Genomic DNA, 112,439 nt, shown 5'->3' with positions numbered 1-112,439 from the left:
GGGGAACGGGTTTCTGTCTCATCTTTGCGTCCTTTGATAAAGCTATGATGAGCCGAAAATCCTCTCTTCTTAATTAAACCAGTTTTGTCTCAAAGGCGCTGAGGTCGGACAATCCAACAAAGACCGTGCCAACAAGGTGCAAATCCTCACCCCGTTCAAAGGGATTGGACTACACACGGCGTGCTTTTTGCTGGCAGGGCTACCAGAACTGGATTTGCTCGGCAAAGGACGGATTGCCAAGCTGTTGATGTGACTGCGTTCAATCGTGATCGCGTTCTGATACGCGGCAAGCACATAATTGCGGATGTCAGAAAACCTGCATGTGATGTACTGTATTTCACAGGTTTGTCCGAGATGCGCAAAAAGATCATTATTTGAACGCAAAATGCGTGATGCTAGCGCAATGGCGCTTGACGTGTAACACGGTGGGCTCTTATTTCATGGAAGATGCGTAATGAGGGTCTGGAACAGAGTTTCAAGATTGGCCTGATCGCAATCTTCTGCCGCCTTAATGAGACGCTCCCCGCGCACATCCAATGCCAGAATAGCGCTTTCCAAAGGATCAATGCCAGCAAGATCCGCCGCCTTAACGGTGATCAAGCCACAAGCAACACTGACTGCGGCAAAACACGCGGCTTCAAACCGGCGCAAAGCCTTTGGGTCACAATGGCTATTGAGCGAAATGAACCGCACAGGTCTTTCGGCAAGCAATTGCAGAAAAATAGCTGCAACAACTTTGGCTGTTGCCGCGATTTTCTTCTCACCTGCTTCAGCTGAAAATACATTTTTCAATAAAGCAGCATGGTTCTGCATTACCTTTTCATGAACGGTTAAAAAGACAGCCTCCTGGATCAGCATATTTTGCAACTTATGACGGCGGAGCACTTCTTTCGTGAGGTAATACATATCTTTGCGGAAAGCCCGCACGCCCTCAGCCGAGCCACCAAAATAAATTGCTAGGCTCTTCACATGCGGGGCGCCGCTATGTGCTTTCGGATCAGAGGAAATCAACGAAATCGAAATTGTTTCAGCCGTTGTCAGCGCCTTGTCCATCATGCTCGCGGCATGTCCCAGCAGCAATTCTGGAGATACAATTTCACCGGGTCGCGGAGACGGCCGTTCTGTTTGCAAACTTTCATGACGATTGCGCCGGATCATATATCGAGCCTCGCGCAGACGGTCCTTTAGGTTGACTGCAATTTCTTCGGAAAGAATGCGTAACATGTTTGTTTTCCTCACCTGCAGCACCATGATAACAGAATGGACAATGCATAGGAATTATTGTTTGCCTCTGCGTGGAAAAGCAATAGTTTAGGTATAACAACACCAGTTCGATAACGCTGTATTGCACCATTAATTTGAGGGATAGTTTTGAAAAAGGCCGCCAGGAAGACCAAAGAAAAACCGGAAGCGGCAGACCTTATCGTTGGGTCTGAAGGGGTTGCGGCCGAAAACCGTACAAGCCGATTGAGAACACGCGCTGCGTGGATGTATTACGTTGAACAAATGACGCAGAATGACATTGCGGAAGCGCTCGGTGTCGGTCGTGTGACAATCGTCCGCCTTCTTGCTGATGCCCGTGCGCGCAATGAAGTAAAAATTACCATTGAGGGCAAGCTGGCAAGTCTGACATCTCTGGAAGTTGAGCTTGAAAAGACCTTTGGTCTTGAGCGCGCCATTGTTGCGCCGCTTTCTTCGTCGGACATTGACCCGATTCCACCAATCAGCGCGGCAACCGGTGCCTATCTTTCGGAAAAAGTGCAGCACGGCATGACGATTGGCGTGGGCTGGGGGCGTACCCTTTCCAGCACCCTGCAGCATATCGGTGCACGCCCGCTCAATGACTTGAAGGTCATTTCTCTGCTGGGTGGCATCGTACAGCCACGACGGTCAAACCCACCGGAATTTGCGTGGCAGTTTGCACAGATTTTTCAGGGCGAGGGTTATCTCATTCCTGCCCCGGCGCTTGTTGATAGCAGGGAAACCCGAACTGCACTTATTGAGCGCTGCGGGTTGAATACTGTGCTGGATATGGCCGAGGACCTCGACATGGTCCTGCTCAGTGTCGGTGACATTCAGACAGCCAGCAGCACATCATATCGTGTGGGCCTGATTGATGAGCAGCAGAAACTATCGCTCATTGAAAATGGTGCCGTCGGTGACGTGCTGTTCCACTTCTACGACAGAAACGGCAAGATCGTTGATGATCCGGTGCATGACCGTGTCATGTCGGCGAAAATCGAGAGCCTTCAGAAGACGCCGCAACGGATTCTGACATCGGGCGGCAAGGAGAAAATCGCAGCGCTGCTTGGCGCAGTCAAGCTTCTCAAACCGACAGTCCTCATCACGGATGAGGAAAGCGCTGCGCAGATGCTCAAAGACAAAGCGCAGTCTGATTAAAAACAAAAAAGCACATCGTCGCCAAACGATGTGCTTTTGTACGATTAGAGTGCCGATCTGATCCAATCAGCTTGAAACACGCTCTAATTGGCAGCGGCTGCGCATTCTTTGAAAATTTGCAGCACCGCAGCCCGCTCTTCGATTTGTGGCATATGCCCACAGCCTGCGAAAATGTGGACGCCCACTTTTCCCGGCAGACCATGCGCATGGGCGACGGGTATCACCCGGTCTTGCGCACCAAAGATAAGCCGCACCGGCATTGCAAGCGTAGCAATGCTTGAGCGAACGTCAAAGGTCTGTGTGCCATCTGCGAAGAACCGCGCACCAATGGCGCCCTGCGTTTCGCGCAGTTCTGCGTCCGCCGCCTGAGCGATGGTCGCATTGATGAACGGCTTCGTCAGATGGCTCTCATCGGCAACGAGAAGCTTCAGCCAGGGAACGATGCTGGCTTCGCTTTTCGCGCCGATAAGACCGTTGATAAACGCAGCATTGACTTGCGGCCCCAAACCACCTGACGAGATGAGCAGCAAAGAACGCACATCGATAACACCGCGTGAAGCGGTGACAGTCGCGACCGCACCACCCAGCGAATGCCCAACCAGCAAGCAGGATGTTACGCCCAATGCTGCGAGCGTTGCCTCCACGCTTGCGGCAATGTCGTCAATGCTTTCAGGAACGACCCGTGGTGAATTGCCATGTCCCGGAAGATCGAGAGCGAGGATCGGATGGCCAAGCGATACGCCAGCAAACAATCCACGCCATGAATTAAGATCAGCGGCAAAGCCGTGGATCAGAACAACTGGCAAACGGCCAGCTTCTCCCTCGCGCAACCAGACGGCATTGAGCTGTCCCGCAGTGGCAGGCTCTGCATTGTTTCTTGAAGCAGGTTTCGCAGCGACAGCAGCACTTGGCATCTTTGCGACGCTGAGATTGCCTTCAACATCCTTCTTCTGCACGCGGCCCTTCGGTCCTGAACCCTGAACAGACGAGAGATCAATGCCTGCCTCCCGCGCCAGCCGACGGGCAAGCGGCGTTGCCCGCACATCATTGGCTGCCGCCGTTTGATCATCGTGCGAAGATGCAGGTTCAACCTTTTCCAGAGCGGCTGGCGCAATGGCTGTTTCTATGGGTGCCGCAACAATCGTTTCTTGAGCGACGGGCGCTGATTTGGCATGACGCTCTTCGCCTTCGGCATAAATCCATGCAACTGCCTGCCCGACAGGAACAACCGTTCCTTCCGCAGCGCTGATATCTGCAAGGATGCCCGATGCTGGTGCATCGACTTCCATTGCGGCCTTGTCGGTCTCGATTTCAAAGAGAAGCTGACCTTTCGCGACCGTATCGCCATCTTTGGCATACCACCGCGAAATCTGCCCCGTCTCCATATCCATATCGACCTTGGGGAGAATGACTTCCACAGCCATGGTCAGCGCACTCCTTTAGCCAGATCACGAGCGCTTTTCAGGATATCAGGCACCTGTGGAACGGTCGCGCGTTCAAGGTCGGGATTATAAGGAATTGGCGTTTCGGCCCCGCCAAGACGCACGATTGGTGCATCGAGATAGTCGAAGGCATCGCTTTCCGCCACAATTGCAGATATTTCTGCGCCAATACCAAGCGTCTTGACCGCTTCATAAACGCAGAGAAGTTTTGACGTTTTTTTGACGCTTTTAATAATGGTTTCGCGATCAATCGGACGCACTGTGCGCAGATCGATCACTTCAACATCAATGCCTTCCTTGGCAAGCTCAGCAGCGGCATCAAGGGCTTTGTGTACCATGATTGCCGTTGCGACAATGGTAAGATCACGGCCTTCACGGACCACCTCTGCCTTGCCAATTGGCACGGTGTAAAAACCTTCTGGAACCGGACCTTTGGTCTTGTAGAGCAGCTTGTGCTCAAAAATCATGACTGGATCGGGGTCTTCGACGGCCGCAAGCAACATGCCCTTGGCATCATAAGGCGTTGAAGGCTGTAAGACTTTGAGCCCCGGCACATGGCCAAGCCATGCTTCAAGGCTCTGGCTGTGCTGTGCCGCAGCACCCGTTCCCGACCCTGCCGGAAACCGCATAACCAGCGGCACCGAAACTGCACCACCAAGCATATAGCGGATTTTTGCAGCCTGATTGACGATCTGTTCCATCGCCAGTGCTGCAAAGTCAGAAAACTGGAACTCAAAAATCGGACGCATACCGGTCAATGCTGCACCGACCGCGACACCTGCACCGCCCAGTTCGGAAATAGGCGTATCCATAACACGGTCTTCGCCAAAGCGATGCACCAGATCACCAGTCACCTGAAATGCGCCGCCATAGACGCCAATATCTTCACCCATCAGGAAGACGCGCTCGTCGCGTTCCATGGCAATTGCCATTGCTTCCTGGATGGCTTGCGAATAGCTCAACTCACGGATTGTTGTGTCCATGTTTAAATATCATCCGTATAAACGTCGCGGGTCAGGTTGGTCAGATCAGGTGCCGGACTGTTCTTGGCGAACTCAATCGCCTCAGCGATTTCCTTCTCCACCTGAGCGCGGATGTCCTCGATCTCGGCATCATTGATGAAGCCATAGGCTTTCAAATCAGCCTCAAAATGCGCGATTGGATCGCGATCATTCTGCCAATGCTCGATTTCTTCCTTGGTGCGATAGCGGTTGCGATCGCTCTTGGAATGCCCACGAATACGGTATGTTTTGTTTTCAATGAGCGTCGGCCCTTCGCCGCGCCGTGCGCGTTCGCTCGCTTCATTGACTGCCTCTGCCACTTCCGACAGATTATTGCCATCCACGATCACGCCGGGCATGTTATAGGCCGAGGCGCGGTCCGCTACATTGGCAACAGCGGTCGAACGCTTTGTCGAGGTGGACATGCCGTAGCCGTTGTTTTCACAAATGAAAATAACGGGCAGCTTCCAGACAGCAGCCATATTGAGCGCTTCGTGAAAAGCGCCTTCATTGTTAGCACCGTCACCGAAGAACGACACGACAACCTTGCCATTTTTCTGCTTCTTGGCAGAAAGCGCAGCACCCACCGCAATTGGAATGCCACCACCGACAATACCGTTTGCGCCGAGATTTCCCTTGGAAACGTCGGCAATATGCATTGAGCCGCCACGGCCTTTGCAATAGCCTGTTTCCTTGCCGAAAAATTCGGCAAACATACGCTTCACGTCAGCACCCTTGGCGATGCAATGGCCGTGGCCGCGATGGGTCGATGTGATCATGTCATCATCATTGAGCGGCAGACAAGACGCAACCGCACTCGCTTCCTGACCAATGGAAAGGTGCATCGTTCCGTGAATGAGACCGCGCGTATAGCTTTCTTCCGCCCCTTCTTCAAAACGGCGGATCAGATACATTTTATGCAGTGCTTCTTTGAGCTGTTCCGGCGAATAGGTGCGAAATGCATAAGGCAAGTTATGACGGTCGCCCGTATCCTGCGGTTCGACTTTTTTGGCTTGAACCATAATGTTTTGTCCTCACGCTCCGTAAACGAGCTTGTCTTGACGCGCGCGCAGTTCGGCAATCTTGGAACCCGGAGCCACGGCCGCATTGTCGTAAGTGATAAGCTCGCCCTTCTTGATCGGCTTGGTCACGCTGCCACCTTGTAGAAGTCCGCATGGGATCGCATGTGCACTGCGTGCTTCGCTCGAAGTCATGATCCATGCGCGATAGCAATATTCGCCAATGGCATCGAGTTTTTCGCCTGGCTGCATGTCTTTCTTTGCGACCGCCGCCACTTCTGCGACCGGCTTTGACAGCGGAACCATGTCCGGCTTGCCGTAAAGAACAACGCGCGCGCAAGTCAGCGGCACTTCGAGAGACGTCAAATGATAGGGGCGGTGAAAGGTGAAATATGGACCCTTGCCCATCTTCAGATCTTCCATACGCTCGGAAATACGCGGATGCGACATGTCAGCGACAACAAACACGCCGGGTGCCACACCCTTCCCGATCGAATAATCAACAACGCCGACTTTGGACAGCACCCCGCCATCCTTTTCGGGGATCAGCGTTTTGTTGAGCTGGTCGAGCGTTGCGGCAGGCCCATGCATACCGGCTTTATCCGGGACAAGTCCCGTGGCGTTAGCAATGGCAGCCATTTCGACCATGGTTTTTGAACCATCGACGAATTCCACCAGCATACGCACATTCATATTACGGCGCGTGGCTTCTTCCATATATTGGTCGGGCACGGCATCGATGTTGAGCGGATTGTTTTTGCCCTTGCCCGCAGCCACAATCGGATGGCCCATCGCGGACACGAACTCAATCAGCTCCATGCAAGATGACGGCTCGTCGCCAGCGCCAAGCGAATAGGTGACGCCAAGGCGCTCGGCTTCTGCTTTCAAATAAGCACCGATGGTCACATCTGCTTCAACATTCATCATAACCAGATGCTTGCCATGCTCCATGGCACGCAGGCCGATCTCGGCACCGACGGCCGGAACGCCGGTTGCATCGATCACAACATCGATAAGATCGTTTTCGAGGATCAGATTGGCATTGTCGGTTACAGCAACTTTATGCGCTTCCATCGCAGCAGTCAGATCGGAAGCGGTCGAAACTTCGCGACCGTGGCCTTCTTCCTGAAAGGCAATATCGACGGCTTTCAGCGCATTGGGAATACGCAGTTCGGAGATAGCACCCACTTCAATGCCAGGCATATGTGCGACGCGTGTGACAATATCCGTCCCCATTTCACCGGAGCCAATCAGTCCGATGCGGATTGGTCGCCCACTATCCGCCCGCGCCTGCATATCACGCGCCAAACCTGTCAACGCCACATTGGTTGCCATCGTTTCCTCCTGAACGTCTCTGCAAAATTCTCGCAGTCTCCTCTGATGCACAATCAATTAATGAACATTTGTTTTTAAGTCAATACCAGTGTTCACAATGATACGTCGGCACGCGAACGTTAATGGCGGCTTGTTATTAGACTTTAGTTTGTTATAGAATACAAAAGTTCTGCTGTTTCGCGCAATTCAGATTTTGAAACGCCGATACGTGCAAGCTAATAATGGCGTTCTGGTAGCTCGGCGCACTTTGGGAGTGTTCCGGCGGGAGGAGAATTAAATGGACGCATTTCTGAGCGGACTAAAAACGGCGGTCGATACGCTTGGGGCAACGGTTCTATTGCCTATCGTCATCTTCATTATTGCGGTGGTACTGGGCGCGAAAGTCGGTAAAGCCTTCCGCGCTGCCATAACCATCGGTGTCGCTTTCATCGGTATTAATCTGGTTCTGGGCCTGATGTTCACCTCTATCGGTGAAGTGGCTCAGGCAATTGTCACCAACACTGGCATCAAGCGTGATATCGTCGATGTGGGCTGGCCGTCCGCTGCGGCCATTGCCTTTGGTTCATCGGTGGGCTTGTGGGTTATTCCAGTTGGAATTCTGGTCAACATCGCCCTGTTGCTGATGCGTTGGACGCGCACGCTCAATGTCGATGTCTGGAATTTCTGGCACTTTGCTTTCGTAGGCTCATTGGTTGTCGCTGCAACGGATAACATCGCTTATGGCATTATTGTTGCAGCACTTGTTGCAGCCTTGTCCTTGTTGTTTGCCGATTGGTCGGCACGCGCGGTGCAACAGTTCTACGGCATTCCGGGTGTGTCTGTGCCGCATTTGGCTTCTGCGCAGATCTTGCCGATTGCTATTGTGCTCAACTGGATCATGGACCGCATTCCCGGCATTAATAAAATCAACATCAACACCGAAACCATTGAACGCCGCTTTGGTGTGTTTGGTGAGCCCGTTGTTATGGGGCTGGTCATCGGTCTCGTGCTTGGAACAATAGCGTTTTATAATGCGGGTGATTTTGGCACGGTGCTTGCCAAGGTTCTGGGCACGGGTATGACGCTGGCAGCGGTGATGTTGCTTTTGCCTCGCATGGTCAAAATCCTGATGGAAGGCTTGTTGCCGGTTTCCGATGCTGCACAGGAATTTGTGCGTAAGCGGACAGGCGACCGCGAACTTCTCGTCGGCCTCGATTCGGCCATCCTGATCGGGCATCCCGCAGCAATTTCGTCTGCGCTCATTCTGGTGCCGATTGCGATCATCCTTTCGGTCATTCTGCCGGGCAATCGCGTGATCCTGTTCGCCGATCTTGCGGTTATTCCGTTTATCGTTGCAATGACGGCTCCGCTTCTGAAAGGCAATGTGTTCCGCATGGTTGTGGTGGGGACCGTGACTTTGACCATCGGCTTCTATGTTGCCAATGCGCTCGCGCCACTCTTTACCAGTGCGGCAGTCTCGTCAGGCTTCAAGTTGCCAGAAAATGCCTTGCAGATTACGTCCGTGGTCGATGGGTTCCTGTGGGTTCCAGACATTATCATCAAAACAATCAGCTGGCTTGGCGGTACGCTTGGCGTCGCAGTGATTGCGGTTGTGATTGCAGTGCTGTTCATGCTCTATCGTCGCAACACACTCGCATGGGAACGTGCGGCGGGTGCCGAAGACGAACCCGCAGAAGAAAAGGCCGCCTGACCTCGGCTGCCAATTTTGCAATATAATCAAAGCCGCACGTCGAAGCAGGCGTGCGGTCGTTTCCAAATGGAGAATGGAATGGCTGCTGGTCTGATTGATTATCTCAATCCACACGCAATCGAGCTTCAGAGTGACGCAAAAACCAATGAAGAGATCATCCGCATTCTGGCAGGCAAGCTGGAAAAATTGGGCTATGTAAAGCCCAGCTACGCAGATGCAGTTGTAAGCCGTGAATTATCGATGCCAACCGGATTGCCGCTTGAGCGTGATGACAATGTTGCGGTGCCGCATACTGACCCGGAACACGTGATCAAGGCCGGTGTTGCATTTGCAACGCTCAAAATGCCGATTGCATTTGCCAATATGGAAGATCCGGAAGAGACAGTTCCGGTCGGATATGTCTTTCTGCTCGCGATCAATGACAAGGACCAACAGATTGAGACCTTGCAGCAGATCATGGCAACCATTCAGGATGCTGATGCCCTCGACAGGCTCAAAGCAGCATGCAGCTTTGAAGACATTACAACCGCATTACAATAAAGACTGCACATTTTGTTGGCTGCAAAAGTCATATGGAGGAAAACATGGCTAAAATGAAAACAATTCTCTTCGCGTGCGGAACCGGTGTTGCGACATCAACTGCAGTCAATGCTGCTGTCACTGAAGAGATGAAAAAACGCGGTTTGACCTTCAATGCTCAACAGGCAAAAGCCACGGAAGTGCCGTCCCTTGCTGATAATGTGGACTTTATCGTTTCCACAACCCCCATTTCTGCGTCTGTTACCAAACCTGTCATAAAGGGGCTTCCTTTTTTAACCGGTATTGGCAAAGATAAAACGCTCGATGAGATTGAAGCTGAACTGCGCAAGTGACAGTTAAGATTATGCTACCCAACGGTGCTAGACGGATAGCACCGTTGTTTTTAACATGTCCCTTATAGACGAGGTTTAGCTTCCAAACATATCTGCAATCAGCTTTTTCGCGCGGGGAATGGAAGCAGGGCTCATGCTGAGTTCGGTCAGTCCCATGCGAATAAACTCGCCTATAAGCTCCGGCTTTCCAGCTGCTTCACCGCACATGCCCACCATGATGCCGGCCTCTGTTGCCGCTTTTGCGGTCATCTCAATTGCAGCCATGACAGCCGGATGGCTAACATCGTTAAGCTTTGCAACGGTTGGATTGAGGCGATCCGCAGCCATCACATACTGTGTCAGATCATTGGTGCCGATGGAGAAGAAAGCCGCTTCTTTTGCAAGCTCTCGGGCAGCGAAAACCGCCGCAGGCGTCTCGATCATTACGCCAAGGACAAACGCGGCAAAAGCTTTGCCTTCGCTGTTCAGCTCAGTGATGCATTCCGCAATAAGGCGCTTGGTTGCACGGATTTCTTCAACATCCGATACCATAGGCAGCATGACTTTGAGATTGCCATTCACAGCTGCACGCAACAGTGCGCGCAGTTGTGGTTTGAACACATCCGGGCGGTCGAGACACATGCGAATGCCCCGCCAGCCAAGAAAAGGGTTTTCCTCATCTGGAAATTCGATTCCGGCAACAGGCTTGTCACCGCCAATGTCCAGCGTGCGGACAATAACAGGGTTTGGGGTGAAAGCTCTTAGAAGCGTCGCATAGGTTTCCGTCTGCATATCTTCAGAAGGCAGGTGAATGTGCTTCATAAACAGAAGCTCGGTGCGGAACAATCCAACCCCCATCGCACCCGCTTCGAGTGCCACATCAATCTCTTCCAGCGCGCCCATATTCGCTGCGACTTCAATGATTGTACCGTCGGCACGACGCGGCGTGATGGAGCGGTAAGCATCCAGTGCCTGCTTTTCCTGGAGTGCTTTGGAAATGCGCGCCTCAATTTCGTTGCGGGTGGCTATATCCGGGTCGGCATGAACGATGCCGTGGCTTCCATCCACTGCAACGGTTTTCGCATTCTTAAGATGTTGAACTGCACTGCCAAGGCCAAGAACCGCCGGAATGCCGTGCGTGCGTGCAATGATGGCCACGTGCGATGTTGCCCCGCCATGGCCGCAGACAACGCCTTTGATCTTCTTAAGCGGTGCGCGCGCCAGATCCCACGCACCGATGTCCTCAGCGATCAGCACCGAGCCTTCCGGCAAACCTTCCAAATTGATGTCTTCCTTGCCAAGCAGAGCCAGACAAATCTGGCGGCTGACGGCATGAACATCATCTGCGCGCGCGTTAAGATACGGATCATCCAGTGCCGCAAATTGCCCAGCAACCGTTGACGCTGCCGCAAGCATGGCCGAAATAGCGTCAAGGCCACCTCGAATAAGCGCAAGCGCTTCATCGGACAGGCTATCATCCGCGGCAATATCTTTTAATGCAGCAATGATGCCCCTGTCGGCATCGGCCAGATTTCCACCCGACAACGACGCATCCATGCGCTGTTGAACAGTTGCGATTGCAGATTTGAAATGGTCGATTTCTGCATCAATTTCGGATGCTGAAAGTTTTCGACCCGAAGGCTTGATCTCTTCAGGAAAAAACGCAAACGCAGCCCCCAAGGAAACGCCTTCACTCGCCCCAACGCCCTTTATCTGACCTGCAGGAAGCTCGCTCTTGATCTCAGGTTGAGGAGTGCTTGTGACTTGAGGGGAAGTGGAGGCAATCGGGCTGGCTGCCTCTTCAAGGCCCGCCTGTGGGTTTTCAAGATACCCGATCAAAGCCTCAATGGCTTCAATCGCATCGGCTCCATCGGCACGAACGGTCACTTCATCAAGCTCTTTCACGCCAAGCAGCATCAGCTTGACGGAGCTTTTGGCACTGACGCTTTTCCCGGCCTTGGCAATTTCGATGTCACTCTCAAAGCCCTTGGCCAGTTTAACAAAGCGCGTTGCTGGGCGCGCATGCAGCCCTTCATGCACCCGGACGATAGTCGAGCGTTCCATTTATGTAAGCCTCAAATCGACATCTAAAACGATTTCACGTCTATCGCGCCAAAGTCGTTTCAACTGTCTGTTTTAACACGCAATTCTTATCCGAAAAACGGCCAGTTCTAGCCGCCGATGGTGATAATCTGCCCTTCTTTGAGAGCAGCGACAAGGTCTTCGCCTGCTATTTCGCTGGCACAGATTTCACCCGGGCGATCCGTTGAATTCGCACCCGTGAAAGAAATCACAACGTGCCCGATTTCACGCACCTTCTGCCAAGCACTTTCGCCAACGGCAGTAATCTCGGCTTTAAGAGAGCCAATGGTGATCTTTGCTCCAATTGCAGGAGCCCCTGCTTCAGGGCCTTCTTCGACCACGTGAAGAACAGATACCTCTGCCAGTTCAGGTGGTGAGCCGTCTGCAAACAGGATCAGAACACCGCCTTCGGCGAGATCTGCAACCTCCGGGCCGATCGCGGTAATCCGCGTTTTCAGATGTATCGACATAGATGGTCCTTTCTCGGTATTCTCATTCTGGTCTTTTGATTTTTCATAAGCTTGGATTGGACCTGCTCTCTTTTAAGAGCAGGCCCACCGTTTTTAAAGCACTGCAAGGCTGACAATCCAGGCAATCAGAACGGAAAGCGGGCCCATAAACTGACGGCTGATCAAAACGGCCGGAACACCAATTTCAATGGTTTTCGGCTTTGCTTCTCCAAGCGCCAGACCAACAGGAACAAAGTCACACCCAACCTGAGCGTTGTAAGCAAACAGAGCAGGCAAAGCCATTGCCGGTGCAATGGTGCCATTGGCAATTTGTGGCCCGATAATCGCCACACCAACGACCTGTGCAATAACAGCGCCTGGCCCCAGAATGGGTGAAAGAAACGGCAGGCTGCAAATCGCAGACAGGACCAAAAGGCCCGCAATGTTATTGGCAAGAGGGCCAAGCGGCTGGGCGAGAATATCGCCAATACCTGTATAAAGGATCAGACCGATCAGCATCGTGACAAACGCCATGAACGGCAGCACGTTTCTGACCACCTGATCGATTGTGCGGCGGCCCGCCTGGAAGAAGATACCGACCACCCGACCCATCACGCGGCCGATGCTGCTGATCATACCGACAATGCCGCCATCATTTGGCAGATCGACAGGCTGCGGTTTTTCCTCTTCTTCAACAGGGGCTGATGTTGCAGATGCGCTTGCTTCTGACCCATCCGCGAGCACAATGTCTTCGGGCTTCACACCGGAAACATAAATGTCTTCGGTTATGAACTGAGCCAGTGGTCCTGACTGGCCGACCGGTGTGATATTAACGGTTGGAATGCGCTTGCGCGGATAAACGCCGCAACGCGCCGTGCCGCCGCAATCAACAACGACAACCGCCATTTCGCTTTCAATGGGTGGCGTGCGAAATCCATCAACGGCTTCAGCGCCGGTGAGATCGGCAATGCGTCGGGCGAGCGGATGAATGCCGCCGCCTGTGACCGAAACAACTTTATTGCGCTGCTCGGTTGGCTGAATAACCAGTGGCCCACCCCAGCCATTGGAACCGCGGGAAATCTTAACTGCCTTATAGGTCTTTACCATGATATCCTCCCCGGATTCCGTTTAAAGTTCGATGCCCTGACGCCGCGCCATAATCATGGTGATGCGTTCTGTGAGCATGCCTTTAAGAAGGATGACGAGAAGACCGACAATCGCGTACCAGATGGCCACGCTGATATGATAACCGACCGGAACCGCGCCTTTTTTCTCAAGTTCGAGCAGCGCGACCAGAATGCCGCCCCAGACGAAATATTCACCGGGATTAATGTGCGGGAATAGACCCAGCGGTGGATGAACATAAGAAACAGCAGCATCATAAAAAGCTGGCTTATATTTCTCATCCAGAAACGAGCCAAAGGTATAGGCCATCGGATTGGTCAGGAAGAAAACCGCAAGAACAGGCAGAACAGTGTAGCGGGTAAGCGCGATACGACCCGCACTGCGTGCAAGGCCATGAACGCGCTTTTCACCGACCAGCTCCGTGATCGCGTAAAATGCGGTCATCAGCACGACCAGCGTCGGGATGATACCCGTCACAAAGCCCGAAAAAACCTCGCCACCTTTCTGGAACACACCAATGAAGTGCTTCCCGATTGAAGCCAGCCAGCCAAGCTGTTCTTCCTGTGCAACATTCTGCAAACGCTCTTTGAACTGATCGACTGAAATGCCGCCCGTGCCTGTGGCAGCCCCGGCATCAGCGGGGGCGGTCGTTGTCGCCTGAGCCAGTTGAAGCAGATCATTTCCTGCGTGTTCCGCTGCATGTTTTCCATGCAGGGCGGCATCCGAAATCATGCTTCCGGCCAAATGTATAGATTGCATTGTTGTGTCGGCATGTTGCGCCAACATTGTCACTATCGACATTGTTCCTCCTCGATTGCTTGTTTCAGGCAAGCAACTCCTATGCTCCCACTGCTTTGAGACCCGCGAGTTCGATCCCATCGGACTGATCGCTGATGCGACCGATCTGCTCCATCGCCTGTTTGGTAGCAGCCACCACTTCAGGCTTTCCTTCTCCAATTTCAGGGTTGTCCTGCAACTCGCTCAGGCGCATTCCCTCAAAACCTTCGCGTCGGATAAATTTGGCAAAAACTGTTCGTCCGCTCATTTGCAGAAAGCGCCGGACAATCTGATTACGATCAACAACAATCAATACGATAACGCCTTTGCCGAAACGCGCGCGTACATGCCCCGCCCCCACAAAGCCGTCCGAATACTTTGAAGTGATCCCTTTCATGACATCGGAATAGTGGCGCATCTGAAACCAGACGCCCAAAGACTGAAAGCCCCAAAGCATAGCCAGACCCAATAAGGCCCACTGCCAGATTGCCATTTTCTCCTCCTCCCACGAAGAGCGAGCGGGATATTTTCCCGCTTCTTCATCCTGCAAATAGAGAACATTTGTTTTCTTGTATGTCAATATGTATAATTATTAGAGGTGGCTGAAAGCGAATAGGACCTGACTTTTCAATTGGTTTCGCATAGTATCATTTGCAAACGGGAGGTCGTTCGCGACATGGATTTGCTACTCAGAGAACAAATGGCTTCAATGCCTGATCTTCGGCATCGATTGCGCCAGTTGCGCTGGTTTCGCGCGACATTCCGCAAGCATGCGAGCTTGTTGCATACGCTCTATGACGTTGAATATGAGATTGATGAAAAGAAGCTGACAGAGGCTTTTCTCAACTGGGTTGAGATTGTCGATCAAAACAAGCGTTTTGCCAAAATAGATCGCAATGATTTCATCACTTTTGCGGCGGGGCTGGTGTTACGGGAGCTTATTCGTCTTTCACCGGCCAAAGTCATTTCACCACCACGCCATGCAACCGGCGATTCTGCCAAGATGTACGAAATTATCAGCTTCTGGCCGGAAGGGTTTCTCTATACAAATTATTGCATCTGCGCGATTGCGGCTGTTCATGAACAGGAATTCGCAACTTTGCCTGATATTGATCAATGTGCAGATGATCTTCGAACATGGTGGTCTTACAAAGAAAACGTGTCGGAAGTCCCCGCTTACGCAATTGCATTTCTGGATAAGTTTCTGGGCAGTGAACCAAATTGGAGCATGCCTGACATGGCTTCGGCACGCGCTGCTGTAAAGCGCGCTCTTGGAACGAACGGCACTTTATTTGAAAAGCCTTGAAGCTTATCGTGCTTTGACGTGTTTGTAAGACACTCTCAAGCTTAGCACACAAGGCCGTAATGCACGCTCATTTACTCTTGGTTATAAGGGCTAAATGCCATGAATTTATCTTCCTACAAATACAACTTGTGACGCTGACAATCTTTATCTGAAGGCTAAGCGGGAGGCATTCGAAGATGCAACCCGCCTCTGATTGAGGTTTCACAGGCAGCGTTAGACAGAGTTTTTTTGATAAATAATCACGTCTCCGTCCTCTTTGGTGAAAGACGAAACCGGATGCTCCAATATGTCAAGAACACGCTCTGATGGACGGCAAAGTTTGGTGCCCAATGGCGTTTCCACGATTGGTCGATTGATAAGGATGGGATGCTCCATCATGAAATCGATCAGCGCATCATCCGTCCACTTCAGATCGGACAAACCCATCTCCGCATAAGGCGTGCCTTTTTCTCGAAGCAGTTGTCGTGGCGTCATCTGCATCGACCTTAACAGCTCGATCAGTCGTTCACGCGATGGCGGATTTAACAGATAGTCAATCACGACAGGCTCTTCACCACTGGCACGGATCATTGCCAGAGTATTGCGCGATGTACCACACTTCGGATTGTGATAGATTAATACGGTCATTCGAATTTTCCTGTTTCGTTGGCGGGCTTTTGATTGGTGCCACGCTCGTACCAGCCTTTGGAACGATTAACGATCCAGACGACGGACAGCATGACGGGCACCTCAACGAGAACGCCCACAACCGTTGCAAGTGCTGCACCAGACGAGAAGCCAAACAGACTGATTGCCGCTGCTACAGCGAGTTCAAAGAAGTTAGAAGCGCCGATCAATGCGGATGGTCCGGCAACGCAGTGCTGCTCTCCCGAAAGCCGGTTCAGAACGTAAGCAAGGCCCGAATTAAAGTAGACCTGAATAAGGATCGGGACGGCCAGCATCGCGATGATCATGGGCTGCGCGATGATCTGCTCTCCCTGAAAACCAAACAGCAGAATGAGTGTGGCGAGAAGTGCAACCAGCGACAAAGGCTGTAATACTTTCAGCATTACATCGAAGGATTGCTGCCCACGCGCAAGAATAGTCCGTCGCAGGATTTGCGCAATAATCACCGGAATAACGATATAGAGAAACACCGATAAAATGAGTGTGTCCCAAGGGACGGTAATTGCCGAGAGTCCAAGCAGAAGCCCAACGATGGGAGCGAAGGCCACCACCATAATCGCATCATTCAGAGCAACTTGCGAAAGCGTGAAATGCGGCTCGCCCTTTGTCAGATTGGACCAGACGAACACCATCGCAGTGCAAGGGGCGGCTGCAAGAATAATCAGGCCCGCAATATAAGAATCGATCTGACCCGCAGGCAAGTAAGGGCGAAACAGCCAGCCAATGAATAGCCAGGCGAGAAGCGCCATTGAAAAAGGTTTGACAGCCCAGTTAATGAACAGCGTGACGCCGATTCCTCGCCAATGCTTGGTAACTTGTCTCAAGGCGCTGAAATCAATCTTCAGCAACATTGGGATAATCATGAGCCAGATGAGAACGGCAACCGGAATATTCACGTTTGCGACTTCAGCAGAGCCAAGGAGGCGGAAAAATTCAGGGAATATATGCCCCAGCGCAACACCAGCGACAATACAAAGCGCTACCCAGACGGTCAGATACCGTTCGAATGTAGACATTATTTCTCCCCTGCGTTCCAGATTGTCGCACCGAAAATTGAACATGCGAAGTTGTCCGTGCGCAAAAAGTGCACGCTATTAACCCTATCTGTCATTTCATCAGTCCATTTGTTCGAAGACCAGATTTGTAGGCTTCGTGTTACTGTTTAACCACCGTCGGTTCGCAACAATGCGTCAGGCTTTTTATGAGAGGTGCGCAGAGTTCGGCACTCCCGCCACAGCAATCCTTGATCATAAACAGCGTCAACTCCCGAAAACGCGCAAGATCAGCGCGATAGATAATTGAACGGCTCTGGCGCTCGCTGCTCACCAAACCAGCACGAGACAAGGTCGCTAAATGCGCAGACATCGTGTTCTGGGGAACTTCCAGCATGCGCGCAAGCTCTCCTGCAGGAATACCGTCAGGTTCATGCTTCACCAATAAACGGAATGTATCTAAGCGCGTTGACTGAGCCAGAGCGGCGAGAGCCGTTATTGCATCATTATTTTCCATATATCAATATTACTGGATATATGGAATCTGTCAACAGAGGCACTTTCGTTTTCTTTGACAGATATACCGCCTGATATCGCCATTGATATCTATTATAAATGAGGGCTGCAGGAGGCATCTCTATTCACCTTACACCGAGGTAGATTCCAGCAATTTTGAAGCTTCGAGCGGCTCCAACTTTTCCCCACTTTCCAGCATTTTTAGAAGTGCTGCATTCCTCATCTTATTTTTTGGCCTGCCTCTATATTTTTCGACGACTTAGCTTTGTTTATCCCTTGCTTCTGCCTTCGCCTGCGGTCTTCATAATTTGTCCGCGTAATAGCCGCGATTATATCCAGCAACTTGCTATTTATAGTGACGAATGCAGATGCTGCACCCGGATCAACATGACCGACAGAATGCGCCAGAAGTATCGCAAGAAAGGCATGGATAGGATTACCCCGCCCTTAGCTCGAACCATGCAGAACGGCTCCTCGCGATTAACCGCGCATCAGATCAACACTTCCCTTCAGGCCGAGCCGCTCAATCCGGACATAAAGCGTGCTCTTGGCGATGCCGAGGTCACGCGCGGCGGAGGTCAAGTTGCCTTGGTGGCGACGGATGGCGGCAAGGATGGCCTCGCTTTCGGCACGCACCAGCGTTCCTATGGCCGCAGTTGGTGAGCCAATGGCAATGTCCTGCCGGTTCGCGCCAGCAAGCTCCGGTGGCAGGTGATCGGCTGCAAGGCTCGCGCCACCGCTTTCGAGCAGCATGCCTTCGAGCACGTTGCGCAACTCGCGGATATTGCCCGGCCAATCATGACGATGGAAGGCTTCCAGAACCTTCGGCTGCATGCCCGGCACCGGGATCTCGTATCGGCGTGCGATTTCGGCAAGGAGATACTCCGCCAGCGCAGAAAGGTCACCCACCCGATCGCGCAGGGAAGGCAGCCGCAACGTCGTTACGGCAATCCGGTAGAAAAGGTCGGCGCGAAAACGGCCTGCCTCGACCTCCGCCCTCAAATCGCGATTGGTGGCCGCAATCAGCCGCAGCTTGACCTTGCGCGGATGGTTTTCGCCGATGCGGTAAACCTCTCCGGCTTCGAGCACGCGCAAAAGATGCGGCTGGAGATCAAGTGGCATCTCGCCGATCTCGTCGAGGAATAACGTACCGCCGTCAGCGGCTTCGATCTTACCCGTCATGCCGCCGCGCCGTGCGCCGGTGAAGGCACCCTCGGCATAGCCGAACAGCTCACTGGTCAGAAGTTCACGGGAGAAGCCACCACAATTGATGGCGACAAAGGGGCCAGATCCTTGTGCGCCATCGGCATGCAGAGCCTGCGCGAAGGCATCCTTGCCGACACCGGTTTCACCAAGCAGGAGAACCGGCACTGAACTCTTGGCCAACAGGCGGGCCCGCCGCACCGCCTGCAGATGGGACGTCGAATGGCCGATCAGACGGTCGAAGGGTCGGCACAAGCCGGAGCGCCACGTGGCAAGGCCCGCAGGCCCGCGCGGCGCACAACGGCGCTGCGACCCGGCAGAACCAGCACCGCCCCCAACCGCTCTCCTTCCAGCAGCACCGGTTCGATCCAGTCGTGATCGATCCAGTCTGGCATATTTTCGGGTGCCACGCGCCCCTCGCGCCAGGGCAGCGTCAGATCGCGGATCGCGCTCGTGGGACTGCCCCGCCCCTTGGCCAGTTCTGCCATCAGCGAGGCGGCCCGATCATTGGTTTTAATCGCCCGACCAGAGCGGTCGAAGACAATCAGACCATCGCCACTTGGCGCGCGCAGCCGCTCAAGACAATGATCGAGAAGCCGATAGCGCAGCTTCATCTCCCGCTGCCCCAAGCGGTTCTCAATCCGCCCGGAAGCGGCCACAGCCAGCGCAAGAGTGTGGCGGCTGTAGCTCTCGCTCAGGCCAGAAATATCGATCGCCCCAAGTATCGCACCGCTCACCGGATCGCGGATAACGCTCGCCGAGCAGGACCAACGCTTGATTCCGGAACAATAATGCTCCGCCGAATGAATCTGGATCGGCTGGCCGATCTGCAACGCTGTGCCAATGGCGTTGGTGCCACAGACAGCCTCGCTCCAGTTCGCGCCCGGCATAAGACGAATGCGCTCCGCCGGATCGCGCAAGATGGGATCGCCCTCCACACTCAGAACCACCCCTTCCGCATCAGTCAGCACCATGACCGTGCCGGTTTCAAACAGAAAGTCGCGTGCGGACGCCATGACCGGGGTGCTGGCTTTGACAAGGTCGCGGTTATCGCCGAGTATACCGTGCAGCGTCTCTTCGACCACTGGATCAGGCGCATGCGAACGCCCAGGATCGACAATGCCATGGCAGCGCCGCCAGGAGTCGTCGATCAGCCTTCTAAGCGCATCCGAGGCTGGGTCCTGCCCGCCCATGAAACGCTCCCAGGAAGACATGATCTTGCCGTCATTTTCCGGACGTGAAAATGTCCGATGCGAACCTTGGCCGGTCATCGTCGTTATTCCTCCCATTTACAGCGGCCCCAGAGCACTCAAAAACCACCGTTCCTTCCCTGAAACAGTGGTCCCCAGCCGCCTGCTCTCCCAAGCCATGACGCCGCCGATGTGAGAGGTTAACATCAAAAAAGCGCTTATTGCATTCATTTTTTGCGGCCTTTGCCCCCCACCCGGCGCCATCACACCGGCCACTGGCCGCACACCGAACGCCAACCGTCCGATTTCCGGACGGTTCTGAAATGCGGCCTGTCAGCGATGTTCTCGCTAAGCCCTTGTTCCTGCCTCAACCTTTCCGCTGCGCGCAACGTGGCAAGAATCCTGCTTCTCTCTCATTCGGGAGGACTGACAATAATGGACAAAAAAAGCGATTTCTCCGGTGAGAATGCCTGTGGCCGGGTGCCGGTGACGATTCTTACGGGCTTTCTCGGTTCCGGCAAGACGACCCTGCTCAATGCGCTCACGGCGCGCCCGGATATGGCGGGCGTCGCCATATTCATCAATGAGTTCGGGGATGTCGGCATCGATCACCATCTCGTCGAGCGCGTGGACGACACATTGGTCATTCTCGAATCCGGCTGCCTCTGCTGCACCGTTCAGGGCGATTTGATGGGAGCCCTAATGCGGCTGCATGAGCGCATGTCACGACGCGAGATCGCGCCGGTGAGCCGGGTGCTGATTGAAACCACCGGCCTTGCCGATCCAGCCCCTGTAGTGCGCGCACTGATGGAGGACCGGCTGGTCTCCGCCCGCTTTCGTTGTGATGGCGTGCTGACCGTCGTTGATGCGGAGCGCGCCCGCGCGCAAATTGCCCGCCACCGGGAGGCACGGGTGCAGGTCAGTCTTGCCGACCGGCTGTTGCTGTCGAAATGCGATCTCGCCAGCCGCGCCGAGCGAACCGCGCTGGAGCGGGAACTTGAAGCGCTGAACCCAACGGCACAACGCTTTGCGCTCCATCATGGCGAGGCCAGTCCAGAGGTTCTTTTTGGAGGCGGACTTTATGTTTCCGGCCAGACACCCACCGCCGTAACCGGTTGGCTTTCCGGCCAGCGCAATGCGGTCAAGAGCGTCTTCCACTGCGAGCCGCACTCCGGCAAGGTCTCGAGCTTTGTCGTTACACTGGACGAAGCGGTCGGGTGGCGTGGCTTTGCGGTGACAATGGGTGAAATCCTCTCGCGCTGGGCTGGACGGCTGCTCAGGGTGAAGGGCCTCGTCTGCGTCGCCGGTCTCGATCAACCCGTTGCGGTACAATGTGTCGACGAGGCCGCCTATGCGCCAGTGCGGCTCAGCGCCTGGCCCCAATCCGGTGCTTTGGCAGATCAACGAGGCAGGCTGGTTTTCATCGGTGAGGACCTTGACGCTCACGTCGAGGCGGACATCCGCGCGCGGCTGGCAGCCCTGCCCGGCGACCGCGAGGCGCTTCGCCGAGCCACCGTCGTGGGATTACCGACGCGCATCTGGCTTGGCGAACGCATGCCGCTCACACCCCGACCCGGCCTTGTCTCGGACGCCTTCATAATCCAGCCGCGCATGCTCGGCGAAATGCCGGCGCGGATCTGAGGGATGCGCGGCATAAACGCAATAGCCTTGAGGCAAACCGCTTCGTTGCGCATGACGCAGGTCATGCAGCGCGCCATGATTATGCTCCAGATGGACAATGCGGAACTTGCTGGCGCCTTGGCCCAGGAGGCGGCGACCAATCCCTGCCTGCGGATAGAACTCCCCTTTCCCGCGCCGAAGACCGGCAGCGGTCCGCCGCGCTGGCGTCCCTCCCCGTTCAGCGCGGCGGAAGGGGAAAGCGAACGGGTGGCTACGCCAGCCGCCAGCCTCTATGGCCACGTCACCACCCAGATCGGGCTTCTGTTCCGTACCCCGCGGGAACGCACCATCGCCCTCGCCTTCGCCGAGGCACTGGAGCCAAGCGGCTGGCTTGGCATGGAGGTAGAGGGCATAGCAGCACGTGCCATCTGCTCCCCTGCCGAGGCAGCGCAAGTGCTGGCGCGTCTTCAGGAGATGGAGCCGGCCGGGCTCTTCGCCCGCTCTCTCAGCGAATGCCTCGGCCTGCAAATCGCCGATCAGGGTGCATTGACCGAACCGATGCGAAGACTTCTCGCCCATCTTCCGCTGCTGGCGCGCGGCGACATGGCAGCGCTTGCCGATCAGTGCGGCGTGAATGCCGAGCAGCTCGGCGCGATGGTTACCAAGCTGCGCCGCCTCGACCCCAAGCCGGGCGCACGCTTCGAAACGCCATCGGATTTTCGCCGCCCGCCGGACCTCTTGATAAAACGCGACAAGAGCGGTGGGTGGCAGGTCACGCTCAACCGCGAGAGCCTGCCGAAAATCACGGTCGACCCTGAGGCCGGGCAGCGTGGATCACACGCACTTGCACAGGCGCGCTGGCTGGAACGCACCGTGGAACGCCGCAACCACATGATCCTGGAGGTCGCAGCCTTTGTCATCGACGTCCAGCAAGACTTCCTCGAACACGGCCCAGCGAGGCTTCAGCCACTGACCAATGGTGAGGTGGCCGCAGCCATCGGCTGTCACGAAACAACCGTCAGCCGGATCCGAACCGGCCTGACGGTCGAGACACCCGTGCGGGTTTTGCCGCTCTCGGCCCTCTTCGCGCGCGGCGGCACGGCGCGCCCCGATGGTGGAGGTGTGCCCGGCCGGGCGATCGCGACATTGATCGCACAGCTCATTGCGACGGAACCAAAGGACAGGCCGCTGACAGACACCGACATAACCGAGGCTCTCGATGCCAGGGGCATTCGCATTTCACGCCGGACCGTTGCCAATCGTCGCCGCGAGGCGGGGTTTCCGGGTGCGGCGGATCGTATGAAAGAGAGGAGAAAGACATGACACAACCCGCAAGCGGGAGAAAAATCTATGGCTCGGCAAAGCAGGCGCTTGATGGGCTCCTGTTCGACGGCATGACCATTGCGGCAGGCGGCTTCGGCCTGTGCGGCATTCCGGAAAATCTCATTGATGCGCTGGTCGAAAGCGGTGTGAAGGACATCATTGTTGCCTCCAATAATTGTGGGGTTGATCATTTCGGTCTTGGCAAGCTGCTCGACACCCGGCAGATCCGCCGGATGATTGCCTCCTACGTGGGCGAGAACGCCGAATTCATGCGGCAATATCTCGCTGGCGAACTGGAAATTGAGTTCAACCCACAGGGAACGCTGGCCGAGCGCATGCGCGCTGGCGGTGCCGGTATTCCCGGCTTCTACACGAAAACCGGCGTCGGCACAGTGATCGCCGAAGGCAAGGCGCACAAGCAATTCGACGGTGAGACCTATATTCTGGAACGGGGTTTGGTCGCCGATCTCGCCATCGTCAAAGCCTGGAAAGCGGATGAAGCCGGAAACGCCATATTCCGCAAGACAGCGCGCAATTTCAACGCACCAGCGGCGATGTGCGGCAAGGTATGCGTGATGGAGGTCGAGGAAATCGTGCCGACCGGCAGCCTTAATCCCGATTACATCCATTTGCCCGGCGTTTATGTGCACCGCCTCATTCAGGGGGGACACGAAAAGCGCATTGAAAAACGCACGGTTCGTCAGAGGGAGGATGCTTGATGGCCTGGGACCGCAATCAGATGGCGGCACGCGCCGCGCTCGAACTTGTCGATGGGACCTATGTCAATCTCGGCATCGGCATTCCGACCTTGGTGCCGAACTTCATTCCCGAAGGCGTCTCGGTGACGCTGCAATCGGAAAATGGAATGCTTGGCATCGGACCTTTCCCCTATGCGGGCGAGGAGGATGCCGATCTCATCAATGCAGGCAAGCAGACGGTTTCGGAAATGCCGAACACGGCCTATTTCGATTCAGCCACATCTTTTGCCATGATCCGCGGCGGCAAGATCGCCATGGCGATCCTCGGGGCAATGGAGGTCAGCGAAACCGGCGACCTCGCCAACTGGATGATCCCCGGCAAGCTTGCCAAAGGCATGGGCGGGGCGATGGATCTCGTCGCCGGTGTCGGTCGCGTGGTCGTGCTGATGGATCACGCCAACAAGGAAGGCGAACCCAAGGTCCTGAAGGCGTGCACTCTGCCGCTTACAGGCACACAGGTCGTGGACCGGATCATCACCAATCTCGGCGTGCTCGACGTGGTCGAAGGCGGCTTGAAGATCGTCGAGCTTGCAGATGGCATCAGCGAGGCTGAGCTTCGCGCCGCCACTCAAGCAACCATCGTCGACTGATAAGCCGGTGCAAACACAGGAAAGCCGGGACCTTGCGGCCCCGGCTTTCCTATGCGCGTGACGCTTGAGGAAACGTCAGGCGCGCATCCGCACCAGCGCGTCGAGCACGGCTTCTGGCGGATGGCAGGGCGGAATACGGGCATAGCGGAATTGCGTAGCGCCACCTTCCGGCAGATCACCACCGGCAAAGAGCGGATCACTGACGTCCTGACCTTGCACTCCATCGCCGCCGCCGATCACCGCATCGAACAGGGTTTCCTGACCCGGACGAACGCCGCGCCCAACCACAGCCCAACGATAGTGGCGGGCGGCATTGAACACCGGCGCATAGCGATCCGCCGGACCGGGCTCTGTTTCGGCCTCCTCAATCAGCAGGCCACCAACCGGCCGCGCGGCAACGCAGCGGACGAAATCGGCGATATACATCGCAGCATCCTCTACTGCGTCATCGTCGCGCTCTTCGGGTTCACGCCCGACCATGCGCTGCGCCTCGTCGAGCCAGACAGCAGGCGACGGCATGGCGAGAACCATGGGAACCTGTCCCTGAAGATTGGCGGCCACCGCCTCCGCCACCTCATCCAGAAGCTTGCGCGGCCCCTCCTCCTCCAACATGCGGCGGAGCGGAAAGGTTGCGCGCTTCTTGGCGGCCATCTCCATGGCCAGCCCCGGATGACGCGCAATCCATGACCGGTAAAGATCGCCGACGGGAACAACGGCGACATCATCACGCAAAAGGCCGCGCGCCTGTGAAAAAAAGGAGAGATATTTCGCCGCCCCTTCCGCCCAAGGGTCTCCCTCAGGACCCAGAAGGAGCCGCCGGGCATAGCCCGACGACTCCAGCCAGACCCGCAGACGGTTTGCGCCCGGTCCTCCGGGCAGCATATCCGCAAGGCTTGTGCTCATTGCTTTTCGCCCCCCATCGCGCCAAGGGCGGCCAAACGCGACTCCAGCTCGGCAATGCGCACATCCTTAGGATGTGTCATATAGTTCGGCCTCGGCTCATCACCGCGCCGGGTCTTTTCCGGAGAGCCCATATAGAGCGTGCCAACGTCATCGCCCCAGCAACCGAAATACTGGAGATGGGCTGGCGGCTTCGGCTTGTTCCACCCCTTGACGAACTCCGAATACGGTACAGAGCGGGCGATGCGCGCCTTACGCTCGTCGGCTCGCGCTTTCTCCGTTGCATCAAAATCAATAGCCAGCGTCACCGGATCAAAGACTACCTTGTAGATCCGGGCCGCCACCTCCGGCGACATGAGACCTTCCTCGATATCGCGGATGACGCCGACCGGATCGCGTTCAAGCAAGTCGCCATAGCCTGCACCCGCGCCCTGACTGATCATGTAAAGCTCGCCCCGCTTCGAGATGTCGAAACCCATACCCATATGATGAGTGGTATATTTCGCCCCGTCGAAGGGCCGCTCGTTCATGATCTCCTCAATCGAATGACGGAACTTCTCCGGCTCGTTCAGCAGCACGTCGTAAACGTCAACATCCTGCACTTTGCACAGCGGATAGGTGCCGCAGGCATAACCACCGAACAGACCCTGAAGCGGCGGGATCTTGGCGCCCTCAGCGGTAGTCATGAAGCCCCACTGCTCGCTGTCTTTGGTGGCAACCATCATCGTGTAGCCCTGGCCGCCGCGATATTTGCCGGGCGCGATGGCGTCACGCGTCATCTTCTTGGAAACCAGCTGGAGGAAGGGCACTTCCTCCTCGTTCAGCTCCTGTTCGCCGATATCGGCCATAGTGGCAAAGATCGGCGCCAACGCGTGCTCGCCGTCACGGTCCACCCGCGCGCCGCCGCCCATGCCGTTCAGATCAGCGCAGAGATTGCCGAGCGTTTCGCCGTGCTGGCTAACCCCGCCCCAGATGAAGGTGTTGATCATGTTGAAGGTCGGGGCGTGAACCTTAGTGTACTTCGCCGGGCAGGAATACAGAAACTTCGCCACCGCATGCTGGCCTGCGGTGAAGCCGGTGAAGATCGACATCAGCGACTGTGAATTTGGCGCGTCATAGGAGCAATTGACGATCGAATGCGGGTCGGTGATGACCTCAATTGGCGCGAAAGCCGCCTGCCCGCGCGGCAAGTCAGGCCAGACGTAGCACAGGAAGACCTGCGCCAGCATGCCCTTCAGCCCGGCGACGATGGTGTTCGTCGCGCGGTTGGTGAATTCCGGCGACGATCCCCGGAAGTCGAAGATCAGCCGGTCGCCGGTCTTGGTCAGCTTGCAATTGATCTTGACCACGCAGTTTTCACGCAGTGTCGAATCCTGGATGATATAGGTTCTCACCGTCATGTCCGGCCATTCGGAAATGCGGCGTTTTACTTCGGCGCGAACATTTTCCATCGTCAGACGCAGGGTCGAGACCAGCGCTTCCGGCCCGTCGGAGTTGAGCGTCTCTTCAAGGCGCTGCTTGATGCGCAGACAGGCGAAGAGCTTCACCTTCATGTCCTCATATTGCAGCTTTGGTTCACGTACCGAATTTTGTAAGAAGGTGAGAATGTCACGCTTGATCTGATAGTTTTCGACCACCTTGAAAGGTGACATCTTCAGCCCCTCGTCGGACGGGCTTTCAGCCATAGAAGGCATGCCCCCCGGTTCGATGGCGCCGTTTTCGCCTTCGTGCACAGTCGACGCGACCCAGCAGACCAGCTTGCCCTTATGGAAGATCGGCAGGATCATCGACTGGTCGGTGTTGTGGACATTGCCATAACGGCTGTCGTTGTGGATGAAGCCGTCGCCCTCTTTCACTCCCACCGTTGGATCGTTCATCCAGTTCTTGATAATGAACTTGATCGGGTGGTGAACGAGCGCCGAGAAGATCAGCACGCCGCCCGCCGAGGCGATGGCAAGGTCCCCGGACGCAGAATAGACACCCGTGATGACGTCACCCCACTTGGCGCCGGGGGCCGCCCCCATCTGCTCAACCATCTCATAGCCTTCATCGCAGCCAGACTGGATGCGGTCGCGGATCTTGGCGACGATGTGGCTGTCGGAGACCTTTGCGATGGCCTCATTTTCCTGCGCGGTGCGCGGCATCAGGTCGTGGTTCTGCATGATCTCCGGATCGGGTCCGAGGAACAGCGTGGTGTCGTCGAGAAACTTCTTGATGAGGTTCATCTCTTCGAGTGAGGGCGTCTTGGCCCGTATGTCGATCTTGTTCATGGAATTCTCCTCCAGTCGGGTTGGGCGTTAGGCCCGGCGCTCCTCCTGCGCCGGGCTGGCCTTTCAGTGGCGGGTGACGGCGCTTTCGTTGCGCAGAAACCAAGAAGCCCCTTGCTTCGCCGTCACATAGGTCCATCCGGGATTGACGAGGAAAGTCGTGACCTCCGAGGCGACAATCGCCGGACCAGCGATTTCGATGCCGGGTTCCAGATCCTTGCGCGCCCAGACCGGTGTTTCGAATGGCCCGTCATGACCGACAAAATGACAAGTGCGATGACTTGAGGGCGCAGGTGGCGCTTTGCGCTCGGGCTTCGGAACGGGCTTGATGTCCTCGAACTGGACCGTCTCATGGCGGGCATAGGTAGCGACGCGGATCGTATTGATGCGGATGCCCGCTTCCGGTGCCTGCGAGCCTTCGCCGAAACGCTTGCCGTAGTCGGCCGAGAACTGCGAGATGATCGACAGGACATCCCCCGGCCCGAACACCTCATGTTTGGGAATAACCGCCGTGGTCTGCACGAGCTGGTTGCCGTAGCGCATGTCCAGTTCCAAATCATGACGGATGTCTTCCAGCGGCACCCCCTGACGCAGCAGGTCCTGACGGCCCTTTTCCTTCAACTCAGCGACTATGGCGTTGAAACGAGCATAATCGTCGAAGATGTGGCGCGTGTTGCTGTCGTAGAGCACCATGTAGAGCGACTGTTCATGGATATGGAGCTGGTGCATATTGCCAGCGCCAACCGCTGAGAACACCGACGAGAGCGGCGGCGCCAGAATATTGTCAATATTGAGATTCTGTGCGATACCGCAGCAATGCAGCGGCCCGTTGCCACCATAGGCCAGCATGGTGAAGTCCTTAGGGTCGTACCCCCTGGCTCGCAGCTCAGTGAAGAGGCCGTTTGCCATGTTGTCGTCCACCTTCTCGCGGATCAGCTTCGCTGCCTCAATGACCGAACAATCAAGTTCATCGCACAGCGTATCCTCGATGGCCGCCTTGGCGCGGCGCGGATTGAGCGGGATCGAGCCACCGGCATAATTGGCTGCATCAAGATAGCCGAGCAGAAGGTCGGCATCGGTCACGGTCGGACGCAGACCGCCACGGTCATAGCAGGCGGGGCCTGGATCAGAGCCGGCGCTTTCCGGGCCGCATTTTACCGTCTTGTACATGCGATCGTAAGAAGCGATGGAACCACCGCCAGCACCGAGCGTGACGAGATGGACCATCGGCACCGACACCAGCCACCGGTCGATGACCGGATTGAAGTCGTAGTGTTTCACCCCGCCTTCGACGACAATGCCGATGTCGTAGGACGTACCGCCCATATCGGTGGCAATGACATTGCCAAGGCTTGCCTGCAGGGCAAGATGCTCGGACGCACCGATGCCCGAGACTGGACCGGAGTGGATGGTCTGGAGCGCATCGGTGGAGTTGAGCTGGGCCATGCCGCCGGAATTGTGGATGACCAGCATCGGCCTTTCGTATTTGTGTGTGCGCAGGTTCTGCTCCAGCGCCGAAAGCGCGTGGTACATGGTCGAATGCAGATAGCCGTCGACGATGGCAGAGGTGGCGCGCACATATTCGCCCTTTCGCCCAGCCACCTGATGCGACAGGATCACCGGAATGGCGCCAAGCAGATGTGAGGGATATTCCTCAAGCACAATCTCCTCGATGCGCTGCTCGTGCTCCGGGTTCACCACGGCATTGACCAGCGCGACGACGATGATCTGCGCGCCACGATCCACCAGCTCACGGAGCTGGCGGCGCACGTCTTCCTCATCCAGCGGCATGACAAGCTCGCCCTGGAAATCAAGCCGCTCACGGATACCTCGGATCATATGCGGCTCGACCAGCGGATCGGGACGCTGGGCGTTTGGCATGTCCTGCTGGCCGAGATTGTCGAGACCTTCACCATAGCCACGGGCGCGGCTGAGCGGCACAGTTGCCTCGTAACCCGCTGTCACCAGCATGCCGATCTTCGGCCCTTTGTGCTCGATCAGCGCGTTGGTGCCGAGCGTGGTGGCATAGCGCACGCTATCCACTGATTGCAGGATCTGCTCCAGTTCCAGCCCCAGCACCGAGCAGGCCTTGCCGAGGGCCTCGTTGAAACCCATGGCCAGATTGTGATGCGTGGTCAGCGCCTTGGTCTCGATATATTGCTGGCCCCAGACGACAAAGCAGTCGGTGAAGGTGCCGCCGATATCAACGGATACGCGTTTCATTCTCGCTCCCTATCTTTCTCAAGGGGACCGCGCCGCCCTCCCCGGCAAGCGCGCCCTTTAAAATATTCTGCCCCCCGCACCCCATTGTGCGGGGCGCTCACATCAGTGGCCGTGGCCGCGTCCGGGAACAACGGCGGGGCCGGCATCCGGCAGCATGTCCGGGCCGCGCTTCGCCCATTGGGCCTTCAGCGCAGGCACATCGACCTGCATGTCGTGCAACGGCGGATGGCCAGGAATAGCGTATTCCGTTTCCACCTGTGTGCCGCAGTTCGGGCAGCAGAATTCAAGGATGCGTACCCATTCCGGGTCCGGGCTGAAGGTGAAACGGTAGCGATCCGGGTCGATGATTGGCGGATGGATCTCGCGCGGATCGCGGTTATGAACCAACAGCCCTTCCTTGTAGTTGCCCTCAGCGGGGGCGATCTCGTGATCGCAGACCCGGCATTCCCATTTCTCCGTCTCAAGGTCGATGCGAAGATATTCGGTCATCGGAATTTTCATATGCTCAGTCCTCCCGTTCCAAAATGATGTCTCCCGCCTCCGAGACGACGAGGCCCCAACCCGCTGGCACGCGGGCGGTAAAATAATCCTCCTCAAGAATGGCGGGACCGGCGGCATAATCGCCCGGCGCCATCGAAGCGAGGCGATAGACCGGCAACTCAATGCGGCCCTTGCCAGCCACCAGAACCTTGCGCTGGCCATCGGCTTTCGCCTCGGCCTTACGCGGGAAGCCGACGTGGCGCGTCTCGTCCTGACGCAGGCTTTTCACCGCAGTCAGTTCCAGTTCGACCGTTGAAGCGCTTGCCAGCGCGGCTGGGAACTCGGGCTTGTCGCCCAGCGGGAAGACCTTCTCGCCCTCCGGAATCTCGGTGACGAGACGGGCCGAGACCACATAGCTGCCCTCCTCGAAGCCTTCGGCGAACATGTCGCGGGCGGCCTTGCGCTTCAGCGCGTCGAGGGCTGTGGCGAGCCCTGCCGTCGAGCGATCCTCAAGCATTGCCGCATAGCCCTGCGAAACATCGCAGGAGCCTATACCATAGGCGGAAAACACCGCCGCCATAGCTGGCACGGCAACCCGTCGGATGCCTGCCTTCTCGGCCACACCGCAGGCATTGAGCGGTCCAGCACCTCCGAAGGCGAGCATCACCGTGTCCGGTCCGATCCGCGTGAAGCGGTGCAGTTCCTCGGCAATCTTCGCTTCAAAGGCATCCGACATGGCAAGGATCGCCGTATCAAGATCGACACCCAGCGGCTCGGCGATATTGCTGAGAACGGCCGCTTCGGCGCGGGCGAGATCCAGCCCCATGCCGCCGCCGAAATAGGAAGTCGGATCGAACAGGCCAGCGAGCAGGCTCGCATCGGTGATCGTCGCCTCTTTGCCGCCGCGTCCAAAACAGGCTGGCCCCGGCAGGGCGCCAACGCTTTCAGGACCGATGGCGATCTTGCCGTCCTTGACCTTGAAGATAGAACTGCCGCCCGCGCCCGCGCTCATAATCTCGCAAAGCGGGAAGGAAACACTGATACCCTCGACGTGACCACGCCGGATTTCGGCAACCTTGCCGTCCGTGCACTGGCCAATGTCGGTTGTGGTCCCGCCAACATCAATAGACACAGCATCACGGAAACCGTAGAGCGCGGAAAAAGCCTTAACGCCCTCCATGCCGCCACGTGGACCCGACGAATAGGTCTTGATCGCCACCGTCTTCGCCACGCGCGAGGCATCGCCGTCATTACGGAAGATCAGCAGCGGATTCTTGGTGCGAAACTCCCTCAACCGATTTTCGGCGTTGTAGAGGAAGGCTTCCATCGAAGGATGCAGAAAGGAATTGATAAGCGCCGACCAGGCGCGGCGACCCGGATTGCGGTCGGAGGTAAGATCCGACGTATAGAGAACCGGAACGGCCCCCAGAAGATGGCGCGGATATTTACGCAGCACGATCTTCTTCACCCGCTCTTCAGCCTCGAGGAATCCCGCACCACCAAGTGCGATAACCAGGCGGTTCGCGCCCCTCGCCGCGAGCTGGTTGATGACCTTGACGACCTCCACCTCCGCTTCTGGCGCATCAAGCTTGGCAAGATCGATGAAGCTGACACGGTCGCCCACCAACGCCTCGAACACCTCGGGATCGTGCGCCTTCAACGCCGCAGGAAGCATCGTCGAACCGCTGTCGAGAATAAGACCCAGCTTCGGCCCCTTGCGCTCGCAAATGGCGTTGGTGCCTTGCGTTGTGGAATAGCGGATGAGATCGACCTCTTCGAGAAGCCTCTTTACATCCGCCGCGCCATAAACCACTTCGGATGCCTTTTGCAGCCCTTCGAAGAAGCACTTTGAAAGATCGTAAGGGGTGGTCAGAACCTTGGTTTTCTTTACACCGCCATCCGACATGATGCACACGTCGGTCAGTGTGCCGCCATTATCGATGTTGATTTGCAACGCCATCGCGCATTTCTCCTCCCGTTCCTGTCAGGCCGACCTTGCGGCCCGTTCGGCGCGTTCTTCGCGCCGGGCTTTGCGGTCGCGGCACGCGGCGGGCTCCTCCCCGCGATACCGGACCATCTGTCCCATGTGGCAAGAGAAGCAAGTTCCCTTCCACGCAGCGGCGCAGCCAGAGAAATTCTGTCAACTGATTGAAAGAGTTTGATTAATTTTCAGGTTCGTCTGACAAGACACGGCGCGCTCGACGTTGGCGCGTCCGGTTTTCGAACACTCGCACGGCGGCGGCGTCCTGAAGATGGAAGGTTAATGTTCGGCGACCATCTGCGCGACCAACCGCGTTGCATGGATCCAACTAGGGCGATATGATTCTATTTACGACCTGTTTCATGCAGTGCGCTGGGATTTTGCCGACCAAGTTCAGTCATCCGGTTATAAACACAGACGCCGATCCTTGCTTGTGTTCTCTGGCTATCAAAGATTCTCGTCTAGAATATTTCCAGTTTTGATTAAATCATTGGTAATGTTCTATTTGTTTGCTTTCACGCACTATCCCACGCAACACCGCTTCGCACTTTTGCTAGAAATACTCTAGCGCAGAAGCTTCAGACTGCCGGTAAGTGAGCGCACCCACTTTGCCGGACCTGCAAGCCCCAGGCCGTCAATGATTTCTGTCGCAAGCTCCTTTTGCGGCAAAGCCGCTTCATATTCAGCATAGATATGCAGCGGACGGGCAAAGGCTGGAAAAGCAACCACAGCCTGCCGTTGTTCATTAGTTGCCGCCTTCAACAAAATGGCTCGAATTGTGTCTGTATCAGCCTGAAGAATCGGAACAGGCCGATCTGAACTGATATCAATAACGATGCCTGTCTTATCAATCAGTTGCCGGGCTGCGATAAACGGTAACCTGGCACCAAGACCAATAGAGACAGCGCCAACCGTATTGGCCAGCAGGCCCAATGGCAGTTCCGGGTTGATAATGATTGCGATGCGTAAATCTTCTTGCATGAGAACCCCCTGTGGCAGATATTTCTCAACGAGAAATACACCGCATCCACAGGGCAATCCTGTCTATCTATGCTCATGAATTAAAGAATATGGTAGATGCTGTCAGAAAAACGTAAAATTTAGGTAGATTATTATGACCGTGCTCGACCCTTCCGATGTCAGGATTCTGGATGCATTGCAGGAGGATGGACGCCTGACCAATCAGGCTCTGGCCGATAAGATTGGCATGTCCACCTCTCCGAGCTGGCGAAAAGTGCGCAAGCTGGAAGAGGATGGCGTGATTGCTGGTTATCGTGCAACGCTTGACCGCAAGTCCATCGGCCTTGGCGTGATGGCTTTTGTACGCATCAAGATAGACAGCCACAGCGAAGCGGAAGCCGAACAGTTTGCTGCCGAGCTGATGGGGATTAATGAAGTCATCGCCTGTTACAGTATCGCCGGCGACGCCGATTTTCTGCTACAGGTTGTGTCACATGATCTCGACACCTATGCCGATTTTGCCATGTCAACGCTACGCCGCCTGCCCCGCATCAAGGAAATGCAGACGACCTTCGTTCTGAAAGAAACCAAGGGGTTTAAAGGCTTCCCGCTGCATTATATCAGCTCAGTGAAATCCGGCAGCTGAAAGTGCGGCGGGCTTTGGTCCACCATAGGCCCAATCAAGCAACTCTATTGTATGCACAATCGGCAACTGGCTGCCGGTGGCGATCTGCGTCATGCAGCCAATATTTCCTGTGGCAATCAAATCGGCACCAGTGGCCTCGATATTTTTGACCTTGCGGTCGCGAAGCTTTGTCGCAATTTCCGGCTGCATGATATTGTAAGTGCCTGCCGAACCACAGCAAAGATGCCCCTCCAAAGGCTCGCGCACCGTGAACCCTGCCTTTAACAGCAGATCTTTTGGCTGACGCACCACCTTTTGACCGTGCTGCATTGAGCAGGCCGAATGATAGGCAACGTTCAAATTCGCAAGTTTTGACGGTATTGGCATTTCGATTGAAGCCAGATATTCGGTTACGTCTTTTGCCAGTGCAGAAACCTTTGCCGCCCTGTCCTTGTAGGCAGGATCAAGCCGCAGCATATAGCCATAATCCTTGATGGTTGTGCCGCAACCTGATGTGGTGACAATGATGGCATCAAGGCCACCGGCATCAATTTCACGCGTCCAGACATCGACATTGTGCCGTGCCTGATTAAGGGCCTGTTCCTCACGTCCCATATGATGCACAAGCGAACCACAGCATCCTTCACCTTTTGGTGTGATGACTTCAATACCAAGCCGGTTAAGCAAACGCAGGGTCGCCGCATGAATGCCGGGGTTGAGGACTGGCTGCGCGCAGCCATTGAGGATTGCAACCCGGCCCCGCTTTTCCCCCTTTGCAGCACTCATAGTTTCAATTTTGCGCTTTGCAGGCAAACTTCTGGGGGCGAGTTCCAGCATGGCAGCGATGGGCTTTAACGTATCGCTTTTGCCAAACAGCGAGGCAAAGGGACGCCCCAGCCTTGCAAGCAGCAAAGCCGCACGAAAACGCGCCGGATAAGGCAAAATCTGCGCAAGAATGCCACGCAGAAAGCGATTCATAAATGGCCGCTGATAGGTCTTTTCGATATGCGCACGCGCGTGATCAATCAGATGCATATAATTGACGCCTGAGGGACAGGTTGTCATGCAGGACAAGCAGGAAAGGCAGCGGTCAACATGGCGCACGACTTCTTCGTCAGCCGGACGATTATTCTCCAGCATATCCTTGATCAGATAGATGCGTCCGCGCGGACTATCGAGTTCATTGCCTAACGTCACATAAGTCGGACACGTCGCTGTACAGAACCCGCAATGGACGCATTTACGCAGGATTTTTTCTGCCTCATTGACACCGGGATCGAGCAATTGCTCTGGCGTGAATTGGGTCTGCATGGTTCACACTCCCGCCTGCTCTGGGTAAATACGTCCCGGATTAAGAATATTCTCCGGGTCAAACTGATGTTTCAGCCGCTGTGAAAGTGCTGCAAGTGCAGCAGGTTGCGGCTCGAATACATCGATATTGGTTCGCAGACGTTCCGGTGCACGTACCAGCGTTGCATGCCCTCCGCCATGTCTGGCAATCAGCGCCCGCAAAATCTGAGCCTCCGCTTCCGCTTCCATCCGCAACCAGATCAGCCCGCCCTGCCAGTCATAATAAGCATCCGCACCCGCATAACGGCGGAACGCATCCACCATTTTCCAGCCTTGCATCGGTGCCATCGACACACGCCAGACTGCGCGTTGATCGCCATCCTTCACAAAAGGCAACACATCGCGTACCTCGCGCCAAAGCTGACGCGACGGACTATCATCCAGCAAATCGATGGTAATGCCACGCCCCAGCAATGCCTGCAATTGGCTGCAACGGTGTTTTACCGATGGTGCAAAGCCTTCAAGGCGCAAGATTGTTGCAGCTTCCCAGCCGAGCTTGCCATCAAGAAACCGATTGGCGACAGTGGGCGGCAAATGGGCCGCAGATGCCACCTCCTCGCGTGATCCCATTGCCAGAGCCATCACACGGGTTGCAGTTTCATCATCCAGCCCGCGCACGGCAAGCGTTGCCACAGTTTCAGGCGCTGGCAGCACTTTGAAGGTGACTTCGGTCGCAACGCCGAGCGTTCCCCACGAATTGGCCATGCCCTTTGACAAATCATAACCGGTGACATTCTTGACCACGCGTCCGCCGGATTTAAACAACTCTCCGTGCCCTGAAACAACCCGCACGCCCAAGATATGATCGCGTGCGGCTCCCGCCTTCAACCGACGTGGCCCCGACAGATTTGCGGCCAACACACCGCCAATGGTGCCCTGCCCCGCTTGGCCACCAAGCAGGGGGCCATAATCCATCGGCTCAAAGTGAAAGCACTGCTTGTTATCGGCCAAAAGCGTCTCAATCTGGGCTATGGACGTTCCGGCCTTGGCGCTAAGCACCAGTTCGTTGGGTTCATAAAGCGTGACACCGGTTAACCCGGAAACATCCAGCACCGCAGCTGTTGCCATTGGTCGACCGATAGCGCGCTTGCTGCCACGACCAATAATTTCAAGCGAACTGGCCCCTGTCAAAGCCCATTGCACGGCTTCAACGACACCTTTTTCATCCTGTGGTTTGAGTATATTCATGTCATTCATCATCAAAACCACAGCTCAGAAACGGGGAACATCAGGGAAGGCCAGCTCGCCGCGATGCACATGCATACGGCCAAGTTCAGCGCAACGGCGCAATTGCGGGAAGACCTTGCCCGGATTGAGCAAGTGCTTGGCATCAAACGCACATTTGACCCGCATCTGCTGATCAAGATCAATCTCATTGAACATAACCGGCATCAGGTCTCGCTTTTCGATGCCCACGCCATGCTCGCCGGTCAGCACTCCACCAACCTTCACGCAAAGCCGCAAAATATCCGCACCAAAATCTTCCGCAGCCTGCAATTCACCGGGAACATTGGCATCATAAAGGATCAGCGGATGCAGATTACCGTCCCCCGCATGAAAAACATTGGCGACCCGAAGCCCATATTTTTCCGACAGATCGCGCATACCGGACAGCACACGCGGCAATTCCTTGCGCGGGATCGTTCCATCCATGCAAAGATAATCCGGCGAGATGCGCCCGACCGCCGGGAACGCTGCCTTGCGCCCGGCCCAGAAAGCCAGCCGTTGCTCTTCTGATTGCGAAAGCGTGCACGTGGTCGAACCATTTTTAAGTGCAATGCTTTCGACTGCGCCAATCAGATGATTAACCTCGACTGGTGGACCATCCAGTTCGACAATCAGCAACGCCTCAACATCCAGCGGATAGCCAACACGGACAAAATCTTCCGCAGCCTGAATGGCAGGACGATCCATCATTTCCATGCCGCCGGGGATGATGCCAGCGCCAATAATATCGGCCACACATTGACCCGCCTGCTCGCTTGAGGGAAAGCCAATCATCACGGCCCGTGCCGTTTCGGGCTTTTGCAGAATGCGAACGCTGATTTCCGTTACAACACCCAGCAGGCCTTCCGACCCAGTCATAAGGCCCAGTAGATCATAGCCCTCACTATCGAGGTGCTTGCCGCCAAGTCGCAAAACTTCGCCTGTGATCAGCACCATTTCAATGCCGAGCAGATTATTGGCCGTAAGCCCATATTTCAGGCAATGCACACCACCCGCATTTTCCGCGACATTGCCGCCGATGGAACAGGCAATCTGCGACGACGGATCAGGCGCATAATAATACCCCTCATGTTCGACGGCCTTTGTAATACCAAGATTGGTCACGCCCGGCTGCACCACGGCCACACGATTGGGATAATCGATTTCCAGAATACGGTTAAAACGCGACATGACCAGAAGAACCGCATCGGCCAGCGGCATCGAACCACCCGACAGCGATGTGCCAGCACCGCGCGGCACAACGCGAATTTCATTCTCATAGCAATAGCGCAGAATCTGCGACACCTGTTCGACCGTCTCAGGCAGAACCACCACAAGCGGCAAGGTACGATGCGCGGTCAGACCATCGGTCTCAAACACCCGCATAGCATTCGTTGCATCGACAACCCCCTCGCCCGGCACGATTCTCCGGAGATCGGCAACAATCTGCTCCCGCCGGCCAAGAACTGCAGCGCTCGGCTTTGGCATAATCAATCCGCTCATGTGATACTCCGCCTCCCCAGTCTTTTTATACTATGCCTTGATGAAGTGGTAATAATATTTTACCAATCAGAAAATAGCGAAACAGTTTTTACGCTGCGGCATAATCGCCTTGCGATCTCTCACGCGCCTCGGCTAGATGAGTCACAAGAATATCTGCCGGGAAGAATTGGAAACTATCATGATGAGCAGTCTGGCCGATATGGAGATTTTCGCACGCGTTGTCGCAACCGGAAGCATGTCGGCAGCCGCACGCGATCTCGGGCTGTCACCAGCGGTTGTTTCCAAACGGCTGGGCCGTCTTGAAGAGCGCCTTGGCACGCGCCTTTTACAAAGAACGACCCGCCAGATTGCATTGACTGAAGCAGGGCACGGTTATCATGAGCGTGTGCTGGCCATTCTGTCCAACATCGAAGAAGCGGAAGCTTTTGTGGCGCGGCGCTCGGCCAATGCGCGCGGCACCTTGAAAATCTCGGCCCCCACCACATTCGGACGCATGCATATTGCCCCCTATCTGGTGCCGTTCATGCGTGCCAATGCAGACCTCACCGTCAATATGCAGCTCTCTGATGAAATGGCGGATATTGTCGGCGATGGCTATGATCTTGCGATTCGTATTGGCGAATTGTCAGATTCGACCCTCGTTGCGCGTCGTCTGGCACCCGTGCGGCGTATATTGGTGGCTTCGCCGCACTATATTGCCGAACGTGGCATGCCCGAAAAAATTGAGGATCTACACGCGCATATCTGCCTCGCTCCGCATAATAATGATCCGTGGCGGCTGGAAGGACCAAAAGGACCGATCACCATTCGCCCGCAAGGCCCGTTACAAACCAATTCGAGCGAATTGGTGCGCGAGGCCGTGCTTGCTGGCCTTGGCATCGCACAGCGTTCAACATGGGACATCGGTCCCGACCTTGCCACGGGTAAGCTGGTGCAAGTGCTGCCAGAATATGCCGCATCGCGCAATGTCGCTGTTCATGCTGTGTACCCCTCCAAGCAATTCCTGCCGGCAAAAGTGAGACTTTTCATCGATTATCTGGCTGACCTTTATGGACCCGTTCCCTATTGGGAAAGCGGCAGTTCTCCACAAGGCCTCTCTAAATAATAGACGGGACAGGCGTGATTGCTTATGAACCCCGTCGGCTTATAGCCGCATCGGCCAAAAAGTTGATGCCATTCGCCTGACAATATTAAGGAATGAAAATGAAGACAGCTCCCCGCCTTATTCTTGCACTCGTCGTGGCCGTTATCGTCGGTTGTGGCTTCATGTTTTACGACAAGTCCCGCGGCGCAGAATGGGTCGTCTCCCCCCAGCAGATCGAACAGGCGAAGGCCGAAGGTAAAGCCGGTTTCGAAAGCCGTCCGGGCACCGTAACCGTTCTTCCAATCCGCAGCGAAACGGCCGACGTGCTGCCATTCAAATGGGCAATGTATGGCCTCGTTGCCGGTCTTGTTGTTTTTGTCTCTGGCCGTAAGCGCAAGAAGGCCTAATAACAATCCAACCGTTTAAGATGCTCGGATATATAGTTTCTGGCCTGTTGGAAAAATTTCAACAAGTTCAATAAAACGTTGTATTCGGACGCAATTGTGCAGCGAGTTCAGATCTGATTGAATCAGATATGAACTCGCTCTGAATCCTTTTACTGGAAGCATAATCTTATCAATACTCGTTTCACTGCGGCAGGACTTATGCTCTGCGGAAACGGCATGCAGTGCCAAAATTTTGCTCTGCCCTCTTAAAACTGCACCGTTTATGATTAGAGTTTTCCGCGCAATTTTTACTGGCTGGAGCAGGCAGAAGATAGAACATGACGTTCAACCGTGATTTTCTGAGTGTCACAATTTGCGCAAAGCAATAGCACTGCTGAAGACCTGTTTTACACCGTCTGACTTCAGCCTGTGGCTAACAGCTCAACCCACCACGAAACCCAATAGCTTACAGGAAGCAAAACATCTTTAGCTCACAGATGTTTACCAAATTAACAAATAGCTGAGGCATTTTAAGGTTTCCAATCAATTTGGCTGAAGCCTGTCTAAATCGTCAAACCCTATTTTGAACAAGGTTTGATTACCGTAGAAATTTACTGCTCCGCATCAATTAAAAAGACAAATTTCGACTGTCATCAATACCAAGTTGATTTATAAAATAACTATATATAATAAATATTTTCAATATTAAATAAAATTTCAATTTTTAACGGAAGTAAATTTTTTATCACAATATCATATTAATATATACAACAGAATATCCGAATGATATTACAAAAAACAACTAAATAATATATTTTGCATCCAAAACAACACTTCGTAAATATACAAAGTAATCAGAAATACAATGGCATTTTAAGAACGCAATACATCTATAATATTAAATAAAAAAATATCACTATTATATATATATTAAAAAAATAAGGCAACCATTACGATGTCATACAGTTTTATAGAAAAAAATAATACAAATAGTTATTTATCTATATCATCCACACAAGGAGCCGCCTGCGTGGATGGGATACATAATATAACACTTGCCAACGATCTTGTTACCGTACGGGGTATTCCGGCGCACTCAATCACAATATATACGGACGGTGATGGCTATATATTAAGCGACCCTCTTAGAAGAAAAATTACCACACTCTCACTTAATGAGCGTGGCTATGGTTTCGCGCAACTCTGTCGAAACAGTGATTCAAGCTATGCACCGCTAAAAGTTACAGCCTATGACACGGTATGGGATAAAGAGCCTGTGTCCGCTTTGGCATCTTATGACACCTACCGACGGGGACCCGGGCGATTCCATGCTATAAACTATACAAGCGGCGCTTTGACCGTCGACGGTTCATACTGTTCTATATTTCTGTATATCAACAATATAATACCTGGAAAAAAGACAATAATTACCCAAGTTAATGTAAATCCTATGTCTATGGATTTGGAGATATTAAATCCAAACTATAATGGTGCCATTAACCTGGAAAGTGACTCTTCAGTATCTATTGATATATTTAGTCGATCTTCAGGAAAAAAGCGCGTTTATATTTCCTTGGATGAATCCCCTGATGGCGAATTTCTCGTCATTGATCTAATTTTTAATGTAACAATATAATTTGTTTATGGAAAACCCAATGGAAAAAATAATATCACTGGACACGAGACTCTTCCCTCCCGAATTACCGCAAAGTGTAAACGGCACAATTGATATAAAAAATTTACCGCAAGACAATATAGTGGTTATAGTGAAGCCTTATTATAATATAAGCACTGGCGACAATGTAAGAGTGCTATTTGGAGAAATAGCATCCCCACCATACATAGTGCTAGATGGACCAACACAGGGTCCAATGTATTTTAACTTCAGTATAGACAATATACCAAACGGTAATTACAATGTATACTATACAGCGATAGATTATTCAACGAATGCGTCGTACTCTCCATACGTGCCAATTCTGGTTAAGAACTCTAGCTGCAATTATTATCCAGCCCCAGTGTTCCCGGATTATCCATATAATATAATTGGAATTCAATCAGCTATAAAATCCAATGGTGTCACAATGCGCGCATTTTATAGCGAAATGGCAACGGGTGATATAGTTACCTTCTCCTGGAGAGGGACAGATATGTATGGAAACGACGTACCCGCCTCATACTTCACAAAACCGGTAACTGTTGATTCACAAAATGTGGCTGACAAATATGTGGACGTGCAAATACCTTTGAATAATATTATTATTTTAGAGAATTTTGGTACTGGTTATGCGAGCTATAAGGTCAGCTTATGGTCCGGAGGCGGTGAATATGCGTCCAGCATGACCAACGCACAGATCGTCTGGGGCGACATTGATCAATTGCAGATTTCTGTGACTAACGGCGCCCCTCCTAGATCAAGTCAATCATGTCCCTACCTACTTACCATGAACACGGGCACTGTTTTTGGTCCACCCGGCGCTTCATTGAGCATAACAGCTACAAATGGGGCTGTTGTGGCTGACCCTAACGGAACCGATAAGCAGGATTACATACGCCTCGATGAATTCGGTTTAGGCAGGTTTTCTATCTATACAACGTCAGTCAATCCAGAGGACTGGCAGCCTTTTGTAATTGCAGAGTCGACAACAGGTAACTTACCTAAATCTGCGAACACCAAGACAAACTTTTACCCTTATCGGGTAGGGACAGCAGGAATTAAAGCTTACGGCTTTACGACAATGGCCGCCGCTGACGGTATATCGCCATGCTCTATCTACATATTGGGAGATGGTAGCGTGCAATCTATCGATGCTTTTGGCGAAGGTGATTTTATCATCAATGGGCGCTCTAATAATATTAAAACATCATTAAATGCAGATTATAGCTGTACCATTAACATCGTCTCCGACATTGCACAGAAAATAACGATCACGTTGAGAGGTTCTGATAATTTAAAAGATTTACTAAATATCAATATAGAGTTTATCGAACCGTTATCTTTACTTGGATCAACTCTGCTTACAACCGCAGGATCAGATTTATCCCCAAGTTGATTTCCCCGTTTAGATTTTTAACCCCAGACGTTGATGTTGCCATATTTTCCCAAATATGGAGGGATGGCTATGGAATAGAGTTCTACACAGGAGGCAGCAGAAATCATCTCAATGATGAGTCCGAAGCGGGATCTTTACCGTTTCTGGAATGGTGCTTCATTCGTTCGGGGGAGATGGCGGCCGAGCATAGCGTCGTACGCTTGGTCCTTTCGGCGGCAAATTGATTAGCGATGCGACGGGGCATCTTGAAGCCTTCGGCTTCATCCCAGCTGACGTTCAAGAATGCTTCGAAGCCGCTCCGGCTTAATGGGTATTCAAGCGGCCTTTTAGGTCCTTTAAAGGCCACTTAACAAAAATGAGTTTGTCTAATAACCAGCGTCAAAATATCAGAAACGAGCGACACGCTACAATGACAAATGATAAAAAAGCTGAAAAAAGTCAATGAAATCAATGCTAATGGCGGAGGGGGTGGGATTCGAACCCACGGTACAGTCTCCTGCACGCCGGTTTTCAAGACCGGTGCCTTAAACCGCTCGGCCACCCCTCCAAGTATTTGCAATGGTTGTACTTTTCTCGGTTTCAGAAAAGCCTCAAATCAGTGATTGCTACCGATTTGCTACCCATTCACTCAGCGAGTGACTTCTTAGCAGCTTTTATAGCGGCGTCAACTTGTTCTACAGCATTTGCCTGCATTCCCAGCATGACATGTGAATAAAGGTCAAGCGTGATGCCGATTGTGGAATATCCGAGCCCTTCACTGGCAATCTTTGGATGAACGCCAGCGGCCAAAAGCTGGGTTGCATGAGAGTATCGCAGATCGTGAAACCGGATGCGCAGAAGCCAAGCCTTTGCGACAAGCCTAACCCAAGGGGCAAAACCGGCTCCGCTTAAGCTGGGCTGCAAGTTCAATTGCTTCTGTCACCGATCCGAAGACCCAGCAGGACCGCGAAATAACCGATGACAATACTGAGAACCAAATAAGCGAGTGCGGATACCAGTCCCGCCGTTGATCCAGACATAAGAACGTAAGCGCCGTAGACAAAGCTGGAAAACGTGGAAAGCCCACCCATCATGCCCGTAGCGACCAGTGTATTGACCTCTGAGCTGAGAGTGCCTTTTTTATAAAGCCCAGTGGCCAGGCCAAGCAAAAATGATGCGACAATATTCGCGACTAAAATTGACACCGGAATACCATCGGATAGAGCCGGTACGCCTAGCATCAGAAACTCACGAAGCATGGCACCTATCGCGCCACCGACAAAGACGAGTATGATTGTATTAATCATTGTTCTTCCCTCATCCTATCCAGCTTGCTAACAACGCGCCAAATGCGGCTGCCGATAATCCGACGAGAACCGATCCCACCAAATAAGCGATTGCCAAGCCACGATTATGATCGCGAGCCAGCTTGACCGCATCAAGCTGCATTGAGCTGAATGTGGTGTAACCGCCGAGGATACCGGTCAAGATGCCAGATTTTAATACATCTCCAAAGCGATCGTACCATTCCACTGAGAACAGCACCGATAAAAAGCCAATAACGAAAGCACCGCTCACATTGATTAGAAATGTTCCGAGGGGAAATTTGCCATTGTAGCTTTCGCCAACCAATTTGCCGACCCACCAGCGAAACAGCGAGCCTAGTCCACCGCCCAAACCGACCCATAGAATGTCTAATGGCTGCATTCACTTCCCCGGAAAAGCATCAACTTTCATACCCACCATCTGTAGATTGAAAAAAGACGGTCGCACAAGCAGAATAGTAAGTGAAGAGGCTGCAACCCGGTTGCTACCATTTTGCTACCCAACTCGGTAGCAAGATCGAAGACAGGGCAGGACAAAAGCGGATAATGACCGCGACAAGGCTATATGTTCTGGGAGTTTGAATATGGAGGAATAAAAGGGCGTACGGCTATAACCGAATTTCAAGACCCGCGCCTTAAACCGCTCGGCCCTCTTCCGCGTCTGCATGAAACAGATTTGAGTGCCTCGTTATCGTTATCAAACAGCAGCGTCAATCTGCCACTTGCAGTCATTCGCCAGAAAATGACTCAATACCTTGCTCTTCGAATGAATGAAGCTTAAATTTGAGTAAATAAATCATAAAGAAAAGGGAACCAATGAGCTTGGAATCAGTAAAAGCTTTTTTTGCGAATAAGGCGCCAGAAATCCAAGTGATTGAACTGCCAACCAGCACCGCGACTGTCGCACTTGCTGCGGAAGCACATGGTGTGGAGCCGGGCCAGATCGCAAAAACGCTCTCGTTTTCGACAAAAGACAAAACTATCCTTATCGTTACCCGCGGAGATGCGCGTATCGATAATCGCAAATTCAAGGACCAGTTCGGAACCAAGCCACGCATGTTGGACGCTGAAACTGTGCTGATAGAAACCAGCCATCCGGTTGGAGGTGTCTGCCCTTTCGGATTGCCACGGGAAATGCCGGTTTATTGCGATTTATCGCTCAAAAATTTTGATGAAGTTGTTCCCGCTGCCGGGGCGACCAACAGTGCCGTCAGGATATCCCCTCTCAAAATAGCCGAGCTTGTTTCAGCCGAATGGGTCGATGTCTGCCAATGATGAAACGCCGACATCGAAAATGTCGGCATCAAAATGGCGTAATGAAATGTTTTTTGCCCTTTAAAGGTGATAAAGCACTTCATATATTTTAAGAATAGTTCTAAAGTGGATTCGAGGCAAATGCATTCGCTTGGCGCATATCCCAGAAATTCCGGGCATCCGGGCGGGATTGTGGCTTAACCAAAAGCAGAGTTTTCCGATTGAGACATCAATATGGAACACTTGAGGATGCGTTGAAAGGAATAGTTGATGCGTCTTACTCGTCAGACAAATTATGCCATTCGCATGCTTATGTATTGCGCTGCCAACGAAGGCAAACTGAGCCGCGTTCCAGAAATCGCCCGTGCTTACGGCGTTTCGGAATTGTTTCTCTTCAAGATTTTGCAACCGCTTGTCGAGAACAAGCTGGTGGAAACAGTGCGCGGCCGCAATGGCGGTGTACGTCTGGGGCGTGAGGCGAAGGATATTTCTCTGTTCGATGTCGTGCGCGTCACAGAAGAAAATTTTGCGATGGCAGAATGCTTTGAAAACGATGCCGCGGAGTGCCCACTCGTGGATAGCTGTGGTCTTAATTCTGCATTGCGTGAAGCGTTGAATGCTTTCTTTGGCGTGCTGATGAAGTACAGCATAGACGATCTGGTCAAAGCGCGCCCGAATGTCCGCGCTCTGCTCGGTCTTGATGAAGACCTTGAGACTGCCGAGCGGATTGCGAGCTAAACGCTCAAAATGACGACATAAAAAGCTGAAAATCATCATGGTTTTCAGCTTTTTTGTTGGAAAACGTTTTATATGGTCGCCGAATAGGCCGATTGCGGCAGCACGAACGGAACACCCTTCACAGGCGGAACGCCAACGCGCAGCGAACATTCATAAACGCGCTCCAATCGATCATCGGTCAAAGCCTGCTGCGGTGTATCAATCGTATCGAGCATGCCCTTATGCATGACTGCAATACTGTCTGCAAACATGGCAGTCAGATTGAGATCGTGGAGAATGGCGATAACGCCGCCGCCAGACGCTGCAAATTCACGAGCGATCTCCATGACTGTGATCTGATGCTTTATATCAAGACTCGAAATCGGCTCGTCCAGAAACAGATAGCGTGGTTTTCCGTCCACAACCGGTTTCCAGACCTGACACAATACGCGTGCAAGCTGTACGCGCTGTTGTTCTCCCCCCGAAAGCTCCTGATAAAGCCTGCCGCTAAAGCCTGAAAGATCAACCTTTTGCAAGGCAAGATCAGGCAACCTCTCCTGTTCGGCGCCGCTCACGCCACTGAAACCACCCGTCAATCCGATATGCACAATCTCACGCACAGTAAAAGGAAATGATAATGCACTGGCCTGCGGGAGCACGGCGCGGCGTGCTGCCATGCGCCATGGCTTGATTTTGGAAAAATCCTCGCCGTCAAGAAAGGCTGAGCCTGTATAGGGCAGATCACCTGAGAGCGCACGCAACAGCGTAGTTTTACCGGAGCCATTGGGGCCGACAATAGCTGTCACCGCCCCCGGATGAGCAACAAAATTGATATTTTCGATAATTTTCTTGCTGCCGATGGAAACGCTTAAATTTTTAGTCTCTATCATATCAGGGCCTCACAGATCCAGAACGCCGCGCTGACGCAGCAATATCCAGAGGAAAAATGGTGCGCCACAAACGGCTGTAATGATACCAATCGGCAATTCGGCAGGCGCAACAATCGTACGGCTCACAGCATCTGCCAGCAGCAGCAGGATCGCGCCTAAAAGTGCCGATGCGGGCAATAGATAACGGTGATCCGGCCCGATGCTCAGACGCAGCATATGGGGAACAACAATGCCGACAAAACCAATACCACCCGATATGGCGACTGTTGCACCCGTTGCAGCGGCCACCGTCACAATCGCGACATTCTTGATGCGCTGAACCGGAATTCCAAGGTGACCGGCAGTCGCCTCCCCCAGTGCCAGCGCGTTAAGTCCGCGCGCAAGAAACGGCGTTGCAACAAGCACAACCGCAATAATAGGGCCGGCAGTGCCAATTTTACCCCATGTCGCACCAGCCAGTGAACCAAGCCCCCAGAACGTTAGATCGCGTAACTGGCGATCATCGGAAATGTAGATAAGCGCGCCTGTGGCAGCACCGGCCAGCGCGCCGAGCGCGATGCCAGCAAGCAACATGGTCGCGACGGATGTGCGCCCGCGCCGGGTCGCGACACGATATAAAAGTAGCGTACTGGCAAGCCCTCCAACAAATGCCGCCATGGGGAGCGCATAAAGACCAAGAAGAAGGTAAAGCGGCGCAAGCATTGTTCCGCCAAGCACGATCATCGATACAGCGCCAAGACTGGCACCGGCAGAAACACCGACGAGACCGGGATCCGCAAGGGGATTGCGGAATAAACCCTGCATAACGGCACCAGAAACAGCAAGTCCCGCCCCGACCAGCATTCCCATGAGGATACGTGGCAGACGTATTTCCATGATGATCATATGATCGCGCCGGAATGCTTCAATGCTTTCGGGCGCACCATAAACAAGAGCATGAAGAACAGTCATAACGGAGGCATCAGAAGCCCCGGCTGTCAGGCTGAAAAGTGCTGTCAGACAAAGCACGATCGCCAGACCAATAATTGCCAGACGCGCGCGCGTGGAGCGATCCCCAGCAGAGCTGTTTCTGGTTTGATCACGCATAGCAAAGCCTCCGGCCTGTGCGGTGCGGTCTTGACTGGTCATTTCAATGTGTCCTTGTTGCGCGGTTCTGCGACATGCCTGCAAATGCTTGCGCAAAGCAGGCATAGTTCTCATTGGGCTGCGTGATTGCCATAAAGCTTTTCGGATAATTCACGGCTGGCAGCACCGGTGCGCGGACCAAAGCCAAGCAGATAGAGCGAATCCATCTGGACAATATTACCGCTGCGCCCCGCTGGAGAATTGGCCAGAGCCGGATTCTTCAGAAGGTCATCCTTCTGAACGCTATCCTTGCCAATACCCATCGTCAGAATCATATCCGGCGCGGCCTTCTCGATGGCTTCATCCGTCAGTTGCTTATAACCCGGATAGGCATCGATAGCATTCACCCCTCCTGCAAGCGTGATAATGCCATTGGCACCTGTGCCGGTGCCGGAGGCTGTAATGCGTCCATCCTGAACGGACATGATGAAAAGCACACGCTTGCGCGGACTCTGACTGGCAGAGATTTTTTCTGCAACTCTGAGATCACGCGCCACATCGTCCGCAAGCGCCTTGGCCTTATCTTCAAGACCCAGAGCCTTGCCGACAATTTCAATCTTGGTGAGCACGCCTTCGCCCGTATGATCATCTGGAATGATGACAATAGGAACGGACGCTTTCTTAAGCACTTCAAGCGTTTCCGGCGGGCCGCTGCCTTCCGAGAGCAGGATACCGGTCGGATTAACCGAAAGAACGCCTTCTGGTGACAAACGGCGCATATAGCCGACATCGACCAACGCGCTTGCCTGTTCAGGATAAGTGCTGGTCTGGTCGCGTGCAACGAGCCTATCGCCTGCGCCAAGCGCATAAACGATTTCCGTTACAGCACCACCGACAGAAACAAGCCGTGACGTATCGGGGATTTTCTCAACTGTATCAGCCTTCGCAATGCCGCCAAATGCAACCGAAGCGGCCATGAAGACCAAGGCCGCGCAGCGCCTGATATTTGATGAAACAATTGCCATGTTTTTATCCTTCGAGTGCATTCCGAAAATGGCAGCCACTTTCGGAATGCACATCAAAACAAAGATCTGGATCACGCTTGATTTATGCAGCGCTTGACTGCTGCAGACGCGGCAGATTTTCAGCAATCATGCGCCAGTCGGCAAGCTCGGCTTCGCCTTCATGACGTTCACCGAAGAACTGAATAATCATTTCACCATTGGAATCATAAGCTTCAAGCGAAGTGATGTGACCATCTTTCGTCGGCTTGCGAACGACCCAGCCATCCGCAATATGGTCAGCGCGCAGATGCAGATGGAATGTCGGATCAAGGACGTTGAGCCATGGGCCCATCGTCTTGATTTCGGCAATCGTTCCGGTGTGAATCTGGATGCAACCACGGCTTCCGACAAAGCACATAATTGGAATCTGCTCCTGAACCACGTGGTTCATCATAGCTTCAACTGCCGACAGATCAACACGCCATGCAAAATCCTGCCCGGCAAGATGAACGGCCTGAAGACGATCGACGCCAAAATCTTTCAAAAGCCCGACAAACTGGTGAACATCGGTCAACGCACCCCAGCGTTCACGGAATGCCTCGCCATCAACGCTTGCAACATCCGTCTTATCTGCCTTTGCCGGAACAGGCTTTGTTTCAATCGAAGGCGTCTGCTCTTCCAGCAACAATTCAGAAACGAGCTGTTCGTAAGCTTCGAGATTGGAAGCGGGACGAAGATGAATTTTGTGGACGGCCTCACCGAATGCGTCAAAAAACTGAAGGCTGCGACGAACATGCTCGCCATCCACTTTTGCAACGGCAAAGCCATGGACCCAATGCTTCGGGAAAATACGAAGATCGATTTCCTTGCCCAGTGTCAGTGACGCGTGCGGACCCCAGATCGTCTTTTCAAACGGGCCAATTTTTTCATGAACAGCGCTTTCATTGCGCGTCAACACCATGACTTCGCCAAGCGAAGGCGCATGTTTGAGCAAAGTTTCGAGATCTGCACGGATGCGGCGAGCCGAAATCGCACTGTCTGCATGGGCACCGGTGTGAGCCGCAATAAAGTCTGCTTCTGATACCCCGAGGCTTTGTGCAAAATCGCGTTCGCGCATTTTCGGGTTATCTGCCCGTGCCTTGAGAATCTGCTCTGGGGAGGGCTTTGTTTGGGTCGTCATCTTTTGCTGCCTATTTATTGAGGATGAGCTTGCCTTGACGGGTAATTTTTAAACGATAGAGAGAGCCGCCGTGCTCTATCGCCACTTCGCGGGAGCCATTGAAGAGCTCACGACTGCCATAGGTTTTGAGCCGTGGCTCATAAGCCTGTTCAGAGATTTCTGATTGAGCTGATCCGGCCGCATCCAGATGCGGCTGAATTTCGTTCACGCGGTTGGAAACGCGCTCACGCGGTAACCGCACCTGCATGTCGATATGGATTCGCCTGTTCATTTTACTGCCCCTGCACCAGCTGTGGCCGTTTCGCTAACCGACTAAAACACCAACAAATCATTAGTTGACATGTTAAGTCATGTTTAATATTCACTGCCTTACTAGATTAAACGAGTCAAGTTTAAATCTCGCTTTTTCCAGAGCAAGCCCGAAGGTTTTCCTTCCAGCCAGCGCCGACACTCTCTTTATCAAGAGAGTTTATAACCTATTGAGAAACTTAAATTTCTCACCTCCGAGGGGGCGTGGGAATTTTGCTTTGTCCTTCAGGAGAAATCAGGCAATGCGGGCAATTAACGGGGCACAAAAGCGGTCATTTCTGGCAAGCACAGGTCTCGCTGTCATTCTTATGGCAATCCCTCAGAGTGCTTTCGCGCAGCAACAGAGTGCAGTGAAAGAGACTGACGGCATAGAGCTGAACACAATCACTATTCAAAAAGCCACTGGGGCACAGAATTCAGCTGCTTCTGCAAACAAAGAAATCATTAAGCGCGACACGATTGAGCGTTTTGGCACTACCAAACTCGATGATGTCCTGCGCGGAACAACACCCGGCGTGTTCACATCGATCAACGCATCGAACCCAGGCGTTGCCGTCAATATTCGTGGGTTCGAGGGCTCTGGCCGCGTAAACATGCTGATTGACGGTGTTCCACAGAACTATCGTAATTCTGATCACAGCTCTGCCGGTTACTCTTACATCGACGCAAACTTGCTTGCTGACATTGATATTCAACGCGGCGCAATAACGACTGAGCAGGGCGGAGCGCTGGCAGGTAGCGTTAACTTCCGTACACTTGGTGTCGATGATATTATTCTTGACGGCAAAGAAAAAGGCGTACTCGGCCGCGCATCATGGGGCAGCAACGGAACTGGCTTTTCAGAAATGCTTGCTGGCGCTGCGCGTGTCAACTCGCTGGGTATTGCCGCAGCAATCAGCCGCCGCGATTCAAAAGACTATAAAAATGGCGATGGTGATACTGTCGACAAAACGGGGCAGGAACTAACCTCCGGACTTTTCAAGGCTGAATTTGGCTTTGGTGAAAACCAGAATCTGACGCTGGGCGGCATTCTTTATAACAATCACTATGGTACATCTCAGGCTGGTTACGGCGGCGGAGCAACCATTTACGATATGTTTGTCCAGAACAGGACGTTCTTCGCGCAATATAATTACAATCCTAGCGATAACGATCTGCTTAACCTAAACGTAAACCTTTATCATAACACAACTCTCCAGAACTGGGGAGAAGGCAGCGGCAGCTTCACGGGCCGCCAAGTCGCGGTCAAAACCACAGGTATGACTGCTTCAAATACGTCACAATTTTCTTTTGGCGATGTTTCAGTTCGCTGGAAAAATGGCCTTGAGCTTAATCATGACAACGCGAGTGGTAACAGTGTTGGCGTGAACCCAGCCGATGCAAACTCGGATAAAGTTGCGGTCTTTACCGAAGCTACGTGGACGTATAATGCGCTTCAGGTAATTACCGGGCTTCGTTACGATCACTTCAAACTGAAAAGTGAAGATGATGGTATCTCGAACAGCGACGGCGAACTCAGCCCGAAAGTCACCGTTGCATATAATGTTACCGACTGGCTCCAGCCTTACGTGACCTATTCCCATTCGATGCGCACACCAACCCTACAGGAAACATTCTTAGGCGGCGTTGCACATGCTGGTGTTGGTTCGATGAAAGGCAATCCAAATCTGCGCCCAGAAAAACAGCGTGGATGGGAGTTCGGTGTTAACGTCTCTCAAGATGGTATTTTTACGGCCGAAGACGGCCTGCGCATCAAAGCAAATTATTACACGATGCGCGTGGAAGACTATATAACGCTCGCAGCTGATTATACTAAGTTTGCGAACGTTGAAGGCACATCGACAGTGAAGGGGTTTGAACTCGATGCGCGTTATGATGCAGGCTTCGCCTTTGCAGGCATTGCATACACACACACCAAGTCTGAACTTGCCTGAACAAAACTACCTAGGCGGCAATCAGTACCTTCCTGAAGATATTGTGAGCGTCACTGGCGGTGCGCGCTTCTTTGATCGGAAACTCGAAGCAGGAACGCGCATTCAGCACGTATCAAGCGGGAAAATGCTTGGTGGCGGGGAAAGCGATGCTTACACGCTCGTTGATCTGTTTGCGAAATATAAGTTCACCGATACGTTGGATGCGTCCATCCAGGTCCTAAATGTGGCCGATAAAGCCTACACACCGGCACTCAGCATCTATGGTAGTGGGCGCGGCCGGACATTCCTCGTCTCGACACAGTTCCAGTTCTAAAATGTTCAGGAGGCCCCCGCCTCCTGAACATGAATCATCGCGCCTGCGAAGTCCACTCACCTCTGACCGCTGTCGTGGGCTTCGATCCCAAGCTGCGATGCGGCGAGTGCGGAACATACTGCCGCACTCGCCGGAAATGGCTTCGAAAACCGGTTCCCACTTTTCGGAATATTCTCTAGCCAGTCCCTCTTAGAAAGAAAGGATCAGCAATGTTTATAGCCATGAACCGTTTCAAGGTTCTCATCGGCAAAGAAGCCGAGTTCGAAACCGCCTGGAAAAATCGCGATGCCCAGCTTGCCGAGCTTCCAGGCTTTGAAAGCTTCCATCTTCTGCGCGGTGCGACCAGTGAAGAAGAAGGCTATACGCTTTATTCTTCCCATACAGTCTGGCGCACGCGGGATGATTTCACCTTCTGGACGAAATCCGAGCAGTTCCGCAATGCGCATCGCAACGCCGGTGACCGCAAGTCACTCTATGCCGGCCCGCCGCAATTTGAGGGATTCGAGGCGATTGAAGGGATTTGATCCTTTCATCCCGGTGTTTTCCACATCGTGCGGCGAAATGGCGCATAAAACAGAGGCGGCGTAAAAATTGCGCCGTTTTCACTCATGTAAAATACCAAATCATGTTTAAAGATGGGTACTTAACTCACAATTAGAATGATTCTAACTTGTTGATTTTTAGAACATTTCCAAAACATAAAATTTGACAGAAAGCCCACAGACCCGTCATAACCTGACTGAAATGGGTGGGTTTATAAAGACTTGCTCAAGTTTACCTTTGATGTTCGGGCCTTTAACCCCTGCGATTGGAGGAACCTTTGTTCGGTTCAGAATGGCGACTTGTCAATATTGAAGTAAAAACACACGCCTTCCGTGGTAGTTTTTGTGTAAAAATAAATAACGAACAAAGCGCAACCTCCCGAATTGTGAATTCTATACAATCACAGCGCATTGCAGATACTGGAGTCTACTACTTATGTTAGTCTGCAGCTGCAATGTTATTACCGATAAAGACATCGAAGCTGTCGTTATAGAGCTTCTGGATGAGGATTGCTGGCGATTAATCGTCCCCGGAACTGTTTATAATGCCATGTCCAAGAGCGGCCGTTGCTGTGGCTGCTTCCCAAACGTCGTAGAAACGATCATAAGGGTGACTGAAGAATATCATCTTCGTCACAACCAAATGGACGAAAACGTGATCCAGTTCATGGATCGTGTGCGTTCTCTACGAGACAAATTCGGGAGTTCTTGGAATGAAAGGCGAACCAAAGGTCATAGAGCGGCTTAACGAGGCACTGTTTCTCGAACTAGGCGCTGTTAACCAGTACTGGTTGCACTATCGTCTGCTTAACGATTGGGGTTTCACGCGTCTTGCGAACAAAGAGCGTGCGGAATCCATCGAAGAAATGCAGCATGCGGATAAGATCATCGACCGCATCATCTTCCTTGAAGGCCATCCAAACCTGCAGACGGTCGCTCCGCTGCGCATCGGTCAGACTGTTAAGGAAGTTCTCGAAGCCGATCTGGCTGGGGAATATGATGCACGCACGTCGTACAAAAAGTCCCGCGAAATCTGCGATGAGCTTGGCGATTATGTTTCCAAGCAGCTTTTTGACGAGCTTCTGGCTGACGAAGAAGGTCACATCGACTTCCTCGAAACACAGCTTGAACTGCTTGGTAAGATTGGCGAAGAACGCTATGGCCTGCTCAATGCCGCGCCTGCTGATGCAGCAGAATAAATTCATCCGTTGAAAAAAGGGCGCTTCAAGCGCCCTTTTTTATTTGTTTAGAGCGCGTTTCGATCTGATTGAATCAGACCTGCGCTCTAAACGTTTTTAATTGAAGCGGAATCTTATCGATCCGCGTTTCACTCCGACAGGACTTATGCTTTATTGCGGCAGCTTGTCATCAACGCCTTCGACGTAGAAGTTCAGACCAAGCAAGGTTGCATCATCAGCCTGTTCGCCTTCCTTCAGCCAGACAGAGCCGTCCTGCTTCTTGATAGGGCCGGTGAACGGTTTAAATTCACCCGACTTGATCTTGGCTTCAGTTTCTTCCGCCATTTTCTTCACGTCATCTGGCATGTTGGTGTAAGGCGCCATCTTAACGAGGCCTTCCTTCATTCCCCACCAGATGTTCTGGCTTTCCCATTTGCCATCAAGAACAGCCTTGGCGCGGTCGATGTAGTATGGGCCCCAATCGTCAACGATTGCAGTCAGCTGGGTTTCAGGACCGAACTTGATCATGTCGGATGCCTGACCGAATGCCTTGATGCCGCGCTCATGCGCAACCTGGATAGGCGCGGTCGAGTCGGTATGCTGCGTCAGAATATCGACGCCCTGATCGACCAGCGCCTTGGCGGCGTCAGCTTCCTTGCCCGGATCAAACCATGAATTGACCCAGATGACCTTAACCTTGAAATCAGGATTGACGGACTGTGCGCCGAGGATGAACGAGTTGATGCCCTGCACAACTTCCGGCACCGGTACCGAGGCAATATAGCCTGCAACACCCTTTTCCGACAGCTTGGCTGCGATCTGCCCCTGAATATAGCGGCCCTCATAGAAGCGCGCATTGTAAGCCGAAACATTGTCCGCGGTCTTGTAACCGGTCGCATGTTCAAACTTCACATCCGGATATTTGGCAGCAACCTTGATGGTTGGGTCCATATAGCCGAAAGAGGTCGTGAAGATCAGCTTGTTGCCCGCGCGTGCAAGACGCTCGATCGAACGCTCGGCATCCGCACCTTCCGGCACATTTTCGAGGAAGGTCGTTTCAACCTTGTCACCAAGAGCTTTGACCATTTCCTTGCGGGCGACATCGTGCTGATACGTCCAGCCAAAATCTCCCGGAGGTCCGATATAGATAAAGCCGACTTTCAGCTTGTCTTCTGCATGTGCCGCTCCGCCAAGCATAAAACTGGCTGCGGTGGCAATCGCCAACAGCGTTTTTTTCATGTTCCCTGCACTCCTTGTTAGTACCCTCAAAACAAAACGGCAGGCCGTGGGAGCCGGACTGCCGTTCAAACACATAATCACCTGTCCGGCACGAAAGGTTTGCCAAGCGACGCTGGCGTGTTCATCATCGTCAGGCGCCGGTTGCGTGAGATGATGACCAGCACCACAATCGTCGCAATGTAAGGCAAGGCCGATAAAAACTGCGATGGCAGGCCAAAGCCAAGCGCCTGAGCATGAAGCTGGCCAATGGAGACGGCACCAAACAGATAGGCACCGATCAAAACGCGCCACGGCCGCCATGAAGCGAACACGACAAGCGCGAGCGCAATCCAGCCACGGCCTGCCGACATATTCTCAACCCATTGTGGCACATAGACCAGCGAAAGCTGCGCGCCGGCAAGTCCCGCACAGGCACCGCCAAACAGCACGGCGAGATAGCGCGTGCGCACCACATGCACACCCAGCGCATGAGCCGAGCCGTGATTGTCACCAATTGCACGCAATTGCAGCCCTGCCCGCGTGCGGAACAAAAACCACGTCACGCCAATGACAAGCAAAATGGAGATATAGAAGATCGGGTCCTGACCAAACAGAAAGCGACCGACATAGGGAATATCACTAAGATACGGAATGCTGATCGCATCAAGCCGCACGCCAGGCATGCCGACAAAGCTTTCGCCCAGCATGGCAGACGCGCCAATACCAAGAATGGTCAGCGCCAGCCCCGTTGCGACCTGATTGGTCACAAGCGTCAGCGTCAGAAATGCGAAAATGCCAGAAAACGCCATCCCGACAAAAATAGCGGCGAGCATGCCAAGCCATGCCGAGCCGGTGAACTGAGCCGCCGCAAAGCCGGAGACTGCGCCCATCAACATCATGCCTTCGACGCCAAGGTTGAGCACGCCGGAGCGCTCAACCACCAGTTCACCAAGGGCAGCGATGAGCAATGGTGTGGCAGCGGTTGCGATGGTAAGGAGGATAGCCTGTGTCAAATCCATTGATCACACCTTTCCTGCTGCGCGTCCCGCCACAAAGCGGATGCGATAGTGAATGAGTGTGTCACATGCGAGCACGAAAAACAGGATCATACCCTGAAAGACCCGTGCTGACTTTTCCGATATGCCGATGGCAACCTGCGCAGCTTCGCCGCCAAGATAGGAAAGTGCCAGTACAAAGCCTGCTGCAATCGCGCCAATCGGATTAAGCCTGCCAAGGAAGGCGACAATAATCGCTGTAAAGCCGTATCCGGGTGAAATCACAGGACGAAGCTGACCAATCGCGCCGGAAGTTTCCGCGATGCCAGCAAGACCGGCCAATGCGCCAGACAATGCAAACACGAAAAATACGAGTTTGCCGGAACTGAAACCTGCAAAGCGCCCTGCCCTTGGGCTTTGCCCGATAACCTTCACCTCAAAGCCTTTGAGTGTTTTGGCGAGCAAAAACCACACGATAATCGCGGCGACAATTGCGAAGATAAAGCCCCAATGCGCGCGCCCCGATGCGCTCCATATTTCCGGCAGCACGGCACTCGCATTAAATTGCCGTGTTTCAGGAAAATTATAGCCTTCGGGATTGCGCCAAGGGCCGCGCACCAGCCAGTCGAGGAACAATTGCGCGACATACACCAGCATCAAACTGGTGAGAATCTCATTGGTGTTGAAGCGGACTTTTAACAATGCCGGAATGGATGCATAGGTAGCACCGCCCGCCATCCCCATCAGCATCATCAGCGGCAATACGATCCATAGCTGCAATTGAGGAAACATCACCGGCAGAATTGAGCCCGTAATAGCACCGATGATAAATTGACCTTCTGCGCCGATATTCCAATTATTGGAAAGAAAGCAAACACACAGCCCGACCGCAATCAGGATAAGCGGCGTCGCCTTAACCAGAAGCTCATGCCAAGACCACACATCGAGCAACGGTTCAACGAAGAACACATAAAGCGCCTGAAACGGGTCTTTGCCCATCAGCGCAAAGGCAAGACCACCGAAAACCATCGTGAGCGCTAGTGCTAGCAGCGGTGAAACAGCGCTAAAAAGCTTTGACGGCTGTGGACGCTTAACAAGTTCAATCCGCATCATGCTGCTCCCGCCTGATCCGAGCCGGAAACGCCCCCCATCAGAAGGCCGATTTTTTCCAGTGTTACGTCCGCGATAGCCATCGGTTCGGAAAGTGCACCGTGATTCATGACCGCGATACGGTCACTAATTTCAAGCAACTCATCAAGGTCCTGACTGATAACAAGCACAGCAGAACCGGAACGCGCCAGATCAAGCAAAGCCTGACGGATATGGGCTGCAGCGCCCGCATCCACGCCCCATGTCGGCTGGTTGACAATCATCACCGATGGAGAACGATCCAGCTCGCGGCCAATGATGAATTTCTGAAGATTGCCGCCTGATAAAGCTGAAGCTGGTGGGTTTTCAGCACTTTTGCGCACATCCATCATCTCGATGATCCGCTTTGCGGCTGAGCGCAAGGCGCTTTCAGCAATCAGCTTCAGTTTGCCACCGCGCAAAAATACCTTCGCGTCAGTCTTATAACGCGAGAGAAACAGATTATCAGTCAGCGGCAGGGATGGCACAGCACCATGTCCCAACCGTTCTTCAGGCACAAATGCAGCGCCCATCAAGCGACGCTCATTGATGCCAAGCCTGCCTGCATCCTTACCGCGAATACGCACAGCCGATGCCGACGACTGGAGAAACTCGCCCGAAACCGCTTCAAAAAACTCACCCTGTCCGTTGCCTGCCACACCTGCGATACCGACAACTTCACCCGCTTTCACCGAAAGAGAAATATTGTCGAGAGCGGTTGAAAACGGTCCGCGCGGCGCCTGCGACAACGATTTAATCTCAAGCAACGGTATGGACACATTTTCAATGGCGTCAATCGGGCGACGCGCCACAACCTTGATGTCGTTACCAACCATCATACGCGCCAGCGAGGCGGCTGTTTCCTGCCTTGGATCACAATGCGCAACCACCTTGCCGTGGCGCAACACCGTGGCGCGATCACAAAGGCGCTTCACCTCTTCCAGTCGATGGCTGATATAAAGGATTGACTTGCCTTCTGACTTGAGACGCTCCAGCGTTTCAAACAGGCGATCCGCCTCCTGCGGCGTCAGCACCGAGGTCGGCTCATCAAGAATGATCAGATCAGGCTCTTGCAGGAGACAACGCACAATCTCAATACGCTGACGCTCACCAACGGACAAATCACCAACATGCGCCTGCGGATCAATTGGCAATCCATAGGCCTTTCCAACATCGTGCGCACGCTTTGCCACTTCCGATAATGGCAAGGAACCATCCAGTGAAAGGGCAATATTCTCGGCAGCAGTGAGCGAATCAAACAACGAAAAATGCTGGAAAACCATACCAATGCCCAGCTTTCTTGCTGTGGCGGGTTCGCAAATCGTTACGCGCTCGCCCTTCCAGACGATTTCGCCTTCCAGCGGCTGGAGCGCGCCGAACAACATCTTGACGAAGGTGGATTTCCCAGCCCCGTTTTCACCCAGAAGCGCATGTATTTCGCCTTCAGCAATGACGAGATCGACCGCATCGCAGGCTCTGAGCTGACCAAATACTTTTGTGAGCCGGCGGACATCAAGAAGAGGCCGGTCGGTTAAAGGCACTGACATTGTCTTTTTGTAGTTCCCCGAACTTATTTTTGAATGACCTTATCCAGCCGAACCGCAATTGGGAAGCCAAAAAGAAAATGGCGGAGCACATATGCACACCGCCGTTATATGCTTGCATCTATCCGATACTATGGGAGCAAGATGCTGGCGCCCGTTGTCTTGCGCGCTTCCAGATCTTCATGCGCTTTACGCACATCTTTCAGTGCATAGGACTGATTGATTTCGATCTTAACAGCACCGCTTGAAACCACATCAAACAGATCGTTCGCCGTTTTTTCAAGATCAGCGCGCTTGGCAACATAGTTGAACAAGGTTGGGCGGGTCACAAAAAGCGATCCCTTCTGCGCCAGAAGACCGAGATCAAATGGCGGAATAACACCCGAGGACTGACCAAAACAGGCGAACATGCCAAGCGGCTTCAACACATCAAGCGAGCCCATATAGGTGTCACGACCCACGGAGTCATAAACAACGTCCACACCCTCACCGCCGGTCAATTCCCTGACACGTTCTACAAAGTTTTCTGTGCGGTAATTGATGACATGATCATAGCCATGCGCCTTGGCGAGAGCGATCTTTTCTTCCGATCCAGCCGTGCCGATAACAGTTGCGCCAAGATGCTTGGCCCATTGCCCGGCAATCAGCCCGACGCCGCCTGCTGCCGCATGAAACAGGATTGTATGGCCAGGCTTTACAGCGAACGTCTGGCGCAAAAGATATCGCGCCGTCATGCCCTTGAGCATCATAGCAGCAGCGGTTTTCAGTTCGATATTTTCTGGAACCTTGACGAGGCGATCTGCGGACAAGATGCGCTCATCCGCATAAGACCCCGGTGTCGCAGCATATGCAACCCGGTCGCCAACTTTGAGCGTATCAACGCCGAAGCCAACAGAAACCACAATGCCGGCACCTTCGTTGCCGGGCGTGAAGGGCATCTGGGCGGCCTTATAAAGTCCGGTACGGAAATAGACGTCAATAAAATTCAGGCCAATCGCCTCATGGCGCACCTTTGCCTCACCCGGTCCCGGCTCGCCAATTTCGATCTGCTCATATTGCAAAACCTCAGGGCCACCTGTCTGATGTACACGAATTGCATTGATCATCATGCTTCTCCGGCGCTGGTTTTCTTTGTATTTTCGGCCTGTTCAGCGGCAATAATCGCAGCAGTTCGTCCCAGATTGGGAAAGAACTGCATGATAGCGCCGATGAAATAAATATATAGCCCGGTCACTGTAATGCCGACGCGCACCCATAGCGGCGCATCCAGCATGTAATAAAGCCCCGCAGCACCAAATGCACACCACAGCAAAAAGACAGTGAGGTTAAGCGGGCGCAGCCGCGCAACACGCACCGGGTGCAGGAAGTTGATTGGCAGGAATGACAAAACAGCCGAAACGACGACAATGGCAAAGGCTTCCCATTCGCCTGGGCGAACAATAAAGAGCGTAAACACCACCATATTCCAGACAACCGGGAAGCCTTTGAAGAAGTTTTCCTTGGTTTTCATACCGGTGTCGGCATAGTAAATCGCGCTCGAGACAACGATAATCGCACCGGATATGAAGGACAGGTTCGTCCCCATAAAACCGCTCTGATAAAGTGCGAAGGCAGGTATCAGCACGTAGGTCACATAGTCGATGATGTTATCAAGCAGCTCACCCGACCAGTTGGGCAGCACATATTTGACTTCAAGCTTGCGTGCGATGGGACCATCGATACCATCGACAAAGAGCGCCAGCCCCAGCCACCACCACATCGCGGTATAGCGACCGTCACTTGCCGCAACAATAGACAGAAACGCCAGAAACGAGCCGGACGCTGTGAGCAGGTGAACAGAAAATGCCTTGGCCTGCGGGGCTGTCACTTTCTTGGCTTTGAGTTTTCCGGTCAGTTTGCTTTTCACGCCGTTTGCCATTTCTCTTGATCGCCGCCTTCAATCTTCCAACAAGGCGTGAGGCAGCAGATAAGACTTCCAACGCGAGTGATCGGCGGAAGCCATGTTGTTGCATAAAGCTTTCCCCGAATAAGGCAAAAAGAGCAAGTAAGTCGTGAGACAAAACCGCCCTCATTCCACCAAAGAATGGGTTTTCACTTATGCAACAATGGCCTTTGCCCCTCGTTTGCGGTTAAATGCGCTAAAACACGATGCGATAAGAATCGCTTTGGGCCTGAGTTTCTGGTCAAGGATAGAGCATTATGAATGACGTGGTTGTAGAAAAGCCCCTTACCGAAATCGTCATCAGCGGTGGTGGACCAGCCGGGATGATGGCAGCGCTTGCGCTCAGTGCGAAAGGCTACCGGACAGTTTTACTTGGGCCTGAAACAGACAAGGGTGATCGTCGCACCACAGCCCTCATGATGCCTGCCATTCGCTTTCTGGAAGATATTAACGTCTGGAAAGACATTGCGTCAAAAGCAGCCCCCCTTGCCTCCATGCGTATTGTCGATGCAACGACCCGGCTGATCCGCAGCCCCGCCGTGACTTTCCGCGCCGGTGAAATCGGTGAAATCGCCTTTGGTTACAACATTCCCAATGCAGCCCTGAACCAGAATCTTGCGGAAGCGGTCGATAACAATCCCGCAATCAAACGCATTACCCAGCCTGCAATCGAATATCGCAACAATGGCGATCACATCACCATCACGCTTGCAGACGGTGATACAGTGCATACCCGTCTGGTCGTGGCGGCTGATGGGCGCAATTCGATGGCACGGGAAGCAGCCAGCATTCGCACTCGCCGCTGGGGCTATCCGCAAACCGCGGTTGTGCTTTCTTTTACACATGAGATCGAGCACCAGAATATCTCGACGGAGTTTCATACCGAAGAAGGCCCGTTTACGCAGGTGCCACTTCAGGGAAAACGCTCAAGCTTGGTCTGGGTGGTCAATCCGGGGCGTGCAGAAACTCTGATGGCACTCGATGATGAAACGCTTGGACAGCGCATCGAAAACATGATGCAGTCCATGCTTGGCAAGGTAACGATTGATATTCGTCCGCAAGCATGGCCACTTTCGGGAATGGTACCTGTTTCATTTGCGTCTAAGCGCACCATTCTCATTGGCGAGGCGGCGCATGTGTTTCCGCCGATCGGTGCGCAGGGGCTGAACCTTGGCACACGCGATGTCGAAACACTCGTCAATGCCATCGCACATGATCCCTCCGATCCCGGTTCAGATCGGGTGATCCGCGCCTATGATCGTGGTCGCCGCCCAGACATTCTGATGCGCACAGGATCAGTAGACGCACTCAACCGCTCGCTCCTGTCATCCATGCTACCAGCGCAGATTGCCCGCAATATCGGTTTGGAAATGCTGCGCTCGTTTGCGCCGTTACGGGCCTTTTTCATGCGCGAAGGTCTGCGTCCCGGCAGCGGCATTTCTCAGCTTTTGCCAAGGCTGCCAAAGATCTCCAATCGCACAAAAAGCATGGCAAAATAGTCAGCCATCTCAATAAGCGAACCTGAAACCTCCCGCAGCTTTAATTTAGCGCGCGGTGAACTACATATGTCTTATGAGCATAGCACAGATAAAGCACGCGAAGTTTCAAATCGGACAGGTGGTCAAGCATCGGCTGTTTCCTTTCCGCGGCATCATTTTTGATGTTGATCCGGAGTTTGCGAACACGGAGGAATGGTATGAATCCATTCCCGAAGAAACACGACCGCGCCGCGATCAGCCATTTTATCATTTGTTGGCGGAAAACTCAGAAGCCGAATATGTCGCCTATGTGTCCGAGCAGAACCTGATACCGGATTTGAGCGATGAACCGCTTCGCCACCCGATGATAGTGGATCTTTTCGACAAGCTTGAAAATGGGACGTATCGCGTGAAGCTGCACGCCAATTAGAGCATTCCCTGTCGAGATTGAATCATTGGAAATGCTCTAACTGTTTGTTTTCACGCATTGTTCAACGCAAAATCGCTACGTACTTTTGCTGGAAATGCTCTAAATTTCTTTGAAAATAGTAAGCCAGCAAAAAGGGCGCTATAAGCGCCCTTTTTATAGTTTATCAGCTTCGAGCAGTTTAGTTTGCTGCGCCTTTGGCTTTGTCCTGCTCAGCCTTCATCTTTTCTTCGAATTCCTTCTGGCGCTTTGCAACAGCGTCCTGAAGTTCCTTCTGGCGTTCTTCTAGTTCAGACTGCTTGAGGCCCGGACCGGTCAGCGCTGCCGAGAAACCAGTCAGTGCAACCGGAATCGGGTTCTGCTTGTTCTGGTAGTTGACTGACGTCAGCGTAACCTTGCTGCCCTTTTTGAGCGCATTGATCAGATCGTCGGAAAGCGGAGCTTCCGCAATGCAGCGATCCGGGAAGCAGATGCCGTATTCAAGCTTGGTTGGCTTGTTGTTGTCGATCTGCAAACCAACGCCGGCTGGGATCAGACGACCGATTGGAACAGTGACCTGAAAAATCTTACGATTAATCTTGCCCTTGATTTCGATGAGGTTGACGGCTGTCAAAAGCTGGCCTGAGTCAGCGGTAACAATATTCTGCGTGTTGCAGATATCATTGTCTTCCTGCTTCGAGCACACTTTGAACCAGCCCTGTGGTGGCTGCTGCTGTGCGGCTGCAGGCATCGTCGCAGAAGCAAGCAGGGCGAACGCGCCAGCAAATGCAGATGCGGCAGCGATTGTCTTTGTGCTGGTCATGATCAACAGTTTCCTTCCAAGGCTTTGATCTTCCGTCTCTGGTTTGAGTCAGCGATAGACCGTCACTGATTTGAAAATGCGGCAACAGCGTGACCTTTGAGATTTATCATCCCAATCCGCGGTGGTGTTACAACGACTTCTTATTTTAATCCAGATGGTCACATACATTCGATGGACAGAATCCGCCATATTTTTTGTTTTATTCTGCACTGTCGCACACCGGACACGCTCTTAAGACACATATGCTATCGGTTCATGCTAATTTCGCCACACGAATCGATATTTAAGACCTCTCGCTTATTTACAGTGAACCACTTAAGTTAAACGAGGACGCGAGAAAGTTGACTGGATTGTTTGCTCTTTTCCGCATCACAGCTTTAGCCAGCCTTATCGGCATGGGCGCATTCATTGCGCAGGCGCAGGCCGAATCCGATGCTGTAGCCGGTAATGCACCCGACTATGCATTGTCGATGCATGGGGACGTAGCGCTTCCCGCAGACTTCACGCATTTTCCTTATGCAAACCCGGATGCGCCGAAAGGTGGTTCTCTTCGAATGGGCGTGGTTGGCACATTTGATAGCCTCAACCCATTTGTGCTCAAAAGCATGCGCACAACGGCGCGTGGACTGTTTAATGATGCCGATTTTGGCAACATGCTTTATGAAACGCTCATGCAGCGCTCACGGGACGAACCCTTTACCCTTTATGGGCTATTGGCGGAAAAAGTTGCAATCGACCCGGAACGCAAATGGGTGGAGTTTACGCTTAATCCAAAAGCCAAGTGGTCAGACGGTCAGCCTGTCACTGTGGATGATGTCATCTTCACCTATCAGATCCTGACGGAAAAAGGCCGCCCACCATACAACAACCGTATGAGCCGGATTGAAAAGATTGAAAAAACCGGCGAGCGCTCCGTGCGGTTTGTCTTCAATGATAAGTCAGACCGTGAATTTCCCTTGCTCATTGCCGGAACGATGCCGGTGCTTCCCAGACATGCAATTAACCCGGAAACCTTCGGCAATTCCACGCTGAAGGCACCTCTTGGCAGTGGGCCCTATATCGTGTCCGCTGTTCAGCCAGGCCAGCGCATCATTTACAAGCGAAATCCCAATTATTGGGGCAAAGACCTCGCATCGCAGCGAGGATTGAATAACTTCGATACCGTCAGTATCGAATATTATCGCAATGAGACGTCGCTGTTTGAGTCCTTCAAGAAGGGATTGCTCGACGTCTATCTCGAAGGAAATACATACAGGGAAGGAAATCCTCTTCACTGGCAGACCGCGTATAATTTTCCCGCGGCCAAAGAAGGCAGGGTTTTAAAAGAGAAGTTCGAAAAGAAACTCCCTGCAAATATTTACGGCTTTGTCTTCAATACCAGACGGGCGCTCTGGGCAGACCCCAGAGTGAGGCAGGCGCTTGCGCTTATGTTCGACTTTGAGTGGCTGAATAGGACCCTGTTTCTAAATCAATATGTTCGAACGCAAGGATATTGGGACGGTTCCGAGCTTTCATCCGTTGGACACCCGGCCGATGCGGAAGAAAAACGCCTTCTTGCTCCTTTCCACAAGGCTGTAACGCCTGAAGCGATGGATGGAACATGGCGCGCACCGCAAACAGACGGAAGCGGCTATGACAGACGCCCCATGAAAGAAGCCTTTGAACTTCTACAAGCCGCCGGTTTCACCTTTCACGACGGAAAGGCTTTTGCGCCGGATGGCAAGGCCTTTTCTTTCGAAATAATGACTTTATCAGCCGATCAGGAAAAAATAGCCCTTGCCTTCAAACGCACGCTGGATCGATTGGGCATCATTGTAAACATTCGCACCCCTGATGACGCACAGTATCAACAACGCCTGCAAACCTTTGACTATGACATGATGCTCGGCGCCCTTACCAGCTCGCTTTCGCCCGGCAATGAGCAATGGCAGCGCTGGGGCTCAGGATCACGTGATGCACAGGGAAGCTTCAATTATCCCGGCGTTGCCGACCCGGCGGTCGATGCCATGATCGAAGCCATGCTTGTGGCCCGGACCCGTGCCGATTTCATCAGCGCAGTTCGTGCGCTCGACCGCATCCTCATTTCAGGCAACTATTATATTCCGCTTTATCATCAGCCTGCTCAATGGGTTGCGCGTTGGGATCGCATCGGACATCCAGACAAAACATCGCTTTATGGTTATCAGCTTCCCACATGGTGGCAGGTCACCAAATAACGTCGATTGATAAGACCGTAATTCATCCTACATTTTAGAGCTATAGAGATAGGCGAACAGGAGAACACGTCTCCTGTTCGTCGAACGGAGCACCTTATGACCAGAAGAAAGATCACCATCGACGTTGTGTCAGATGTCGTTTGCCCATGGTGTTTCCTCGGCCGCAAGCGGCTGGAACAAGCACTTGAAATGACGCCCGAAGTTGATGCCGAAGTACGCTGGCGCCCTTATCAGCTTGACCCATCGATCCCCGCTCAGGGCAAGGATCGGCAGGTCTATATGCGCGAGAAATTCGGCACGAGTTCGAAGATTGACGACATTCACAAACAGCTGACAGAACTCGGCGAAGAAAACGATATCGTCTTCGATTTTGAAGCGATCACGCGCGCACCCAACACCCTGGATGCCCATCGCCTGATCCATTGGGCTGAACAGGCTGGACCGGGCCTACAGGACAAATTGGTCGGCCGACTGTTCTCGCTCTATTTCGAGCAAGGGCAGGATATCGGCGATCATGACGTGCTGGTGGATGCTGCGGCAAGCATTGGCATGGAAGCGCCGATTGTCGCGCGTCTTCTGGAAAGCGATGCCGACAAAGCCACGATCCGTGAGGAAATCGACATCGCAGACCGTATCGGTGTGCGCGGGGTGCCATGCTTCATCATTGACCAGAAATATGCCGTCATGGGTGCACAATCCGCCTCTGCCCTCGCCGATGCCATTCAGCAAACGGCGGAAGGCTTCGAGCCGGGTATTTCGGAAGACAGATAAATATATCGCGGCGGGGTTAACCTGCCGCGATCTTTGCAAGCTGCGCCATAATAACCGCCGAACCATTCAGACGTTTTTCTGGCGTCGCCCAATCACGAATAAAGACGATGCTCTGATCCGGCCTGATCTTGGCCATGGAGCCCTGTTCACCGATCATCTTCACCAGCCCAACCGGATTGTTGAAAGTTGCATTGCGGAACTGGATAACCACGCCCTTCGGACCGGCATCAAGCTTCTCGACATTAGCGCGGCGGCAGAGTGCCTTGATGTAAACGATTTTAAGCAGATGCTGCACTTCTTCCGGCATCGGACCGAAACGGTCGATCAGTTCTGCACCAAATGCATCGATATCCTGCGGCTCTTCAAGGTCTGCCAGACGGCGATAAAGACCAAGGCGCAATTGCAGATCCGGCACATAAGCTTCCGGAATCATCACAGCCGTTCCAATTGCAATCTGTGGCGACCACTGGCTGTCTTCGACCTCAATGGTGCCCTTGAGCGTTGCAACCGCTTCTTCCAGCATCTGCTGGTAAAGCTCGAAGCCCACTTCCTTGATGTGACCGGACTGTTCTTCGCCAAGCAGATTACCCGCACCGCGAATATCCATGTCATGACTTGCGAGCTGGAAGCCAGCGCCCAGCGTATCAAGGGACTGCAGAACCTTCAGACGACGCTCGGCAGTGGCGGTGAGCGTGCGACCGGCAGGCAGAGTAAACAGCGCAAAAGCGCGCTGCTTGGAGCGGCCGACACGTCCGCGCAGCTGATAAAGCTGCGAGAGGCCGAACATATCGGCACGATGCACGATCATCGTATTGGCGGTTGGAATGTCGAGGCCAGATTCGACGATGGTCGTCGATAAAAGCACATCATATTGGCCGTCATAGAAGGCATTCATAATGTCATCGAGCATTCCGGGTGCCATCTGACCATGTGCGACACCAACTTTGAGTTCTGGCACATGATCTCTGAGAAACTGCTCAATGTCCGCAAGGTCAGCCACGCGCGGACAGACATAGAAACTTTGACCACCGCGATAGCGTTCGCGCAGCAATGTCTCGCGGATCACCAGCGGGTCAAATGGTGACACAAAAGTACGAACAGCCATACGATCAACCGGTGGCGTCGTAATCAGCGAAAGCTCACGCACGCCGGTGAGTGCCAGCTGCAACGTGCGCGGGATCGGCGTTGCAGAAAGCGTCAAAACGTGAATGTCCGATTTCAACTCCTTAAGCCGCTCTTTGTGCTTTACGCCGAAATGCTGCTCTTCATCGATGATGAGAAGACCCAGATTCTTGAACTTGATCGAATTGCCGAGCAGCGCATGCGTGCCGACCACAATATCTACGGTGCCGTCTTCGATGCCCTTTTTGGTGGCTGCAAGCTCTTTCGAGCCAACCAGTCGAGATGCGTGCGCGACATTAACCGGCAAACCGTGGAAACGGGTCGAGAAGGTTTTGAAATGCTGGCGTGACAGAAGCGTGGTCGGCACAACCACTGCCACCTGAAAACCGCTCAAGGCAGCAACAAAAGCCGCACGCAGCGCAACTTCCGTTTTGCCGAAACCAACGTCACCGCAGATGAGGCGATCCATCGGCTTGCCTGCACCCAGATCATCCGTAATCGCATCAATAGCGCGCAACTGATCTTCGGTCTCATCATAAGGAAAACGCGCCGCGAATTCTGCGTAAAGGCCTTCTGGTGGCTGCATAACGGGTGCACCGCGCATCTGGCGTTCGGCAGCGATCTGGATCAGATGACCGGCAATTTCAAGCAGGCGTTTCTTGAGCTTGGCCTTACGCATCTGCCATGCGCCGCCGCCGAGCTTATCAAGAACAGCTTCCGAGCCCTCGGACCCGAAGCGAGAAAGCAATTCGATATTTTCGACTGGCAGGAACAGTCGATCATCGCCTGCATAATGAATCTCAAGACAATCATGCGGCGCGCCCGCTGCCGTGATCGTTTTCAGGCCTATAAAACGACCGATACCATGATCAACATGGACGACAATATCGCCAGCCGAAAGTGAGGCGGCCTCCGAAATAAAATTCTGGTCACGTTTGCGGCGCTTTGAGCGGCGCACAAGGCGGTCACCGAGAATATCCTGCTCGGCAACAACAACCAGATCGCCAGCGTCAAAACCGCTTTCAACTGCCAGAACAGCTGCCGTGATCTTGTCGCGCGACAGCGCCTTAACCATCGAAAGGCGGTCAACGGTCTCAATCTTTTCAAGGCCATGCTCGTCGAGCACTTGCAGCAGACGATCGAGCGATCCTTCCGACCATGCTGCCACCAGCACTTTTTTGCCAGCCACACGCAAATCGGCAATATATTTCACCACCGATTCAAACAGGTTCACATCGGTTGCTGCACGTTCTTCCGCAAAGCTGCGTCCCTTATGGACATCCGCATGAACAATCGCACGGCCAGTCACTTCAGGCGTACCAAATGGCGTCAGATCAATACGCAATCCGTTGGTTGCAGCAATCGCTTCCACTTCTTTTGGCGTGAGATAAAGCGTTTCCGGCTTAACCGGCTTGTACGGCACAGCATCGCTGCCCGGCTCTTTGCCTTCTGCCTGCCTGAGGCGCGACTCATAGTGATCCACAACCATCGTGTGGCGTTCGGTCAGTGCTTCATGCACCAGATGATCGAACACCACCGGCATGTCGCCGGCATGGTCAAACACAGTTTCGAGATTATCGTAAAACAGCGGGAGCCAGTGCTCCATACCGGCAAAGCGCCGCCCTTCACTGATCGCCTGATAAAGCGCATCATCGCGCTGTGGCGCGCCAAACATCGCCACATAATTTTTGCGAAAATGGCTGATCATGTCCGGCGAGAGCGAAATTTCGCTCATCGGCTGAAGCACAAATTCCTTACGTGCACCTGTGGTGCGCTGCGATGCCGGGTCAAACGCGCGAATTGTTTCGAGCGTATCACCAAAAAAATCAAGACGCAGCGGCTCTTCTGACCCCGGTGCATAAAGATCAAGAATCCCGCCACGCACTGCATATTCGCCAATGTCACGCACGGTCGAAACACGTTCAAAGCCGTTGCGCTCAAGTCGCGCACTCAGCGCATTCATATTGAGCTGATTACCGGGACGTGCGGAAATCACCTGTTCGGCGATTGCAGCCTGCGGCGGCAGCTTCTGCAAAACCGCATTGGCAGTCGTGATGATGACAGCCGGATGCGGCGTCTTCTTCAATGAAGCCAAGGCGGCCAGTGCCGCAAGCCTGCGTGCCGATGCATCCGCCCCCGGCGACACACGATCATAGGGCAAACAATCCCACGCTGGCAGATGCAGCACCGGAAGGTCGGGCGCAACAAAGTTCAGAACCTGCTCAAGATCAGCAATGCGCTGACCATCACGCACAATATAAAGAACTGGCCCACGCTCACCAATCTCTTCGACCAGCCGCGCAAGACAAAAAGCTTCGAAACCATCGGCAACGCCATCGATGACGATATTTTTGCTATTGCTGGCTTTCACACCAAGTTTGCTGAATACGGGCATGGCGGCTTATTCTCAGAATTCTATGCGGTCGCGGAAAGCAATGATGTCACGGAATAAAGGCGTATCATATTCCTGAGGTGTTTCGCTTTCGCCTGTCACCCATTTCAGAAGATCGCGGTCGAGCACTTCAAGAATCTGCTCAAACTCGTCCAGTTGAGCATCAGTGAAGGCTGGAAGATACTGATCGGCATACTGCCCAAGGATCAGATCCATCTCTCGCATGCCGCGATGCCAGGCGCGAAACAGAAGCTTGCGACGCCTAACATCAAGATTTCCTGCCGCAAGTGTGCTGCCTGTCATTGTTTGAGCGCTCCATTAAAAAATATGTTGCCGGTATATAGCATCTGTTGACGATGAGGGAACCCGTTTCCGCAATTAGAACAAAAATAGTACAAAACCATTTCAAAGGCTTGCACAGAAAAGCAAAGCAGTTAATGCTCCCAGCCATGCGTCCGTCTGTGCTTGATCCGTTTTTCGCTTCCGTCCGCTCACTTTCCGGCATTGGCCCGAAAGTGGCCGCTTTGCTTGGCAAACTTTTGGGCACAGACGTGCCCGGAGCTGAGCCAAAAGTTGGCCAGCTTCTCTTCCTGCCACCACATAGTGTGATCGACCGACGCAACCGCCCCGGAGTAGCCTTTGCACAGGAAGGCGCCATTGTGACGCTTGAGGTGATGGTTGATCAGCATCAGCCAGCCCCGCGTGGACGCGGCAATGTTCCGCATCGTGTGATTGCACATGATGACACTGGCGAAATCATCCTCACCTTCTTTCATGCGCAATTGCCATGGCTGGAAAAGATGTTGCCGGAAGGTGAAACTGTCATCGTTTCCGGCAAGGTCGAATGGTTCAACGGGCGTGCCTCCATGGTGCATCCGGATTATATAGCAAGCCTTGAAGATGCGGCCAGTCTTCCGATGGTTGAACCCGTCTATCCGCTGACGGCTGGCCTTTCATCCAAAACGCTTGGCCGTGCGGTGAAAGAAGCACTGACCCGCGTGCCAGTGCTGCCCGAATGGATTGACGGGCCGCTGATTGCGCGTGAGCGTTTCGCCTCTTTCAAAGAGGCATTGAACACAATGCATCTGCCGGAAGATCCGAGTGATATTGCGCTCGAAAGTATCACACGGCGCAGGCTGGCTTATGACGAGTTTCTGGCAGGACAGCTGGCGCTGGCTCTCGTGCGTGCCAAAACACGCCGCCTTTCAGGGCGCCCACTGGAAGGCAATGGCCGCATCGTTGCGGAAATCATGCGCCACCTCCCCTATAAACTGACCAAAAGTCAGGATCAGGCGGTTCGCGAGATCGTCACCGATCTTAAATCGCCTGAGCGTATGCTTCGCCTGCTGCAAGGCGATGTTGGTTCTGGCAAGACGGTCGTTGGCCTTTTATCGATGGCACATGCCGCAGAATCTGGCGGTCAGTCTGCCCTGATGGCGCCAACAGAAGTGCTGGCTCGACAGCATTTTGCCACCATTGCACCTCTGGCGGAAAAGGTTGGCCTGAAAGCCGCCCTTCTTACAGGTCGCGAAAAAGGCAAAGAACGCAATGCTGTGCTTGAGGGCCTGAAAAGCGGCGAAGTCGATATTATCATCGGCACGCACGCGCTTTTTCAGGAAAAGGTCGAATATCACGATCTCGTCTTCGTTATTATTGACGAGCAGCATCGTTTCGGCGTGCATCAGCGTCTGATGCTGACGGCAAAAGGCAGCGCACCCGATATGCTTGTGATGACGGCAACGCCTATTCCACGCACACTTGTGCTAACCGCCTTTGGCGATATGGATGTATCCAAGCTCACCGAAAAGCCAGCCGGACGCCAGCCGATTACCACTGCCATTCTGCCCATGGAGCGCATGGGGGAACTTGTCGAGCGCATTCAAAAGGCAGTTCGTGAAGGCCAGAAAATTTACTGGATTTGTCCGCTTGTTGAAGAATCAGAAGTCGTTGAGCTGACTTCCGCCGAAGAACGCTTTGAATCGCTCAAGTCCGTTTTTGGCAACAAGATCGGCCTCATCCATGGCCGCATGAATGGTGCTGAAAAAGACGAAGCCATGCGCGCTTTCAAGCAGGGCGAAACGCGGTTGCTGGTCGCAACCACCGTCATTGAGGTTGGCGTCGACGTGCCGGATGCAACGATCATCGTCATCGAACACGCCGAGCGCTTCGGGCTATCCCAATTGCACCAGCTACGCGGACGCGTCGGCCGTGGCGACAAGCCATCCACCTGCCTTCTGCTTTATAAAGGCCCACTTGGTGAAATCGGACAGGCCCGTCTCAAGGTGATGCGCGAAACGGAAGACGGTTTCCGCATTGCCGAAGAAGACCTGAAACTGCGTGGCGAAGGCGAGTTGCTCGGCACCCGTCAATCAGGTACGCCGGGCTTCCGCCTTGCTTCGATTGAAGCACATGGCGACTTGCTGGAAATCGCTCGCAAAGACGCGCGCTATATTCTGGCAAGCGATCCCGACCTTGAAAGCGAGCGCGGAAAAGCGCTGCGCGTGCTGCTTTATCTTTTCGGACGCGATGAGGCGATCCGCCTGCTTCGCGCGGGATAAAAACGAAATGGCCGCATCGCTGCAGCCATTTCTATCTATCTGTCAATTTTTTCAGATAAGAGATCGTTTTAATTTTATTCTACCGTCACCGACTTTGCGAGATTGCGCGGCTGATCGACGTCCGTACCCATCAGAATAGCAGTGTGATAAGCGAGCATCTGGATCGGCAGAGCATAAACCAACGGCGTGATAAACTCAGGCACATCCGGCAGAACGATGGTCGCCATCGTATCAAGGCTTGCTGCCGCAGCACCTTTCTTGTCGGTGATCAGAATAATACGGCCGCCGCGGGCTGCCACTTCCTGCATGTTGGAAACGGTCTTCTCATAAAGACGATCCGACGGCGCAATGACGATAACCGGCATGGTTTCATCAATAAGCGCAATCGGGCCGTGCTTGAGTTCACCAGCCGCATAGCCTTCGGCGTGAATGTAGGAAATTTCCTTGAGCTTCAGCGCGCCTTCCATCGCCAACGGGAACGATGTTCCACGACCGAGATAAAGCACATGGCTGACCTTTGCCAACTCGTGACAGACGGCAGCAATCTGGTCTTCAAGCTTGAGAACCTGATTGATAAAGCGCGGTGCTTCCAAAAGCTGACGCACCAGTTCCTGTTCACGCTTGTCATCAATCGCACCGCGCGCTTTTGCAGCAGCAATCGCAAGTGACGCCATGGTCGAAAGCTGACAGGTGAAAGCCTTGGTCGAGGCCACACCGATTTCAGGACCGGCCAGCGTCGGGAACACGGCATCCGATTCACGCGCAATGGTCGATCCGGTCACATTGACCACAGAGGCGATTTTCAAACCCTGCGATTTGCAATAACGCAGCGACGCGAGCGTATCCGCCGTTTCACCAGACTGCGAAACGAACATCGCGAGCGAATCCTTTGAAAGCGGCATTTCGCGATAACGAAATTCCGAAGCGATATCGCTATCGACCGGCAGACGTGCGATCTGCTCGAACCAGTATTTGCCCACCGAGGCCGCATAAAAAGCGGTGCCACAGGCAGAGATTGTCAGCCGGTCAATCTTGGCAAAATCAACAGCAATCGCTTCCTGACGCACCTTACCGGTGGTGAAATCGAGATAGTTTGCGAGCGTATGCGAAATCACTTCCGGCTGCTCGAACATCTCTTTCTGCATGAAGTGGCGATGATTGCCCTTCGAGACCAGCATATTACCGGCCTGTGACTTCAAAATCGTGCGTTCAACCTCAACATTGTTTTCATCATAGATGGTCACGCCCCTACGGGTCAGCACTGCCCAGTCACCATCTTCAAGATAGGCAATTGTGTCGGTGAATGGCGACAAAGCGATAGCGTCAGAACCGAGGAACATTTCGCCTTCGCCATAGCCCACGGCCAGTGGCGGCCCCTGACGCGCGCCGATCAACGTTTCTTCATTGCCTTCAAACAAGAAGGCGAGTGCAAAAGCGCCTTGTAACAGTGGCAGGCTGTCGCGCACGGCCTCAACAGGCGATTTTCCCTTGTTCAACTCGCGCGTCACGAGATGCGCGACGGCTTCAGTGTCGGTTTCTGTCTCGAACGTAAAACCTTCCGCTTCGAGCATAGCGCGCAATTCGGCAAAGTTTTCGATAATGCCGTTATGAACAACAGCCAAGCGCGGCGTGATATGTGGATGCGCATTGCGTTCAACGGGCTTGCCATGTGTGGCCCAACGCGTATGGCCAATGCCGATGACGCCCGGAAGTGGTTCACCCGCCAGACGTTTTTCCAGATTAACCAGTTTGCCTTCCGCACGACGGCGATCAAGCTTGCCATTCAAAAGCGTGGCAATACCGGCAGAATCATAACCGCGATATTCAAGCCGCTTCAGCGCATCAACCAGACGCGGTGCGACTTCGTCATTGCCGATAATGCCGATAATTCCACACATAGGGTGCTCCAGATCCGAGATTCACGCATTGAGTTGTGATTTAAAGATTCTAATGTAAAACGACAACCCAAAGGGCTGTCGTTCTATTCATCTGTTGGCCGTTTATTTCGACGATGTTTTAGCCGCTTTGATGGCAGCGTATTTCTCGCGCAATATCTTTCCCCGACCTTCTTTGGTTTCTTGCCGCGCACGACCGAAAGCCAGAGCATCCGCAGGCACATCCTCCGTAATTGTGCTACCAGATGCGATATAGGCATTATCACCGATCGATACTGGCGCAACAAGCGAACTGTTGGAGCCAACGAAGGCATGTTCGCCGATCACCGTCTTATACTTGTTATAGCCATCGTAATTGCAGGTGATTGTGCCCGCACCGATATTGCTCGACGCGCCCACAATAGCATCACCAATATAGGTCAGATGATTGATCTTCGCGCCCTTGCCGACCTGGGCGTTCTTCACTTCACAAAAATTACCCACTTTGGATTTTTCGCCAAGATTTGCACCCGGACGCAAACGCGCAAAGGGTCCGATCTCGGCATTTACGCCAATCTTCGCACCTTCAATATGTGAGAAAGCGTGAATCAGTGCACCCGATGCCACATGCACGCCCTGCCCGAAGAAGACGTTTGGCTCAATCACAACGTCGGCTTCGACCAGCGTATCATGTGAGAAGAAAACAGTTTCAGGCGCAATCAACGTCACACCGGCCAGCATCATTTCCTGACGCTTGCGGTTCTGCCAGATGCTTTCAGCTTCAGCGAGTTCGGCACGATTGTTGATGCCAATCACATTATCGACAGGCACTTCAATCGCCACGACATTCAGGCCGTTGCCATGGGCAAGGCCGACAATATCGGTCAAATAATATTCGCCCTTGACGTTCTTGTTATCAACAGCATCAAGCAGAGCAAGAGCGTGTTGACCACGAACGGCCATCAAACCACCATTGCAGAAGCCGATTTTCTTCTGGGCGTCGGTGGCTTCTTTCTCTTCGATAATCGCAGTGAGCTTACCACCTTCTTCGATCAGGCGACCATAACCGTGCGGGTTTGCAGGACGAAAACCGATAACGACAACGTCGGCACCTTCGACAAGCTTGTTGCGCGCAGCCTGCAACGAATGCGCTTCGATCAGCGGCGTATCGCCAAAGACGATCAGCAGATCATCATAACCGCGCTCGATTGCTGCGCGCGCGGCCAGAACAGCGTGGGCCGTACCAAGCCGTTCTTTCTGCTCAAAGGCAGAAACCGCATCGGCAACTTTTTCGACAGCGCCGCGCACTTCATCTGCACCGCGCCCGACGACCAGAGCCACGTCGCTTTTACCAGTGCCCTGCACGGCTTTAACCACATGCGAGACCAGCGGCAGGCCTGCTACCTGATGCAGAACTTTTGGCAAACTCGATTTCATACGCGTGCCTTCGCCAGCGGCAAGCACGATGGAAAGGCATGTACGGTCTGTCATAATATCGTCCAGAAAGATTAAAGGCTCATCTGCTCAATAGCATTAAAGCGTATATGGAAACTTACAATTTCAGCCCAAGCGCCCCAGTGCCGGGAAAGTTTCGAGCAGCCAGAACGAGAAAGACTGCATTCCGCCGGTCAGGAAAAGCACACCAGCAATCACGAGCAACGCGCCCATCGCTTTTTCAACTTTGCCCAGATGAACCCGGAAGTGTGACAAAAACCGCATGAATGCGCCCGAAAAAAGAGCCGCAATCAGAAACGGAATTCCCAGACCCAGCGAATACACTGCCAGAAGGGCAGCGCCGTCAATCACCGTGCTGCTGCCGCCTGCCAATGTGAGGATAGGCCCCAGAACCGGGCCAATACATGGTGTCCAGCCAAAGGCAAAAGCAAGCCCCATGACATAAGCGCCCAATGGCGAAGCTGGCGCATTACGCGCCTGAAAGCGCGCCTCACGCGATAGGAATGAAAAGCGCAGCACCCCCAGGAAGTTGAGGCCCATCAGAATGATGACGACGCCCGCCACCATGGCGATTTCCTGCTGCCACATGCGCAGAAATGCGCCGATGGACGATGCACCAGCCCCAAGGGCCACAAAAACAGTGGTAAAACCGAGTACAAAGCAGATAGCCGCAAAAGCAAGAGAACGACGATGCGAAGGAGTCGCAGCAATGCGTGATTCTTTTTCTGCACGAAAATCCTCAACACTCACACCCGCCATATAACACAGATAAGGCGGCACAAGCGGCAGGACACAGGGCGAAAGAAACGACAGCGCACCCGCACCGGCAGCCGTCAAATAAGAAACACTAAGCACTGAAACCTCATTTTTTACATAGAGTTTTTCTTATCTGAAACAGATAAACAGCTCTATTCATTTGTTTTTGAACAAACTCGGGGAAACTTCCCCGTTTTATCCAAAGCGCTTGCGGCCACTGCCAATTAAGGCATAATCCGACCCGAGTGAAATACCCTTTGATGGCCTTATAACCCAACTTCGACATTACTTTGATTATTTTCAATGCAGCATCTCATTCGAACACAAGTTCGCCCTAAATCAGGATCATTTGCGCAAAATTAGATTGCTCCAACTGGACGACGCTCCGATGAGCTTAATTGACAACGAAGAACCTTCTTCAGCCACCAAAGAACAAAGCAAGTCTTCTGGATGGCTGAAACGCTACCAGCATTTTCTGTTTCCAGTTGCGGGCATTGCGATCGCGCTGCTGGCAATTTATGTTCTGGAAAGCCTGCTTCAGAATACCTCACGCAAGGATACGCTGGTCGCATTCCATGATCTCCCATGGAGTGTCATCGGCCTCGCAGTTCTGTTCACTATGCTGAGCTACGCTGCGGTAGCGCTTTATGACGTGGTGGCGGTCGACACAATCGCGCCTAACCAAATACCGCGTCGTATCGCAGCGGTGGCAGGTGCGGCAGGCTATGCAATCTCCAACGCCATCGGCTTTTCGCTGCTGACGGGCGGTGCACTGCGCTATCGCATCTATGCTGCGGAAGGGATCAGCCTTGCCGATATCGGCAAGATCGTCGGCACCTCGTGGTTTGCAATCTGGTTTGCACTTATCATCATGGTGGGCGCGGCACTGCTAATTGATCCGCAGGATGTGCCGTGGATTTCGACGATTGATGCACGCATTGATGTTGTCGCTGGCATTATCATTCTTGGCGGCATTGGCTGGCTGATCTACTGGCTCTCACATGGCCAAAGAACGCTTCGCTTAGGCTCGCTCAGCCTGCGACTGCCCAACTCGAAAGGTGCAGTGACCCAAATTTTTGCAGGCCTTGTCGATGTAGGCGCTGCAGCTGCAACCCTCTATGTGCTGATGCCACAGGATGCGGTTCCGAGCTTTGCGGTCTTCGCGCTCGTCTATGTGATTGCTATCGTTCTAGGCATTGCGAGCCATGCGCCGGGCGGACTTGGTGCATTTGAAGCAACCATCATTGCTGGCCTTGGCATTGGTGACAATCCACAAGCCATTGCCGGTCTGCTTGCCTATCGTGTGATCTACACAGTCATGCCGCTTGTCGTATCCACAATTGGCCTTCTCATCTGGGAGGGGATGCGCCGCAGGCAGATGTTGGGGCGTCAGGCCAAATTTGCAAAGCGCCTTGTCGAGCCACTCATTCCCGGTCTCTCTGCCAGTATCATCTTCCTCGGCGGTATTATTCTGCTCGTATCGGGTGCAACGCCCGACTTGCGCTATCGTGTAAAAATACTCTCCAGTGTTGTTCCAGAGTTTTTTGTCGAAACATCGCATCTTGCCGCAAGCCTTGTCGGCGTTGCGCTGTTGATCGTAGCGCGTGGCCTGTTCAGACGACTGGAGCGCGCATGGATTGCTGCAATCGTGCTTTTGCTGTTTGGTGCAGTGTTTTCGATTGCAAAAGGTTTGGATTGGGAAGAAGCAAGCATTCTGTGCGTTTTTGCTCTTGCTTTATGGGGCTTTCGCGATTCCTTTTATCGCCGCCCGATTTCCGGGCCATTTGAACTGAGCTGGAGCTGGATTGCCTCTGTCGGCACAACTGTCATCGTCTCCACTTGGCTTGGCTTCTTCGTTTATCGCCACGTGGAATATTCCAATAATCTTTGGTGGGATTTTGCTTGGAACGATAATGCACCACGCTTTTTGCGCGCCACCGTTCTGGTGTTTGCTGTTGTGGCGGCAGTCGGTCTGAACTCGATCATCAATCGGCACAGCCAGCGCAAACGCAAGCGTGATTACTCAATCCCCCCTGCGGTGTTTGAACTTGTTGCGCAATGTCCGCATACAGATGCAGCCCTTGCGCTTCTTGGTGACAAGCAATTTCTGCTTGCGCCCGATAACAACGCATTCATCATGTATGCGCAATCGGGTGGCAGTCTGATTGCGCTGGGCGAGCCGATTGGCGACAAACAGGCTGCAAAGGAACTCGCGTGGTCTTTCCATAGCCTGGCAGACAAGATGGCGCTGCGCACCGTATTTTACGGCGTTGGACCAACAAGTCTGCCATTGTTTCTCGACATGGGATTGGTGGCGCTGAAGCTTGGAGAAGTCGCCCGGGTTGACCTCAGCGATTTTTCGCTCGAAGGTCCGCGCCGTCAGCCATTCCGTTATGCCGATCGAAAAGTCGACAAGGATGGGCTGACATTTGAAGTTATAGACGTGAAAGAGGTTCCACCGCTTATTCCGCGTCTGCGTGAAATCAGCGATGCATGGCTTGACCATAAATCAGGCAGCGAAAAAGGCTTTTCGCTTGGCTATTTCGACGACGACTACATGACGCGGTTCGATGTGGCTGTGCTTAAAAAAGACGGAGAGATCGTTGCCTTCGCCAATATCTGGCGCGGTGCCGACAAATACGAGATCACAGTCGATCTCATGCGCTACATGCCCAATGTGCATAAACTGCTTATGGACGCTCTTTTTGCCAAACTGCTCATGTATAGCAACGAACAGGGCTATAAATGGTTCAATCTCGGGGCTGCGCCGCTATCAGGTCTGAACCGCAGCAGATTGGCCTCGCGCTGGAACCGCTTCGGATCATTCATCTATCGGCGCGGTGCCGACCTCTACCACTTTGATGGCCTCAAAGCCTTCAAGGAAAAATTCGACCCCGTCTGGACACCGCACTATATGGTTTGTCCCGGCGGTCTTGAAACACCCCGCACACTCATCGATGCAACAACACTAATCAATGGCAGCCCACTGGAGTTTATCCGTAAATGAAGAAGCGACGCATTCTTTTAACTGTCTTTGGGCTGGCTTTGCTCGGCGGTGCAGGTGTCTATGCTGCGCTGCATCCGGGCAAAATTGCGCGTCAGTGGGCGCAGTTTTTCAATGCCGACGAACCGGTAATCCATGCCAGTGCTGAACGGCTTTCCAACATCCCGGTTTACATGCCCAAAGGCGATCCGGTTGGCCTTGCCATTCTGCTGAGTGACGAAAACGGAATTGGTGAGAATGAACGCGCTTATATGGATGCAATGCTGGCACGCAACATGATCGTGTTGCCTGTAGAACTGGGTCCGTGGCGCGCTGCACTCGATAAAGAAGATGGTGAGTGCAATTATCTCGACTCGGACTTTGAAGCGATTGCCAAGGAGGCCCTGCGCGGACTCGATCTTGATGTCTATTTTCATCCCGTTGTGACCGGCATTGGTCAGGGCGCGACAATTGCATATGCCGCAGCATCGGATTCGCCCGATGCAACCATTGCCGGTGCAGTCGCTCTCGACCCAACACCTGCAAAAACCCGCCTGCCCTCATGCACAGAAGAAGCAGAAGCGGTGAACGCACCGGGCGGCGGATTCACCTATGAATATGATGCCAAAATTCCTACACCTACATTGGTAATTGGACCCAACGGCTCTCCCGTCAACAACCCTGTCGAAGCAAGACAAAAGAGCGTAGCCGTACTGCAAAGCGGCGCAGACTTCCCCACTCGTATGAACATGGCCGTGAACAATGTCGTGGCAATGGCTGATATGGACGCGAAGAATGAAGCACTCCCCATTGTCGATTTACCAGCCAAAGGCGGCAAGGCTGATATGGTTGCCGTGTTTTACTCGGGGGATGGCGGTTGGCGCGATCTCGACAAATCAATTGGTGAATGGCTTCAAGCCAATGGCGTTCATGTGATCGGTGTCGATTCACTGCGCTATTTCTGGTCAGAACGCACGCCGGAAGAAATAGCGCGTGATACAACCGCAATGATCAAAAAAGCTGATCCATCCAATAAGCTGCCCGTCGCCGTTCTTGGTTATTCATTTGGCGCAGATACATTCCCGTTTGCCTGGAAATATCTGGATCCAGCGATTCAGGACCGCACCAAAATGGTCGGACTTCTTGGTGTTGAAACCACCACCACATTCCAGGTTTCGATTGAAGGCTGGCTCGGCATGGATGGTGACAAGGACGTCGTTCCAGCTATCACGACAATTCCGCTGGATCGCGTGGTCTGCGTTTATGGTGAAGAGGAAGACGATACGGCTTGCACAGCACCGGAGCTCAAAGGGGCCGACCTGATGAAACTTTCAGGTGGGCATCACTTCGATGAAAATTACGAGCCGATTGCTGCCGCTCTTTACGAAAAAATGCGCGCGCATGCAGGCCTGCCGCCTCGCCCCGCGAGTTAAAATGAAAGGCACCGGCATTTTTAGCCGGTGCCTTGTTCATACAGCCTTGGCGCTGCGCTTCTTCCTGCACAGCCAATCGGCAATCAAACCTCTTATCAGTCTTAAATCCGATCCCTGGCATTCTGACGGCCTTCCTGCTGGTGGCATTTGCTCTGGTGGCCTCAATCGCAGCTTCTATTGAAGCCATATATGGCGGTCGTCATTGTGACGAAGTCCTTTTTCATTGATTTGATTCTTAATGAGATTACAGCTCTCCCCTTCTGGCATAACGAATCTGCATTGCATGACGTTTAAGGGCTGAATTCCATGCCAAATGAGCAAATTTGGTTCCACGGTTTCATCGGGAAGACCTGTGACGACAAAATTTATAGCGAGTAAGGCAATTTTTTTGAAATTATGTTGGAGAAACTTGATTTTATGGTGTTGACCAATCCGAAAGCCGCCCGTATGTTCCGCCACACTTCCAGGGACGATTTGTTCCTTAAGGGAGCGCGTAGCTCAGCCGGTAGAGCAACTGACTTTTAATCAGTAGGTCCAGGGTTCGAATCCCTGCGCGCTCACCAACAAAATCAAGAAAATCAATCATTTAAAGAACTCCTTCTGCTGATGTTTATACCTGCATTGGATTTGGAGCGATCTTTTCAAAAATGCCTCATAAGATCGGACGGCGTGTTTGCAGGCCCAGAGCGCAATCCAGTGCCGAAACCGATTGCCGGGTAGGTTATGCGTCAGCCTGCTCTGCACTTTTGCTGAAAATATTGCATATAAAAACAGCCGCCCTTGCGAGGCGGCTGTCATTCTGAAAATTCAAATTGCTATCATCGGTAAGGCGAATAGCACTGCTGGCGAGGCCCATTATATGGCTGGAACGTGTTGTCCGAAGCGCGATAGGACTTATAGCGATTATAGCACCACTGAACATGGTTGTTGCTGTAACGATATACCGGCTGCGGTGCCGGCTGGTTCGCAATTGCGCCGCCAATGATTGCACCAGCGCCGAACGCTGCCAGCGGATACCACCAGCCATCATTGTGACGGCGGTAGCCGTTACGATAATGGTTATAGCCACGATGGCCGTTCCAATAACCCGGACGCGGGCGATGATTGTCATTCCAGCCGGGACGTGGGCCAGGACGGTGACCATTCCAGCCCGGACGTGGACCGGGGCGGTGGCCATTCCAGTTGCCGTTACCGTGGCGCCGCCAGCGATCATCCCGAACATTGGCAATGTTATCGCTACTGGCGATTTGTGCAGTAGGCAGGACCGGCGATGCGGAAACAGGAGCAATCGCCCCCACTAAAAATGTTGCGCCAATCAAGCCGACCATCATTTTTTTCAGTGAATTAATCATATTCTTCTCCACTTCAACTGCAAACATCATGATTGATGGTTGATGAACCTGCGCTGAATAGTAGGGATAAATATATAGCGGCCCAAAGGCCTGACAAGGAACCGCGAGAAATCTGCGCAAACCTTTTTGTGTAGATCTGCATAAGACGTTTTGATCGCAACAGGCTGTTGAGGCAGAGGCATTTTGACATCTGGCAGTATACCTACAAAAACGTCATATGCTGCAATCATGAAAGAAAGCTCTGCATCCCCCCTTCCCGAAAAATCCGGCGACGGATACCGCCCAACGCATTTTATGCCCATATCGTCAAACGATCAGCCTGTCGATTGGCTGATCACTGACGGTTTAACGGATTACGAAGAAGCGCTCGCCTTTATGGAAGCGCGTGTCGCAGCCATTCGCGAAGGGACAGCAAATGAGCTGATCTGGCTTGTTGAACACCCTTCACTCTATACCGCAGGCACCAGCGCAAATTCCGAGGACCTGCTGACACCGGATCGCTTTCCAGTGTTCAACACCGGGCGCGGTGGCGAATATACTTATCACGGTCCCGGCCAACGGGTGGCCTATGTCATGCTCGATCTGAAGCGTCGCCGCGAAGATGTGCGCGCATTTGTGACGGCGCTAGAGCAATGGATCGTCGAAACGCTTGCGCAATTCAATATCAAAGGCGAACGGCGCGCTGACCGCGTTGGCGTCTGGGTTGTTCGCCCGGAAAAGCCCCTGCTTGCCACTGGTGGCATGTGCGAAGACAAGATTGCCGCGATCGGCATTCGTCTGCGCCGCTGGGTGAGCTTCCACGGCATTGCCATCAATGTCGAGCCGGAACTCGAACATTTCGGCGGCATCGTACCGTGCGGGATTGCTGATTACGGCGTGACGAGCCTCGTCGATCTGGGGCTACCGGTGACGATGGGCGATGTCGATGTGGCATTGGGCAAAGCTTTCGAAAGCGTCTTTGGCCCTCGTCAGACCAAATAATCAGACGCTCTTCACGCGCCGCTCGCGCATAAACACATAGAAACCTGATCCCACGATAATTGCGATTCCGAACCATTTGGAGGGCGTTGGGAAATCGCCGAAGACAATCAAACCGACCAGAACCGCATTGACGATCTCCAGATACTGGAACGGCGCGAGCATCGACGCCGGTGCAAGCTTGAATGCCTGCACCACGAGCAGATGACTGACAGTGCCGATTGTACCCAGCAAAAGCAGAAGCAGCCAGGGCTGTAGACTATGCGGCAACGAAAAACTTAAGTCTTGCACGCCCATAGCCGTGCCGAAAACCATAAATAGCCCCGCAATCAGCGATCCACCGATACCGGCGTAAAACTGCATCACGACCGGGCCTTCTTTCGCACCATATTTCCGGTTCAGGATCAGATAGATCGCAAAAGTTACAGCCGTTGCGAGAGGCAACAAGGATACTGCGCCAAAAATCTCGAAGCTTGGCTGAATAACGATCATCGTCCCGATCAGGCCGATACCAACAGCGCTGAAACGACGCCAGCCGACTTTCTCCTTGAGAAATACCGCTGAAAGCAGCGTCAGGATCAACGGCTCGGCAAAAAACACCGCCATGGCATCCGCCAGAGGCATATATTTGACGGCAGTGAAGAAACACGTTCCGCCAAAGCCCATCAGTGCGCCGCGCACAAGATTGCCGACAAGATGCGTGGTCCGCAGCGCTGCGATCCCGCCCATCACAACAAGGATCAGGAACATTAACCAGGATTGAATGAAAAAGCGCATGAAGGTGACGGTCGCCGGCGGCATGTTATCCATCATCGCAAGCCATTTGCCGATGGCATCCATAAGCGGCAACAGCAATACCGAGAGCACCATGATCGCCATGCCCTTTACATGCGCTTCTAAGCCGCCTGCCGCCCTGCCCTGCATCTCGCTACTCGCAATTTTCTCAACTCCATTGCGCTTACGCGAATGCCATGCCCGTTTCCATCCTAATTCGATTACGAAAAGCGCCCGGTTTGACTTTCGCCACGTTTCTGGTGCAAATCTGTTGCGCTGCGAGCAAAATCATTTGATAACTCCGGGCAAAAGCGGAACGTAAGGCGAACTTTGTTCGCATTGCGGGTATTCTCATGGCATTATCATTGTGATTCGCAGACAACTTATTTCGTGCCGTTCAGTGGGGACGGTTCTTTCGGTTTCAGACAGAAAGCTTTTCGGACAAAGATGGACGACAGCAACGATCTCTTTTCCAGAGTAGTCAACAATGCCCGTGAACGGCAGATGGAGCAGCAGCCCCAAAAGGCGCCTGCATCGACGCCTGTTGCGCCAACGGCGACGCCATCATCTGCACCGAAGCCAGCACCTGCTGCAACCAAAGCTCCACCTGTTTCATCAGGCGGCGATGATTATAACGCCTCCTCCATTCGCGTTCTCGAAGGCCTTGAGCCGGTTCGTCTGCGCCCCGGCATGTATATTGGCGGCACCGACGAAAAAGCCCTGCATCACCTCTTCGCAGAAGTCATCGATAACTCGATGGACGAAGCCGTTGCAGGCCATGCCAATTTCATCGAAGTCAGTCTTGATGCCGAAGGCTTCCTGACTGTGAGCGATAATGGACGCGGCATTCCAGTGGACGAGCATCCACAGGTGCCGGGAAAATCGACGCTTGAAGTGATCATGACCAAGCTGCACGCAGGCGGCAAGTTTGACGGCAAGGCCTATGAAACCTCCGGCGGTCTGCATGGTGTCGGTGTTTCGGTGGTTAATGCGCTTTCCGATGTTCTGGAAGTTGAAGTCGCCCGCAATCGCCGTCTTTATCGCCAGCGCTTCTCGCGCGGCATTCCGCAAGGTGGGCTTGAAGATGTCGGCGAAGTGCATAATCGTCGTGGCACGCGCGTCCGCTTTCATCCCGACCCGGATATTTTCGGAAAGGCTGCACATTTCGATCCGCACCGGCTTTACCGCATGGCGCGCTCGAAAGCCTATCTGTTTGGCGGTGTTGAAATCCGCTGGAACTGCGACCCATCTCTTCTTGATCCCAAAAAAGAAACACCCGAAAAGGCTGTTTTCCACTTTCCCGGCGGCCTGAAAGATTATCTCGCAGCCTCACTGGGTAAAGAGCATCAGGTGACGCGCGAGATTTTCTCGGGCCGCACCGAAAAGCAGGGCGGGCATGGCGCCGTTGAATGGGCTGTGTCCTGGTATGGCGGCGATGGTTTTGTCAATTCCTACTGTAATACGATCCCAACCGGCGATGGCGGCACGCATGAAGCAGGCCTTCGCATTGCATTGACGCGCGGCCTTAAGGCCTATGCAGAACTGACTAACAACAAGCGCGCCTCAATCATCACAACCGATGACGTGATGACATCGGCTGCTGCCATGATGTCAGTTTTTATTCGCGAACCGGAATTTGTTGGCCAAACCAAAGACAAGCTTGCGACGGTTGAAGCGCAGCGCATTGTCGAAAATGTTATCCGCGACCCGTTTGACCACTGGCTGGCGGCTTCACCGCAGGAAGCTTCGCGCTTGCTCGACTGGGTTGTCGATCGCGCCGAAGAACGCCTGCGTCGCCGTCAGGAAAAGGAAACCGTCCGCAAGAGCGCGACACGAAAGCTGCGCCTTCCAGGCAAGCTTGCAGACTGTACGCAGAATGCGGCGGCAGGTGCAGAACTTTTCATCGTCGAAGGTGACTCGGCCGGCGGCTCCGCCAAGCAGGCACGCAATCGTTCCAATCAGGCGATCCTGCCACTGCGTGGCAAGATTCTCAATGTGGCCAGTGCTGGCCGTGAAAAACTGACAGCCAACCAGCAGATTGCCGACCTCGTACAGGCACTGGGAGCAGGTACGCGCAAAAATTATCGCGAAGATGATCTGCGTTATGATCGCGTCATCGTCATGACCGATGCGGACGTGGACGGCGCACATATTGCATCATTGCTCATCACGTTCTTCTATCAGGAAATGCCGGATCTTATCCGCAACGGCCATCTTTATCTGGCCGTTCCGCCGCTTTATCGCCTCAGTCAAGGTGGCAAGGTCGCCTATGCGCGCGACGATGCGCACAAGGATGAACTGCTTCGCACGATGTTCACCGGGCGCGGTAAAATCGAAATCGGCCGTTTCAAAGGTCTTGGCGAAATGCGTGCCGATCAGCTGAAAGAAACGACCATGGACCCAAAGAAGCGCACGCTTCTGCGCGTTCATGTCGATGAAGATTACGTTGATGAAACGCGCAGCACTGTTGATGATCTGATGGGTACAAAGCCGGAAGCCCGCTTCCGCTTCATTCAGGATCGCGCTGCATTTGTGGAAGAGCTTGATATTTAAGCTTTTCGCCAGCCAGATCACAAAAGATAAACGTCAGCGTGTTATGCACGCTGACGTTTTTTCTATATGTTTCAGCTTTTCACATCGATGCCGAGCTTGGTTTGAATGTCATCGATCGACTCTTTAACGAAGAATGTCAGATCAGTGCTCAGCGTCACAATACGCGTTCCGGTGCCATATGCATTGTAAGACAGGACGTGATTGAAGTTGACGGCAACACGCTCGCCACTGACATCCGTAAGCATAATCCACATAAGCCCCTCCTGCTGAAAAATGATTCCTTACAGAGGATAGGCGCATATGCCCAAATGACAATGAAACTTTACAAGACGATCCGCATACGGACTTTTTCAACCGTTCGGCCAAAGCACTCCGACCATTCTTCGCTGCGGTGATAGATCCTGAACCCTACTTTTTCATAAAGCCCGATTGCTGGAAAATTATCGGCATGGGTGCCAATTTCGGCTTCCACAAAACCATCAAGAACAATCTGTGCCATCAATGCGTCAAGCAGGGCGCCGCCCACTCCCTGACCGTGAAAGGCAGGGGCAATCCAAAGATCAGAAACATAGTTTGTTTTCGGGACGCGAGCGCCCCAGCCGCAAATCTCGCCGCTTCGCTCCGCCAACAGAACACCATCGGTATTTTCGCGCAAATCGCGAAGGAATTTGGCCTGAAGTTCTGACCGTCTTTCATCCGTCAGAACAATCTCACGCGCTGCGGTTTGCCATGCGCGCACCGCAATTTCAGCCATCAAAACAAATTCGCCGGGCATAGAGCGCTGTGCGTCCACTTGGACGCACAAAGGTCGCTCTAATTTTTTATATTCTGGCTTCGATCCTCTTGAAAATCGATCCCGATTTTCGGATCTAAGCCGGGCACGGCGAATAAGAGTTTCAGATTTTACCACCACTTCTTTGGCGTAAAGCGTCCCGCAGCCTGCTCGATTGCACTTGCTGCCTGGAACAATGTTTCTTCCTCAAACGGACGGCCAATCAGCTGAAGCCCAAGCGGCAGGCCCTGATCGTTGAGACCCGCAGGGACTGCGATGCCCGGCAGACCAGCCATGTTGAGCGTGATAGTGAAGATGTCGTTGAGATACATCTTGACCGGATCGTTTGCGAGTTCCTTATCGCCAATGCTGAATGCAGCAGAAGGCGTAACCGGCGTCAGGATTGCATGAACGCCGCTTGCAAAGACATTTTCAAAGTCTTTCTTGATCAGCGTGCGAACCTTCTGCGCGCGCAGATAATAAGCATCGTAATAGCCAGCTGACAGAACATAGGTACCAGTCAGAATGCGGCGCTTTACTTCCTTGCCAAAACCAGCGGCACGGCTTTGTTCGTACATGTCGGCAATATCCTTGCCAGGTACGCGCAGGCCGTAACGCACACCATCATAACGTGCGAGGTTAGACGAAGCCTCTGCAGGTGCCACAATATAATAGGCAGCAAGCGCATATTTGGTGTGCGGCAGCGATACATCAACGACTTCCGCACCCGCATCCTTGAGATACTGAACACCCTGCTGCCAAAGCTTTTCGATTTCTTCTGGCATGCCATCCATACGATATTCTTTTGGAATACCGATTTTGAGACCTTTCAGCGATTTGCCGATCGCTGCTTCATAATCCGGCACAGGCAGATCAACGGATGTCGTATCTTTGAGATCAAGCGATGCCATGGATTTCAGCAGGATCGCAGCATCACGTACATCGCGAGCAATCGGACCAGCCTGATCAAGCGACGATGCATAAGCAACGACACCCCAACGCGAAACACGGCCATAAGTCGGCTTGATACCCACTGTGCCTGTGAAGGCTGCTGGCTGGCGGATCGAACCGCCGGTATCGGTCGCCGTAGCGCCTGCACAAAGATGTGCAGCAACAGCCGCCGCTGAACCACCCGAAGAGCCACCCGGCACCAGATCAATATCTGAGCCGTTTGCGCGCCAAGGGTTTTTCACAGGGCCATAATAGGAGCTTTCATTGGACGAGCCCATGGCAAATTCGTCCATATTGAGCTTGCCCAGCATAACCGCGCCATCAGCCCAGAGATTGGCGGTGACGGTCGATTCGTATTCCGGCTTGAAACCATCAAGAATATGCGAGCACGCCTGCGTGTGCACGCCTTTGGTCGCAAACAGGTCTTTCACAGCAAGCGGAATGCCTTCGAGAGCACCTGCCTTGCCTTCGGCAATGCGTGCATCCGACGCTTTTGCCATTTCGCGCGCCTTTTCAGGCGTCAAAGCGACATAGGCATTGAGCTTGTCATTGGCGGAATCAATAGCCGCAATATAGGCTTCTGTCAGTTCGGTCGCGGTGAAGGCTTTAGCCTTCAGCTTATCGCGCGCTTCGGCAATAGTCAGTGCGGTCAGTTCGCTCATCATCAAATCCTGTAAAGTCACGCCTCAGCAAGACGCTTTTCAAAAAAGGCGCTGTATTCGGAGTCAGGATAATCCAGAACCACTCCGCAACGCGCAAAACCCGAATTTTCATAAAGCCGCCAGGCCGGATCAAAGCCGGGGCCGGTACCCGTTTCAAGCACCAGCCGCGAAACACCCTTGGCTCTTGCCAGCTCGACAATTGCAGCGACAAGATGCGAACCGATACGCTTGCCCCGGACTTCCGGGCGGGTGAACATGCGTTTGAGTTCTCCCACACCGTTATCGTGCATCTTCAGCGCACCACAGCCGACGGCCTTGCCATCTTCATCCCGTGCGACGAAAACCGTCGTATCCGGCTCAGCCATCTGTTCAACAGTCATCTTGAACTGGAACTCGACAGGCGAAAGCGGCAGCATATGCGCGTTCAATGCTCTAACAAGATCACGCACATCATCCTGCAATGGGGTCTCGACGGAAACCCGAACAGCCATCGACTTACTCCACGACTTTTGGCACCACGAAGAAATTGTCTTCGGTCACAGGCGCGTTGGCAACAATGGCATTGGCGATATTGCCGTCCGTCACTGCATCTTCACGCAGACGCATCTTCATCGGCGTCACTGAGGTCATCGGTTCAACGCCCTCAATATCGACTTCGTTCAATTGCTCGACAAAGCCCAGAATTGCATTGAGTTCACCGGTCATGCGCTCGGCTTCGTCTTCATTGACGGCGATACGCGCAAGATTCGCAACGCGCTTGACGGTGGAAATATCGACGGACATCCTGTTCTCCGCAAATTTATAATTTAGGGCAGCGAACCGCTACCCTGAAAAGGTTCTTTTACCGGCTATAGCGGTGCAGGTGGGGAAGCGCAACATTTCTTGCGCTTCCATCCGCAGTTAGAACGTGTGGACAGTGCCGGCGTCAGCGACAAGCACCTTCGTTTCCTTATAGTCAGACATTGCCGCAACAAACTTGTCTGCGGTCTTTTCAATGAATGGGAACGAGGCGTAATGGCATGGCAGAACGGTTTTGAAATTGAAATAGCGCTGGCACGCAAGCGCTGCCACAGCACCACCCATCGTAAAACGATCTCCGATAGGCACAATGCCGATTTCTGGCTGGTGCAGTTCATTGATCAGCGCCATATCGGAGAAAATATCCGTGTCACCCATATGGTAGAGTGTCGGCGCATCCTCAAAATGGAATACCAGACCGTTCGGATTACCCATTGACTGCGTGATGCCATCTTCAGTCATCATGGCGGAAGAATGCAGCGCATTCACAAACGTTACGCTGAACCCCTCGCGAACAATGGTTCCCCCTGTATTACCCATGCTGAATTTTTCCAAACCTTGGCGGCCAAGCCAACCGGTAATTTCGGGGTTCGCAATCACAGTCGCACCGGTTTCTTTGGCAATCTCAACAGTGTCACCAATATGATCGCCATGACCGTGGGTGAGCGCGATATGCGTGACGCCCTTGGTCGCTTCTTTGAAATCAATGCCTTTAGCGCCAGGGTTTCCATGAATGAACGGGTCGATCAGAATGACCGCCTTATCTGTCTCAACGCGAAAGGCAGCGTGGCCCAACCAGGTGATTTTCATTGTGTTTCTCCTTGCGGCTCGATTTTCAGTTTCAAAACAGATATTACGGCTCAATTCCATCAGGCAATATGAAGCCTGATCAAAATACTATGAGGACCTATGGCCGTCGTTGAGATCGAAGACATTTTGGAAATTCTGCAACCCGGCCAGACAATTGCCGGGCTTGATCTTGGCACCAAAACTATTGGCCTTGCTGTTTCCGATCTTGGCTTGTCATTCTCCCATCCCCGCCCCGTTATAAAACGCACAAAGTTCACAATCGATGCACAGGTGCTGTTAAAAGCGCTCGAAGCAGACAAAGTCGGCGTCATTATTATTGGCCTGCCGATGAATATGGATGGCTCAGCCGGGCCCCGCGTTCAGGCAACCCGCGCCTTTGTGCGCACCATGCAGCCGCTGACCGATCTGCCATTCGTATTCTGGGACGAACGCCTGTCGACGGTCGCCGCTGAACGCGTGTTAATCGGTATGGATGTCTCTCGCGGGAAACGGGCCGAACGCATCGATTCGGCCGCGGCTTCCTTCATTCTGCAAGGCGCGCTTGATCGTCTGCACCTGCTTCGCTCATCGTCTTATGATGATGACGATCACGACGCCGGATAAAGCTGATCAAGGATCCGATTGGCATCGTGGCGCGCATCCAGCATGCCATAGGTTGAGCGCCATTGTCCGCCCAGACGGGTTTCAATAAAGGCGTCTGCAATATCATCAGCCCCGAGATTTCGCAGTTCGGCTGCAGCTGCGGCATAGGCAAGCTGCTCTGTCAGAAGACGCGCAACACCCTGATCGGATTCGGTCAATTGCAAAGCAGCCTGAAGCACATCAATGGTGCCCTGCCCGCGCACGCCAAGCTTTTCGCTAATCCAGTCCAGCACTTCATCAAATAAAGATGGGGCACGCGACAGCACGCGCGCCACATCAAGCGCCATGACATTGCCCGAGCCTTCCCATATTGCGTTGACTGGAGCCTCGCGATAGGCGCGCGCAAGATTGCCATCCTCAATATAGCCATTGCCGCCGAGGCACTCCATCGCTTCGTAAAGCAGTGACGGGGCAATCTTGCAGACCCAATATTTAACAACCGGTGTCATGCAGCGTGCAAAAGCCGCTTCCGCACGGTCCGTTGCAGCCATATCGAATGCGCGCGCAAGGCGCATGGAAAGTGCTGTCGCACCTGCAACATCCAGCGCCATATCAGCAAGAACCCGGCTCATCAGTGGCTGTTCGATCAGAGGCTTATCGAAAACAATGCGATGGCGGGCATGGTGAATAGCCTCCGCCAACCCCGAACGCATCAGACCGGCAGAGGCAACAGCACAATCCAGCCGCGTCAGCGTCACCATATCCATAATGGTTTTAACACCTTCGCTGGGATTACCGACCAGATGACCGATAGCGCCATCAAATTCGACTTCTGCCGAAGCATTGGATTTATTGCCGAGCTTGTCTTTGAGACGCTGGAAGAAAAAGCCGTTGCCAGCCGCCTCATTGGTCAATCGCGGCAGCAGGAAGCAGGAAAGCCCCTCCTCCGCCTGCGCAAGCACCAAAAATGCATCGGACATGGGAGCGGACATAAACCACTTATGTCCGCTCAATGTATAAGTGCCATCCTCATTGCGTTCGGCGCGGGTCGTGTTGGCGCGAACATCGGTACCGCCCTGCTTTTCGGTCATGCCCATGCCAAGCGTGATACCCTGCTTGTTGAATGCAGGCTTTTGCGAGGAATCATATTTGCGCGACAGAATCTGCGGCGACCATTGCTTGTAAAGATCAGGCGAAGCCATGACGGCAGCGAGCGACGCATTGGTCATCGTCAGCGGACAAAGATGCCCGGCTTCAAGCTGAGCAGTCAGAAAGAAACGAGCAGCGCGCGCCTGATGGCGGCGTCCGGCTTCGGCAGGATTGGCCTCCCAGATCGAGCAATGCAGGCCCTGCGCAATCGAACGACGCATCAGCGCATGATAGGCCGGATGATATTCCACCAGATCAATGCGACGCCCCTGACGGTCATGACTGCGCAGCTTTGGCAGTTCCGTATTGGCAAGACGCGCAAGATCCTGCGCTTCTGCCGACATGACAAAACGACCGTTGCTCTCCAGATCGGAATGCAGTTCTTTTGGGAAACGTGCTGCAATCTGCATGAGAAGCGGATCGCCCAGATATGCATTCGTGCCCGTCATAAACGGGGTCTGGTTGGTAACTTCATGCGTTTTCACAGGCTGATCCGTTTGGTTTGTTCAATTCAATGATCTCAATGCAAGCATTTTAATGCCTGCTGATTTAACATTCTATGCTTTCTTGCGTTGCAATTTCCTAACATTTTCGCACACACATGCAATTTCTGCGCAAAACAACACAGGTTTTTCTTTGTGAATCGGCCAAAGCCATTATAAGGGCGGTTACTGTCCAGCTTTCGCGGCTCTAAACGCCGGTTCTAAACGCCGGTTCTAAACGGATGACTTGCCATGACCCAACAACCGGCCTCTCCGATTTTTCCTCATCGCCATCTGCTTGGCATCAAGGGGCTATCGCCCCTGGACATTAATTGTCTTCTTGACCTTGCAGATCAGGAAGTGGCTGTTTCCCGACAGTCCGAGAAGAAAAAATCCGTGCTGCGTGGTCGCACCCAGATCAACCTATTCTTTGAAGCATCGACGCGAACGCAATCATCGTTCGAACTCGCCGGAAAACGGCTGGGCGCAGACGTGATGAACATGTCGGTCGGCAATTCGTCGGTCAAGAAGGGCGAAACGCTCATCGACACAGCCATGACGCTGAACGCCATGCAGCCGGATATTCTGGTCATACGCCATGCATCTGCGGGTGCAGCCGCACTTCTTGCGCAAAAAGTCGGCTGTGCTGTGGTCAATGCAGGCGATGGCGCGCACGAGCACCCGACACAGGCACTGCTTGATGCGCTGACAATCCGCCGTGCCAAGGGTGATATTGGCAATCTTATCGTTGCCATTTGCGGTGACGTACTGCATTCGCGCGTCGCACGCTCAAACATCCTGCTGCTCAATGCGCTTGGCGCACGCGTCCGCGTTGTTGCCCCGTCAACCCTGCTGCCTGCTGGCATCGCTGACATGAGTGTTGAAGTTTACAACACGATGGAAGAGGGTCTCAAAGACGCCGATGTCGTGATGATGTTGCGTCTGCAACGCGAACGTATGGCGGGTTCATTCGTGCCTTCGGTGCGCGAATATTTCCACTTTTATGGCCTCGATAATGAAAAGCTCAAATATGCCAAGCCTGACGCTCTGGTTATGCATCCCGGTCCGATGAACCGCGGCGTCGAGATTGCATCCGATGTGGCAGATGGACCGCAGAGCATGATCCAGCAACAGGTTGAAATGGGCGTGGCTGTGCGCATGGCAGTGATGGAAGCTCTGCTTGATCCGCGTCGCGCAGAAACCGCAGGAGAACGCGCATGAGTGCGATCCTTTTTGAAAATGCCCGTATTGTTGATCCATCGCGCGGGCTGGATGAACACGGCAGCTTGCTCATTCAAGATGGCAAGATCACCGCAAGTGGTGCTGATGCCCGCAATCAGGGCGCACCGGAAGGTGCGGAGGTCGTCGATCTGAACGGCATGGCAATCCTACCCGGCCTGGTCGATTCGCGCGTCTTTATCGGCGAACCGGGCGCTGAACATCGCGAAACGATTGCTTCTGCCAGCCGTGCCGCCGCAGCGGGTGGTGTGACGTCCATCATCATGATGCCGGATACCGATCCGGTGATTGATGATGTGGCACTGGTCGAGTTCGTCAAGCGCACTGCGCGCGATACCGCGATCGTCAATGTGCATCCGGCAGCCGCCATCACCAAAGGCTTGCATGGCGAGGAAATGACGGAAATCGGCCTGCTGCGTGATGCCGGTGCGGTTGCCTTCACGGAAGGCCGCAACACGCTTATCAATACACAATTGATGCGCCGCGCTCTGACCTATGCGCGCGATTTTGATGCGGTGATTGCCTGCGAAACCCGTGACCCCTATCTCGGCGCCAATGGCGTGATGAATGAAGGCCTTTTTGCAAGCTGGCTCGGCCTTTCGGGTAGCCCACGCGAAGCAGAAGTCATCCCGCTGGAGCGTGACCTGCGTTTGGCCGCTCTCACGCGCAGCAAATATCACGCAGCCCAGCTCTCCTGCGCCATGTCTGCGGATGCGCTTCGTCGTGCGAAAGACCTTGGCACCAAGGTAACAGCCGGTGTTTCAATCAATCACCTGTCGCTGAATGAAAACGACATTGGTGAGTTCCGCACCTTCTTCCGTCTGTCACCGCCTCTGCGCAGCGAAGAAGATCGTCTGGCAATGGTTGAAGCAGTCAAAAATGGCACCATTGATATTGTCGTTTCGGCACATGATCCGCAGGACGTTGACACCAAACGCCTGCCTTTTGCCGATGCTGAAGCTGGCGCGATTGGTCTGGAAACACTACTGGCGGCGGCGCTTCGCCTGCACCACAACGACAGCATTCCGCTGCTGCGTCTGGTAGAAGTGCTCTCAACCGCTCCTGCACGTATTTTCGGGCTGGATGCCGGCACATTGATGCCCGGCGCAAAAGCCGATCTTGCAATCGTCGATCTTGATGAACCATGGGTGGTTCGCGAAGAAGACCTGCATTCGCGCTCGAAGAACAGCTGCTTTGAAGGTGCCCGCTTCCAGGGACGCGTGAACCGCACTATAGTCGGCGGCAAAACAGTTTATTCAGTTTAAAAATTTCAGATCAGCCGTCTTGATTTCAGGCGGCTTTTCTTCTCAACTGGTTTTAATAAAGTGCATATGGGGAACTTCATGACCGAAACAGGTCTGTTCAGTCTGGTGTCGCTGGGGGCACTGATTTTCGGTTACATTCTCGGCTCCATTCCTTTCGGGCTTGTTCTGACCCGGCTTGCGGGTCTGGGCGATGTGCGTGCAATCGGGTCCGGCAATATTGGTGCAACCAATGTTTTGCGCACCGGCAACAAAAAGCTCGCAGCCGCAACACTCATTCTTGATGCGCTCAAAGGCACCGTTGCGGTGCTGATCGCATGGCGGTTTGGCGAAGCGGCTGCAATTGCCGCGGGTTTTGGTGCCTTCATTGGCCATCTTTTCCCGGTGTGGATTGGTTTTAAGGGCGGCAAAGGTGTCGCAACCTATCTCGGCATTCTGATCGGTCTCGCATGGCCCAGCGCACTGGTTTTTATCGCGGCATGGATCATCACCGCCCTTCTCACCCGCTATTCTTCGCTGTCAGCACTGGTGGCAAGTCTTATTGTTCCGATTGTGCTTTATATGCGTGGTGATCCGGCAATTGCCGGCTTGTTTGCCGTCATGACATTGATCATCTTTATCAAGCATCACACCAACATCTCGCGGCTTTTAAGCGGCACCGAGAGCAAGATCGGCAAAAAGGGATGACAGAAAGCGCGAATTCGAAAAATGGAATTCGCCTCTCAGATCGGCAGCGGCTCAACTGGCTGCGTCTTATCCGCACTGACAATATCGGATCGGTGACGTTCCGTGATCTGATTTTGTTTTGCGGATCAGCCGCCAACGCGATTGAACGGCTGCCAAGCCTCAACATTCGTGGCGGCGGCTCGCGAACTATACGCGTCACACCGCTCGAAGATGCCGAGCGTGAGCTTGAAGCCATTGAGCGCATCGGCGCGCGTCTTGTTGGTATGGGCGAACCCGACTATCCGCAACAATTGAAAAACTGCGAAGCGCCTCCTCCGCTGGTCATCATCAAGGGTGATGTCAATGTGTTTCGCAAACCGCCCATAGCGATCGTTGGCTCACGCAATGCGTCAGTCGTCGGCGCACGTTTCACCGAAAAAATTGCACGTGATCTGGGTGATGCAGGTTTCGCTATTGTCTCCGGCCTTGCACGCGGCATTGATGCCGCAGCGCATAAGGCAAGCATGCAAAGCGGAACGGTGGCTGTGCTGGCTGGCGGCCTTGATAAGCCCTATCCACCTGAAAACCTGCCGATTTATCGCGCCATTCCTGAACATAGCGGCGCACTGATCACCGAAATGCCGATGGGGGCTGAACCACGCTCGCGTGATTTCCCGCGCCGTAACCGCATTATTGCAGGCCTTTCACTCGGTCTCATCGTGGTTGAAGCAGCGGAGCGTTCAGGTTCGCTCATCAGTGCCCGTATGGCTGGTGAAATGGGCCGCACAGTCTTTGCCGTGCCCGGCTCACCGCTTGATCCGCGTGCACGCGGCACCAATGCGCTTTTGAAGCAAGGGGCGACACTGGTAACGCATGCCGATGATGTCATTGAAGCCCTTGCTCCGCTGACAGGCGGCGAAACTATGCGCAACAAGACGGATCAACCTGATCTTCTCAAACAGTTTGAGGAACCACCAGAGAACCGTCAGGCAGCAACCACGGATGAAGAGCGAGACATTCTTATGAATGCGCTCGGACCGGTCCCTGTCGATATTGACACGCTTGTCAGACACACGGGCCTGGAATCGGGCAATGTACAATTCATTCTGCTGGAACTTGATCTTGCCGGGAGGCTATTACGGTATCCCGGCAATCAGGTGGCGCTTATGCCTCAATAAAAATAAACGGATAATTATTGAGCATTCTCGCAAAGGCGGCGCTCGTCCCGCGCTTCCTGCAATGCCATATCCATCATATATGCCAGCATATGCTGATTATTTTTTTTGGCCATAATGATCAGTTCTTCAAGCATCTGTTCAATATACATGATTATCTCCCCGCGCGTTGCTATCCGTTGAACCATTCTTGCCCCCAAGATCGTTCGGTTTCATGCTTATGAAAACCACCCTTCTGGCGCTTGCCCGTTGGATATACCCCAACGCAATACTACCATTTGGTTTATAATTAACAAAAGCAATTTTAAGTTGTATTTATCGATTTTTCGCTCGTCGCTCTTGACCAAACGCAAACCGCTGTTCATGTGAAAGGCAAATATTTGAACGCGATAAAAGGATAATCCATCCGTAAGCATCGCGAATCTGGGCAGTTTTAATGAACGTCGTCGTAGTCGAATCGCCTGCCAAGGCAAAAACCATCAATAAATATCTAGGCTCGAACTATAAGGTTCTGGCCTCGTTTGGTCACGTGCGAGATCTACCAGCTAAGGACGGATCGGTCCGTCCGGATGAAGATTTTGCAATGTCATGGGAGGTAGACAGCAATTCCTCCAAGCGTCTGGCAGACATTGTCAAAGCGCTCAAAGACAGCGATGCATTGTTTCTTGCAACTGACCCTGATCGCGAAGGGGAAGCCATTTCGTGGCACGTGCTGGAAGTTCTTAATCAGAAGAAAGCGCTCAAGGGCAAAACGGTCAAGCGTGTTGCATTCAATGCGATCACCAAAAAGGCCGTTCTGGATGCTATCGCCAATCCACGCGATATTGATGAGCCGCTAGTCGATGCCTATCTGGCGCGCCGTGCCCTCGACTATCTGGTTGGCTTCAACCTCTCTCCGGTTTTGTGGCGCAAGTTGCCCGGCGCGCGTTCTGCGGGCCGTGTGCAGTCTGTGGCGCTGCGTCTGGTCTGTGATCGCGAATCCGAGATTGAACGCTTCATTCGTGAAGAATACTGGAATATCGCTGCTGCGCTTAAAACCCCGCGCAACGATGCTTTCACTGCGCGGCTGACCGTTCTTGACGGCAAAAAAGTCGGCAAGCTCGACATCAAGAATGAAGAGCAGGCAACTGCCATCCGTACCATGCTGGAAGGCGCAAGCTTCAAGGCCGTCTCTGTCGAGGCCAAGCCAACCAAGCGCAATCCCGGTCCTCCATTCACCACTTCAACACTTCAGCAGGCCGCATCCGGCCAGCTTGGTTTCTCGGCATCGCGCACCATGCAGGTTGCACAGCGCCTTTATGAAGGTGTGGATATTGGCGGCGAAACTGCGGGTCTCATCACCTATATGCGTACCGACGGCGTACAGATTGCTCCAGAGGCGATCAGTGCCGCCCGTGATGCTATTGGCAACAATTTCGGTGCAAAATACGTTCCCGAAAAACCGCGCTATTACTCCAGCAAGGCCAAGAACGCACAGGAAGCGCACGAAGCAATCCGTCCAACGGATTTCTCGCGTCATCCAAAGGAAGTCCGCCGCTATCTCGACGAAGATCAGGCACGCCTTTATGAACTGATCTGGAAGCGCGCCATTGCCAGCCAGATGCAGGCTGCCGACATTGAACGCACGACCGCCGATATTGAAGCCATTAACGGCGCAAAATCGGCGATGCTGCGAGCCAATGGTTCGGTTACGAAGTTTGACGGCTTCCTTGCTGCTTATACAGACCATCGCGAGGAAGAAGACGAGGACGAAGATAGCGCAAAGCTGCCTGAAATCCGTTCTGGTGAGGCCATTTCACGAGAAAAAATCGATGCGACCCAGCATTCGACCGAACCGCCGCCACGCTATTCGGAAGCTTCGCTTATCAAGAAGATGGAAGAGCTTGGCATCGGCCGTCCATCGACCTATGCCGCCACGCTCGCAACGCTGCGCGACCGCGAATATATCACCATCGACAAGCGCAAGCTTATACCGGAACCCAAAGGCCGTCTGGTAACATCGTTTCTTGAAAGCTTTTTCAAACGCTATGTCGAATATGATTTCACGGCGGATCTCGAAGAAAAGCTCGATCTGATTTCCGACGGTAAGCTTTCCTGGAAAGACGTACTGCGCGATTTCTGGCGCGATTTTTCCGGCTCTATTGATGACATCAAGGAACTGCGCGTTACCAACGTGCTTGATGCACTCAATGAAGAACTCGCGCCGCTCGCCTTCCCTGATCGCGGCGATGGCAGCGATCCACGCACATGCCCGACCTGTGGCACCGGCCAACTTTCGCTCAAACTTGGCAAATATGGTGCATTCGTTGGTTGCTCAAACTATCCTGAATGCAAATTCACCCGCCAGCTCGGCGGTGACGGCAATGGCGAAGCAGCAGCTTCTGATGAACCGAAGTCGCTCGGCAAAGACCCGTTTACCGGTGAGGAAATTACGGCACGCTCAGGACGTTTTGGCCCCTATATCCAGCGCGGTGAAGGCAAGGAAGCCAAGCGTGCCAGCCTGCCTAAAGGCTGGTCAGTTGATACAATCGATCATGAAAAGGCCGTGGCACTGTTGTCGCTTCCACGCGATGTTGGCCAGCACCCAGAAACCGGCAAGATGATTTCAGCAGGCATCGGGCGCTATGGGCCTTATGTCAGCCATGACGGCACCTTCGCCAATCTCGAAAACGCCGAAGAGGTATTTTCAGTTGGTCTTAATCGCGCCGTTGCGGTTCTTGCAGACAAGCAATCCAAAGGCCCCGGTCGCGGACGCTCGACACCGGCAGCCCTTGCAACGCTTGGCGATCACCCCGATGGCGGTCCCATCACCGTGCGCGATGGCCGTTATGGCCCTTATGTCAATTGGGGCAAGGTCAATGCCACACTGCCAAAAGGCCAGGAGCCGACCAGTGTGACACTGGAAGAAGCGCTCGCTTTGATTGCCGCCAAGGCTGGCAGCACCAAGACCAAGAAGGCGCCGGCCCGCAAAACCGCCGCAAAAACTGCGACCGCTGAAAAAAAGACAGCAACGAAAAAGACCGCCGCAAAAAAGCCTGCTGCAAAATCAAAAAGCAAGGCGAAAGCGGCAGAGGAGTAAGACTTGGCACGCCGTTTCCCCAAATCCGATACCGGACGATCCGCACGGACCGAACGGCGTGCAGCAACAGCAAAACGCAACGAGGCAAAGTCGGCTGATCCCATTGCTCATTTGCCGACGCGTCAGGACGTCCTCAAATTCATTGAAGAAAACCCGGACCGCGCTGGCAAGCGTGAACTTGCCAAGGCGTTCAATATCAAGGGCGATGCACGGGTTTATCTTAAAAACCTGCTGCGAGAACTTGCAGACGATGGATTGCTCGAAAAGCGCGCACGCCGATTGTCCCGCCCCGGTTCTCTCCCCCCGATCGCCACGCTCCACATCACCGGCCGCGACAATGATGGCGGCCTCGTTGCCCGTCCGAGCGACTGGGATGAGGCCGAATATGGCAAGCCGCCTGTCGTTCTGATCCGCCGTACACGCCTTAACAAATCATCCGATGGACCGACCGTAGGTGTTGGTGACCGCGTCTTGGCGAAGATTTTCCGCAACAAGGAAAATGAAGGCCCGGAATATTCGGCCCGCGTTATCAAGGTTATAGACCAGAGCAGCAATGCGGTTCTCGGCGTTTTGCGCCGGCTGAGCAGCGGCGAGTGGCGGCTTGAACCCGTTAACCGCAAGCAGCCGGAAGTGCAGCTTGACCCGCAATCGCTGCTCGACGCCAAAAGCGGCGATCTGGTCGAAGTCGAACTTCAGTCTTCACGCCGCTACGGTCTACCGAGTGGGAAGGTGCGTCAGGTCGTAGGCTCTGTCGATAGTGAAAAAGCGCTTTCGATGATCGCGATCCATGAACACGAAATTCCGCATATCTTCCCAGAAGACGTGATCCGCGAAGCCGAAAATGCCAAGCCTGCAACGCTGGAAGGCCGCGAAGACTGGCGCAAAATTCCGCTCGTCACTATTGATCCGGCCGATGCAAAGGATCACGATGATGCGGTCTATGCCGAGCCGGATACCGACCCGACCAATCTGGGCGGCCACGTCGTCATCGTGGCGATTGCCGATGTTGCAGCCTATGTGCGTCCCAATTCCGCACTCGACCGTGAAGCATTGAAGCGCGGCAACTCAGTCTATTTTCCCGACCGCGTTGTGCCGATGCTTCCAGAGCGCATTTCCAATGATCTGTGCTCACTGCGTGAACTGGAAGATCGCCCAGCACTTGCTGTGCGCATGGTTTTCGACGCCAATGGTCACAAGAAGTCTCACAAGTTCCATCGCATCCTGATGCGTTCGGCTGCAAAACTCGCCTATGCGCAGGCACAGGCCGCGATTGATGGCGCAACCGACGAGAAGACCGCACCGATCCTCGACATGATCCTCAAGCCGTTGTGGGCTGCGTATGGCGCTCTCAAACGCGGTCGCGATGCGCGTGAACCGCTTGAGCTGGATTTGCCTGAGAAAAAAATCATTCTGGCACCCGATGGCAAGGTGGACAAAGTGGTCGTGCCTGAACGGCTTGATGCGCATAAGCTCATTGAGGAGTTCATGATTCAGGCCAATGTTGCAGCGGCAGAAGTGCTTGAAGCGCATCGCCAGCCACTGATCTTCCGCATTCACGATGAACCCGCCCTTGCGAAGCAGGAATCCTTGCGCGAGTTTCTGCGCACGCTTGATATGAACCTGGCCAAAGGCGCCGCTCTCAAGCCGGCACAGTTCAACCGCATTTTAGAGGCTGTTGAAGGCACGGATCATCAGGATCTGGTCAATCAGGTTGTGCTGCGCACGCAAAGTCAGGCGATTTACAGCCCTGATAATATTGGTCATTTTGGCCTGCATTTGCATAAATATGCGCATTTCACTTCGCCCATCCGCCGTTATGCCGATCTGATCGTGCATCGGGCCTTGATCAAGGCTCTGAATCTTGGCAAGGATGGCCTGACCACCGATGAAGAAGCCCAGCTTGAAGAAACAGCAGCGCTGATTTCATCCACGGAACGCCGCGCGATGCTTGCCGAGCGCGAAACCGTGGACCGTCTGATCGCACATTTCCTCGCCGCCCATCTGGGCGATGATTATGAAGCCCGTGTTACCGGAGTGACGAGGGCCGGATTGTTTGTGTCTCTTGCGACATATGGCGCAGATGGGCTTGTGCCTATTTCAACTTTGGGTGATGAATACTATCTTTACGATGAAGCCAATCATGCAATTGCCGGTGAAAGAAGCGGAAAAGGCTTCCGTCTCGGTGATACGGTGACGGTAAGGCTTGTGGAAGCGCTCCCTGTTGCGGGGGCCCTTCGTTTTGAGATGGTTTCGGAACCGCATTCCCTGCCGATGTCGACGCGTTCGCATCATAAGGCAAGCAAAGGAATGCGCGGGCGCAAAGGAAAACCTTCGGGCGTTTCGCGCTCTAAGAGCAGAGGTCGCAGATGAGCATGCTAGAGGCCAGTTCCACAGACAGTCCAGTTCAGGTTTTCGGTGGCGAAAGCCCGAAAGCCGCACGACCGAGCCGTGATTTGAAGCAAGCCATGTGGCGTGGCTTCAAATCCCGCTGCCCGCATTGCGGCGAAGGAAAGCTGTTTCGTGCGTTTGTGAAACCGGTCGACCATTGCTCCGTATGCGGTGAAGATTACACAGAACAGCGCGCCGATGATCTGCCGGCCTATCTGACGATCCTCATCGTCGGCCATATCGTGGTTGCGGCTTTCATGGGCGTGGAAGCCACCACCAATCTATCGCTGTTGACCCATATGGCCATATGGGGGCCGATGATCGTTCTGTTGAGCCTGCTCCTGCTACAGCCTGTCAAAGGCGCGACAATCGGGCTGCAATGGGCTTTGTTCATGCACGGATTCGGTGGACACGGCGAAGGCGATTACAGCGACGTCACATAACAAGCGGTTCTGCCGTGACAGCCCGCGCCCCTTCAAAGCCGACCTCTCCCAAGCCAGCATTGCGGCCCCGCGATGCCGCATCCTTGCTGTTGATTGACCGCACAGGCAACACACCGCGTATTCTTATGGGGCGGCGCCACCCCAGTCTGGTTTTCATGCCGGGAAAATTCGTCTTCCCCGGCGGCAGAGCCGATGCGGAAGATGGCGCCATCGCCGCCGCAAGCGAACTGACTGGGGATGACACACAGAAACTGCTTTCCGGCATGGGTGCTCGGGCAACATTGCGTCGGGCACGCGCGCTTGGGCTTTGTGCCATCCGCGAAACATTTGAGGAAACGGGGTTGCGGATTGCACGCCGCGTCACAGCCGAAGCCACGGCCGACGCTTCGTCTCGCAAACAACTGTCATCAAACACCATAATAATGCCTGATAATAAGGATTGGTGTGCATTCCTTGAGCGTGGCGCATTGCCTGCGCTTGGCGATCTGCGCTATTTCGCCCGTGCTGTGACACCACCAGGCAATATTCGTCGATTCGATACGCGATTTTTCATCGCATTTCGCGACAGTTTACCGGGACTGGAAAGCTCAGCACTTGTCCCAAGCGGAGAATTGGAAGATTTGGATTGGGTCGCCATTGATGATGTTGATAAACTCGACATTGCCCGCATTACGCAAGCCATTCTGAAGGAAGCACGAATGCTGCTCTCGCAAAGCCGGTTTGACCTGCCCGCCACTCTTCCTGTGGCGCAATACAGCAAGCGGCATGGCCGCTTTGTGCGTGAAGTGATCTGACCTTATGAATAAAGAAATCTATCCTGCTGAGAGCATTCCTCAGGAACCAAACGGCAGGAACCCTCAGGGGCAGTTGCATTGGCGCTCGCTTGCCGCAGCGATCGCTACGATCAGCGCTATGGGCGCCGCTATCGGGCTTGGCATTCCGCTTTTGAGCGTGCTGCTTGAAAGCCGCGGCTATTCCGCCAGCCTTATCGGGGCAAACACTGCGGTTGCGGGCCTTGCATCGATTGTTGCAGCGCCGCTTGCCGCACCGATTGCTGCCCGCCTTGGTGTGGCCAAGGCCATCGTGTTGATGCTGGTCATCGGCAGCATCGCTTTTGTCGGATTTCACTTTCTGCAACCGCTTTGGGCATGGTTTGCTCTGCGAATCGTGCTGCATTTTGCGTTGACGGTGCTGTTCGTTCTGTCCGAATATTGGATCAATGCCTCCGCACCGCCCGAAAAACGGGGATTGGTGCTCGGAATCTATGCGACATCGCTCTCGCTCGGTTTCGCATTTGGCCCCTGGCTGTTCTCGAAAATTGGCAGCGCCGGTGGCCTGCCCTTCTATGTCGGCTTCGCAATCATCCTGATTGCTACAATTCCGGTGCTTATTGCATGGCGCGACAGCCCGGATTTTGAGGAAGGTGAGCACGTTCCTTTCCTGCCCTTCATTTTTGCTGTTCCCACGGCAACAATGGCCGTGTTTGTGTTTGGCGCCGTTGAAACGGGCGGCTTTGCGCTGTTTCCGGTGTTCGGCGCAAAGGTCGGCTATACGGAGGGTGATGCAGCGCTCTTATTGACCATGATCGGGCTTGGCAATGTGCTTATGCAAATTCCGCTTGGCATCGTCAGCGACCGTATTTCCGACCGCCGTAAACTGCTGCTGTTTTGTGCCGTAACCGGGCTCTTGGGCATGATTGCGCTGCCTTATCTTATGAGCAACTGGTATCTGATGGCAGGGGTTTTGTTTCTATGGGGCGGCGTTGTCGCCGGACTCTATACCGTTGGCCTCGCCCATCTCGGCTCTGAACTCACCGGACGCGAACTCGCATCCGCCAACGCCGCCTTCATCTTTTGCTATGCCATCGGCATGTTGGCAGGGCCACAAGTGGTCGGTGTGGGCATGGATGCCATGGGTACAAAGGGTTTTCCGCTCACTCTTGGCATGTTTTTTGCGGCTTTCGCACTCTTTGCTGCGATTAGGCTTGTTCAAAGGAAGAAGCGGGGTTGACTTTTCCCCCTTAATCCGTAGTGTCGCGCCGAATTTCCGCTTCTGGCCAACTGGCGAGACTCGCAGCGGTTTAATCATGAAAGAGCAGGTATTTCGATATGGCCAAGGCTACGACCATCAAGATCAAGCTTTTGTCGACCGCTGACACCGGCTTCTTCTACGTAACGAAGAAGAACAGCCGCACGATGACGGATAAGATGACAAAGACAAAATACGACCCGATTGCGCGCAAGCACGTCGAGTTCAAGGAAACGAAGATCAAGTAATTCGTTTCCGACGCCAGTCCACTGGCAGGAATCAAAAAGCCGTCTCTTTCGAGGCGGCTTTTTTGTTGGCTTTTATTCGATATCATGCAGCCGACAGGACAACCCTGTTGCGGCCTTTTTTCTTGGCCTCATAAAGAGCTGCATCGGTGCGTGCGAAAAGCGCTTCAACACTATCCCCCCCCATCAGCCGCAAGGCTGCAATCCCGATGCTGATCGTCATGGTGATCTCATGCTTGCCGCGCGCAATCACAAAAGGCTTCGCAGCGATTGCCTCACGCAGACGCTCCGCGACGGCCGCAGCAGATGCAAGATCCGTATCGGGAAGCACCACAGCAAACTCTTCGCCGCCATAGCGACACATTACATCCATGCCGCGAATTTGCGTGCGCAACCGCGATGAGAATTCACGCAGTACATCATCACCGCCATCATGACCGTATTTGTCATTGACACGCTTGAAATGGTCGAAGTCCACCATGATGACTGATAATGGCCGCTCACGCCCCATAGCGCGCGACAGAAGCACCGGCATGTGGGTATCCAGGTAACGGCGGTTATGCAGCCCAGTGAGGCTGTCCGTGACTGCCATGGTGATTGTGCGATTCAAGCTCTGCCGCAAAAGATCATTATAACATTTACGTTTGATCTGCGTCCGCAGCCGCGCATAAAGCTCAAGCTTCTCCAGCGGGCGCATCACATAATCATTCACCCCCAGTTCAAGCGCACGCACCACCAGAGAGCCTTCTTCTTCATTCACAATAAGAATGATGGGAACAAGCCGCGTGCGTTCAATGGTGCGCATCTGAGAGCAGAGCCGCAAAGGATCGTAATAGATGAAGTCTGCCGAAATGACGATGCTGTCATAGTCGTTCTCGATCGCCTTGATGAGAGCGTCATTGGCATCATACGCAACATCAACAAAATAATCTTCGCCCAGAATCAGGCGCAGCCGAGCGGCTGCCAGCTCGTTCTCATCGACCACGAGAATGCGCGCTGCGTCCTCACCGGCCCCAAAGCGACCGGAAAGTTTCGCCGCAAGCAGAGCTTCCACTTCCGTATCCGCCACAGTGCCGGTGCGCTGAAACAGCTCGTCAGACACCATTTTAAGCCGGGCAAGGCTTTTCACACGTGAAAGAAGTTGGGAATCCTTGACCGGCTTGGACATGAAATCGTCCGCTCCCGCCTCAAGCCCCCTGATCTTGTCTTCCGCACTGCTGAGCGCGGTCAGGATGATAACAGGAATATTGGTCGTTCGCGGATCATCCTTCAAACGACGACAAACCTCAAACCCCTCAACACCCGGAATCAAAACATCGAGAATGATCACATCAATCTGTCCACCAAGACAGATTTCAATCGCCTCAGCACCATTATTGGCTGTAATAACTTCGTAATACTCGCTCAGCAGCAGCGCTTCGAGCAGCTTTACGTGTGTTTCCTCAGCGTCAACGACGAGAATTCTTGCTGTCATAATACACTGCCCCCAATTCCCGCCCCCTCTGTGCTCTTATAATAAAGACCGCTCTAAGCGTCTCCCAAATATGATTTTATGGTTTCGATAAAACGCGGAACCGAAATAGGTTTTGATATATAAGCCTCGCAGCCGCCCTGCCGGATGCGCTCCTCATCTCCCTTCATCGCAAATGCCGTGACCGCAATCACCGGAATATGCTTGAGTTCGTCATCATCCTTAAGCCACTTGGTGACTTCCAGACCGGAGACTTCAGGAAGCTGAATATCCATCAAAATGAGATCGGGCCTATGCTCGCGGGCAAGATCAAGCGCTTCAAGACCATTCCGGGTCCTGATGGTTTCATATCCGCTGGCTTCGATAAGATCGCGAAACAACTTCATATTGAGTTCGTTGTCCTCGACGATCATCACAGTTTTAGTCATCGAATATTCCCTGGCCTAATTCTTATCCGTCGCAAGACAGGTTGATCTGCCCATTACACCCCTATGGAATTCCTGAGTTTAAGCGCATTTCATTGACGAAAGGCAAATATTCCTTCCATCTTGCATTGAAGCACTGACGCGTGGGGGATAAAAGCAAGCATATTCGAAGAATGGAGACAGCCCATGAAGACGCTCATGAGCAAGACGGATGCGGAAAACGTTGCAGTTGAAGCGCTGGTATGGCTCGCACAAGACAAGGAGCTGATGTCCCGTTTTCTCGCTTTGACCGGTATAGAGGCTTCTTCAATCCGCTCCGCGGCCCAGGAGCCCGGCTTTTTGGCTGGCGTTCTGCAATTTTATCTTGGGCACGAACCCACACTGATGCGTTTTTGCCAGGAAACCGGGCGTGACCCGGTGACAATTGAAAAAGCAGCGGTGCTTCTGCCGGGGGGACTAAACCAACATTTCTAATAAAAAGCCCCGCAAAAACAGGGCCTTATCAGTTCTATCACTTAGAGCGCGTTTCGATCTGATTGAATCAGATCAACGCTCCGATCCCTTATTTTAACGCGCATCTTTGTCCGAAAACTGTTTCACAGTTTCCGGGATGCGCTCTAAAAGAAAATCAGGCGCTTGCAGCTTCGGTGTGCGACACGCTGAGAACACTCAGCTCATGCGTCTTTCCGTCACGTGCAACCCAAGACATGGACTGTCCCGGCGTAAGACCAATCAATGCTGTACCAATTGGTGTCAGGATAGAGATTCGACCCTGCGCAATATCGGCCTCGCCCGGATAAACCAGCGTGACTTTACGCTCATGTCCATCATTGGAGCGGAACTCGACCGTCGAACCCATGTGAACGACATCTGCCGGCAGTTTCTTGAACGGAACCACCTTGGCGCGGTCCAGTTCCTGCAGTAACTCCTCGGCAACCTCCTCCAGTTTTTCGGAGACGTTGCCGGCCAGAATTGTCAGCCGTTCGTGATCAAGATCACTGACGACGATCTTTGGCTTTTTGCGATTCTTTGCATTCATGACGATAGCTCACTGCTGCCTAATGATGATTGTCCTCCGTAACTCGACTGGCCCGGAGCAACTGTTTGAATTTTTAAAGAAAGCGCTTTTAGTAATTCCGCTTGAAGGTGAGCGGCAAACCGTCCCCCAGAATCCTCTGCGCTAAGCAGGACTCGAGGGTTGCTATCCCGTGATCGGCTGAACCCGATGGAGTATGGAAGCAAAACGATTGTTCATACTGCTAAACTTGGTGATATCTTTGCCAATGTCAAGTGCAGAGCGAACAGGATAGCAGAGTGACGATAGCATTATCGTACATTGGTGCTATAAACGATGTTCCTTTTATGTTCATCAAACCGCACACAGCCATGACCGAGCCATTTGCCGTTAACAGTCCAGAGTTCGGCTTCTGCCGCGATTGTCTATCGCTGCAAAAGGCTGAGTCTGCGCGGCGTTGCCGTAGTTGTGGCAGCCCGCGTCTGGTGCGGCATACCGAACTTTACAAACTCTCACTCGCCCACGTGGATTGCGATGCGTTTTATGCTTCGGTTGAAAAGCGCGACAATCCCGACCTTCGCGATAAGCCGCTCATTATCGGTGGCGGCAAGCGCGGTGTTGTTTCCACGGCCTGCTACATAGCCCGCATTCATGGCGTGCGCTCTGCCATGCCGATGTATAAAGCTCTGGAAGCCTGTCCACAGGCTGTCGTCGTCACACCGAATATGGAAAAATATGCACGTGTCGGACGTGAAGTTCGCCAGCTGATGCATGATCTCACGCCGCTCGTCGAACCCATATCCATTGATGAAGCATTCCTTGATCTTGGTGGCACAGAAAGACTGCACCGTGCGCCTGCGGCGATCATACTGGCGCGCTTTGCCAAGCGAGTCGAAGACGAGATCGGCATCACGATCTCTGTGGGGCTGTCCTATTGCAAATATCTGGCCAAAGTCGCATCAGATCTTGAAAAGCCCCGTGGGTTTTCTGTCATAGGCGAGGCAGAGGCACTTGAATTTCTGCGCGACAAGCCAACAAGCATGATCTGGGGGGTTGGAAAATCCTTCAATGCGAAGCTTGAGAGCGACGGTATTCGCACCATAGGCCAGCTTCAAACCATGGATGAGGGAACACTTATGAAAGCCTATGGCACAATGGGCCAGCGGCTTTTCAGACTGTCGCGTGGACAGGATAGCCGCAAAGTTGAACCTGAACATGATATGAAAAGCGTTTCGGCTGAAACAACGTTCAACAAAGACCTTTCTGAAGCGACCGACCTCGTGCCTGTGCTACGAGCGCTGTCGGAAAAAGTATCTCGACGCCTGAAATCCGGCAATATTGCGGGGCGCACGATCGTGCTTAAACTCAAAACTCAGGACTTCAAACTGCGCACGCGAAATCGACAGCTGGCGGACCCGACAAAGCTTGCCGACCGTATTTTCCGCACAGGTCTGCAGCTTCTCGAAAAAGAACTGGATGGGACCAAATTCAGATTGCTCGGCATTGGCGTTGGTGAGCTCTCCACGGATGATCGTGCCGATCCGCCAGACCTTGTCGATACGCAGGCTACAAAGCGTGCTGTCGCGGAAGGCGCTATTGACCGTCTGCGCAACAAGTTTGGAAATAATGCGGTGGAAACAGGCTACACGTTTTCCAAAGGCAGCCTTGCACGTCCACAGACTCCGCCGGATCGCGATCCAGAAGATTAGCCCCTTTTCACAATATCTTTAGGAAAGTGCTGGAGAAAAGTCTCTCACGCGCCGGTAACGGCTTGACGAAGCGCATCTCTATCAATATTGGAACGTCTCAAGAGAGCATTTGCTGATTTGACATGCCTCTTACGGATGGCCTCATGGCGGAGTGGTTACGCAGAGGACTGCAAATCCTTGCACCCCGGTTCGATTCCGGGTGAGGCCTCCAAAATATTTCCTAACAAAAACAATGCATTAAGATACATTACAGGCTAGCAACAGCCTGATTTCATGTTGCACTGTGTCGCAAATAGATTCTCTGCAATTACAAATAGTTACAAAAACCACCGGCAAATACACGCAACATGAAACGCAACATGCTTGACTCTTTCAGCCACATGAACAAAATAAGAACATTATAAATTATGGACACGCCGGGCGGCGAGTGTGTCTGCTTTTAACGGAGCAGAGCAATGAATGCAGTTGTGCAAGAAAATGGATATGACGACGAAATTGAGTTGGTGCTCGCCTATCACAAAGGCGATGTACGGGCTGCAATCGAATCGCTCTTGAAAAACCGTGACTTTCTCGTCAAAGAAATCGAGTATGCCAGTCTCGCAATGTCGATGGGCTTTGCTCGTGGATGGAAGCTTTGGTTATAAAACCAAGTATGGGCAGCTTTGGTTCTGCCGAGCGCATAAACAGCAAGGAGAGGATGCGTTAGCTGGACGGCGATAAAACATCGCCTTATTCTTTATGAGGCAGGAGGATGCTCATATGCAATTTCTACAACCTCACAACAAATCATGAGGCCATGCGTCGTCTGTTTTCCAAAGTTCGACGATGCGACGAACCGCATTGATCCTCAGTTAGATGTCAATCCACCTGCTTTTGCCACGTAGACGGATCGCGCGCATCAAGGCCTATTGCTTTGGTGAAGTCGTCGCCCATGCCTGCGTCAGGCATAGCCGGATTGATCCCGCCATAATAAAGCTGGAAAGGCCCAAAGGACGAGCCGTCGTCGCCGCCATGATCTCGCTTGGATGGATCAAAGACATTCATCCCCTCATGGCCTGCAACACGCGCCGCAATGTCGGGGCTGATACCGCGCTGCATGGCAGCTTGGCAGATATATTTTTCAATCGGGTTCATGCTTTCTCCAATAAAAAAGCCTCCCAAATTGGACGGCATCAAATTACGCCAATGGCGCATACGTCAATCTAATAATGCGCCATTGGCGTACAAATAACCAATATGAAAATAGTTCGCACCAATCGCTACTCTAAAGACTTGCGTAGGCTTCGCCTGTCAGAGCGTCATCAAGACGCCTTGGAGCAAAGAATCGCGAATGATCCACAGATCGGAGCGGTTATTCCGAGCCTTGAGGGTGTTCGCAAGGTTCGGTTTGCAATGTAGGGCCGTGGTAAACGCGGCGGTGGTCGGGCGATCTATTATTTGATGCTATCGGATGATGTTGTGGTTATGCTGTTTGCTTATGCTAAAAATGAGCAAGAAGACCTTTCGCAAGATCAAAAGAAGGCAATCCTTTCCATCCTTAAGGAGTTGAACAATGGCTGATAAAAACACCGAGTTTGGCGATGGCATCCTTGAAGGCCTCAAAGAAGCATTGGCTTGGAAACGTGGCGAGGTCGCGCTTGAGGTTCGGAATATCGATCCCATGCCCGCCTCGCGTATCAAAGAAATTCGCAAGCGCTACGCCAAATCAACTAAAGAGTTTGAGCAACGGTTTGGCATCCCTGCCGCCACAATGAACAATTGGGAGCAAGGCCGTCGCAAGCCAGACCCAACGGCACGCTTACTGCTCAAGGTGATTAGCGATGCGCCTGAAATCGTGGAAAAGGCTGCTCATGCAGCCTTTTCCACTCCCAACTACTAGCGCTACCTATTGGCTCATAAAAAGCGGCCCGTAGGCCGCCCTTTTTATGCTGCTGCTTTTCTAACACGATAAGGCAGTTTGACCTTACGCTGGTTGAAACTCGTCCGGGGACGCGCCGGATTAGAATCTGGATTGTCAGTGCTCAAATACAAGGCCTTTTCTTTTGGTTGCCACACAGAGGAGAGAATTATGGTCCAATTTCTTCATGGCAGCGCCAAGACCACGTAAGTCATCAAAGCTTTGCGACAGCGATCAAAAATTCCGGTCACAGTCGCATGATCGATGCAGACGTGGCATTTTGCATAAACAAATCGCTCCCGGCTTGGCACCGGGAGCGATAATTTGATTGCGACTATGGGTTTTCTACCACTTCACCTTGAAGCCGACATTGCCTTTGAGGGCGTAGCTGTCGGAG

102 protein-coding genes, 3 tRNA genes and 1 pseudogene are annotated in these 112,439 nt (G+C 53.4%); 47 read left to right on the top strand and 59 right to left on the bottom strand.

Annotated features, from left to right (window positions below):
- Nucleotides 1-438: 438 nt before the first annotated feature.
- Nucleotides 439-1,224 carry a hypothetical protein gene (locus tag ABE530_RS14345; RefSeq protein WP_499694940.1) on the bottom strand — a complete coding sequence of 262 codons (786 nt, stop codon included), beginning with the start codon at nucleotides 1,222-1,224 and terminating at the stop codon, nucleotides 439-441.
- 147 nt (nucleotides 1,225-1,371) lie between these two features.
- On the opposite strand from ABE530_RS14345, the gene ABE530_RS14340 reads away from it, so the two are divergent.
- A complete protein-coding gene (locus ABE530_RS14340; RefSeq protein WP_265985893.1) occupies nucleotides 1,372-2,400 on the top strand; it encodes a sugar-binding transcriptional regulator in 1,029 nt (342 codons plus the stop codon).
- Between the two features lie 83 nt (nucleotides 2,401-2,483).
- On the opposite strand, the gene ABE530_RS14335 is transcribed toward ABE530_RS14340, so the two are convergent.
- The 4 genes from ABE530_RS14335 to ABE530_RS14320 are packed head-to-tail and all read right to left on the bottom strand — an operon-like array spanning nucleotide 2,484 to nucleotide 7,197.
- Entirely contained in the window at nucleotides 2,484-3,824 is a 1,341-nt protein-coding gene (locus tag ABE530_RS14335) for an acetoin dehydrogenase dihydrolipoyllysine-residue acetyltransferase subunit (protein ID WP_499694939.1), read from the bottom strand.
- A gap of 2 nt (nucleotides 3,825-3,826) precedes the next feature.
- Nucleotides 3,827-4,825, bottom strand: coding sequence for an alpha-ketoacid dehydrogenase subunit beta (locus ABE530_RS14330; protein ID WP_396998745.1), 999 nt, complete (start codon nucleotides 4,823-4,825; stop codon nucleotides 3,827-3,829).
- A 2-nt stretch (nucleotides 4,826-4,827) separates the two neighbouring features.
- Nucleotides 4,828-5,865, bottom strand: a complete 1,038-nt coding sequence (locus tag ABE530_RS14325; RefSeq protein WP_499694938.1) for a thiamine pyrophosphate-dependent dehydrogenase E1 component subunit alpha — start codon at nucleotides 5,863-5,865, stop codon at nucleotides 4,828-4,830.
- Nucleotides 5,866-5,877: 12 nt separating this feature from the next.
- A complete protein-coding gene (locus ABE530_RS14320) occupies nucleotides 5,878-7,197 on the bottom strand; it encodes an NAD(P)H-dependent oxidoreductase (protein WP_499694937.1) in 1,320 nt (439 codons plus the stop codon).
- A 277-nt stretch (nucleotides 7,198-7,474) separates the two neighbouring features.
- Between ABE530_RS14320 and ABE530_RS14315 the strand changes: the two genes are divergently transcribed.
- The 3 genes from ABE530_RS14315 to ABE530_RS14305 all read left to right on the top strand — a co-directional run bounded on the left by ABE530_RS14315 (nucleotide 7,475) and on the right by ABE530_RS14305 (nucleotide 9,759).
- Nucleotides 7,475-8,887, top strand: coding sequence for a PTS galactitol transporter subunit IIC (locus tag ABE530_RS14315; protein ID WP_265985884.1), 1,413 nt, complete (start codon nucleotides 7,475-7,477; stop codon nucleotides 8,885-8,887).
- A gap of 78 nt (nucleotides 8,888-8,965) precedes the next feature.
- Nucleotides 8,966-9,427 carry a PTS sugar transporter subunit IIA gene (locus ABE530_RS14310; RefSeq protein ID WP_265985883.1) on the top strand — a complete coding sequence of 154 codons (462 nt, stop codon included), beginning with the start codon at nucleotides 8,966-8,968 and terminating at the stop codon, nucleotides 9,425-9,427.
- 44 nt (nucleotides 9,428-9,471) lie between these two features.
- The gene (locus ABE530_RS14305) at nucleotides 9,472-9,759 is read left to right on the top strand and encodes a PTS sugar transporter subunit IIB (RefSeq protein ID WP_265985882.1); all 288 of its coding nucleotides are present in this window, start codon (nucleotides 9,472-9,474) and stop codon (nucleotides 9,757-9,759) included.
- A 75-nt stretch (nucleotides 9,760-9,834) separates the two neighbouring features.
- Here the strand turns inward: ABE530_RS14305 and ptsP are convergent, their stop codons facing one another.
- The 5 genes from ptsP to ABE530_RS14280 all read right to left on the bottom strand — a co-directional run bounded on the left by ptsP (nucleotide 9,835) and on the right by ABE530_RS14280 (nucleotide 14,664).
- Entirely contained in the window at nucleotides 9,835-11,802 is a 1,968-nt protein-coding gene (gene ptsP / locus ABE530_RS14300) for a phosphoenolpyruvate--protein phosphotransferase (protein WP_499694936.1), read from the bottom strand.
- A 107-nt stretch (nucleotides 11,803-11,909) separates the two neighbouring features.
- Nucleotides 11,910-12,290, bottom strand: coding sequence for a PTS glucitol/sorbitol transporter subunit IIA (locus tag ABE530_RS14295; RefSeq protein WP_265985896.1), 381 nt, complete (start codon nucleotides 12,288-12,290; stop codon nucleotides 11,910-11,912).
- A 93-nt stretch (nucleotides 12,291-12,383) separates the two neighbouring features.
- Complete coding sequence (srlE, locus tag ABE530_RS14290) at nucleotides 12,384-13,376, bottom strand: PTS glucitol/sorbitol transporter subunit IIB (RefSeq protein WP_499694935.1); 993 nt, start codon at nucleotides 13,374-13,376, stop codon at nucleotides 12,384-12,386.
- Nucleotides 13,377-13,397: 21 nt separating this feature from the next.
- Nucleotides 13,398-14,195, bottom strand: coding sequence for a PTS glucitol/sorbitol transporter subunit IIC (srlA, locus tag ABE530_RS14285; RefSeq protein ID WP_265985899.1), 798 nt, complete (start codon nucleotides 14,193-14,195; stop codon nucleotides 13,398-13,400).
- 37 nt (nucleotides 14,196-14,232) lie between these two features.
- Nucleotides 14,233-14,664 carry a transcriptional regulator GutM gene (locus tag ABE530_RS14280; RefSeq protein ID WP_499694934.1) on the bottom strand — a complete coding sequence of 144 codons (432 nt, stop codon included), beginning with the start codon at nucleotides 14,662-14,664 and terminating at the stop codon, nucleotides 14,233-14,235.
- Between the two features lie 183 nt (nucleotides 14,665-14,847).
- Here ABE530_RS14280 and ABE530_RS14275 point away from each other — a divergent pair, with 183 nt between their 5' ends.
- Nucleotides 14,848-15,477, top strand: a complete 630-nt coding sequence (locus tag ABE530_RS14275) for a hypothetical protein (protein WP_499694933.1) — start codon at nucleotides 14,848-14,850, stop codon at nucleotides 15,475-15,477.
- A gap of 213 nt (nucleotides 15,478-15,690) precedes the next feature.
- Here ABE530_RS14275 and arsC read toward each other — a convergent pair whose 3' ends face one another.
- From arsC to ABE530_RS14250, 5 genes are all read right to left on the bottom strand, one after another.
- On the bottom strand, nucleotides 15,691-16,104 hold the full coding sequence (arsC, locus tag ABE530_RS14270) for an arsenate reductase (glutaredoxin) (protein ID WP_499694932.1): 414 nt from the start codon (nucleotides 16,102-16,104) through the stop codon (nucleotides 15,691-15,693).
- The gene (arsB, locus tag ABE530_RS14265) at nucleotides 16,101-17,159 is read right to left on the bottom strand and encodes an ACR3 family arsenite efflux transporter (RefSeq protein ID WP_499694931.1); all 1,059 of its coding nucleotides are present in this window, start codon (nucleotides 17,157-17,159) and stop codon (nucleotides 16,101-16,103) included. The genes arsC and arsB overlap by 4 nt, the downstream gene beginning before the upstream one ends.
- Before the next feature lie 139 nt (nucleotides 17,160-17,298).
- Nucleotides 17,299-17,652 (bottom strand): ArsR/SmtB family transcription factor, encoded by a 354-nt coding sequence (locus ABE530_RS14260; protein WP_499694930.1) that lies wholly within the window; start codon nucleotides 17,650-17,652, stop codon nucleotides 17,299-17,301.
- Nucleotides 17,653-18,131: 479 nt separating this feature from the next.
- Nucleotides 18,132-19,037 (bottom strand): sigma-54 interaction domain-containing protein, encoded by a 906-nt coding sequence (locus tag ABE530_RS14255; RefSeq protein ID WP_499694929.1) that lies wholly within the window; start codon nucleotides 19,035-19,037, stop codon nucleotides 18,132-18,134.
- A gap of 47 nt (nucleotides 19,038-19,084) precedes the next feature.
- Entirely contained in the window at nucleotides 19,085-20,125 is a 1,041-nt protein-coding gene (locus tag ABE530_RS14250) for a sigma-54-dependent Fis family transcriptional regulator (protein ID WP_499694928.1), read from the bottom strand.
- Nucleotides 20,126-20,479: 354 nt separating this feature from the next.
- On the opposite strand from ABE530_RS14250, the gene ABE530_RS14245 reads away from it, so the two are divergent.
- Genes ABE530_RS14245 through ABE530_RS14230 form a run of 4 tightly spaced genes read left to right on the top strand, consistent with a single transcriptional unit; the run spans nucleotide 20,480 to nucleotide 24,335 of the window.
- Nucleotides 20,480-21,685 (top strand): CobW family GTP-binding protein, encoded by a 1,206-nt coding sequence (locus ABE530_RS14245; protein ID WP_499694927.1) that lies wholly within the window; start codon nucleotides 20,480-20,482, stop codon nucleotides 21,683-21,685.
- A gap of 3 nt (nucleotides 21,686-21,688) precedes the next feature.
- Complete coding sequence (gene rpoN, locus ABE530_RS14240) at nucleotides 21,689-22,987, top strand: RNA polymerase factor sigma-54 (protein ID WP_499694926.1); 1,299 nt, start codon at nucleotides 21,689-21,691, stop codon at nucleotides 22,985-22,987.
- The gene (locus ABE530_RS14235) at nucleotides 22,984-23,706 is read left to right on the top strand and encodes a CoA transferase subunit A (RefSeq protein WP_499694925.1); all 723 of its coding nucleotides are present in this window, start codon (nucleotides 22,984-22,986) and stop codon (nucleotides 23,704-23,706) included. The genes rpoN and ABE530_RS14235 overlap by 4 nt, the downstream gene beginning before the upstream one ends.
- Nucleotides 23,706-24,335, top strand: a complete 630-nt coding sequence (locus tag ABE530_RS14230) for a 3-oxoacid CoA-transferase subunit B (RefSeq protein WP_499694947.1) — start codon at nucleotides 23,706-23,708, stop codon at nucleotides 24,333-24,335. Before ABE530_RS14235 ends, ABE530_RS14230 begins: the two co-directional genes overlap by 1 nt.
- A gap of 75 nt (nucleotides 24,336-24,410) precedes the next feature.
- Here ABE530_RS14230 and ABE530_RS14225 read toward each other — a convergent pair whose 3' ends face one another.
- From ABE530_RS14225 to ABE530_RS14200, 6 genes are all read right to left on the bottom strand, one after another.
- A complete protein-coding gene (locus ABE530_RS14225; protein WP_499694924.1) occupies nucleotides 24,411-25,238 on the bottom strand; it encodes a hypothetical protein in 828 nt (275 codons plus the stop codon).
- A complete protein-coding gene (locus tag ABE530_RS14220; RefSeq protein WP_265986279.1) occupies nucleotides 25,235-27,505 on the bottom strand; it encodes a hydantoinase B/oxoprolinase family protein in 2,271 nt (756 codons plus the stop codon). Before ABE530_RS14220 ends, ABE530_RS14225 begins: the two co-directional genes overlap by 4 nt.
- Before the next feature lie 63 nt (nucleotides 27,506-27,568).
- Nucleotides 27,569-29,725, bottom strand: coding sequence for a hydantoinase/oxoprolinase family protein (locus ABE530_RS14215; protein ID WP_499694923.1), 2,157 nt, complete (start codon nucleotides 29,723-29,725; stop codon nucleotides 27,569-27,571).
- Between the two features lie 102 nt (nucleotides 29,726-29,827).
- Nucleotides 29,828-30,226, bottom strand: a complete 399-nt coding sequence (locus ABE530_RS14210) for an acetone carboxylase subunit gamma (protein ID WP_147179462.1) — start codon at nucleotides 30,224-30,226, stop codon at nucleotides 29,828-29,830.
- A gap of 4 nt (nucleotides 30,227-30,230) precedes the next feature.
- Nucleotides 30,231-32,165, bottom strand: a complete 1,935-nt coding sequence (locus ABE530_RS14205; protein ID WP_499694922.1) for a hydantoinase/oxoprolinase family protein — start codon at nucleotides 32,163-32,165, stop codon at nucleotides 30,231-30,233.
- Nucleotides 32,166-32,750: 585 nt separating this feature from the next.
- Complete coding sequence (locus tag ABE530_RS14200; RefSeq protein WP_396997202.1) at nucleotides 32,751-33,167, bottom strand: DUF2000 domain-containing protein; 417 nt, start codon at nucleotides 33,165-33,167, stop codon at nucleotides 32,751-32,753.
- Nucleotides 33,168-33,300: 133 nt separating this feature from the next.
- Between ABE530_RS14200 and ABE530_RS14195 the strand changes: the two genes are divergently transcribed.
- Entirely contained in the window at nucleotides 33,301-33,792 is a 492-nt protein-coding gene (locus tag ABE530_RS14195; protein WP_499694921.1) for an Lrp/AsnC family transcriptional regulator, read from the top strand.
- Here ABE530_RS14195 and glcF read toward each other — a convergent pair.
- The 3 genes from glcF to ABE530_RS14180 are packed head-to-tail and all read right to left on the bottom strand — an operon-like array spanning nucleotide 33,772 to nucleotide 37,830.
- Complete coding sequence (gene glcF, locus ABE530_RS14190; protein WP_499694920.1) at nucleotides 33,772-35,082, bottom strand: glycolate oxidase subunit GlcF; 1,311 nt, start codon at nucleotides 35,080-35,082, stop codon at nucleotides 33,772-33,774. The two genes, ABE530_RS14195 and glcF, sit on opposite strands and share 21 nt — an antisense overlap.
- A gap of 3 nt (nucleotides 35,083-35,085) precedes the next feature.
- Nucleotides 35,086-36,318: a glycolate oxidase subunit GlcE gene (gene glcE, locus ABE530_RS14185; RefSeq protein ID WP_499694946.1), complete on the bottom strand. Its 1,233-nt coding sequence runs from the start codon at nucleotides 36,316-36,318 to the stop codon at nucleotides 35,086-35,088.
- A 15-nt stretch (nucleotides 36,319-36,333) separates the two neighbouring features.
- Nucleotides 36,334-37,830, bottom strand: coding sequence for an FAD-linked oxidase C-terminal domain-containing protein (locus ABE530_RS14180; RefSeq protein ID WP_499694919.1), 1,497 nt, complete (start codon nucleotides 37,828-37,830; stop codon nucleotides 36,334-36,336).
- Nucleotides 37,831-38,008: 178 nt separating this feature from the next.
- On the opposite strand from ABE530_RS14180, the gene ABE530_RS14175 reads away from it, so the two are divergent.
- The 4 genes from ABE530_RS14175 to ABE530_RS14160 all read left to right on the top strand — a co-directional run bounded on the left by ABE530_RS14175 (nucleotide 38,009) and on the right by ABE530_RS14160 (nucleotide 42,353).
- Nucleotides 38,009-38,935 carry a LysR family transcriptional regulator gene (locus tag ABE530_RS14175; RefSeq protein ID WP_499694918.1) on the top strand — a complete coding sequence of 309 codons (927 nt, stop codon included), beginning with the start codon at nucleotides 38,009-38,011 and terminating at the stop codon, nucleotides 38,933-38,935.
- A 98-nt stretch (nucleotides 38,936-39,033) separates the two neighbouring features.
- Nucleotides 39,034-39,321, top strand: coding sequence for a hypothetical protein (locus tag ABE530_RS14170; RefSeq protein ID WP_499694917.1), 288 nt, complete (start codon nucleotides 39,034-39,036; stop codon nucleotides 39,319-39,321).
- Between the two features lie 934 nt (nucleotides 39,322-40,255).
- The gene (locus ABE530_RS14165; protein ID WP_499694916.1) at nucleotides 40,256-40,936 is read left to right on the top strand and encodes a hypothetical protein; all 681 of its coding nucleotides are present in this window, start codon (nucleotides 40,256-40,258) and stop codon (nucleotides 40,934-40,936) included.
- 19 nt (nucleotides 40,937-40,955) lie between these two features.
- Nucleotides 40,956-42,353 carry a hypothetical protein gene (locus tag ABE530_RS14160; protein ID WP_499694915.1) on the top strand — a complete coding sequence of 466 codons (1,398 nt, stop codon included), beginning with the start codon at nucleotides 40,956-40,958 and terminating at the stop codon, nucleotides 42,351-42,353.
- A 457-nt stretch (nucleotides 42,354-42,810) separates the two neighbouring features.
- Here the strand turns inward: ABE530_RS14160 and ABE530_RS14155 are convergent.
- The 4 genes from ABE530_RS14155 to crcB form a co-directional block, all read right to left on the bottom strand.
- Nucleotides 42,811-42,900, bottom strand: a tRNA-Ser gene (locus ABE530_RS14155).
- 77 nt (nucleotides 42,901-42,977) lie between these two features.
- The gene (locus ABE530_RS14150; RefSeq protein WP_499694914.1) at nucleotides 42,978-43,256 is read right to left on the bottom strand and encodes a tyrosine-type recombinase/integrase; all 279 of its coding nucleotides are present in this window, start codon (nucleotides 43,254-43,256) and stop codon (nucleotides 42,978-42,980) included.
- 2 nt (nucleotides 43,257-43,258) lie between these two features.
- Nucleotides 43,259-43,639 (bottom strand): CrcB family protein, encoded by a 381-nt coding sequence (locus ABE530_RS14145; protein WP_265983955.1) that lies wholly within the window; start codon nucleotides 43,637-43,639, stop codon nucleotides 43,259-43,261.
- A gap of 10 nt (nucleotides 43,640-43,649) precedes the next feature.
- Nucleotides 43,650-44,039, bottom strand: a complete 390-nt coding sequence (gene crcB, locus ABE530_RS14140) for a fluoride efflux transporter CrcB (protein ID WP_265983954.1) — start codon at nucleotides 44,037-44,039, stop codon at nucleotides 43,650-43,652.
- Between the two features lie 434 nt (nucleotides 44,040-44,473).
- On the opposite strand from crcB, the gene ABE530_RS14135 reads away from it, so the two are divergent.
- Both ABE530_RS14135 and rirA read left to right on the top strand, forming a co-directional pair.
- Nucleotides 44,474-44,932, top strand: a complete 459-nt coding sequence (locus tag ABE530_RS14135; RefSeq protein ID WP_265983953.1) for a YbaK/EbsC family protein — start codon at nucleotides 44,474-44,476, stop codon at nucleotides 44,930-44,932.
- 249 nt (nucleotides 44,933-45,181) lie between these two features.
- Nucleotides 45,182-45,649 carry an iron-responsive transcriptional regulator RirA gene (gene rirA / locus ABE530_RS14130; protein ID WP_265983952.1) on the top strand — a complete coding sequence of 156 codons (468 nt, stop codon included), beginning with the start codon at nucleotides 45,182-45,184 and terminating at the stop codon, nucleotides 45,647-45,649.
- Between the two features lie 68 nt (nucleotides 45,650-45,717).
- On the opposite strand, the gene ABE530_RS14125 is transcribed toward rirA, so the two are convergent.
- From ABE530_RS14125 to hemP, 5 genes are all read right to left on the bottom strand, one after another.
- The gene (locus ABE530_RS14125) at nucleotides 45,718-46,518 is read right to left on the bottom strand and encodes a heme ABC transporter ATP-binding protein (protein WP_499694913.1); all 801 of its coding nucleotides are present in this window, start codon (nucleotides 46,516-46,518) and stop codon (nucleotides 45,718-45,720) included.
- Nucleotides 46,519-46,527: 9 nt separating this feature from the next.
- Complete coding sequence (locus tag ABE530_RS14120) at nucleotides 46,528-47,646, bottom strand: FecCD family ABC transporter permease (RefSeq protein WP_499694912.1); 1,119 nt, start codon at nucleotides 47,644-47,646, stop codon at nucleotides 46,528-46,530.
- A gap of 68 nt (nucleotides 47,647-47,714) precedes the next feature.
- Complete coding sequence (locus tag ABE530_RS14115; protein WP_265983950.1) at nucleotides 47,715-48,608, bottom strand: heme/hemin ABC transporter substrate-binding protein; 894 nt, start codon at nucleotides 48,606-48,608, stop codon at nucleotides 47,715-47,717.
- An 82-nt stretch (nucleotides 48,609-48,690) separates the two neighbouring features.
- Nucleotides 48,691-49,767: a hemin-degrading factor gene (locus ABE530_RS14110; protein WP_499694911.1), complete on the bottom strand. Its 1,077-nt coding sequence runs from the start codon at nucleotides 49,765-49,767 to the stop codon at nucleotides 48,691-48,693.
- A gap of 10 nt (nucleotides 49,768-49,777) precedes the next feature.
- Nucleotides 49,778-50,038 (bottom strand): hemin uptake protein HemP, encoded by a 261-nt coding sequence (hemP, locus tag ABE530_RS14105; RefSeq protein ID WP_499694910.1) that lies wholly within the window; start codon nucleotides 50,036-50,038, stop codon nucleotides 49,778-49,780.
- A gap of 79 nt (nucleotides 50,039-50,117) precedes the next feature.
- Here hemP and ABE530_RS14100 point away from each other — a divergent pair, with 79 nt between their 5' ends.
- The 5 genes from ABE530_RS14100 to bfr all read left to right on the top strand — a co-directional run bounded on the left by ABE530_RS14100 (nucleotide 50,118) and on the right by bfr (nucleotide 54,064).
- Nucleotides 50,118-52,010 (top strand): TonB-dependent receptor domain-containing protein, encoded by a 1,893-nt coding sequence (locus ABE530_RS14100; RefSeq protein WP_499694909.1) that lies wholly within the window; start codon nucleotides 50,118-50,120, stop codon nucleotides 52,008-52,010.
- Between the two features lie 43 nt (nucleotides 52,011-52,053).
- A complete protein-coding gene (locus ABE530_RS14095) occupies nucleotides 52,054-52,323 on the top strand; it encodes a hypothetical protein (RefSeq protein ID WP_499694908.1) in 270 nt (89 codons plus the stop codon).
- Nucleotides 52,324-52,532: 209 nt separating this feature from the next.
- Entirely contained in the window at nucleotides 52,533-52,847 is a 315-nt protein-coding gene (gene hmuQ / locus ABE530_RS14090; RefSeq protein WP_265983946.1) for a heme-degrading protein HmuQ, read from the top strand.
- Nucleotides 52,848-53,301: 454 nt separating this feature from the next.
- Entirely contained in the window at nucleotides 53,302-53,613 is a 312-nt protein-coding gene (locus tag ABE530_RS14085) for a (2Fe-2S)-binding protein (protein WP_265983945.1), read from the top strand.
- The gene (gene bfr / locus ABE530_RS14080; protein WP_265983944.1) at nucleotides 53,579-54,064 is read left to right on the top strand and encodes a bacterioferritin; all 486 of its coding nucleotides are present in this window, start codon (nucleotides 53,579-53,581) and stop codon (nucleotides 54,062-54,064) included. Before ABE530_RS14085 ends, bfr begins: the two co-directional genes overlap by 35 nt.
- 150 nt (nucleotides 54,065-54,214) lie before the next feature.
- On the opposite strand, the gene ABE530_RS14075 is transcribed toward bfr, so the two are convergent.
- The 6 genes from ABE530_RS14075 to pcsA form a co-directional block, all read right to left on the bottom strand.
- Nucleotides 54,215-55,282, bottom strand: coding sequence for a BMP family ABC transporter substrate-binding protein (locus tag ABE530_RS14075; protein WP_265983943.1), 1,068 nt, complete (start codon nucleotides 55,280-55,282; stop codon nucleotides 54,215-54,217).
- Nucleotides 55,283-55,359: 77 nt separating this feature from the next.
- A complete protein-coding gene (locus ABE530_RS14070; protein WP_499694907.1) occupies nucleotides 55,360-56,280 on the bottom strand; it encodes an ABC transporter permease in 921 nt (306 codons plus the stop codon).
- A gap of 3 nt (nucleotides 56,281-56,283) precedes the next feature.
- Nucleotides 56,284-57,366 carry an ABC transporter permease gene (locus ABE530_RS14065; protein WP_499694945.1) on the bottom strand — a complete coding sequence of 361 codons (1,083 nt, stop codon included), beginning with the start codon at nucleotides 57,364-57,366 and terminating at the stop codon, nucleotides 56,284-56,286.
- Nucleotides 57,366-58,931 carry an ABC transporter ATP-binding protein gene (locus tag ABE530_RS14060; RefSeq protein ID WP_499694906.1) on the bottom strand — a complete coding sequence of 522 codons (1,566 nt, stop codon included), beginning with the start codon at nucleotides 58,929-58,931 and terminating at the stop codon, nucleotides 57,366-57,368. Before ABE530_RS14060 ends, ABE530_RS14065 begins: the two co-directional genes overlap by 1 nt.
- Before the next feature lie 128 nt (nucleotides 58,932-59,059).
- Entirely contained in the window at nucleotides 59,060-60,034 is a 975-nt protein-coding gene (locus tag ABE530_RS14055) for a quinone oxidoreductase family protein (RefSeq protein WP_499694944.1), read from the bottom strand.
- On the bottom strand, nucleotides 60,034-60,846 hold the full coding sequence (gene pcsA, locus ABE530_RS14050) for a phosphatidylcholine synthase (RefSeq protein ID WP_265983940.1): 813 nt from the start codon (nucleotides 60,844-60,846) through the stop codon (nucleotides 60,034-60,036). The genes ABE530_RS14055 and pcsA overlap by 1 nt, the downstream gene beginning before the upstream one ends.
- A gap of 281 nt (nucleotides 60,847-61,127) precedes the next feature.
- On the opposite strand from pcsA, the gene ABE530_RS14045 reads away from it, so the two are divergent.
- Nucleotides 61,128-62,369, top strand: a complete 1,242-nt coding sequence (locus ABE530_RS14045; protein WP_499694905.1) for a UbiH/UbiF family hydroxylase — start codon at nucleotides 61,128-61,130, stop codon at nucleotides 62,367-62,369.
- A gap of 73 nt (nucleotides 62,370-62,442) precedes the next feature.
- A complete protein-coding gene (hspQ, locus tag ABE530_RS14040; protein WP_499694904.1) occupies nucleotides 62,443-62,778 on the top strand; it encodes a heat shock protein HspQ in 336 nt (111 codons plus the stop codon).
- Between the two features lie 178 nt (nucleotides 62,779-62,956).
- Here hspQ and ABE530_RS14035 read toward each other — a convergent pair whose 3' ends face one another.
- The gene (locus tag ABE530_RS14035) at nucleotides 62,957-63,577 is read right to left on the bottom strand and encodes an invasion associated locus B family protein (RefSeq protein ID WP_265983937.1); all 621 of its coding nucleotides are present in this window, start codon (nucleotides 63,575-63,577) and stop codon (nucleotides 62,957-62,959) included.
- Between the two features lie 395 nt (nucleotides 63,578-63,972).
- Here ABE530_RS14035 and ABE530_RS14030 point away from each other — a divergent pair, with 395 nt between their 5' ends.
- Both ABE530_RS14030 and ABE530_RS14025 read left to right on the top strand, forming a co-directional pair.
- Nucleotides 63,973-65,793, top strand: coding sequence for an extracellular solute-binding protein (locus tag ABE530_RS14030; RefSeq protein WP_499694943.1), 1,821 nt, complete (start codon nucleotides 63,973-63,975; stop codon nucleotides 65,791-65,793).
- 96 nt (nucleotides 65,794-65,889) lie between these two features.
- Nucleotides 65,890-66,564 (top strand): DsbA family oxidoreductase, encoded by a 675-nt coding sequence (locus ABE530_RS14025; protein ID WP_265983936.1) that lies wholly within the window; start codon nucleotides 65,890-65,892, stop codon nucleotides 66,562-66,564.
- 16 nt (nucleotides 66,565-66,580) lie between these two features.
- Here the strand turns inward: ABE530_RS14025 and mfd are convergent, their stop codons facing one another.
- Together mfd and ABE530_RS14015 are read right to left on the bottom strand one after the other, a co-directional pair.
- On the bottom strand, nucleotides 66,581-70,081 hold the full coding sequence (gene mfd / locus ABE530_RS14020) for a transcription-repair coupling factor (RefSeq protein ID WP_499694903.1): 3,501 nt from the start codon (nucleotides 70,079-70,081) through the stop codon (nucleotides 66,581-66,583).
- Between the two features lie 12 nt (nucleotides 70,082-70,093).
- Nucleotides 70,094-70,381: an FAD assembly factor SdhE gene (locus ABE530_RS14015; protein WP_100557135.1), complete on the bottom strand. Its 288-nt coding sequence runs from the start codon at nucleotides 70,379-70,381 to the stop codon at nucleotides 70,094-70,096.
- A gap of 134 nt (nucleotides 70,382-70,515) precedes the next feature.
- Between ABE530_RS14015 and recG the strand changes: the two genes are divergently transcribed.
- Nucleotides 70,516-72,636 carry an ATP-dependent DNA helicase RecG gene (gene recG / locus ABE530_RS14010; protein WP_499694902.1) on the top strand — a complete coding sequence of 707 codons (2,121 nt, stop codon included), beginning with the start codon at nucleotides 70,516-70,518 and terminating at the stop codon, nucleotides 72,634-72,636.
- A gap of 74 nt (nucleotides 72,637-72,710) precedes the next feature.
- On the opposite strand, the gene glmS is transcribed toward recG, so the two are convergent.
- The 3 genes from glmS to ABE530_RS13995 form a co-directional block, all read right to left on the bottom strand.
- On the bottom strand, nucleotides 72,711-74,534 hold the full coding sequence (glmS, locus tag ABE530_RS14005) for a glutamine--fructose-6-phosphate transaminase (isomerizing) (protein ID WP_499694901.1): 1,824 nt from the start codon (nucleotides 74,532-74,534) through the stop codon (nucleotides 72,711-72,713).
- Nucleotides 74,535-74,636: 102 nt separating this feature from the next.
- Nucleotides 74,637-76,001 (bottom strand): bifunctional UDP-N-acetylglucosamine diphosphorylase/glucosamine-1-phosphate N-acetyltransferase GlmU, encoded by a 1,365-nt coding sequence (gene glmU / locus ABE530_RS14000; RefSeq protein WP_499694900.1) that lies wholly within the window; start codon nucleotides 75,999-76,001, stop codon nucleotides 74,637-74,639.
- Between the two features lie 69 nt (nucleotides 76,002-76,070).
- Nucleotides 76,071-76,820 (bottom strand): cytochrome c biogenesis CcdA family protein, encoded by a 750-nt coding sequence (locus ABE530_RS13995; RefSeq protein WP_499694899.1) that lies wholly within the window; start codon nucleotides 76,818-76,820, stop codon nucleotides 76,071-76,073.
- A gap of 289 nt (nucleotides 76,821-77,109) precedes the next feature.
- Here ABE530_RS13995 and mprF point away from each other — a divergent pair, with 289 nt between their 5' ends.
- From mprF to ABE530_RS13980, 3 genes are all read left to right on the top strand, one after another.
- Nucleotides 77,110-79,728, top strand: a complete 2,619-nt coding sequence (gene mprF / locus ABE530_RS13990; RefSeq protein ID WP_499694898.1) for a bifunctional lysylphosphatidylglycerol flippase/synthetase MprF — start codon at nucleotides 77,110-77,112, stop codon at nucleotides 79,726-79,728.
- A complete protein-coding gene (locus tag ABE530_RS13985; RefSeq protein WP_499694897.1) occupies nucleotides 79,725-81,137 on the top strand; it encodes a virulence factor family protein in 1,413 nt (470 codons plus the stop codon). The genes mprF and ABE530_RS13985 overlap by 4 nt, the downstream gene beginning before the upstream one ends.
- 487 nt (nucleotides 81,138-81,624) lie before the next feature.
- A tRNA-Lys gene (locus ABE530_RS13980) sits at nucleotides 81,625-81,700 on the top strand.
- A gap of 255 nt (nucleotides 81,701-81,955) precedes the next feature.
- On the opposite strand, the gene ABE530_RS13975 is transcribed toward ABE530_RS13980, so the two are convergent.
- Nucleotides 81,956-82,489: a BA14K family protein gene (locus ABE530_RS13975; protein WP_499694896.1), complete on the bottom strand. Its 534-nt coding sequence runs from the start codon at nucleotides 82,487-82,489 to the stop codon at nucleotides 81,956-81,958.
- A 318-nt stretch (nucleotides 82,490-82,807) separates the two neighbouring features.
- Between ABE530_RS13975 and lipB the strand changes: the two are divergent.
- Nucleotides 82,808-83,470 (top strand): annotated as a pseudogene (gene lipB, locus ABE530_RS13970) (lipoyl(octanoyl) transferase LipB); the annotation flags it as partial.
- On the opposite strand, the gene ABE530_RS13965 reads toward lipB, so the two are convergent.
- On the bottom strand, nucleotides 83,471-84,391 hold the full coding sequence (locus ABE530_RS13965) for a DMT family transporter (RefSeq protein ID WP_499694895.1): 921 nt from the start codon (nucleotides 84,389-84,391) through the stop codon (nucleotides 83,471-83,473).
- 297 nt (nucleotides 84,392-84,688) lie between these two features.
- Here ABE530_RS13965 and parE point away from each other — a divergent pair, with 297 nt between their 5' ends.
- Nucleotides 84,689-86,794 carry a DNA topoisomerase IV subunit B gene (gene parE / locus ABE530_RS13960; protein ID WP_499694894.1) on the top strand — a complete coding sequence of 702 codons (2,106 nt, stop codon included), beginning with the start codon at nucleotides 84,689-84,691 and terminating at the stop codon, nucleotides 86,792-86,794.
- Between the two features lie 71 nt (nucleotides 86,795-86,865).
- On the opposite strand, the gene ABE530_RS13955 is transcribed toward parE, so the two are convergent.
- The 6 genes from ABE530_RS13955 to ABE530_RS13930 all read right to left on the bottom strand — a co-directional run bounded on the left by ABE530_RS13955 (nucleotide 86,866) and on the right by ABE530_RS13930 (nucleotide 90,787).
- On the bottom strand, nucleotides 86,866-87,048 hold the full coding sequence (locus tag ABE530_RS13955; protein WP_265986622.1) for a hypothetical protein: 183 nt from the start codon (nucleotides 87,046-87,048) through the stop codon (nucleotides 86,866-86,868).
- Nucleotides 87,049-87,116: 68 nt separating this feature from the next.
- Entirely contained in the window at nucleotides 87,117-87,548 is a 432-nt protein-coding gene (locus ABE530_RS13950; RefSeq protein WP_499694893.1) for a GNAT family N-acetyltransferase, read from the bottom strand.
- 149 nt (nucleotides 87,549-87,697) lie between these two features.
- Entirely contained in the window at nucleotides 87,698-89,179 is a 1,482-nt protein-coding gene (gene gatA, locus ABE530_RS13945; protein ID WP_499694892.1) for an Asp-tRNA(Asn)/Glu-tRNA(Gln) amidotransferase subunit GatA, read from the bottom strand.
- A 17-nt stretch (nucleotides 89,180-89,196) separates the two neighbouring features.
- Complete coding sequence (locus tag ABE530_RS13940) at nucleotides 89,197-89,670, bottom strand: GNAT family N-acetyltransferase (RefSeq protein WP_499694891.1); 474 nt, start codon at nucleotides 89,668-89,670, stop codon at nucleotides 89,197-89,199.
- Between the two features lie 4 nt (nucleotides 89,671-89,674).
- Nucleotides 89,675-89,962, bottom strand: a complete 288-nt coding sequence (gene gatC, locus ABE530_RS13935) for an Asp-tRNA(Asn)/Glu-tRNA(Gln) amidotransferase subunit GatC (RefSeq protein ID WP_265986626.1) — start codon at nucleotides 89,960-89,962, stop codon at nucleotides 89,675-89,677.
- Nucleotides 89,963-90,079: 117 nt separating this feature from the next.
- Nucleotides 90,080-90,787 (bottom strand): metal-dependent hydrolase, encoded by a 708-nt coding sequence (locus ABE530_RS13930; protein WP_265986627.1) that lies wholly within the window; start codon nucleotides 90,785-90,787, stop codon nucleotides 90,080-90,082.
- A gap of 99 nt (nucleotides 90,788-90,886) precedes the next feature.
- On the opposite strand from ABE530_RS13930, the gene ruvX reads away from it, so the two are divergent.
- A complete protein-coding gene (gene ruvX, locus ABE530_RS13925; protein WP_499694890.1) occupies nucleotides 90,887-91,390 on the top strand; it encodes a Holliday junction resolvase RuvX in 504 nt (167 codons plus the stop codon).
- On the opposite strand, the gene ABE530_RS13920 is transcribed toward ruvX, so the two are convergent.
- On the bottom strand, nucleotides 91,375-93,003 hold the full coding sequence (locus ABE530_RS13920) for an acyl-CoA dehydrogenase family protein (RefSeq protein WP_499694889.1): 1,629 nt from the start codon (nucleotides 93,001-93,003) through the stop codon (nucleotides 91,375-91,377). The two genes, ruvX and ABE530_RS13920, sit on opposite strands and share 16 nt — an antisense overlap.
- 249 nt (nucleotides 93,004-93,252) lie before the next feature.
- On the opposite strand from ABE530_RS13920, the gene ABE530_RS13915 reads away from it, so the two are divergent.
- The 4 genes from ABE530_RS13915 (at nucleotide 93,253) to dprA (ending at nucleotide 97,345) form a co-directional block, all read left to right on the top strand.
- Nucleotides 93,253-94,221 carry an aspartate carbamoyltransferase catalytic subunit gene (locus tag ABE530_RS13915; RefSeq protein WP_265986630.1) on the top strand — a complete coding sequence of 323 codons (969 nt, stop codon included), beginning with the start codon at nucleotides 93,253-93,255 and terminating at the stop codon, nucleotides 94,219-94,221.
- Nucleotides 94,218-95,504, top strand: coding sequence for a dihydroorotase (locus tag ABE530_RS13910; protein WP_265986631.1), 1,287 nt, complete (start codon nucleotides 94,218-94,220; stop codon nucleotides 95,502-95,504). The genes ABE530_RS13915 and ABE530_RS13910 overlap by 4 nt, the downstream gene beginning before the upstream one ends.
- 78 nt (nucleotides 95,505-95,582) lie before the next feature.
- Nucleotides 95,583-96,188, top strand: a complete 606-nt coding sequence (plsY, locus tag ABE530_RS13905) for a glycerol-3-phosphate 1-O-acyltransferase PlsY (protein WP_499694888.1) — start codon at nucleotides 95,583-95,585, stop codon at nucleotides 96,186-96,188.
- Nucleotides 96,185-97,345, top strand: a complete 1,161-nt coding sequence (dprA, locus tag ABE530_RS13900; RefSeq protein WP_499694887.1) for a DNA-processing protein DprA — start codon at nucleotides 96,185-96,187, stop codon at nucleotides 97,343-97,345. The genes plsY and dprA overlap by 4 nt, the downstream gene beginning before the upstream one ends.
- A 14-nt stretch (nucleotides 97,346-97,359) precedes the next feature.
- Here dprA and ABE530_RS13895 read toward each other — a convergent pair whose 3' ends face one another.
- The gene (locus ABE530_RS13895) at nucleotides 97,360-97,494 is read right to left on the bottom strand and encodes a hypothetical protein (protein WP_265986634.1); all 135 of its coding nucleotides are present in this window, start codon (nucleotides 97,492-97,494) and stop codon (nucleotides 97,360-97,362) included.
- 284 nt (nucleotides 97,495-97,778) lie between these two features.
- Here ABE530_RS13895 and topA point away from each other — a divergent pair, with 284 nt between their 5' ends.
- The 6 genes from topA (at nucleotide 97,779) to rpmG (ending at nucleotide 105,528) form a co-directional block, all read left to right on the top strand.
- Nucleotides 97,779-100,421: a type I DNA topoisomerase gene (gene topA / locus ABE530_RS13890; RefSeq protein WP_499694886.1), complete on the top strand. Its 2,643-nt coding sequence runs from the start codon at nucleotides 97,779-97,781 to the stop codon at nucleotides 100,419-100,421.
- A gap of 3 nt (nucleotides 100,422-100,424) precedes the next feature.
- The gene (rnr, locus tag ABE530_RS13885; protein ID WP_265986637.1) at nucleotides 100,425-102,791 is read left to right on the top strand and encodes a ribonuclease R; all 2,367 of its coding nucleotides are present in this window, start codon (nucleotides 100,425-100,427) and stop codon (nucleotides 102,789-102,791) included.
- On the top strand, nucleotides 102,788-103,252 hold the full coding sequence (locus ABE530_RS13880) for a DUF983 domain-containing protein (RefSeq protein ID WP_265986639.1): 465 nt from the start codon (nucleotides 102,788-102,790) through the stop codon (nucleotides 103,250-103,252). The genes rnr and ABE530_RS13880 overlap by 4 nt, the downstream gene beginning before the upstream one ends.
- Before the next feature lie 155 nt (nucleotides 103,253-103,407).
- Entirely contained in the window at nucleotides 103,408-104,046 is a 639-nt protein-coding gene (locus ABE530_RS13875) for an NUDIX hydrolase (RefSeq protein WP_499694942.1), read from the top strand.
- Between the two features lie 73 nt (nucleotides 104,047-104,119).
- On the top strand, nucleotides 104,120-105,262 hold the full coding sequence (locus tag ABE530_RS13870; protein ID WP_265986695.1) for an MFS transporter: 1,143 nt from the start codon (nucleotides 104,120-104,122) through the stop codon (nucleotides 105,260-105,262).
- A 98-nt stretch (nucleotides 105,263-105,360) separates the two neighbouring features.
- Nucleotides 105,361-105,528 carry a 50S ribosomal protein L33 gene (gene rpmG, locus ABE530_RS13865; protein ID WP_140903472.1) on the top strand — a complete coding sequence of 56 codons (168 nt, stop codon included), beginning with the start codon at nucleotides 105,361-105,363 and terminating at the stop codon, nucleotides 105,526-105,528.
- A gap of 82 nt (nucleotides 105,529-105,610) precedes the next feature.
- Here the strand turns inward: rpmG and ABE530_RS13860 are convergent, their stop codons facing one another.
- Entirely contained in the window at nucleotides 105,611-106,999 is a 1,389-nt protein-coding gene (locus ABE530_RS13860) for a PleD family two-component system response regulator (RefSeq protein WP_499694885.1), read from the bottom strand.
- A gap of 53 nt (nucleotides 107,000-107,052) precedes the next feature.
- Complete coding sequence (locus ABE530_RS13855) at nucleotides 107,053-107,424, bottom strand: response regulator (RefSeq protein WP_265986643.1); 372 nt, start codon at nucleotides 107,422-107,424, stop codon at nucleotides 107,053-107,055.
- Between the two features lie 183 nt (nucleotides 107,425-107,607).
- Between ABE530_RS13855 and ABE530_RS13850 the strand changes: the two genes are divergently transcribed.
- Nucleotides 107,608-107,895 (top strand): DUF3572 domain-containing protein, encoded by a 288-nt coding sequence (locus ABE530_RS13850; RefSeq protein ID WP_499694884.1) that lies wholly within the window; start codon nucleotides 107,608-107,610, stop codon nucleotides 107,893-107,895.
- A gap of 154 nt (nucleotides 107,896-108,049) precedes the next feature.
- On the opposite strand, the gene rnk is transcribed toward ABE530_RS13850, so the two are convergent.
- Nucleotides 108,050-108,460, bottom strand: a complete 411-nt coding sequence (gene rnk, locus ABE530_RS13845) for a nucleoside diphosphate kinase regulator (protein WP_265986645.1) — start codon at nucleotides 108,458-108,460, stop codon at nucleotides 108,050-108,052.
- Nucleotides 108,461-108,807: 347 nt separating this feature from the next.
- On the opposite strand from rnk, the gene ABE530_RS13840 reads away from it, so the two are divergent.
- The 3 genes from ABE530_RS13840 to ABE530_RS13830 all read left to right on the top strand — a co-directional run bounded on the left by ABE530_RS13840 (nucleotide 108,808) and on the right by ABE530_RS13830 (nucleotide 110,789).
- Nucleotides 108,808-110,145 (top strand): DNA polymerase IV, encoded by a 1,338-nt coding sequence (locus tag ABE530_RS13840; RefSeq protein ID WP_499694941.1) that lies wholly within the window; start codon nucleotides 108,808-108,810, stop codon nucleotides 110,143-110,145.
- Nucleotides 110,146-110,282: 137 nt separating this feature from the next.
- Nucleotides 110,283-110,356: transfer RNA gene (locus tag ABE530_RS13835), tRNA-Cys, on the top strand.
- 244 nt (nucleotides 110,357-110,600) lie between these two features.
- Complete coding sequence (locus ABE530_RS13830; RefSeq protein WP_499694883.1) at nucleotides 110,601-110,789, top strand: CUE domain-containing protein; 189 nt, start codon at nucleotides 110,601-110,603, stop codon at nucleotides 110,787-110,789.
- 214 nt (nucleotides 110,790-111,003) lie between these two features.
- On the opposite strand, the gene ABE530_RS13825 is transcribed toward ABE530_RS13830, so the two are convergent.
- Entirely contained in the window at nucleotides 111,004-111,279 is a 276-nt protein-coding gene (locus tag ABE530_RS13825) for a hypothetical protein (RefSeq protein ID WP_499694882.1), read from the bottom strand.
- Nucleotides 111,280-111,697: 418 nt separating this feature from the next.
- On the opposite strand from ABE530_RS13825, the gene ABE530_RS13820 reads away from it, so the two are divergent.
- The gene (locus ABE530_RS13820; RefSeq protein WP_499694881.1) at nucleotides 111,698-112,024 is read left to right on the top strand and encodes a helix-turn-helix domain-containing protein; all 327 of its coding nucleotides are present in this window, start codon (nucleotides 111,698-111,700) and stop codon (nucleotides 112,022-112,024) included.
- Nucleotides 112,025-112,439: the final 415 nt, after the last annotated feature.

The organism is Brucella sp. TWI559 (genome assembly GCF_039674265.1).
GTDB classification, from domain to species: Bacteria; Pseudomonadota; Alphaproteobacteria; order Rhizobiales; family Rhizobiaceae; genus Brucella; species Brucella chromiisoli.
Note: the sequence above shows the minus strand (reverse complement) of the source record. Positions and strands in the feature narration are given on the sequence as shown.

Bases quoted from the DNA above. Each gene is read 5' to 3' on its own strand.
- crcB (WP_265983954.1), bottom strand. From the start codon at position 44,039: ATGCAGCCATTAGACATTCTATGGGTCGGTTTGGGCGGTGGACTAGGC.
- ABE530_RS13915 (WP_265986630.1), top strand. From the start codon at position 93,253: ATGACCCAACAACCGGCCTCTCCGATTTTTCCTCATCGCCATCTGCTT.
- ABE530_RS14055 (WP_499694944.1), bottom strand. From the start codon at position 60,034: ATGATCAATGCAATTCGTGTACATCAGACAGGTGGCCCTGAGGTTTTG.
- ABE530_RS14210 (WP_147179462.1), bottom strand. From the start codon at position 30,226: ATGAAAATTCCGATGACCGAATATCTTCGCATCGACCTTGAGACGGAG.
- ABE530_RS14195 (WP_499694921.1), top strand. From the start codon at position 33,301: ATGACCGTGCTCGACCCTTCCGATGTCAGGATTCTGGATGCATTGCAG.
- ABE530_RS14110 (WP_499694911.1), bottom strand. From the start codon at position 49,767: ATGACGACCCAAACAAAGCCCTCCCCAGAGCAGATTCTCAAGGCACGG.
- srlA (WP_265985899.1), bottom strand. From the start codon at position 14,195: ATGTCGATAGTGACAATGTTGGCGCAACATGCCGACACAACAATGCAA.
- ABE530_RS14145 (WP_265983955.1), bottom strand. From the start codon at position 43,639: ATGATTAATACAATCATACTCGTCTTTGTCGGTGGCGCGATAGGTGCC.
- arsB (WP_499694931.1), bottom strand. From the start codon at position 17,159: ATGTCTACATTCGAACGGTATCTGACCGTCTGGGTAGCGCTTTGTATT.
- glcE (WP_499694946.1), bottom strand. From the start codon at position 36,318: ATGAATGACATGAATATACTCAAACCACAGGATGAAAAAGGTGTCGTT.
- ABE530_RS14250 (WP_499694928.1), bottom strand. From the start codon at position 20,125: ATGACCGGCCAAGGTTCGCATCGGACATTTTCACGTCCGGAAAATGAC.
- ABE530_RS14335 (WP_499694939.1), bottom strand. From the start codon at position 3,824: ATGGCTGTGGAAGTCATTCTCCCCAAGGTCGATATGGATATGGAGACG.
- hmuQ (WP_265983946.1), top strand. From the start codon at position 52,533: ATGTTTATAGCCATGAACCGTTTCAAGGTTCTCATCGGCAAAGAAGCC.
- ABE530_RS14275 (WP_499694933.1), top strand. From the start codon at position 14,848: ATGGATTTGCTACTCAGAGAACAAATGGCTTCAATGCCTGATCTTCGG.
- ABE530_RS13860 (WP_499694885.1), bottom strand. From the start codon at position 106,999: ATGACAGCAAGAATTCTCGTCGTTGACGCTGAGGAAACACACGTAAAG.
- glmS (WP_499694901.1), bottom strand. From the start codon at position 74,534: ATGTGTGGAATTATCGGCATTATCGGCAATGACGAAGTCGCACCGCGT.
- ABE530_RS14045 (WP_499694905.1), top strand. From the start codon at position 61,128: ATGAATGACGTGGTTGTAGAAAAGCCCCTTACCGAAATCGTCATCAGC.
- ABE530_RS14125 (WP_499694913.1), bottom strand. From the start codon at position 46,518: ATGATAGAGACTAAAAATTTAAGCGTTTCCATCGGCAGCAAGAAAATT.
- ABE530_RS14330 (WP_396998745.1), bottom strand. From the start codon at position 4,825: ATGGACACAACAATCCGTGAGTTGAGCTATTCGCAAGCCATCCAGGAA.
- ABE530_RS13955 (WP_265986622.1), bottom strand. From the start codon at position 87,048: ATGTGGATTATGCTTACGGATGTCAGTGGCGAGCGTGTTGCCGTCAAC.
- arsC (WP_499694932.1), bottom strand. From the start codon at position 16,104: ATGACCGTATTAATCTATCACAATCCGAAGTGTGGTACATCGCGCAAT.
- ABE530_RS14075 (WP_265983943.1), bottom strand. From the start codon at position 55,282: ATGAAAAAAACGCTGTTGGCGATTGCCACCGCAGCCAGTTTTATGCTT.
- ABE530_RS14025 (WP_265983936.1), top strand. From the start codon at position 65,890: ATGACCAGAAGAAAGATCACCATCGACGTTGTGTCAGATGTCGTTTGC.
- srlE (WP_499694935.1), bottom strand. From the start codon at position 13,376: ATGGTAAAGACCTATAAGGCAGTTAAGATTTCCCGCGGTTCCAATGGC.
- ABE530_RS13840 (WP_499694941.1), top strand. From the start codon at position 108,808: ATGACCGAGCCATTTGCCGTTAACAGTCCAGAGTTCGGCTTCTGCCGC.
- mfd (WP_499694903.1), bottom strand. From the start codon at position 70,081: ATGCCCGTATTCAGCAAACTTGGTGTGAAAGCCAGCAATAGCAAAAAT.
- ABE530_RS13910 (WP_265986631.1), top strand. From the start codon at position 94,218: ATGAGTGCGATCCTTTTTGAAAATGCCCGTATTGTTGATCCATCGCGC.
- ABE530_RS13940 (WP_499694891.1), bottom strand. From the start codon at position 89,670: ATGGCTGTTCGGGTTTCCGTCGAGACCCCATTGCAGGATGATGTGCGT.
- ABE530_RS13850 (WP_499694884.1), top strand. From the start codon at position 107,608: ATGAAGACGCTCATGAGCAAGACGGATGCGGAAAACGTTGCAGTTGAA.
- ABE530_RS13820 (WP_499694881.1), top strand. From the start codon at position 111,698: ATGGCTGATAAAAACACCGAGTTTGGCGATGGCATCCTTGAAGGCCTC.
- ABE530_RS14215 (WP_499694923.1), bottom strand. From the start codon at position 29,725: ATGAAACGCGTATCCGTTGATATCGGCGGCACCTTCACCGACTGCTTT.
- parE (WP_499694894.1), top strand. From the start codon at position 84,689: ATGGACGACAGCAACGATCTCTTTTCCAGAGTAGTCAACAATGCCCGT.
- ABE530_RS14225 (WP_499694924.1), bottom strand. From the start codon at position 25,238: ATGAGCACAAGCCTTGCGGATATGCTGCCCGGAGGACCGGGCGCAAAC.
- ABE530_RS14030 (WP_499694943.1), top strand. From the start codon at position 63,973: ATGGGCGCATTCATTGCGCAGGCGCAGGCCGAATCCGATGCTGTAGCC.
- ptsP (WP_499694936.1), bottom strand. From the start codon at position 11,802: ATGGAACGCTCGACTATCGTCCGGGTGCATGAAGGGCTGCATGCGCGC.
- ABE530_RS13855 (WP_265986643.1), bottom strand. From the start codon at position 107,424: ATGACTAAAACTGTGATGATCGTCGAGGACAACGAACTCAATATGAAG.
- ABE530_RS13975 (WP_499694896.1), bottom strand. From the start codon at position 82,489: ATGATTAATTCACTGAAAAAAATGATGGTCGGCTTGATTGGCGCAACA.
- ABE530_RS14035 (WP_265983937.1), bottom strand. From the start codon at position 63,577: ATGACCAGCACAAAGACAATCGCTGCCGCATCTGCATTTGCTGGCGCG.
- ABE530_RS14135 (WP_265983953.1), top strand. From the start codon at position 44,474: ATGAGCTTGGAATCAGTAAAAGCTTTTTTTGCGAATAAGGCGCCAGAA.
- ABE530_RS14085 (WP_265983945.1), top strand. From the start codon at position 53,302: ATGTTAGTCTGCAGCTGCAATGTTATTACCGATAAAGACATCGAAGCT.
- gatA (WP_499694892.1), bottom strand. From the start codon at position 89,179: ATGAGCGAACTGACCGCACTGACTATTGCCGAAGCGCGCGATAAGCTG.
- ABE530_RS14165 (WP_499694916.1), top strand. From the start codon at position 40,256: ATGTCATACAGTTTTATAGAAAAAAATAATACAAATAGTTATTTATCT.
- plsY (WP_499694888.1), top strand. From the start codon at position 95,583: ATGACCGAAACAGGTCTGTTCAGTCTGGTGTCGCTGGGGGCACTGATT.
- ABE530_RS14230 (WP_499694947.1), top strand. From the start codon at position 23,706: ATGGCCTGGGACCGCAATCAGATGGCGGCACGCGCCGCGCTCGAACTT.
- rnk (WP_265986645.1), bottom strand. From the start codon at position 108,460: ATGAATGCAAAGAATCGCAAAAAGCCAAAGATCGTCGTCAGTGATCTT.
- ABE530_RS14100 (WP_499694909.1), top strand. From the start codon at position 50,118: ATGTTTAATATTCACTGCCTTACTAGATTAAACGAGTCAAGTTTAAAT.
- mprF (WP_499694898.1), top strand. From the start codon at position 77,110: ATGAGCTTAATTGACAACGAAGAACCTTCTTCAGCCACCAAAGAACAA.
- ABE530_RS13985 (WP_499694897.1), top strand. From the start codon at position 79,725: ATGAAGAAGCGACGCATTCTTTTAACTGTCTTTGGGCTGGCTTTGCTC.
- hspQ (WP_499694904.1), top strand. From the start codon at position 62,443: ATGAGCATAGCACAGATAAAGCACGCGAAGTTTCAAATCGGACAGGTG.
- ABE530_RS14345 (WP_499694940.1), bottom strand. From the start codon at position 1,224: ATGTTACGCATTCTTTCCGAAGAAATTGCAGTCAACCTAAAGGACCGT.
- rirA (WP_265983952.1), top strand. From the start codon at position 45,182: ATGCGTCTTACTCGTCAGACAAATTATGCCATTCGCATGCTTATGTAT.
- ruvX (WP_499694890.1), top strand. From the start codon at position 90,887: ATGGCCGTCGTTGAGATCGAAGACATTTTGGAAATTCTGCAACCCGGC.
- ABE530_RS14320 (WP_499694937.1), bottom strand. From the start codon at position 7,197: ATGGCAACCAATGTGGCGTTGACAGGTTTGGCGCGTGATATGCAGGCG.
- gatC (WP_265986626.1), bottom strand. From the start codon at position 89,962: ATGTCCGTCGATATTTCCACCGTCAAGCGCGTTGCGAATCTTGCGCGT.
- rpoN (WP_499694926.1), top strand. From the start codon at position 21,689: ATGCGCGGCATAAACGCAATAGCCTTGAGGCAAACCGCTTCGTTGCGC.
- ABE530_RS14015 (WP_100557135.1), bottom strand. From the start codon at position 70,381: ATGACAGGCAGCACACTTGCGGCAGGAAATCTTGATGTTAGGCGTCGC.
- pcsA (WP_265983940.1), bottom strand. From the start codon at position 60,846: ATGGCAAACGGCGTGAAAAGCAAACTGACCGGAAAACTCAAAGCCAAG.
- ABE530_RS13875 (WP_499694942.1), top strand. From the start codon at position 103,408: ATGCCGGGAAAATTCGTCTTCCCCGGCGGCAGAGCCGATGCGGAAGAT.
- ABE530_RS14175 (WP_499694918.1), top strand. From the start codon at position 38,009: ATGATGAGCAGTCTGGCCGATATGGAGATTTTCGCACGCGTTGTCGCA.
- ABE530_RS14170 (WP_499694917.1), top strand. From the start codon at position 39,034: ATGAAGACAGCTCCCCGCCTTATTCTTGCACTCGTCGTGGCCGTTATC.
- ABE530_RS14280 (WP_499694934.1), bottom strand. From the start codon at position 14,664: ATGGCAATCTGGCAGTGGGCCTTATTGGGTCTGGCTATGCTTTGGGGC.
- ABE530_RS14295 (WP_265985896.1), bottom strand. From the start codon at position 12,290: ATGTCGATACATCTGAAAACGCGGATTACCGCGATCGGCCCGGAGGTT.
- ABE530_RS14180 (WP_499694919.1), bottom strand. From the start codon at position 37,830: ATGAGCGGATTGATTATGCCAAAGCCGAGCGCTGCAGTTCTTGGCCGG.
- ABE530_RS14200 (WP_396997202.1), bottom strand. From the start codon at position 33,167: ATGCAAGAAGATTTACGCATCGCAATCATTATCAACCCGGAACTGCCA.
- glmU (WP_499694900.1), bottom strand. From the start codon at position 76,001: ATGACAGACCGTACATGCCTTTCCATCGTGCTTGCCGCTGGCGAAGGC.
- ABE530_RS14325 (WP_499694938.1), bottom strand. From the start codon at position 5,865: ATGGTTCAAGCCAAAAAAGTCGAACCGCAGGATACGGGCGACCGTCAT.
- topA (WP_499694886.1), top strand. From the start codon at position 97,779: ATGAACGTCGTCGTAGTCGAATCGCCTGCCAAGGCAAAAACCATCAAT.
- ABE530_RS13880 (WP_265986639.1), top strand. From the start codon at position 102,788: ATGAGCATGCTAGAGGCCAGTTCCACAGACAGTCCAGTTCAGGTTTTC.
- ABE530_RS14120 (WP_499694912.1), bottom strand. From the start codon at position 47,646: ATGACCAGTCAAGACCGCACCGCACAGGCCGGAGGCTTTGCTATGCGT.
- ABE530_RS14070 (WP_499694907.1), bottom strand. From the start codon at position 56,280: ATGGATTTGACACAGGCTATCCTCCTTACCATCGCAACCGCTGCCACA.
- ABE530_RS13830 (WP_499694883.1), top strand. From the start codon at position 110,601: ATGAATGCAGTTGTGCAAGAAAATGGATATGACGACGAAATTGAGTTG.
- ABE530_RS14065 (WP_499694945.1), bottom strand. From the start codon at position 57,366: ATGCGGATTGAACTTGTTAAGCGTCCACAGCCGTCAAAGCTTTTTAGC.
- ABE530_RS14305 (WP_265985882.1), top strand. From the start codon at position 9,472: ATGGCTAAAATGAAAACAATTCTCTTCGCGTGCGGAACCGGTGTTGCG.
- ABE530_RS13950 (WP_499694893.1), bottom strand. From the start codon at position 87,548: ATGGCTGAAATTGCGGTGCGCGCATGGCAAACCGCAGCGCGTGAGATT.
- ABE530_RS13895 (WP_265986634.1), bottom strand. From the start codon at position 97,494: ATGTATATTGAACAGATGCTTGAAGAACTGATCATTATGGCCAAAAAA.
- glcF (WP_499694920.1), bottom strand. From the start codon at position 35,082: ATGCAGACCCAATTCACGCCAGAGCAATTGCTCGATCCCGGTGTCAAT.
- ABE530_RS14060 (WP_499694906.1), bottom strand. From the start codon at position 58,931: ATGTCAGTGCCTTTAACCGACCGGCCTCTTCTTGATGTCCGCCGGCTC.
- recG (WP_499694902.1), top strand. From the start codon at position 70,516: ATGCTCCCAGCCATGCGTCCGTCTGTGCTTGATCCGTTTTTCGCTTCC.
- ABE530_RS14315 (WP_265985884.1), top strand. From the start codon at position 7,475: ATGGACGCATTTCTGAGCGGACTAAAAACGGCGGTCGATACGCTTGGG.
- ABE530_RS13930 (WP_265986627.1), bottom strand. From the start codon at position 90,787: ATGAAAATCACCTGGTTGGGCCACGCTGCCTTTCGCGTTGAGACAGAT.
- ABE530_RS13825 (WP_499694882.1), bottom strand. From the start codon at position 111,279: ATGAACCCGATTGAAAAATATATCTGCCAAGCTGCCATGCAGCGCGGT.
- ABE530_RS14115 (WP_265983950.1), bottom strand. From the start codon at position 48,608: ATGGCAATTGTTTCATCAAATATCAGGCGCTGCGCGGCCTTGGTCTTC.
- dprA (WP_499694887.1), top strand. From the start codon at position 96,185: ATGACAGAAAGCGCGAATTCGAAAAATGGAATTCGCCTCTCAGATCGG.
- ABE530_RS14245 (WP_499694927.1), top strand. From the start codon at position 20,480: ATGGACAAAAAAAGCGATTTCTCCGGTGAGAATGCCTGTGGCCGGGTG.
- ABE530_RS14220 (WP_265986279.1), bottom strand. From the start codon at position 27,505: ATGAACAAGATCGACATACGGGCCAAGACGCCCTCACTCGAAGAGATG.
- ABE530_RS14310 (WP_265985883.1), top strand. From the start codon at position 8,966: ATGGCTGCTGGTCTGATTGATTATCTCAATCCACACGCAATCGAGCTT.
- rpmG (WP_140903472.1), top strand. From the start codon at position 105,361: ATGGCCAAGGCTACGACCATCAAGATCAAGCTTTTGTCGACCGCTGAC.
- bfr (WP_265983944.1), top strand. From the start codon at position 53,579: ATGAAAGGCGAACCAAAGGTCATAGAGCGGCTTAACGAGGCACTGTTT.
- hemP (WP_499694910.1), bottom strand. From the start codon at position 50,038: ATGAACAGGCGAATCCATATCGACATGCAGGTGCGGTTACCGCGTGAG.
- ABE530_RS14160 (WP_499694915.1), top strand. From the start codon at position 40,956: ATGGAAAAAATAATATCACTGGACACGAGACTCTTCCCTCCCGAATTA.
- ABE530_RS14260 (WP_499694930.1), bottom strand. From the start codon at position 17,652: ATGGAAAATAATGATGCAATAACGGCTCTCGCCGCTCTGGCTCAGTCA.
- ABE530_RS13965 (WP_499694895.1), bottom strand. From the start codon at position 84,391: ATGCAGGGCAGGGCGGCAGGCGGCTTAGAAGCGCATGTAAAGGGCATG.
- ABE530_RS14205 (WP_499694922.1), bottom strand. From the start codon at position 32,165: ATGGCGTTGCAAATCAACATCGATAATGGCGGCACACTGACCGACGTG.
- ABE530_RS14235 (WP_499694925.1), top strand. From the start codon at position 22,984: ATGACACAACCCGCAAGCGGGAGAAAAATCTATGGCTCGGCAAAGCAG.